This window comes from Citrobacter sp. CK206, from assembly GCF_030333125.1.
Taxonomy (GTDB): domain Bacteria; phylum Pseudomonadota; class Gammaproteobacteria; order Enterobacterales; family Enterobacteriaceae; genus Citrobacter_B; species Citrobacter_B koseri.
Map to the genome: position 1 here is coordinate 402,199 of NZ_JAOWGM010000021.1, position 115,343 is coordinate 517,541.

The 115,343-nt window shown below is 54.5% G+C and carries 104 protein-coding genes and 7 tRNA genes (1 of these 111 running past the window's edge); 34 read left to right on the forward strand and 77 right to left on the reverse strand.

Annotated features, from left to right (window positions below; all coding sequences use genetic code 11):
• The 3 genes from nfsB to OGX81_RS04955 all read right to left on the reverse strand — a co-directional run.
• Window positions 1-217: the 5' end (the start) of an oxygen-insensitive NAD(P)H nitroreductase gene (gene nfsB / locus OGX81_RS04945; protein WP_047458272.1), read on the reverse strand. 437 nt of this gene lie to the left of the window's left edge; the window shows 217 of its 654 coding nt (coding positions 1-217); the start codon lies at window positions 215-217; its stop codon lies off the left edge, out of view.
• A gap of 120 nt (window positions 218-337) precedes the next feature.
• Window positions 338-706 (reverse strand): MmcQ/YjbR family DNA-binding protein, encoded by a 369-nt coding sequence (locus OGX81_RS04950; RefSeq protein WP_104868958.1) that lies wholly within the window; start codon window positions 704-706, stop codon window positions 338-340.
• Window positions 706-1,287, reverse strand: a complete 582-nt coding sequence (locus OGX81_RS04955) for a TetR/AcrR family transcriptional regulator (RefSeq protein ID WP_012133421.1) — start codon at window positions 1,285-1,287, stop codon at window positions 706-708. Before OGX81_RS04955 ends, OGX81_RS04950 begins: the two co-directional genes overlap by 1 nt.
• 190 nt (window positions 1,288-1,477) lie before the next feature.
• Here OGX81_RS04955 and OGX81_RS04960 point away from each other — a divergent pair, with 190 nt between their 5' ends.
• Together OGX81_RS04960 and OGX81_RS04965 are read left to right on the forward strand one after the other, a co-directional pair.
• On the forward strand, window positions 1,478-2,578 hold the full coding sequence (locus tag OGX81_RS04960; protein WP_012133420.1) for an MBL fold metallo-hydrolase: 1,101 nt from the start codon (window positions 1,478-1,480) through the stop codon (window positions 2,576-2,578).
• Window positions 2,579-2,607: 29 nt separating this feature from the next.
• A complete protein-coding gene (locus OGX81_RS04965; protein WP_024130566.1) occupies window positions 2,608-2,949 on the forward strand; it encodes a RamA family antibiotic efflux transcriptional regulator in 342 nt (113 codons plus the stop codon).
• 36 nt (window positions 2,950-2,985) lie between these two features.
• Here the strand turns inward: OGX81_RS04965 and OGX81_RS04970 are convergent, their stop codons facing one another.
• A complete protein-coding gene (locus tag OGX81_RS04970) occupies window positions 2,986-5,130 on the reverse strand; it encodes a TonB-dependent siderophore receptor (RefSeq protein ID WP_104869155.1) in 2,145 nt (714 codons plus the stop codon).
• Window positions 5,131-5,287: 157 nt separating this feature from the next.
• On the opposite strand from OGX81_RS04970, the gene OGX81_RS04975 reads away from it, so the two are divergent.
• Window positions 5,288-6,913 (forward strand): alpha/beta hydrolase-fold protein, encoded by a 1,626-nt coding sequence (locus tag OGX81_RS04975; RefSeq protein WP_104868947.1) that lies wholly within the window; start codon window positions 5,288-5,290, stop codon window positions 6,911-6,913.
• Here the strand turns inward: OGX81_RS04975 and OGX81_RS04980 are convergent.
• From OGX81_RS04980 to betI, 5 genes are all read right to left on the reverse strand, one after another.
• Window positions 6,842-7,090, reverse strand: coding sequence for a DUF1158 domain-containing protein (locus OGX81_RS04980; RefSeq protein ID WP_104868946.1), 249 nt, complete (start codon window positions 7,088-7,090; stop codon window positions 6,842-6,844). The two genes, OGX81_RS04975 and OGX81_RS04980, sit on opposite strands and share 72 nt — an antisense overlap.
• A 65-nt stretch (window positions 7,091-7,155) precedes the next feature.
• Complete coding sequence (locus tag OGX81_RS04985; protein WP_104868945.1) at window positions 7,156-8,274, reverse strand: YbdK family carboxylate-amine ligase; 1,119 nt, start codon at window positions 8,272-8,274, stop codon at window positions 7,156-7,158.
• Between the two features lie 105 nt (window positions 8,275-8,379).
• Window positions 8,380-10,056: a choline dehydrogenase gene (gene betA / locus OGX81_RS04990; protein WP_104868944.1), complete on the reverse strand. Its 1,677-nt coding sequence runs from the start codon at window positions 10,054-10,056 to the stop codon at window positions 8,380-8,382.
• A 13-nt stretch (window positions 10,057-10,069) separates the two neighbouring features.
• Window positions 10,070-11,542 carry a betaine-aldehyde dehydrogenase gene (gene betB / locus OGX81_RS04995; protein ID WP_058668742.1) on the reverse strand — a complete coding sequence of 491 codons (1,473 nt, stop codon included), beginning with the start codon at window positions 11,540-11,542 and terminating at the stop codon, window positions 10,070-10,072.
• Between the two features lie 13 nt (window positions 11,543-11,555).
• Window positions 11,556-12,149: a transcriptional regulator BetI gene (gene betI / locus OGX81_RS05000; protein ID WP_024130562.1), complete on the reverse strand. Its 594-nt coding sequence runs from the start codon at window positions 12,147-12,149 to the stop codon at window positions 11,556-11,558.
• 282 nt (window positions 12,150-12,431) lie between these two features.
• On the opposite strand from betI, the gene OGX81_RS05005 reads away from it, so the two are divergent.
• Window positions 12,432-14,465, forward strand: coding sequence for a choline transporter (locus OGX81_RS05005; RefSeq protein ID WP_047458253.1), 2,034 nt, complete (start codon window positions 12,432-12,434; stop codon window positions 14,463-14,465).
• Window positions 14,466-14,634: 169 nt separating this feature from the next.
• Here the strand turns inward: OGX81_RS05005 and entD are convergent, their stop codons facing one another.
• Complete coding sequence (gene entD, locus OGX81_RS05010; RefSeq protein ID WP_104868943.1) at window positions 14,635-15,288, reverse strand: enterobactin synthase subunit EntD; 654 nt, start codon at window positions 15,286-15,288, stop codon at window positions 14,635-14,637.
• Window positions 15,289-15,336: 48 nt separating this feature from the next.
• Window positions 15,337-17,580, reverse strand: a complete 2,244-nt coding sequence (locus OGX81_RS05015; protein ID WP_012133407.1) for a TonB-dependent siderophore receptor — start codon at window positions 17,578-17,580, stop codon at window positions 15,337-15,339.
• 305 nt (window positions 17,581-17,885) lie between these two features.
• Between OGX81_RS05015 and fes the strand changes: the two genes are divergently transcribed.
• From fes to wzz(fepE), 4 genes are all read left to right on the forward strand, one after another.
• Entirely contained in the window at window positions 17,886-19,100 is a 1,215-nt protein-coding gene (gene fes / locus OGX81_RS05020) for an enterochelin esterase (protein WP_104868942.1), read from the forward strand.
• 29 nt (window positions 19,101-19,129) lie between these two features.
• Window positions 19,130-19,348, forward strand: coding sequence for an MbtH family protein (locus OGX81_RS05025; protein WP_058668745.1), 219 nt, complete (start codon window positions 19,130-19,132; stop codon window positions 19,346-19,348).
• On the forward strand, window positions 19,345-23,229 hold the full coding sequence (gene entF, locus OGX81_RS05030; RefSeq protein ID WP_104868941.1) for an enterobactin non-ribosomal peptide synthetase EntF: 3,885 nt from the start codon (window positions 19,345-19,347) through the stop codon (window positions 23,227-23,229). The genes OGX81_RS05025 and entF overlap by 4 nt, the downstream gene beginning before the upstream one ends.
• A 252-nt stretch (window positions 23,230-23,481) precedes the next feature.
• Window positions 23,482-24,618, forward strand: a complete 1,137-nt coding sequence (gene wzz(fepE), locus OGX81_RS05035; protein WP_047458238.1) for an LPS O-antigen length regulator Wzz(fepE) — start codon at window positions 23,482-23,484, stop codon at window positions 24,616-24,618.
• 72 nt (window positions 24,619-24,690) lie between these two features.
• On the opposite strand, the gene fepC is transcribed toward wzz(fepE), so the two are convergent.
• Genes fepC through fepD form a run of 3 tightly spaced genes read right to left on the reverse strand, consistent with a single transcriptional unit; the run spans window position 24,691 to window position 27,481 of the window.
• A complete protein-coding gene (fepC, locus tag OGX81_RS05040; protein WP_047458235.1) occupies window positions 24,691-25,488 on the reverse strand; it encodes an iron-enterobactin ABC transporter ATP-binding protein in 798 nt (265 codons plus the stop codon).
• Window positions 25,485-26,477: an iron-enterobactin ABC transporter permease gene (gene fepG, locus OGX81_RS05045; RefSeq protein ID WP_012133400.1), complete on the reverse strand. Its 993-nt coding sequence runs from the start codon at window positions 26,475-26,477 to the stop codon at window positions 25,485-25,487. The genes fepC and fepG overlap by 4 nt, the downstream gene beginning before the upstream one ends.
• Window positions 26,474-27,481, reverse strand: a complete 1,008-nt coding sequence (gene fepD, locus OGX81_RS05050) for a Fe(3+)-siderophore ABC transporter permease (protein ID WP_012133399.1) — start codon at window positions 27,479-27,481, stop codon at window positions 26,474-26,476. Before fepD ends, fepG begins: the two co-directional genes overlap by 4 nt.
• Before the next feature lie 111 nt (window positions 27,482-27,592).
• Between fepD and entS the strand changes: the two genes are divergently transcribed.
• Window positions 27,593-28,843, forward strand: a complete 1,251-nt coding sequence (gene entS, locus OGX81_RS05055; protein ID WP_104868940.1) for an enterobactin transporter EntS — start codon at window positions 27,593-27,595, stop codon at window positions 28,841-28,843.
• Window positions 28,844-28,886: 43 nt separating this feature from the next.
• On the opposite strand, the gene fepB is transcribed toward entS, so the two are convergent.
• Complete coding sequence (fepB, locus tag OGX81_RS05060; RefSeq protein ID WP_104868939.1) at window positions 28,887-29,843, reverse strand: Fe2+-enterobactin ABC transporter substrate-binding protein; 957 nt, start codon at window positions 29,841-29,843, stop codon at window positions 28,887-28,889.
• 187 nt (window positions 29,844-30,030) lie between these two features.
• Between fepB and entC the strand changes: the two genes are divergently transcribed.
• The 7 genes from entC to OGX81_RS05095 all read left to right on the forward strand — a co-directional run bounded on the left by entC (window position 30,031) and on the right by OGX81_RS05095 (window position 37,407).
• Window positions 30,031-31,206 (forward strand): isochorismate synthase EntC, encoded by a 1,176-nt coding sequence (gene entC, locus OGX81_RS05065; RefSeq protein ID WP_060815865.1) that lies wholly within the window; start codon window positions 30,031-30,033, stop codon window positions 31,204-31,206.
• A 9-nt stretch (window positions 31,207-31,215) separates the two neighbouring features.
• On the forward strand, window positions 31,216-32,826 hold the full coding sequence (entE, locus tag OGX81_RS05070; protein WP_104868938.1) for a (2,3-dihydroxybenzoyl)adenylate synthase EntE: 1,611 nt from the start codon (window positions 31,216-31,218) through the stop codon (window positions 32,824-32,826).
• 13 nt (window positions 32,827-32,839) lie between these two features.
• Complete coding sequence (locus OGX81_RS05075; protein ID WP_104868937.1) at window positions 32,840-33,697, forward strand: isochorismatase; 858 nt, start codon at window positions 32,840-32,842, stop codon at window positions 33,695-33,697.
• Complete coding sequence (entA, locus tag OGX81_RS05080) at window positions 33,697-34,452, forward strand: 2,3-dihydro-2,3-dihydroxybenzoate dehydrogenase EntA (RefSeq protein WP_104868936.1); 756 nt, start codon at window positions 33,697-33,699, stop codon at window positions 34,450-34,452. Before OGX81_RS05075 ends, entA begins: the two co-directional genes overlap by 1 nt.
• 2 nt (window positions 34,453-34,454) lie before the next feature.
• Entirely contained in the window at window positions 34,455-34,868 is a 414-nt protein-coding gene (entH, locus tag OGX81_RS05085) for a proofreading thioesterase EntH (RefSeq protein WP_012133392.1), read from the forward strand.
• A gap of 175 nt (window positions 34,869-35,043) precedes the next feature.
• Window positions 35,044-37,149, forward strand: coding sequence for a pyruvate/proton symporter CstA (gene cstA, locus OGX81_RS05090; RefSeq protein ID WP_104868935.1), 2,106 nt, complete (start codon window positions 35,044-35,046; stop codon window positions 37,147-37,149).
• A gap of 60 nt (window positions 37,150-37,209) precedes the next feature.
• The gene (locus tag OGX81_RS05095; RefSeq protein WP_012133390.1) at window positions 37,210-37,407 is read left to right on the forward strand and encodes a YbdD/YjiX family protein; all 198 of its coding nucleotides are present in this window, start codon (window positions 37,210-37,212) and stop codon (window positions 37,405-37,407) included.
• A gap of 183 nt (window positions 37,408-37,590) precedes the next feature.
• On the opposite strand, the gene OGX81_RS05100 is transcribed toward OGX81_RS05095, so the two are convergent.
• Window positions 37,591-38,679, reverse strand: a complete 1,089-nt coding sequence (locus OGX81_RS05100) for an oxidoreductase (RefSeq protein WP_047458216.1) — start codon at window positions 38,677-38,679, stop codon at window positions 37,591-37,593.
• A gap of 130 nt (window positions 38,680-38,809) precedes the next feature.
• Here OGX81_RS05100 and OGX81_RS05105 point away from each other — a divergent pair, with 130 nt between their 5' ends.
• The gene (locus tag OGX81_RS05105) at window positions 38,810-39,970 is read left to right on the forward strand and encodes a pyridoxal phosphate-dependent aminotransferase (RefSeq protein ID WP_024130556.1); all 1,161 of its coding nucleotides are present in this window, start codon (window positions 38,810-38,812) and stop codon (window positions 39,968-39,970) included.
• Here the strand turns inward: OGX81_RS05105 and OGX81_RS05110 are convergent, their stop codons facing one another.
• The 4 genes from OGX81_RS05110 to dsbG form a co-directional block, all read right to left on the reverse strand.
• Window positions 39,971-40,588: an IbrB-like domain-containing protein gene (locus OGX81_RS05110; protein ID WP_012133386.1), complete on the reverse strand. Its 618-nt coding sequence runs from the start codon at window positions 40,586-40,588 to the stop codon at window positions 39,971-39,973. It abuts the gene before it with no gap.
• Window positions 40,561-41,796, reverse strand: coding sequence for a phosphoadenosine phosphosulfate reductase (locus tag OGX81_RS05115; protein WP_104868934.1), 1,236 nt, complete (start codon window positions 41,794-41,796; stop codon window positions 40,561-40,563). The genes OGX81_RS05110 and OGX81_RS05115 overlap by 28 nt, the downstream gene beginning before the upstream one ends.
• 184 nt (window positions 41,797-41,980) lie before the next feature.
• On the reverse strand, window positions 41,981-42,883 hold the full coding sequence (citR, locus tag OGX81_RS05120; protein ID WP_024130554.1) for a DNA-binding transcriptional repressor CitR: 903 nt from the start codon (window positions 42,881-42,883) through the stop codon (window positions 41,981-41,983).
• A 214-nt stretch (window positions 42,884-43,097) separates the two neighbouring features.
• A complete protein-coding gene (gene dsbG / locus OGX81_RS05125) occupies window positions 43,098-43,844 on the reverse strand; it encodes a thiol:disulfide interchange protein DsbG (RefSeq protein WP_104868933.1) in 747 nt (248 codons plus the stop codon).
• Window positions 43,845-44,218: 374 nt separating this feature from the next.
• Between dsbG and ahpC the strand changes: the two genes are divergently transcribed.
• Together ahpC and ahpF are read left to right on the forward strand one after the other, a co-directional pair.
• A complete protein-coding gene (gene ahpC / locus OGX81_RS05130; RefSeq protein WP_012133381.1) occupies window positions 44,219-44,782 on the forward strand; it encodes an alkyl hydroperoxide reductase subunit C in 564 nt (187 codons plus the stop codon).
• A gap of 239 nt (window positions 44,783-45,021) precedes the next feature.
• Window positions 45,022-46,587: an alkyl hydroperoxide reductase subunit F gene (gene ahpF, locus OGX81_RS05135; protein WP_012133379.1), complete on the forward strand. Its 1,566-nt coding sequence runs from the start codon at window positions 45,022-45,024 to the stop codon at window positions 46,585-46,587.
• Between the two features lie 76 nt (window positions 46,588-46,663).
• Here the strand turns inward: ahpF and uspG are convergent, their stop codons facing one another.
• The 11 genes from uspG to citC form a co-directional block, all read right to left on the reverse strand.
• Window positions 46,664-47,092 carry a universal stress protein UspG gene (uspG, locus tag OGX81_RS05140; RefSeq protein WP_024130553.1) on the reverse strand — a complete coding sequence of 143 codons (429 nt, stop codon included), beginning with the start codon at window positions 47,090-47,092 and terminating at the stop codon, window positions 46,664-46,666.
• Window positions 47,093-47,220: 128 nt separating this feature from the next.
• On the reverse strand, window positions 47,221-47,310 hold the full coding sequence (gene yldA / locus OGX81_RS05145) for a small membrane protein YldA (protein WP_272917174.1): 90 nt from the start codon (window positions 47,308-47,310) through the stop codon (window positions 47,221-47,223).
• Window positions 47,311-47,447: 137 nt separating this feature from the next.
• The gene (gene rnk / locus OGX81_RS05150; protein WP_012133377.1) at window positions 47,448-47,858 is read right to left on the reverse strand and encodes a nucleoside diphosphate kinase regulator; all 411 of its coding nucleotides are present in this window, start codon (window positions 47,856-47,858) and stop codon (window positions 47,448-47,450) included.
• A gap of 218 nt (window positions 47,859-48,076) precedes the next feature.
• On the reverse strand, window positions 48,077-48,883 hold the full coding sequence (rna, locus tag OGX81_RS05155; protein ID WP_012133376.1) for a ribonuclease I: 807 nt from the start codon (window positions 48,881-48,883) through the stop codon (window positions 48,077-48,079).
• Window positions 48,884-49,011: 128 nt separating this feature from the next.
• Window positions 49,012-50,475: a citrate/succinate antiporter CitT gene (gene citT, locus OGX81_RS05160; protein ID WP_012133375.1), complete on the reverse strand. Its 1,464-nt coding sequence runs from the start codon at window positions 50,473-50,475 to the stop codon at window positions 49,012-49,014.
• Window positions 50,476-50,499: 24 nt separating this feature from the next.
• Window positions 50,500-51,408, reverse strand: a complete 909-nt coding sequence (citG, locus tag OGX81_RS05165; protein WP_049007971.1) for a triphosphoribosyl-dephospho-CoA synthase CitG — start codon at window positions 51,406-51,408, stop codon at window positions 50,500-50,502.
• The gene (citX, locus tag OGX81_RS05170; RefSeq protein ID WP_012133373.1) at window positions 51,380-51,931 is read right to left on the reverse strand and encodes a citrate lyase holo-[acyl-carrier protein] synthase; all 552 of its coding nucleotides are present in this window, start codon (window positions 51,929-51,931) and stop codon (window positions 51,380-51,382) included. The genes citG and citX overlap by 29 nt, the downstream gene beginning before the upstream one ends.
• Window positions 51,932-51,934: 3 nt before the next feature.
• Complete coding sequence (gene citF, locus OGX81_RS05175; RefSeq protein WP_012133372.1) at window positions 51,935-53,467, reverse strand: citrate lyase subunit alpha; 1,533 nt, start codon at window positions 53,465-53,467, stop codon at window positions 51,935-51,937.
• A 9-nt stretch (window positions 53,468-53,476) separates the two neighbouring features.
• Window positions 53,477-54,385 (reverse strand): aldolase/citrate lyase family protein, encoded by a 909-nt coding sequence (locus tag OGX81_RS05180; protein WP_104868931.1) that lies wholly within the window; start codon window positions 54,383-54,385, stop codon window positions 53,477-53,479.
• The gene (citD, locus tag OGX81_RS05185; protein ID WP_012133370.1) at window positions 54,382-54,678 is read right to left on the reverse strand and encodes a citrate lyase acyl carrier protein; all 297 of its coding nucleotides are present in this window, start codon (window positions 54,676-54,678) and stop codon (window positions 54,382-54,384) included. The genes OGX81_RS05180 and citD overlap by 4 nt, the downstream gene beginning before the upstream one ends.
• The gene (gene citC / locus OGX81_RS05190; RefSeq protein ID WP_012133369.1) at window positions 54,675-55,751 is read right to left on the reverse strand and encodes a [citrate (pro-3S)-lyase] ligase; all 1,077 of its coding nucleotides are present in this window, start codon (window positions 55,749-55,751) and stop codon (window positions 54,675-54,677) included. The genes citD and citC overlap by 4 nt, the downstream gene beginning before the upstream one ends.
• Before the next feature lie 386 nt (window positions 55,752-56,137).
• Between citC and dpiB the strand changes: the two genes are divergently transcribed.
• Window positions 56,138-57,799 (forward strand): sensor histidine kinase DpiB, encoded by a 1,662-nt coding sequence (gene dpiB, locus OGX81_RS05195; protein WP_012133368.1) that lies wholly within the window; start codon window positions 56,138-56,140, stop codon window positions 57,797-57,799.
• Window positions 57,768-58,445 carry a two-component response regulator DpiA gene (dpiA, locus tag OGX81_RS05200; RefSeq protein ID WP_012133367.1) on the forward strand — a complete coding sequence of 226 codons (678 nt, stop codon included), beginning with the start codon at window positions 57,768-57,770 and terminating at the stop codon, window positions 58,443-58,445. The genes dpiB and dpiA overlap by 32 nt, the downstream gene beginning before the upstream one ends.
• Window positions 58,446-58,720: 275 nt before the next feature.
• On the opposite strand, the gene dcuC is transcribed toward dpiA, so the two are convergent.
• Window positions 58,721-60,106, reverse strand: coding sequence for an anaerobic C4-dicarboxylate transporter DcuC (dcuC, locus tag OGX81_RS05205; RefSeq protein ID WP_012133365.1), 1,386 nt, complete (start codon window positions 60,104-60,106; stop codon window positions 58,721-58,723).
• 459 nt (window positions 60,107-60,565) lie between these two features.
• Between dcuC and pagP the strand changes: the two genes are divergently transcribed.
• Both pagP and cspE read left to right on the forward strand, forming a co-directional pair.
• Window positions 60,566-61,129, forward strand: coding sequence for a lipid IV(A) palmitoyltransferase PagP (gene pagP, locus OGX81_RS05210; protein ID WP_012133363.1), 564 nt, complete (start codon window positions 60,566-60,568; stop codon window positions 61,127-61,129).
• Window positions 61,130-61,316: 187 nt separating this feature from the next.
• Window positions 61,317-61,526 carry a transcription antiterminator/RNA stability regulator CspE gene (cspE, locus tag OGX81_RS05215; RefSeq protein WP_000034825.1) on the forward strand — a complete coding sequence of 70 codons (210 nt, stop codon included), beginning with the start codon at window positions 61,317-61,319 and terminating at the stop codon, window positions 61,524-61,526.
• 54 nt (window positions 61,527-61,580) lie between these two features.
• On the opposite strand, the gene crcB is transcribed toward cspE, so the two are convergent.
• A complete protein-coding gene (crcB, locus tag OGX81_RS05220) occupies window positions 61,581-61,964 on the reverse strand; it encodes a fluoride efflux transporter CrcB (protein WP_024130549.1) in 384 nt (127 codons plus the stop codon).
• A gap of 91 nt (window positions 61,965-62,055) precedes the next feature.
• Here crcB and OGX81_RS05225 point away from each other — a divergent pair, with 91 nt between their 5' ends.
• Complete coding sequence (locus tag OGX81_RS05225; protein WP_071259767.1) at window positions 62,056-62,844, forward strand: deaminated glutathione amidase; 789 nt, start codon at window positions 62,056-62,058, stop codon at window positions 62,842-62,844.
• A gap of 129 nt (window positions 62,845-62,973) precedes the next feature.
• A complete protein-coding gene (gene tatE / locus OGX81_RS05230; RefSeq protein WP_012133359.1) occupies window positions 62,974-63,177 on the forward strand; it encodes a twin-arginine translocase subunit TatE in 204 nt (67 codons plus the stop codon).
• Between the two features lie 100 nt (window positions 63,178-63,277).
• On the opposite strand, the gene lipA is transcribed toward tatE, so the two are convergent.
• The 11 genes from lipA to OGX81_RS05285 form a co-directional block, all read right to left on the reverse strand.
• Window positions 63,278-64,243: a lipoyl synthase gene (gene lipA, locus OGX81_RS05235; protein ID WP_012133358.1), complete on the reverse strand. Its 966-nt coding sequence runs from the start codon at window positions 64,241-64,243 to the stop codon at window positions 63,278-63,280.
• 187 nt (window positions 64,244-64,430) lie between these two features.
• Window positions 64,431-65,405: a YbeF family transcriptional regulator gene (locus OGX81_RS05240; RefSeq protein ID WP_047458193.1), complete on the reverse strand. Its 975-nt coding sequence runs from the start codon at window positions 65,403-65,405 to the stop codon at window positions 64,431-64,433.
• A gap of 300 nt (window positions 65,406-65,705) precedes the next feature.
• Window positions 65,706-66,347: a lipoyl(octanoyl) transferase LipB gene (gene lipB, locus OGX81_RS05245; RefSeq protein ID WP_047458192.1), complete on the reverse strand. Its 642-nt coding sequence runs from the start codon at window positions 66,345-66,347 to the stop codon at window positions 65,706-65,708.
• Window positions 66,348-66,444: 97 nt separating this feature from the next.
• Window positions 66,445-66,708, reverse strand: a complete 264-nt coding sequence (gene ybeD, locus OGX81_RS05250) for a DUF493 family protein YbeD (RefSeq protein ID WP_000850547.1) — start codon at window positions 66,706-66,708, stop codon at window positions 66,445-66,447.
• A gap of 106 nt (window positions 66,709-66,814) precedes the next feature.
• Entirely contained in the window at window positions 66,815-68,026 is a 1,212-nt protein-coding gene (gene dacA / locus OGX81_RS05255; RefSeq protein WP_012133355.1) for a D-alanyl-D-alanine carboxypeptidase DacA, read from the reverse strand.
• Window positions 68,027-68,165: 139 nt separating this feature from the next.
• Entirely contained in the window at window positions 68,166-69,296 is a 1,131-nt protein-coding gene (gene rlpA / locus OGX81_RS05260; RefSeq protein ID WP_104868930.1) for an endolytic peptidoglycan transglycosylase RlpA, read from the reverse strand.
• A gap of 10 nt (window positions 69,297-69,306) precedes the next feature.
• Window positions 69,307-70,419 carry a peptidoglycan glycosyltransferase MrdB gene (gene mrdB, locus OGX81_RS05265; RefSeq protein WP_012133352.1) on the reverse strand — a complete coding sequence of 371 codons (1,113 nt, stop codon included), beginning with the start codon at window positions 70,417-70,419 and terminating at the stop codon, window positions 69,307-69,309.
• Window positions 70,420-70,421: 2 nt separating this feature from the next.
• Complete coding sequence (mrdA, locus tag OGX81_RS05270; RefSeq protein WP_012133351.1) at window positions 70,422-72,323, reverse strand: peptidoglycan DD-transpeptidase MrdA; 1,902 nt, start codon at window positions 72,321-72,323, stop codon at window positions 70,422-70,424.
• Between the two features lie 30 nt (window positions 72,324-72,353).
• The gene (gene rlmH / locus OGX81_RS05275; RefSeq protein ID WP_003022725.1) at window positions 72,354-72,821 is read right to left on the reverse strand and encodes a 23S rRNA (pseudouridine(1915)-N(3))-methyltransferase RlmH; all 468 of its coding nucleotides are present in this window, start codon (window positions 72,819-72,821) and stop codon (window positions 72,354-72,356) included.
• Between the two features lie 3 nt (window positions 72,822-72,824).
• The gene (rsfS, locus tag OGX81_RS05280) at window positions 72,825-73,142 is read right to left on the reverse strand and encodes a ribosome silencing factor (protein WP_012133350.1); all 318 of its coding nucleotides are present in this window, start codon (window positions 73,140-73,142) and stop codon (window positions 72,825-72,827) included.
• A 258-nt stretch (window positions 73,143-73,400) separates the two neighbouring features.
• Complete coding sequence (locus OGX81_RS05285; protein WP_049011893.1) at window positions 73,401-74,012, reverse strand: adenosylcobalamin/alpha-ribazole phosphatase; 612 nt, start codon at window positions 74,010-74,012, stop codon at window positions 73,401-73,403.
• A gap of 94 nt (window positions 74,013-74,106) precedes the next feature.
• Between OGX81_RS05285 and cobD the strand changes: the two genes are divergently transcribed.
• Complete coding sequence (gene cobD, locus OGX81_RS05290) at window positions 74,107-75,201, forward strand: threonine-phosphate decarboxylase CobD (RefSeq protein WP_104868929.1); 1,095 nt, start codon at window positions 74,107-74,109, stop codon at window positions 75,199-75,201.
• Here the strand turns inward: cobD and nadD are convergent.
• The 4 genes from nadD to leuS are packed head-to-tail and all read right to left on the reverse strand — an operon-like array spanning window position 75,176 to window position 80,040.
• Entirely contained in the window at window positions 75,176-75,817 is a 642-nt protein-coding gene (gene nadD, locus OGX81_RS05295; RefSeq protein WP_024130547.1) for a nicotinate-nucleotide adenylyltransferase, read from the reverse strand. The two genes, cobD and nadD, sit on opposite strands and share 26 nt — an antisense overlap.
• A 1-nt stretch (window position 75,818) precedes the next feature.
• On the reverse strand, window positions 75,819-76,850 hold the full coding sequence (holA, locus tag OGX81_RS05300; protein ID WP_012133346.1) for a DNA polymerase III subunit delta: 1,032 nt from the start codon (window positions 76,848-76,850) through the stop codon (window positions 75,819-75,821).
• The gene (gene lptE / locus OGX81_RS05305) at window positions 76,850-77,443 is read right to left on the reverse strand and encodes an LPS assembly lipoprotein LptE (RefSeq protein WP_024130546.1); all 594 of its coding nucleotides are present in this window, start codon (window positions 77,441-77,443) and stop codon (window positions 76,850-76,852) included. The genes holA and lptE overlap by 1 nt, the downstream gene beginning before the upstream one ends.
• A 14-nt stretch (window positions 77,444-77,457) precedes the next feature.
• Entirely contained in the window at window positions 77,458-80,040 is a 2,583-nt protein-coding gene (leuS, locus tag OGX81_RS05310; RefSeq protein WP_110123523.1) for a leucine--tRNA ligase, read from the reverse strand.
• 235 nt (window positions 80,041-80,275) lie between these two features.
• Here leuS and OGX81_RS05315 point away from each other — a divergent pair, with 235 nt between their 5' ends.
• Window positions 80,276-80,758, forward strand: a complete 483-nt coding sequence (locus tag OGX81_RS05315) for a zinc ribbon-containing protein (protein ID WP_012133343.1) — start codon at window positions 80,276-80,278, stop codon at window positions 80,756-80,758.
• Window positions 80,759-80,851: 93 nt separating this feature from the next.
• On the opposite strand, the gene rihA is transcribed toward OGX81_RS05315, so the two are convergent.
• The 10 genes from rihA to miaB form a co-directional block, all read right to left on the reverse strand.
• Complete coding sequence (rihA, locus tag OGX81_RS05320) at window positions 80,852-81,790, reverse strand: pyrimidine-specific ribonucleoside hydrolase RihA (protein WP_049012057.1); 939 nt, start codon at window positions 81,788-81,790, stop codon at window positions 80,852-80,854.
• A 116-nt stretch (window positions 81,791-81,906) separates the two neighbouring features.
• On the reverse strand, window positions 81,907-82,632 hold the full coding sequence (gltL, locus tag OGX81_RS05325; RefSeq protein WP_012133341.1) for a glutamate/aspartate ABC transporter ATP-binding protein GltL: 726 nt from the start codon (window positions 82,630-82,632) through the stop codon (window positions 81,907-81,909).
• The gene (gltK, locus tag OGX81_RS05330) at window positions 82,632-83,306 is read right to left on the reverse strand and encodes a glutamate/aspartate ABC transporter permease GltK (protein ID WP_012133340.1); all 675 of its coding nucleotides are present in this window, start codon (window positions 83,304-83,306) and stop codon (window positions 82,632-82,634) included. Before gltK ends, gltL begins: the two co-directional genes overlap by 1 nt.
• Complete coding sequence (gene gltJ, locus OGX81_RS05335) at window positions 83,306-84,046, reverse strand: glutamate/aspartate ABC transporter permease GltJ (protein ID WP_012133339.1); 741 nt, start codon at window positions 84,044-84,046, stop codon at window positions 83,306-83,308. Before gltJ ends, gltK begins: the two co-directional genes overlap by 1 nt.
• A gap of 162 nt (window positions 84,047-84,208) precedes the next feature.
• A complete protein-coding gene (locus tag OGX81_RS05340; protein WP_047458175.1) occupies window positions 84,209-85,117 on the reverse strand; it encodes an amino acid ABC transporter substrate-binding protein in 909 nt (302 codons plus the stop codon).
• A gap of 360 nt (window positions 85,118-85,477) precedes the next feature.
• Window positions 85,478-87,016 carry an apolipoprotein N-acyltransferase gene (gene lnt, locus OGX81_RS05345; RefSeq protein ID WP_104868927.1) on the reverse strand — a complete coding sequence of 513 codons (1,539 nt, stop codon included), beginning with the start codon at window positions 87,014-87,016 and terminating at the stop codon, window positions 85,478-85,480.
• A gap of 24 nt (window positions 87,017-87,040) precedes the next feature.
• Window positions 87,041-87,919, reverse strand: a complete 879-nt coding sequence (gene corC, locus OGX81_RS05350) for a CNNM family magnesium/cobalt transport protein CorC (RefSeq protein ID WP_024130542.1) — start codon at window positions 87,917-87,919, stop codon at window positions 87,041-87,043.
• Window positions 87,920-88,003: 84 nt separating this feature from the next.
• A complete protein-coding gene (gene ybeY, locus OGX81_RS05355; protein ID WP_104868926.1) occupies window positions 88,004-88,471 on the reverse strand; it encodes an rRNA maturation RNase YbeY in 468 nt (155 codons plus the stop codon).
• Window positions 88,468-89,514: a PhoH family protein gene (locus OGX81_RS05360; RefSeq protein WP_012133334.1), complete on the reverse strand. Its 1,047-nt coding sequence runs from the start codon at window positions 89,512-89,514 to the stop codon at window positions 88,468-88,470. Before OGX81_RS05360 ends, ybeY begins: the two co-directional genes overlap by 4 nt.
• A 243-nt stretch (window positions 89,515-89,757) precedes the next feature.
• Window positions 89,758-91,182, reverse strand: coding sequence for a tRNA (N6-isopentenyl adenosine(37)-C2)-methylthiotransferase MiaB (gene miaB, locus OGX81_RS05365; RefSeq protein WP_024130541.1), 1,425 nt, complete (start codon window positions 91,180-91,182; stop codon window positions 89,758-89,760).
• A gap of 145 nt (window positions 91,183-91,327) precedes the next feature.
• On the opposite strand from miaB, the gene ubiF reads away from it, so the two are divergent.
• Window positions 91,328-92,503: a 3-demethoxyubiquinol 3-hydroxylase gene (ubiF, locus tag OGX81_RS05370; RefSeq protein WP_104868925.1), complete on the forward strand. Its 1,176-nt coding sequence runs from the start codon at window positions 91,328-91,330 to the stop codon at window positions 92,501-92,503.
• Window positions 92,504-92,604: 101 nt separating this feature from the next.
• On the opposite strand, the gene OGX81_RS05375 is transcribed toward ubiF, so the two are convergent.
• The 12 genes from OGX81_RS05375 to nagB form a co-directional block, all read right to left on the reverse strand.
• Window positions 92,605-92,679, reverse strand: a tRNA-Gln gene (locus tag OGX81_RS05375).
• A gap of 43 nt (window positions 92,680-92,722) precedes the next feature.
• Window positions 92,723-92,797, reverse strand: a tRNA-Gln gene (locus OGX81_RS05380).
• A 6-nt stretch (window positions 92,798-92,803) separates the two neighbouring features.
• Window positions 92,804-92,880: transfer RNA gene (locus tag OGX81_RS05385), tRNA-Met, on the reverse strand.
• A 16-nt stretch (window positions 92,881-92,896) separates the two neighbouring features.
• Window positions 92,897-92,971 (reverse strand) — tRNA-Gln (locus tag OGX81_RS05390).
• Window positions 92,972-93,007: 36 nt separating this feature from the next.
• Window positions 93,008-93,082, reverse strand: a tRNA-Gln gene (locus OGX81_RS05395).
• Between the two features lie 23 nt (window positions 93,083-93,105).
• Window positions 93,106-93,190, reverse strand: a tRNA-Leu gene (locus tag OGX81_RS05400).
• A gap of 8 nt (window positions 93,191-93,198) precedes the next feature.
• Window positions 93,199-93,275 (reverse strand) — tRNA-Met (locus tag OGX81_RS05405).
• 222 nt (window positions 93,276-93,497) lie between these two features.
• Window positions 93,498-95,162, reverse strand: coding sequence for an asparagine synthase B (asnB, locus tag OGX81_RS05410; protein ID WP_047458165.1), 1,665 nt, complete (start codon window positions 95,160-95,162; stop codon window positions 93,498-93,500).
• Between the two features lie 279 nt (window positions 95,163-95,441).
• The gene (nagD, locus tag OGX81_RS05415; RefSeq protein WP_012133329.1) at window positions 95,442-96,194 is read right to left on the reverse strand and encodes a ribonucleotide monophosphatase NagD; all 753 of its coding nucleotides are present in this window, start codon (window positions 96,192-96,194) and stop codon (window positions 95,442-95,444) included.
• Window positions 96,195-96,240: 46 nt separating this feature from the next.
• Window positions 96,241-97,461 (reverse strand): DNA-binding transcriptional regulator NagC, encoded by a 1,221-nt coding sequence (gene nagC, locus OGX81_RS05420; RefSeq protein ID WP_058668765.1) that lies wholly within the window; start codon window positions 97,459-97,461, stop codon window positions 96,241-96,243.
• An 8-nt stretch (window positions 97,462-97,469) separates the two neighbouring features.
• On the reverse strand, window positions 97,470-98,618 hold the full coding sequence (gene nagA, locus OGX81_RS05425) for an N-acetylglucosamine-6-phosphate deacetylase (RefSeq protein WP_104868924.1): 1,149 nt from the start codon (window positions 98,616-98,618) through the stop codon (window positions 97,470-97,472).
• A gap of 58 nt (window positions 98,619-98,676) precedes the next feature.
• The gene (nagB, locus tag OGX81_RS05430; protein ID WP_012133326.1) at window positions 98,677-99,477 is read right to left on the reverse strand and encodes a glucosamine-6-phosphate deaminase; all 801 of its coding nucleotides are present in this window, start codon (window positions 99,475-99,477) and stop codon (window positions 98,677-98,679) included.
• A 343-nt stretch (window positions 99,478-99,820) separates the two neighbouring features.
• On the opposite strand from nagB, the gene nagE reads away from it, so the two are divergent.
• The 4 genes from nagE to chiQ all read left to right on the forward strand — a co-directional run bounded on the left by nagE (window position 99,821) and on the right by chiQ (window position 106,084).
• On the forward strand, window positions 99,821-101,770 hold the full coding sequence (gene nagE, locus OGX81_RS05435; protein WP_012133325.1) for a PTS N-acetyl glucosamine transporter subunit IIABC: 1,950 nt from the start codon (window positions 99,821-99,823) through the stop codon (window positions 101,768-101,770).
• Between the two features lie 414 nt (window positions 101,771-102,184).
• Window positions 102,185-103,852 carry a glutamine--tRNA ligase gene (gene glnS / locus OGX81_RS05440; protein ID WP_286487531.1) on the forward strand — a complete coding sequence of 556 codons (1,668 nt, stop codon included), beginning with the start codon at window positions 102,185-102,187 and terminating at the stop codon, window positions 103,850-103,852.
• Between the two features lie 443 nt (window positions 103,853-104,295).
• Complete coding sequence (gene chiP, locus OGX81_RS05445) at window positions 104,296-105,702, forward strand: chitoporin ChiP (RefSeq protein WP_012133319.1); 1,407 nt, start codon at window positions 104,296-104,298, stop codon at window positions 105,700-105,702.
• A 49-nt stretch (window positions 105,703-105,751) separates the two neighbouring features.
• The gene (gene chiQ, locus OGX81_RS05450) at window positions 105,752-106,084 is read left to right on the forward strand and encodes a ChiQ/YbfN family lipoprotein (protein WP_047458156.1); all 333 of its coding nucleotides are present in this window, start codon (window positions 105,752-105,754) and stop codon (window positions 106,082-106,084) included.
• Window positions 106,085-106,207: 123 nt separating this feature from the next.
• On the opposite strand, the gene fur is transcribed toward chiQ, so the two are convergent.
• The 4 genes from fur to ybfF form a co-directional block, all read right to left on the reverse strand.
• The gene (gene fur / locus OGX81_RS05455; protein ID WP_007373881.1) at window positions 106,208-106,654 is read right to left on the reverse strand and encodes a ferric iron uptake transcriptional regulator; all 447 of its coding nucleotides are present in this window, start codon (window positions 106,652-106,654) and stop codon (window positions 106,208-106,210) included.
• Between the two features lie 289 nt (window positions 106,655-106,943).
• Complete coding sequence (gene fldA, locus OGX81_RS05460; protein WP_047458152.1) at window positions 106,944-107,474, reverse strand: flavodoxin FldA; 531 nt, start codon at window positions 107,472-107,474, stop codon at window positions 106,944-106,946.
• A gap of 150 nt (window positions 107,475-107,624) precedes the next feature.
• Window positions 107,625-107,918: a LexA regulated protein gene (gene ybfE, locus OGX81_RS05465; protein WP_012133315.1), complete on the reverse strand. Its 294-nt coding sequence runs from the start codon at window positions 107,916-107,918 to the stop codon at window positions 107,625-107,627.
• A 128-nt stretch (window positions 107,919-108,046) separates the two neighbouring features.
• On the reverse strand, window positions 108,047-108,820 hold the full coding sequence (ybfF, locus tag OGX81_RS05470; RefSeq protein ID WP_049009846.1) for an esterase: 774 nt from the start codon (window positions 108,818-108,820) through the stop codon (window positions 108,047-108,049).
• Window positions 108,821-109,017: 197 nt separating this feature from the next.
• On the opposite strand from ybfF, the gene seqA reads away from it, so the two are divergent.
• Entirely contained in the window at window positions 109,018-109,563 is a 546-nt protein-coding gene (gene seqA / locus OGX81_RS05475) for a replication initiation negative regulator SeqA (protein WP_047458147.1), read from the forward strand.
• Window positions 109,564-109,587: 24 nt separating this feature from the next.
• A complete protein-coding gene (gene pgm, locus OGX81_RS05480) occupies window positions 109,588-111,228 on the forward strand; it encodes a phosphoglucomutase (alpha-D-glucose-1,6-bisphosphate-dependent) (RefSeq protein ID WP_012133312.1) in 1,641 nt (546 codons plus the stop codon).
• An 89-nt stretch (window positions 111,229-111,317) separates the two neighbouring features.
• On the opposite strand, the gene potE is transcribed toward pgm, so the two are convergent.
• The 3 genes from potE to speFL all read right to left on the reverse strand — a co-directional run bounded on the left by potE (window position 111,318) and on the right by speFL (window position 115,193).
• Window positions 111,318-112,637: a putrescine-ornithine antiporter gene (potE, locus tag OGX81_RS05485; RefSeq protein ID WP_012133311.1), complete on the reverse strand. Its 1,320-nt coding sequence runs from the start codon at window positions 112,635-112,637 to the stop codon at window positions 111,318-111,320.
• Complete coding sequence (speF, locus tag OGX81_RS05490) at window positions 112,634-114,832, reverse strand: ornithine decarboxylase SpeF (RefSeq protein WP_049009856.1); 2,199 nt, start codon at window positions 114,830-114,832, stop codon at window positions 112,634-112,636. Before speF ends, potE begins: the two co-directional genes overlap by 4 nt.
• A 256-nt stretch (window positions 114,833-115,088) precedes the next feature.
• Window positions 115,089-115,193 carry a leader peptide SpeFL gene (gene speFL / locus OGX81_RS05495; protein WP_114149115.1) on the reverse strand — a complete coding sequence of 35 codons (105 nt, stop codon included), beginning with the start codon at window positions 115,191-115,193 and terminating at the stop codon, window positions 115,089-115,091.
• Window positions 115,194-115,343 lie beyond the last annotated feature (150 nt).

The following is a 115,343-nucleotide window of genomic DNA, read 5'->3' on the forward strand; positions in this document are numbered from 1 at the left end:
GCTCGTTAAACACGAAATTACCGGCGGCGGATTTCGCAACGCGCGCTTTCCCTTCTTCGGTACTGGCGACGATGAAATGCCACGGCTGAGAGTTGGTGCTGGAAGGGCTATATTGCAGCAATGTTTTGAGTTTTTCCGCTTCGTCTGCGGTCAGTTGTTTGCTGGGATCGAACGCCTTAGTGGAGTAGCGTTTTAAGGCGACAGAAACGATATCCATAAATACTCCTGATGTTTTTTAATACCCTGCGGGTGCGTTTTCGTGCCAGCAGGGTACAGGGTTAGCGCATAAAAGATAAGAGAGAAAAGTGCGAAAACACTTATCGATATCAACGATAAATCAGGTGGGGCGCAGACGTTTTTGATCTTTTTTAGCCAGACCATCCACCACCAGATTCCAGGAGTCGCCGATCAGGTCGGCAAGCAGCGACGGCGTGATATCGTCTCCTGCGTAAACGGAAATCCAGTGTTTTTTGTTCATGTGGTAACCGGGTTCAATACTGCGGTAAATCTGCTGATTTAACAGGGATTTCTGTGGATCGGACTTCAGGTTCACAAACCGACGGCCGCGTTGTTCAGAAACGATCATGAATATCTTGCCGCCGACTTTAAAGACATCGAACTCCGGGCCGAACGGCCAGCAGTGTTCGGTGAAAGGCAGTTCGAGCGCGATGCGTTTCGCACAATGATGCAGCGTCTGGCCGTCCATTATTTTTCCTCGCGGGTGAGGGCGCGCCACATCGCTTCAAAACCCAGCGAGATGTACTCATTTGCGTGGGCCGGATCGCGGGCGGCAAATTCCATCGTGGTTTCCGCCAGGGTGAGGAACAGGGCATCGCCAAAGGCGCGGTATTCGTCAGACATGAAAATGGGCAGAACCGAACGATGGCAGAGATCGCGCAGTTCCGGGAACATATCGTCCGCCAGTTGCTCGGTTTCTTTCGTGATTTTCTCACTAACCGCAAGCTGGCGGATGGTGCGGTGTCCGTTAGTGTTGTTCAGACCCCAGTTGATGTAGCTGTTCCAGATAAAGTGCGTCATGGTCCTGGTGTCGGTGATTGAACGGTCCAGATTCGCCATCATCGACTGGCAGAGATCCTGCTTCAAATGCAGATAAAGCTCGTTGATTAAGTCATCTTTTGTCGCGAAATAGCGAAACAATGTTCCCTCAGCAACACCTGCGTTGCGAGCAATGACGGCGGTGGAGGCGGCAATGCCGGATTGTGCGATCGCTTTTGTTGCGGCTTCCAGTAACGCCAGTTTTTTGTCTTCACTCTTCGGACGAGCCACTACACTTTACCCTTAATGATGTAAAAAACACGATTGAAACACGCTCTTTGCAGCGCCGCAACGGTGAATGTCAAAGATTGAAAATCATCTTGACGAGATTCCTTCGCTTTCTATAATGAGTGCTTACTCACTCATAATCAAGTGACAGTCGCGCAAACCAGTGGAAAGGGGCGCGTTTTCGGATCAGGATATGAAGCGTCTCACAATTTGTGTGGTTGTTATTATGCTTATTGCTTCTACAGCGAGTCTGCCGTTTGTCCTTAACGCCGGGTTTGGTCAGGTGCCGCAGGGCGCTCAACTGAGCCTGGTGGAACAGTCTCCACACTATCGTGATGGACAGTTTCATAATCAATTACCCACCCCCGGTTACACCGGGGATAAGGGGATGCTCGCCGCATGGTGGGAGTTTCTGGTCGCTAAACGTGAAAACGCGCGGCCTGCCCAACCGTTGCCGCTGGTAAACACCGATCTCGCCAGCGTACCGCGCGATCGGGACACGCTCATCTGGCTGGGCCATTCCTCCTGGTATCTGCAACTGGCGGGAAAACGCATTCTGATCGACCCGGTATTCAGCAGCTATGCCGCGCCGTTTTCGTTTCTGAATAAAGCCTTTGCCGGAGACTACCCCTGGACGGCGCAAAATATGCCGGAGATCGACCTGCTGATCATCTCGCACGATCACTATGACCATCTGGACTACGCCACCATCAAAGCGCTGATGCCGAAGATTAAGCGAGTCATTACGCCGCTGGGTGTGGGATCGCATTTGCGCTACTGGGGCATGAATGGCGGGATTATCGACGAGCGCGACTGGAACCAGTCCGTCAGGATCGATGACGCGCTGCTGATCCACGTCCTGCCCGCGCGCCATTTTTCTGGCCGGGGGCTCAAACGTAACCAGACGCTGTGGGCGAGTTTTATGTTTGAGACGCCTGAACAGAAGGTTTATTACAGCGGGGACTCCGGTTACGGGCCGCATTTTAAGGCGATTGGAGAACAGTTCGGCTCAGTCGATCTGGCCATCATGGAAAACGGTCAGTACGACCGGGACTGGCGATACATTCACATGATGCCGGAAGAGACCGCGCAGGCGGCGCAGGATCTGCGCGCAAAAGCGATTTTACCCGGTCATGCCGGGCGTTTTGTCCTGGCGAAACACAGTTGGGACGATCCGTATAAACGTCTGGCGCTGGCGAGTCGTCATAAACGCTACCGTCTGCTGACGCCGACGCTGGGAGAACCGGTGATGTTGGCCGATCCGACCCAGCAGTTTACGGCCTGGTGGGAATAAGCGACCATTTTTCGGAGGGGGAGAGCACGATGACCATTTCCGCTCAGGTAATCGACACTATTGTCGAGTGGATTGATGATAATTTAAATCAACCGTTGCGCATTGATGATATTGCCCGCCACGCCGGGTACTCCAAATGGCATCTGCAACGCCTGTTTATGCAGTACAAAGGGGAGAGTCTGGGGCGCTATATCCGGGAGCGTAAGCTGCGACTGGCGGCGCGTGATTTACGCGATACCGACCAAAGGGTGTATGACATCTGCCTGAAGTACGGTTTTGATTCGCAGCAGACCTTTACGCGGATCTTCACCCGAACCTTTAATCAGCCGCCGGGCGCCTACCGTAAAGAGAATCACAGCCGTACGCACTGAGTTTCCCCGGCAGCGCCTGGCTGCCGGGAATCTTTCTTACCAGGAATAGCTCACTGTTGCCGTAACCGTACGACCTACGCCATAGAAGCAGGCGGTGTCGCTGGCGCAAGAGGCCACGTATTTCGTATCGGCGATATTATTGACATTAAACTGTACGGCTGCGCCTTTCAGGCTGCTGTTCAGTTCTCCCAGTTCGTAGCTCACCATCGCGTCATACAGATCCACCGCCGGCACTTTAAAGGTGTTTTTCGCATCGCCGTAGCTGGTGCCGATGTAGCGCACGCCCACGCCGGTCGTCAGGCTTTTCAGCGGGCCGCCGGGGAAGGTATAACTGGCGAAGGCGGAAGCCATGTGAGCAGGAATACGGGCAGGGGTTTTCCCTTCCGTACCCGCTACCGTGGTGTTGACGGTTTCCGCATCCGTGTAGGTATACGAGCCAATCAGGTTGACGCTATCCCACAGTGAAGAGTGAATTTCCGCTTCCACGCCTTTGGAACGCACTTCCCCTGCGTTTTCGAACCAGCCCAGCGTGCTGTTGTAAGTGGACACATTGCTCTGTTTGAGATCGTATAACGCCAGCGACATCAGCGTGTTATCCACCGGCTGATACTTCACGCCCACTTCGGTTTGTTTACCGGTGGTGGGTTTAAACGGCGCGCTGCCCGGCGCGCGGTTGGTTTGCAGATTAGGCTCATACGAGGTGCTGTAGCTGATGTATGGCGAGAGGCCGAAATCAAAGGCATACAGCAAGCCGGTACGCCAGGTGAACTTGTTGTCGTTCTGCTGCGTTTTCTCACTGTCGATGTAATCGGTGGTGCGAACTTCCGTCCAGTCATAGCGCCCGGAGAGCAGCAGCTCCCAGTTGTTCCAGCTCATCTGATCCTGCAAATAGAGGCCCATCTGATCGAGGTTTTGCTGTTCGTGGCTGGCGGTGCTGAAGGTGCTTTCATCGACGTTTACGCCATAAACCGGGTGCGTCCAGTCCATATCGTACTGCGAGCCGGAACCGCGCATTAACAGTTGCTTGTCGTTGCTGGACTTGTAATCCAGCCCGCCGAGCAGCGTATGGTTCATCTGCGCGGTCGCAAACTGTGCTTCCAGTTGGTTATCAATGCCAAACTCATTGGTCGTGCGCTCCTCATGCTGGGCGCGACGGCTGAGCAGCGTGCTTTCCGGTTTGCTGTTGAAGTAAACCAGATAGCGGTATTTTTGCTTGATGCTGGCATAGCGGGCATTCTGGCGGAAGGTCATCATGTCATTGAACTGATGTTCAAACTCATAACCCACCATCGTCTGCTCACGCCACGACTGATCGTAATCAGGATCGCTGACGTTAAAATCGAGCGGAATATATTTTCCGTTAGCGCTGGTGACGGTGCCATAAGCAGGCAGGAAGTTACGGTAGCCCGCATCGGGATCTTTCTGGTAGCTGGTCAGCAGCGTGAAACGGGTCTGATCGTTTGGATACCAGGTGATAGCCGGAGCAATCGCGACGCGCGAATCTTTATAGTCTTCAACTTGGTTATGTTGAGTGCGGGCGATCCCGTTCAGGCGATACAGTACCCGGCCGTCATCGCTCAGCGGGCCGCCGAAATCAAATGCGCCTTCCGCCAGATCGCGATTACCGGTGCTGAACTGAACCTTATGAATCGGTTCGCTGGTGGGGCGTTTGCTGGTCATGCTGATAAGCCCGCCGGGGTTCACCTGGCCAAACAGAACCGAAGCCGGGCCGCGTACCAGCTCTACCCGCTCCAGCAGCCACGGATCAACGGTGCCGGTTTGCGATGACGCCGTTGCGCCAAAGCTCAGACCATCAAGGAATTTAGGAACGTAGCTGAAGCCGCGTACAAACACTTCATCGTTACGGTTGGATGAGCCGCGATACTCCGTAAATGCCCCGGCGGTGTAGCGCAGCGCCTGGGAGACGGAGGTGGCGTCCAGCGCGTCCATCTGGTCGCGGGTAACGACGGAGACGGACTGCGGCGTTTTCACCAGCTCTGCGGAGGTTTTGGTTGCCGACAGGGTTTTGGTCGCCACCATTCCCTTCACCGGCGCAGTGGGTTCCTGGCTGACGCCTTGCGTCACCAGAATGGTCTCCTCCTGCGTTTTGGCAAACGTCGTCGTACTGACGGTCGCCAGGCTGAGAACCCAGAGCTGCATTATCTTGTTATTTTTAAATATCATTTAGCATCCTTTTCTATGCCATACCTGAAATTGTCCGGTCGTCCTGTCAGACAAATGCCGGACTGCCATCCTCATTAAACGCGACAGATGTTATTGCAAATCATTACCATTTGCATTAGCGTTGTTAACAAATTTCATCAGGAAAGCACCGTTAATGAAGATGGCATGGAGTGGTTTGGTGATTGGGCTGGGGACGATGTCGGCTCAGGCGATGCCGTGTTCGACGCCCTCCGTTCAGGGAGAGCAGGAGGGGAAATTTGATGCCAGCGGCGAGATCTGCTTTGTGCTTCCCGCGCTGAGTGAAAATTATGTTTCGGCCACCCTGTCGGGGATTACCGATGCTCGTTTGCTGGACGGCCAGAACCGTCGCATCCGTACTTTACTGGAAGGCGGCCCGGCCGATGGCGAGCATCAGCTGTTGTTTTCTTTGCCGGTACAACAGGCCACCTCGCTGGTGTTGCACGGTAATGAGGGCGCTCGCTGGCGGTTTACATGGCAGATGAAAGAGACCACGCCGCTGCCGAAAATACAGCGCGTCGCTCCCGTCAGCCCAACCTTGCAGCAACTGGAAAAAGCGCTGGCGGCAGGCGCCGGAACCGCTCATTTCTGGCAGGATCTACAGCGCAACGGCACGCCGCTGGTGGAGCCGGTTGACGACAGCCATAAGCGGGTTACGTTTCTGTGGCGCGGTGCGAAGCAGAACGTTTTTATTCTCGGTTCTCCGGCAGGCGATCACGATCCCCTGTTCCGCCTGGGCGATTCCGACGTCTGGTTCCGCAGCTATGTGGTGCCTGCGGATACGGTAATGCAGTACAAACTGGCGCCGGATGTTCCGTTGGTGAACGGTTCGCCGCGCGATCAGCGGCGGGCGATTCTGGTCAGCGCGCAGAGAGATCCGCTTAACCCGCTGACGCTTGGCGAGAAGTATGCCGATCGCTGGAATCAGTTTTCCCTTCTCGATCTGAGTCCCGCGCGCTTTTGCTCTGCGCAAGCTACCGCGCAGCCTGTTCGTTACGGTTCGCTTACGCGCAAAACATTGTTCAGCGAACGTCTGGGCAACAGTCGTGAAATTGCGATTTATCGCCCACACAGCGCGCAACCGGCACGCTGGACGCTGATGCTGTTTGACGGCAAAACGTATCTTGATGATTATCATATCGATCGCGTGCTGGATGGGCTGATCGCGCGCCATCAACTGCCGCCGATAAACGTGGTGTTTATTGATACGCTCGATCACGCCAGACGGGCGAAAGAGCTGCCGCCGAACCCTGATTTTGCCGACTTTATGGCGCATGAATTATTGCCCTGGCTGCGTCAGCAGGGGATAACAACGCAACGACAAAAAACGGTGCTGGCGGGCTCCAGCTATGGCGGGCTGGCGTCATCCTGGGTCGCGTTGCGCTATCCGCGTCTGTTCGGCAACGTGCTGAGTTTATCCGGTTCGTACTGGTGGGCGCCAAAAGACGAGGAGGCCAGCTGGCTGACGCGTCAGTACCAGAATTCGCCGCGTTATCCTGTCCGCTTCTGGTTGCAGGCTGGCCGCTTTGAAACCAAAGGCCCGGACGGCGGTATTTATCGCAACACGCTGGAATTTGCGCAGGTACTACGTGAAAAAGGCTATCCGGTGAGTTTCCATCCGTGGTCAAGCGGGCACGATTATGCCGCGTGGTGTGAAGCGCTGGTTCACGGTATGCGGGATTTCACCGGCTTAGTCAGCCAGCGAAAACCAGCGACGCCAGATAAAGCGGATCACGAAATATTCGAGAGCGCCAAGCGTTAAAAACCACAGGCAAAACAGCAGGGTGTAAAGCTGGTTGAGATCCATTAAATGGAAGGTCGCAACCAGCTTTTGCGCCAGCACTATGCCCGGCGAGGGCACAGGCAGCAGCAGGCAGGAGAGAAAAGCCATCAGCAGGATGCCGGCAGCGGTCATCAACGATTCAAGCGGGTGTTTCATGGCATTGTTAAACTTGAGTTAAAAAGCCATTGTCCGGGATATCGCCGGGTAACGCAAATCGTCGTCTACTGACCCGCCCAGATCTCGCAATGTTTTTTCACCAGCCCAATCAGCGAACCGCCATCCGTCACAAACTCCCGCATCTGCCGCGCTTCATTCAGCCCGTTTTTCACCTGTAGGCGCAGAGCGTTAATGGCGCTGGCGGCGCCGACGTTATCTGCGGAGGAGGCGACATTCTCCAGCAGGCGCAGTGTGTCATCAGACAGCAGGTGATGGTCGCCGGTGTGGACATCGGTCAATGTTCCCTCCAGACCATACCAACAGGCCTGAAAGCGGTTGAATTTGTACAGCAGATAATCCCGCTCCTGATGCCTGAACGGGCGCTCGGTCAGCAGCCAGTGGGCCGTCGCCTGAATCAGCCCCGCGATATTGACTGCATGAGCAAGGGTCAGAGGCGTATCCATTACCCGAACTTCTACCGTGCCGAAGTGAGGGCTGGGACGGATATCCCAGTGCAGATCTTTGATGCTGTCGATCATGCTGGTGTACGCGAGGCGGCGGAACAGCCCTTCACATTCCTGCCAGTTGCTGGCCCACGGCATCGGACCGTTATCAGGAAAGCTTGAGAAGATATTCAGCCGGGCGCTGGAAAAACGGGTATCTGACCCTTGCATATACGGCGATGCCGCCGCCAGCGCAATAAAGTGAGGAACAAAGCGCGACAGACCATGCAGGAGGTAGATAGCGTCATCACCGTTCGCGCATCCAATATGGACGTGCTGACCAAATACCGTCGCCTGCTGAATCAGATAACCGAAGTTTTCCAGCGTACGCTGGTAGCGCGCATTGTCGCACACCTCCTGGCGCTGCCACTTTTGAAAAGGGTGTGTACCCCCGCCGCAGATTTCAAGATGATGGTCTGCGGCAGCCTGCAAAATCACCTGCTGCATGGCGGAGAACTGCGCCGCCGCCTGGTCAATGTTGCGGCAGACTCCCGTCGCCATCTCAAGCATGCTTTCGGTGATATCGTGCTTCACTTCTCCGGCGGTGAGTTGGGATTTGACGGCGTCAATCAGGGTGGAAGAGTCCTGGCTTAAATCGTAACCTGGCGGATTGACCACCTGCATTTCCAGCTCAATTCCCAGCGTAAACGGTTCGGAAACGTGAAAATCGGGTAGCGGCATAACGTTCTCTTTTGTCAGGGCGTTGCGTTGAGTATAGATGTCAGGGAGGAGGAGGGGGGCGTGGTCTTTTCCCGCTCAGCAGCAGAGCGGGAAAAAGAGGCGGGATTAACGCAGCGGCGGCTGACGCACGGGCGCATCACCTGCGACGTAATAGCTCGCGGTGCTCTTTGCCAGCGGTTCGCGGCCACGAATCGCATCGGCCATCTTCTCGCCGATCATAATGGTGGTGGCGTTCAGGTTGCCGGTGATAATTTGCGGCATAATGGAGGCGTCCACCACGCGCAGATTTTCCACGCCGTGAACCCGGCCTTCGCCGTCGACTACCGCCATTTCGTCGTAACCCATCTTGCAGGTGCCGCAAGGATGAAACGCGGTCTCCGCGTGGTCGCGCACAAACGCATCCAGCTGTTTGTCGGTCTGGCACGTAATGCCAGGGCTGATTTCGCGTCCACGGTATTTGTCCAGCGCAGGCTGGTTGATGATTTCACGCGTGATGCGTATGGCATCGCGGAACTCCTGCCAGTCCTGCCCGGTAGACATATAGTTAAACAGGATAGCCGGATGCTCGCGCGGATCGCGCGATTTAATGTGCACATGCCCACGGCTGGGTGAGCGCATCGAACCGACATGACACTGAAAACCGTGTTCTTTCACCGCATTCGAGCCGTTGTAATTAATCGCCACTGGCAGGAAGTGATACTGAATATTCGGCCAGCTAAACGCTTCGCTGCTGCGGATAAATCCACCTGCCTCAAAATGGTTGCTGGCGCCCACGCCGGTGCCGCCAAATAACCACTCAGCGCCAATTTTCGGCTGGTTCCACCATTGCAACGCCGGGTAGAGAGAGACGGGTTCTTTGCACTCATACTGTAGATACATCTCCAGATGGTCCTGCAAGTTTTCACCCACGCCCGGCAGGTGGTGCACCAACGGAATATCAAACGCTTTCAGTAGCGATGCGTCACCCACGCCGGAGCGTTGCAGGATTTGCGGCGACGCAATGGCGCCCGCGCACAGCAACACCTCTTTACGCGCCATCGCCCGGGTCGGGATGGTGCTGTCGCCTTCCAGCCACTCAACGCCTGACGCTTTTTTACCTTCGAATAGAATATGGTCGGTCAGCGCATGGGTGATGATGGTCAGATTCGGCCGACCTTTGGCCTGATCGAGATACCCGCGTGCCGTACTGGCGCGTCGTCCTTGCGGCGTCACGGTTCTGTCCATCGGCCCAAACCCCTCCTGCTGATAGCCGTTGAGGTCGTCGGTACGTGGATATCCCGCCTGGACGCCTGCTTCTATCATCGCATGGAACAGTGGGTTGTTATTGTGCTTTGGCGTGGCGACGCTTACCGGGCCGTCGCCGCCGTGGTAGTCGTTGGGGCCGATATCACGGGTTTCCGCCTTGCGGTAATAGGGCAGGCAGTTGAGGTAACTCCAGTGTTCGAGGCCTGGCTCCTGCGCCCAGTTGTCGAGATCCATCGCGTTGCCGCGAATGTAACACATGCCGTTAATCAGCGATGAGCCGCCCAGCCCTTTACCACGGCCGCACTCCATGCGGCGGTAGTTCATATGCGGCTCCGGTTCGGTCTCATACGCCCAGTTATAACGTTTACCCTGTAGCGGAAACGCCAACGCAGCAGGCATCTGGGTGCGGAAATCCGCACGGTAGTCCGGGCCGCCCGCTTCCAGCAGCAACACGGTGGTGTCGCTGTCTTCGGTCAGCCGTGTTGCCAGTACGTTGCCCGCCGAACCGGCGCCAATAATGATGTAGTCAAAATGCAAACAAACCTCCTGGTTAAAATATGGATTGAAACTGACCCATCTCAACCTGGATGGACTTCACCTGGGTGTAGCTTTGCAGCGTCATGATGCCGTTCTCGCGACCAATACCGGAATGCTTGTAGCCGCCGACCGGCATTTCAGCAGGAGATTCCCCCCAGGTATTGATCCAGCAGATCCCCGCTTCAAGCTGGTGGATTGCGCGATGAGCGCGGTTGAGATCGGCTGTCACTACCCCGGCGGCCAGTCCGTAATCGGTGTTATTGGCGCGGCGGATCGCCTCTTCTTCGTTTTCGTAGGTCAGAATGGACATTACCGGGCCGAAAATTTCTTCGCGTACGATGGTCATCTCATCCCGGCAGTCGGTGAATACGGTGGGGGCGACCCAGGCGCCGTTATCAAACGCCTCGCCTTTTAATACGTCGCCGCCGCAAAGCAGCGTTGCGCCTTCCGCTTTTCCGCTGGCGATATAGCGCAGAACGTTGTCGCGATGGGGGAAGCTCACCAGTGGGCCAAAATTGGTTGCCGGGTCAGACAGATCGCCTGCGCGAATGCGGCTTACGCGCGCCAGAATTTTTTGCTCGAAGGCGCTTTTCATGTGCGCCGGAATGAATACGCGCGTGCCGTTGGTGCAGACCTGGCCGGAGCTGAAGAAGTTCGCCATCATGGCGATATCCGCCGCGAGGTCGGGGTCCGCGTCGTCAAAGATAATCAGCGGTGATTTGCCGCCCAGCTCCATCGTCACCTCTTTCAGCGATGAAGCCGCTGAATTGGCCATCACTTTCTTGCCGCTGGCGACGCCGCCGGTGAAGGAGATTTTGGCGATATCAGGATGTTCCGTCAGGAACTGCCCTGTTTCCGCACCGGTGCCTGGCAGCACGTTGAATACGCCGTCCGGGAGACCGGCTTCGCTGTAGATTTCTGCCAGTTTTAACGCGGTTAGCGGCGTGACTTCACTGGGTTTGAAGATCATGGCATTGCCTGCCGCCAGCGCCGGAGCGGATTTCCACAGGGCGATTTGAATGGGGTAGTTCCATGCGCCGATCCCGGCCACCACGCCCAGCGGCTCGCGACGGGTGTAGACGAATGACGTCTCGCGTAGCGGGATCTGGCTGCCTTCCAGGGCTGGGATCAGCCCGGCGTAATACTCAAGCACGTCTGCGCCGGTGACGATGTCCACGCTGGCGGTTTCGCTCAGTGGTTTACCGGTATCGAGCGTTTCCAGTTGCGCCAGCTCGTCATTGCGTTCACGCAGAATATCAACTGCCCGACGCAGGATTCGCGAGCGCGCCATTGCGCTCATCGCGGCCCACATTTTTTGCCCGCGCTGCGCGCTTTTCACGGCGCGATCGACATCGTCGCGGCCTGCGGCCTGTACGGTAGCCAGTACCTCGCCGTTAGCGGGGTTGATCGTCTCAAAGGTGCGACCGCTGGTGGCGGCAGTATATGCGCCGTCAATATAAAGCTGTTGTTCTGCCATTCGGGGCATGAGTTCTCCTCGGTTAGTCAGTGGCGTTCGGCAAATGCTGACTGATGAAATGGGTGGTCAGCGCCTGAGCGAGACTGAGATTAAACGGTTTTCCGCTCAGCGCGGCGCGTAGCCACAGTCCATCGATAAGCGCCGCCAGGCCATAACCGGCCTGTTGAGCCTGCTGGCGCGGAAGTTCGCGCCTGAATTCATACACAATGTTCGACAGCAGCCGCTTGCTGGCGACCTGTTGCAGGCGGTAGAGCATCGGCTGATGCATGCTGCTTGCCCAGAATGCGAGCCAGGCTTTCATCGCGGCCTGGCTTATCTGACTGTCGTCAAAGTTGCCCGCTACGATGGCGCGCAAACGCAATTCTGCGCTGGCCTCTGGAAGGGCATGCAACCGACGCAGGACGGCATAGCGAAGCTGGCTGGTGATGTCGCGCATCGTCGCTTCCAGCAATCCATTTTTATCCTTGAAATAGTGACTGATGATGCCGGTCGACACGCCTGCTCGTCGGGCTATTTGCGCAATGGTCGCGTCATGCATCCCGACTTCATTAATGGCCTCCAGGGTGGCGTCAATCAGTTGCCTGCGACGAAGGGTTTGCATCCCCACTTTGGGCATTTTTATCGCTCCAGTCATCAGTTATGGTTATGTATTAAACCGTTTTTTGATTGGACGTTCAATATAAAATGTGTCTTAATTGTTATCAATTTAGCGGTTAACAGGTAAGGGGAATGTAATGGGATATTAGATAAAATTAATAAAAACAATAGATTGAAAATATCATCATTTCTGTTAATAAGGCTATTTTTGCAAATCTGTTAAAAATTCCATCGCCTTACAGAATCTCAAAAAGTTAGCTGCTCGACAGAGTAGTCACCGTTACTTAATCAGAGGTAATCGATGACGAACCTTGCTCAGAACAGAGAAAAGGACAAAATCAATCCCGTTGTGTTTTATACGTCTGCCGGACTGATTTTGTTGTTTTCCCTGACGACCATTTTTTTTAGTGATTTCTCCGCAGTCTGGATCGGCCGCACGCTGAACTGGGTCTCCAGAACGTTTGGCTGGTACTATCTGCTGGCCGCCACGCTCTATATCGTTTTTGTCATATTCATTGCCTGCTCGCGTTTCGGTTCCGTCAAGCTCGGGCCTGAGCAGTCAAAGCCGGAATTTAGTCTGCTAAGCTGGGCGGCAATGCTTTTCGCCGCCGGGATTGGCATCGACCTGATGTTCTTCTCGGTGGCTGAGCCCGTCACCCAATATATGCAGCCGCCGGAAGGCGCAGGGCAGACTATTGAAGCCGCCCGCCAGTCGATGGTCTGGACGCTGTTTCACTACGGCCTGACCGGTTGGTCGATGTATGCGTTAATGGGGATGGCGCTTGGCTACTTTAGCTATCGCTATAACCTGCCGCTGACCATTCGCTCAGCGCTCTATCCGATCTTCGGTAAGCGCATCAACGGGCCGATTGGGCATAGCGTGGATATTGCCGCAGTTATCGGCACCATCTTTGGTATCGCCACGACGCTGGGGATTGGTGTGGTGCAGCTCAATTACGGTCTGAGCGTGCTGTTTGATATCCCGGATTCAATGGCGGCCAAAGCGGCGCTGATTGTGCTGTCGGTGGTGATCGCCACGATCTCGGTGACTTCTGGCGTGGACAAAGGCATTCGGGTTCTGTCGGAGCTGAATGTGCTGCTGGCGCTGGGGTTGATCCTCTTTGTGCTGTTTATGGGGGACACCTCATTCCTGCTCAATGCGCTGGTGCTGAATGTGGGCGACTACGTTAACCGCTTTATGGGGATGACGTTGAACAGCTTTGCGTTCGACAGGCCGGTTGAGTGGATGAACAACTGGACGCTCTTTTTCTGGGCGTGGTGGGTTGCGTGGTCGCCGTTTGTCGGGCTGTTCCTGGCGCGTATTTCGCGTGGCCGCACCATTCGCCAGTTTGTCTTCGGTACGTTGATTATCCCGTTCACTTTCACCCTGCTGTGGCTGTCGGTGTTTGGCAATAGCGCGCTGTATGAAATCATTCATGGCGATGCCGGTTTTGCCGAGGAAGCGATGGCGCACCCTGAGCGCGGCTTTTATAGCCTGCTGGCGCAGTATCCGGCCTTCACCTTCAGCGCGTCTGTCGCCACAATCACCGGTCTGTTGTTCTACGTGACATCGGCGGACTCCGGTGCGCTGGTGCTGGGCAATTTCACCTCAAAACTGAAAGACATCAACAGCGATGCGCCAGCCTGGCTGCGTGTTTTCTGGTCGGTAGCGATTGGCCTGCTGACGCTGGGGATGCTGATGACCAATGGGATTTCAGCGCTGCAAAACACGACGGTGATCATGGGGCTGCCGTTTAGTTTTGTGATCTTCTTCATTATGGCGGGATTGTATAAGTCATTGAAAGTTGAAGATTATCGTCGGGAAAGCGCCAGTCGTCATACCGCACCGCGTCCGATGGGCGTGCAGGACCGGCTGAGCTGGAAAAAACGACTGTCGCGCCTGATGAACTACCCGGGAACGCGCTATACCCGCGAAATGATGGAGAAGGTATGTTTCCCGGCAATGGAAGAGGTCGCCCATGAGCTGCAACTGCGCGGCGCATCGGTGGAGCTGAAAAGTATGCCGCCGCAGGAAGGGGAAAACCTTGGTCATCTGGATCTGCGGGTTCACATGGGCGATGAGCGCAACTTTATCTATCAGATCTGGCCGCAGCAGTACGCAATCCCCGGCTTTACCTACCGGGCGCGCAGCGGCAAGTCGAGCTATTACCGGCTGGAAACGTTCCTGCTGGAAGGAAGCCAGGGAAATGACCTGATGGATTACAGCAAAGAGCAGGTGATTACGGACATTCTCGATCAGTATGAACGTCATCTGAACTTTATTCATCTGGATCGTGAAGCGCCTGGCAACGGGGTGTTGTTCCCGGGAATGTAAGCGGATCTCACGTTTTCTGAAAATAGTTCCGTCAACCTTGAGGCTAACAACCCGAACACGACAATTCGGCTTGTTAGTCTCTTCTTCGCATGGAGGCGATATATGCTGACGAAATACGCTTTTATGGCAATGCTTGTGCTCCGCAGTCAGCAATGGCTGCGGGCAAATTCTACAGGGCGGACGCGCAGAGCGTAATGACCTGACCGTCGTACTCACGCCACGAAATATCCACTGTGCAATCAGCAAGCTGCGACGAAAACGCCGACGTCATTTGCATGGTTAGATGTGTTTTCGTCACTGAAACGATCCTGGCGCTGGCAAAACCCGGTAACGTTGCCGCGCGATCGGAGAACGCTTTATAGACGCTCTCTTTGGCGGAAAACGCCAGGGTTAACGCGAGCGGAAAAGGGAAAGGACTGCGCTGTAAAACGCGTTGTTCATCGTTATCGACGATACTGCTGGTGAGTTCTGCCGCCGTTTGAGGCGTGAAGATTGCTTCGATATCAACCCCTACCGGAGTGAGGGAGACGACTGCCAGCGCCGTGGCGGCGCTGTGGCTGATACTGCCGAACAGGCCTTCCGGCCACAAGGGTTGCCGTTTATCGCCGATAGCGGGTACGGTTTTGTGCCCATATTCAGTCAGAGCATGAAACGCGGCGAGACGTCCCGCTAAATGTTCAGCCTGACGTTTTCGCCCGGCGGGAAGCAGCTGCGCGTGATGCGGCAACCAGAGCAGATCGTGTTCGTGGAAGCTATCGATATCGAACCCGATAAGATGAAGTTTGTGGCGGGAAAAAGAGAGGGGGGTGTAAGTGGTTCGCATGGTTTCTCATAAAAACCCTCTCCCCGTTCAGGGAGAGGGCGGTCGTTATCAGAAGCGTGTGTTAACGCCCATGTACCATGTACGACCCGGTTCGTTGTAGGTGTAAGCACCTGCACCGTACATATAAGCGCCGGTCGCGTCGTTACCCGTGGTCTGGGCATTCCCCGCACGCCATTGACGCTTGTCGAAGACGTTATCCACGCCGCCGGTCAGGCTGACGTTTTTGGTTACGTCCCAGGTCGCGCTCAGGCCGACAATGCTGTACGGGCTGACTTCATCTTTCTCAGAGCCGGTAGCAGGCTGGCCCTTATAGTTGTATTTCTTCGGCTGCTGCTTGCCGTACCAGGTGAAGGTTGACTGCACTGACACATCCTGATGTACCTGCCAGCTCAGGGTTGAGTTCAGCGTGTACTCCGGGATGATCGACAGACGATCGCCGGTTGTTTTGTTCTTGCTCTGTAGCATGTAGGTAATGTTGTTGGTCCAGTTTATCGCATCGCTGACCGGAATATTCAACGATCCTTCCAGACCTTCTACCACGGCCTTCGGCACGTTTTCCCACTGGTAGATATCGGTTTGCACTTTACCTGAAGAGGTATGGCCGACTGGCGCATAGCCCGCTTCAATCTTATCGCGGTAGTCGTTACGGAACCAGGTCACACCGGCCTGCCAGCCGTCGTGTTTCCACTCAAGACCAATCTCTTTGTTGACGCTGGTTTCCGCTTTCAGGTCATCGTTACCCATCATGTAGCAACCGACGCCATCGGAGCTTGCATAGCAACCCTGGCCTTTGCTGTACAGCAGGTAGTTCGGGTTGGTCTGATAGAGGCTCGGTGCTTTATAGGCACGGGCGATACCCATCTTCAGGGTGAAATCATCGCCCAGCGCCTGCGACAGGTTCAGGGACGGGCTCCAGTTGTTGCCGACGATAGTGTGGTGATCGAAGCGCAGCGCCGGGGTCAGCATGGTGCTGTCAGTTATCTCCATGTTGTTCTCGGCAAACAGGGAGAAGATTTCTGCGGATGAGTACGGACTGCGGTCGTCGCTCATGCCTGGAATGGCTCCGCCCTGTTGAGCCTGAGTATTCGAGGCGGAATCCTTCATACGCTGCTGGTTCCACTCAGTACCCAGCGTCAGGTTTTGATTAACGATGAAATCAAGCGGCAGGTTAATTTCACTGTGCAACATCACGTCGGCCAGGTCGGTGTCGGTGAATTCGTCGCTGTTGAACAACCCTTCGAGACCGCCCGCCAGCCCTTCGCCCAGACGCGAGTTGCGGGTGTGTTCGTACTGTGCCCAGTTGCTGGTGGTGATACCGTTATCCCAGCCGCCGTTCCAGGTCACTGCGAAGTTCTGGCGATAAATACGGTTAGTCTCTTTACCGTAGTTTTTCTTCACCAGGGCATTGTCGTTATTGGTGTTTTGGGTATCGCCCGCGTAAAGGTTGTTCTGGCGGCTGTAGCCTGCTTCAAACTCCAGCGCCTGCATCGGTGCGAAATCCCAACGTACGACACCATTAATATCTTTGTTTTCAACCCCTTCACGACCTGCTGGCAGGGTGTTGGCGTAGGCGCCGGTACGCTCAGACTGGTGGCCCTGGTTGATGTCCCAGGCGTCGGCCTGAGTTTTATCCAGGTTGCCGTACATGCGGAAGCTGAATTCGCCGCCCAGCGGGCCGCTCAGGCTAAAGTTGGTGCGCTTGGTGGAACCTTCGTCTTTGTGTTCCGGCGCATTCAGATAGGTGTTCCACGAACCATGCCACTGATCGTCGAATTTCTTGGTGATGATGTTTACCACGCCGCCCGCTGCGCCGTTGCCGTAACGTGCTGCCGCAGGGCCACGAATCACATCAATGCGTTCGATCATCTCTGGCGGCACCCAACCGGTATCGCCACGGGTGTCACGCTCGCCGCGCCAGCCCAGACGGATGGAGTTGCGGCTGGTCACCGGTTTGCCGTCGATCAGAATCAGGGTGTTCTCCGGGCCCATGCCGCGAATGTCGATCTGGCGGTTGTTGCCGCGCTGGCCGCTGGTTGAGTTACCGGTCAGGTTCACGCCCGGCATGGTGCGGATGATTTCGGCAACGTCGCGAGCGGGAGGATTTTTACGGATTTCGTCGGCGGTAATGGTCGATACGCCCGGTGCCTGGAGGTTCTGCTGGGCGGCGGTGACCACGATGGTGTCTTCATGAAGCGCTGCGCTATCAGTGGTCTCCTCCGCCATAACAGGCAGAGCGACCCCATAAATTCCCAGATTGACCAGTAAGGCCAGGGAATGAATCTTATTGTTCATTGTATTTCCTGCTTATCTTTATTTAGCCACATGCGCCAAACTCTCGTGGTGAGGTGTTTAGCCTGATGTCGCCCGCATCTGCGAAAGCCATACATTCCAGAAAAAGCACGCAGTGCAGGTTTCAGGTTGTGTTTCTCATTTGAACGTGGCGTCAATGCACGAATGAGGGACCCAGCCTGGGTGGTGAAATAATGTTCGCGCTTCCCACGGCGCGACAATACGCTATTGCAAATGAAAATAGTTATCAATAATATTATCAATATATTTCATCATTAAATAAAAAATTACACAATAAACATGAGGTTATGACGGTGACGGCGTTAACGACAGGAAGTGAGACCTGGTGGCAGTCAAAACACGGTCCCGAATGGGAGCGTGAAACAGACGAAAAATATCGGGTGACTTTCTGGTGGCGCGATCCGCAGGGAACGGAAAGCCGCTCTTCAATTCGCCGCGTATGGGTCTACATTACGGGCGTCACCGACCATCACCAGAATGCGGTTCCGCAATCCATGCAGCGTATTGCGGGCACGGATGTCTGGCGATGGAGCACGACATTAAGCGCCGACTGGCGTGGCAGTTACTGTTTCATCCCTTCTGAACGCGATGATATTTTTGCTTCTCTGGCAGTAGATGAAACGCCTGACAGAACCACGCTGCGTGAAGGCTGGCGTCAGTTATTGCCGCAGGCGATTGCCGATCCTCTTAACCCGGTGAGCTGGAAGGGGGGGCGGGGCCATGCGGTTTCCGCGCTGGAAATGCCAGACGCGCCAGTGCAACCCGGCTGGGATAAGCCTGAAAATCCGTCAGCTCCCCCGGTATGTTTGCAATGGCGCAGCGAGCGGCTGGGCAATACGCGTCGCGTGTGGGTGTTCACGACCGGCGACGCCCGGCCTGAACGTCCGCTAGCGATTCTGCTCGACGGGCAGTTTTGGGCGGAAAGCATGCCCGTCTGGCCCGCGCTCACCTCACTGACCCGGCGGCGTCAGCTCCCTCCTGCGGTCTACCTGCTGATTGATGCCATTGATACCCCCCACCGTAGCCGTGAACTGCCCTGCAATGCCGATTTCTGGCTGGCGGTACAACAAGAACTCCTGCCGCTGGTGAAAACCGTTGCGCCATTCAGCGATTGTGCAAAAAGGACGGTCGTCGCCGGGCAGAGTTTTGGCGGGCTCTCCTCGCTGTATGCCGGTCTGAACTGGCCTGAGCGCTTTGGCTGCGTACTGAGCCAGTCGGGATCGTTCTGGTGGCCGCAGCGCGGCGCAGATCGGGAAGGCGAGATTATTGAACAACTGAAGGCGGGCACATTGACCGCCAGAGGATTGCGCATCGTGCTGGAGGCCGGTATCAGAGAGCCGCTTATTTTCCGGGCGAATCAGGCGCTTTACAGCCAACTACACACTACGCAGCAGTCGGTTTTCTGGCGTCAGGTTGACGGCGGACATGATGCGCTTTGCTGGCGTGGCGGATTAATGCAGGGGTTGATGACCCTCTGGCAACCGTTAACCGACACGCTGTAGCTGGCGATTTTCCACGACAGGAGTTGAGTATGGAATTCAGTAATCCCTTCGATAACCCGCAGGGACAATTTTACATTCTGCAAAACCCGCAGCGTCAATTTAGCCTCTGGCCACAGCAGTGTTCTCTCCCTGCGGGCTGGCAGGTGGTGTGCGAACCGCAATCGCAGGCGCTTTGCCAGCAGTGGCTGGATGCGCACTGGACCACGCTAACTCCCGCCCATTACGCCGCTGCGCAGGAGGCTCAATGACCACGCGTTTACCGTTAGTGGCCGCCCAGCCAGGGATCTGGATGGCGGAAAAACTCTCTACGCTGCCTTCCGCCTGGAGCGTGGCGCACTATGTGGAATTACACGGCACGCTGAATGCCCCTCTGCTGGCGCAGGCGGTTGTAACCGGTATGGCGCAAGCGGATACCCTCCGTATGCGATTTACTGAAGATAACGGCGAGGTCTGGCAGTGGGTGGACCCGGCATTAACGTTTGCACAACCCGAGCTTATCGATCTGCGTGACGAGCCCGATCCGCATGCGGCGGCGCTGGCGCGGATGCAGGCCGATCTGCGACAAAATTTACGCGTTGATGGCGGCAAACCGCTGGCGTTCCACCAGTTGATTCAGGTCGATGATACCCGTTGGTACTGGTATCAGCGTTATCACCATCTACTGGTGGATGGCTTCAGTTTCCCGGCGATAACCCGTCAGATCGCGGCGATTTACCGCGCCTGGCAGTGTAACGCCCCGACGCCCGACTCGCCGTTTACGCCATTTGCTGACGTGGTGGAGGAGTATCAGCGTTACCGTGATAGTGAGGCTTATCAACGCGATGGCGCCTTCTGGGCGGAGCAGCGTCGCCAGTTGCCGCCTCCCGCTTCGCTGTCGGCTGCGCCGCTTCCCGGGCGGGCGGCCAGCGCCGATATTTTGCGTATGAAACTGGATGTGCCCGACGGTGTTTTCCGTCAGCTGGCGGCACGTATGTCTGATATTCAGCGTGCGGATTTAGCGCTGGCGCTGGTGGCGCTATGGCTGGGCCGCCTGTGCGGTCGGATGGACTATGCCGCCGGATTTATATTCATGCGGCGTATGGGATCGGCGGCGTTAACGGCGACCGGCCCGGTACTGAACGTCCTGCCGTTAGGGGTAAGCATTAATGCGGCGGAAACGCTGCCGGAACTGGCGACGCGTCTTGCCGGGCAGATGAAAAAAATGCGTCGCCATCAGCGTTATGACGCCGAACAGATCGTTCGCGACAGCGGCCGCGCGGCGGGTGAAGAGCCGCTGTTTGGCCCGGTACTGAACGTGAAGGTCTTTGATTATCAACTGGATATTCCCGGTGTACAGGCGCAAACTCATACGCTGGCGACCGGCCCGGTTAACGATCTTGAACTGGCGCTGTTCCCGGATGAAGAGGGCGGCTTGAGCATTGAAATCTTAGCCAACAAACAGCGCTATGATGAGGCGACGTTATCCTGCCATGCGTCACGGCTGACGGCGCTGATACGCCAGTTTGCGGACAATCCGGCGCTGCGCTGCGGCGATGCCGAAATGCTCCTGCCTGCCGAATATGCGCAACTGGCGCAGATTAATGATACGGCGGTAAGCATACCGCTCACGACGCTCAGCGCGCTGGTTGACGAACAGACACGCAAAACGCCGGACGCGCCCGCGCTGGCTGATGCGCGCTATCAGCTCAGTTATCAGGAGATGCGCGAGCAGGTGATCGCTCTGGCGCACCTGCTGCGTGAACGTGGCGTTAAACCGGGCGACGGCGTCGCGGTAGCGTTGCCGCGCTCGGTTTTCCTGACGCTGGCGCTGCACGGCATTGTGGAGGCCGGAGCCGCCTGGCTGCCGTTAGATACGGGGTATCCAGACGATCGTCTGCGAATGATGCTCGAAGACGCGCAGCCGAAATTACTGATCACAACCGCAGAACAACTGCCGCGATTTAACGATATCCCCGGCGTAGAAAGCCTGTGCTACAACGCGCTGCTGCCGACGAGCGGGGCTGAATCGCTGGCGTTGTCGTTGCCGCACCATACGGCATACATCATCTTTACATCCGGTTCGACCGGCAGGCCGAAAGGGGTAATGGTCGGGCAAACCGCGATCGTGAATCGCCTGCTGTGGATGCAGGATCACTATCCGTTAACGGCAGAGGATGTGGTCGCACAAAAAACGCCGTGCAGTTTCGATGTTTCGGTGTGGGAGTTCTTCTGGCCGTTTATTGCCGGGGCGAAGCTGGTGATGGCGGAGCCGGACGCGCACCGCGATCCGATTGCCATGCAGCATTTCTTTGCGAAGTATGGTGTGACCACCACCCACTTTGTCCCGTCAATGCTGGCGGCGTTCGTCGCCTCGCTCACCCCTGAATCTGCTCATGAAAGCTGCGCTACGCTACAGCGCGTATTTTGTAGTGGCGAGGCGCTGCCCACCGGGCTGTGCCGCGAGTGGGAACAGTTGACCGGCGCGCCGCTGCACAATCTGTACGGGCCGACGGAAGCGGCGGTGGATGTCAGCTGGTATCCCGCCTGCGGCAAAGAACTGGCGGATGTCACCGGAAACAGTGTGCCGATTGGCTATCCGGTCTGGAATACCGGGCTGCGCATTCTTGATGCGATGATGCGTCCGGTGCCGCCGGGCACCGCGGGTGATTTATACCTGACCGGCATCCAGCTGGCGCAGGGGTACCTGGGGCGCCCGGATCTGACGGCGAGTCGCTTTATTGCCGATCCGTTTATGCCGGGCGAACGCATGTATCGCACCGGAGACGTGGCGCGCTGGCTGGAAAATGGCGCGGTAGAGTACCTTGGCCGCAGCGACGATCAGCTAAAAATTCGTGGTCAGCGCATTGAACTGGGCGAGATTGATCGGGTTATGCAAACGCTGCCGGACGTCGAGCACGCCGTGGCTCACGCCTGCGTGTTTAACCAGGCGGCCGCGACAGGAGGCGATGCCCGCCAACTGGTAGGCTATCTGGTGTCACAATCCGGCTTACCGCTGGATATTCCGGCGCTTCAGGAACGGTTACGCGAGACATTACCGCCGCATATGGTGCCTGTGGTTCTGCTACAGCTTGCGGAACTGCCGCTCAGCGCAAACGGGAAACTGGATCGTAAAGCGCTGCCGATGCCGCAACTGACGCAACGTACGCCGGGGCGCGCGCCATTGCCAGGGACGGAAAAAACGGTGGCTGACGCCTTTGCCGGCCTGCTGGGTTGCGAGGTCAATGATGTGGAGGCCGACTTCTTTGCGCTGGGCGGGCATTCGTTACTGGCGATGAAACTCGCCGCGCAGTTGAGTCGCGCGTCCGGGCGTCAGGTGACGCCGGGGCAGGTGATGGTGGCGTCAACCGTTGGTCAGCTTAGCGCGTTGCTGGATTCCGCCGATGACGAGCAGTCTCAGCGTCTGGGCTTTGAAACGCTCCTGCCGCTGCGTGAAAGCAGTGGACCAACGTTATTCTGCTTCCATCCGGCGTCCGGTTTTGCCTGGCAGTTTAGCGTGCTGGCTCGTTATCTCAGCCCACACTGGTCAATTACGGGGATTCAGTCTCCAGGGCCTGATGGACCGATGCAAACGGCTGCGAATCTGGATGAGGTGTGCGAGCGTCATCTGGAAACGCTGCTGGCGCAGCAGCCGCACGGGCCTTACTACCTGCTGGGGTATTCGCTGGGCGGAACGCTGGCCCAGGGCATCGCGGCGCGCTTGCGTGCGCGTGGCGAAACGGTTGCCTTCCTCGGGCTGCTGGATACCTGGCCGCCGGAAACGCAAAACTGGCAGGAAAAAGAGGCCAATGGTCTGGACCCTGAAGTGTTAGCGGAGATCGCGCGTGAACGCGAAGCGTTCCTTGCTGCGCAACAGGGAAATGCCTCCGGGGAGTTATTCAGCACCATCGAAGGAAACTACGCCGATGCCGTGCGGCTTCTGACAACCGCGCATAGCGTACCGTTCGATGGATGCGCGACGCTGTTTGTCGCGGAGCGCACCCTGCCGGAAGGAATCAGTCCTGAACGCAGCTGGGCGCCGTGGATGGCAGAACTGGATATCTATCGCCAGGATTGCGCCCACGTCGATATTATTTCACCTGCCGCGTTTGAGAATATCGGGCCGATTATTCGCGCATTGCTCGACCAGTAAGCGAAGCGTTCTGACGCCTTTAAAAATTTAATTCTACTGATGCCCATAATAGCTACCAATTATTATGGGCTTTTTATTTGTCTTCAGCATTGATTTAACATAAGTGAAACATAATCAGACGGTTAGTGAAATTCCGAAAGTTGCATGCTACCTGTGGGAACAGGCAAAGAACGTTTCGGATAATTCTGAGATGCTGTTAGAATATTAGAAAGGATGTTTTTATTCATTGGACTCAATGTCAGGTTACACAACATGTCATCACTCAATGTTAAGCAGGAAAAAGATTCGGAATTTACTGGCTATCCGTTAGCGCCGTCAAACAGTAATGAAATTGATTTGTTAAGCCTTGTTGATGTTTTATGGCGGGCGAAAAATCGCATTATTGCGACTGTTTTTGCGTTTGCGCTGGCAGGTATTCTGCTGTCCTTTATTCTGCCGCAGAAATGGACCAGTCGGGCGATTGTCACCCCGGCAGAGGCCGTACAGTGGCAGGAACTGGAAAAAACGCTGACCACATTGCGTGTGCTGAACCTCGACATTAATTTGCAGCGAGACGCCGTCTTTACGCTTTTCATTAAGAAGTTCAGCTCAACATCGCTGCTGGATGAATATCTTCGCGCCTCCCCGTATGTGATGGATCAATTGAAAGGGGCGGATATTGATGAAATGGAACTGCATCGGGCGATTGTTGCGCTCAGTGAAAAGATGAACGCGGTGGATACCAACGCCGGTAAGAAAAACGAGACGTCGTTATTTACCTCGTGGACATTGAGTTTTACTGCGCCAACGAAAGAAGAGGCGCAGAAGGTGCTGGCCGGCTATATCCAGTATGTGTCGGACATCGTCGTGAAAGAGACGCTGGAGAATATTCGTAACCAGCTGGACACCAGAACGCATTTTGAGAAAGAAAAACTGGCGATGGACCGGGTGAGATTGCGCAACCAGCTTGATGCGAACATTCAGCGACTTAATTATTCCCTGGAGATTGCCAACGCCGCCGGGATTAAGAAGCCGGTCTACAGTAATGGTCAGGCGGTAAAAGACGACCCGGATTTCTCTATTTCTCTGGGCGCCGACGGTATTGCGCAAAAATTGCAAATTGAAAAGTCCGTCACGGACGTTGCGGAAATTAACGCTGAAATACGCAATCGCCAGTATTACGTAGAGCAACTGACCGCGATGAATATCAATGATGTGAAATTTATGCCGTTTAAATATCAGCTATCGCCTTCGCTGCCAGTGAAAAAAGACGGCCCGGGCAAAGCGTTGATCGTGATTCTGGCTGCGTTGTTGGGCGGTATGATCGCGTGCGGCGGTGTTCTGCTGCGTCATGCCATGCTGTCCCGTAAACTGGATGATGCGATTCAACTGGAAGAACGGTTAGTCTAAGCGCCATCCGGCAAATCGCCCGGTGGCGCTGTCGCTGACCGGGCCTGTATTGTTAACCCTCCGCCATTGAGATTACTTCGGGCGACCCAGCGGCACAACCAGCGGCGTTCCGGCGATCGGATCGTCGATGATCGTGCAACGTAATCCATAAATTTTCTCAATAAGATCCGCTGTCACAATCTCCTTTGGCGCTCCCTCTGCGACGATCTTGCCTTCACGTAACGCGATTAAATGCGTGGCGTACCGGCAGGCCTGGTTAAGGTCGTGCAGAACCGCAGCGAGGGTGTAACCTTTCTCGCGATTCAGCTCGCTCAACAGCTCCAGCAGATCGATCTGGTGGCTGATGTCCAGCCAGGTCGTCGGTTCATCCAGCAACATGATGGACGTTTCCTGCGCCAGCACCATGGCTATCCATGCTCGCTGCCGCTGCCCGCCGGAAAGCGTGTCCACGCTTTGCGTCGCCAGGTGGGTAATCCCCGTAGCGCGCATCGCACCGGCGACGGCGTCTTCGTCTTCTTTGCGCCAGCGGGTAAACAAAGGCTGATGCGGATAGCGGCCCCGGGCAACCAGCTCCTGTACGGTGATATCGCCCGGCGTGGTGGCGTTTTGCGCCAGCAGGCCAATTCGTCGCGCCACCTCTTTACTGGCGTAGTGCTGAATATGCTCGCCGTCGAGCCAGACGTGGCCATGTACGGGCGACATCAGACGGCTTAGCGTACGCAATAACGTTGATTTGCCGCAGCCATTCGGCCCAATAATGGCAGTGAAGTGACCATCCGGGATAGAAACGTTCAGATTCTCCGCGACGGTATACTTGCCATAACCCAGCGTTAACTGGTCGCCACGCAAACGGGCTACTGATTCGGTCATTTTTTGCGGGACTCCTGAATTAACAAGACGATAAGGTAAATACCGCCGAGGCTTACGGTGACGACGCCTACCGGAAGCTGGTAAGGCATAAACAGTTGTTGGGCGCACAGGTCGGCGGCCAGCAGCAATAGCGCGCCGCACAATGCGGACTGGGTTAACCCCCAGCGTGCCGTGCCGCTAAGGCGCCGCGCGATGTGCGGCGCAACCAGCGCAATGAAAGAGATCGGGCCTGCGAGCGCCGTCGCGGCGGCGGTCAGCACCACGGCGACCAGCATCATCATTAACCGGGAACGTTCAACGCTGACGCCAAGCGCGCAGGCGCTGTCATCGCCCATTTCCAGCAAGCGCAGACGACGTACCAGCAATGCGGCACACGCCAGCATCAGAACGATCAGCGGTGCCGAGGGCCACGTTTTGGCCCAGGTCAGTCCGTTGAGCGACCCGGCGTTCCACAATCCGGCGGAGAGGGCCGTTTCTAACGACGCCTGCAACAGCAGCCAGGTGTTGAACGCCACCAGCATGGCGCGCACGCCGATGCCGATAATAATCAGCCGGAAGGTCTCAATGCCGTTGCGCCAGGCAAGCAGCCAGACGATCAGCGAGGTGAGAATTCCGCCAGCCATCGCCGCCATCGCGATCGCCGTCAGGTTCTGGCCAAACAGCACCATTGCCACCAGCACGCCGCTCCAGGCCCCGGTGTTAAAACCCATTACGTCCGGGCTACCCAGCGGGTTGCGCATCAACGACTGAAAAATTGCCCCGCTGACGCCCAACGCGGCGCCAATCAGTAGCGCCATCAGCACGCGAGGCAGACGCCATTCGGTCACCACAAGGGTAATGCTGCGCGGGGCGTCTCCCAGCAACGCATTGATGATTTGCGAGACTTCCAGCGTAACGGCGCCGCTGCGCAGGCTCCACAAGCCGACAGCGATACAGCCGAGCACCAGTAGCAGACAACTTATGATCAGGCGGCGGGAAAGGTGCATCATACGGCACCTCCGCGCTGCTTGCGCCGCACGAGGAAAATAAGCACTGGCGCGCCGAGAAAGGCGCTGACAACCGAAACGCGCAATTCACCGGGAACGATGAGTCGCCCGATAATATCGGCAAACAGCAGCAGGGTCGGGGTCGCCAGCAACGTGACCGGCAGCGACCAGCGGTGATCCGCCCCCACCAGCCAGCGGGCCATGTGCGGCATCATCAGACCGATAAACGCGATAGGGCCAACAACCGCCGTCGCGCTGCCGCATAACACGGTAATCACCAGCAGGCCGATGAGCTGGGTACGCGCCACTTTGCTGCCCAGCGCGGTGGCAGTATCGCTACCGAGACTCAGGCTGTTCAGCGCGCGGCTGAGAAACAGCGCGGTAGCACCGGCAATCAGCACCGGCACGACAATAACCTTGAGCGTTTGCAGACTGCGAATGTCCAGCGAGCCGGCCTGCCAGAAACGGAGCTGATCGTACACATCCGGGTTCAGCAACGCGATACCGTTGGAAAGCCCCTCCAGCACTGCGCCGAGCGCGACACCCGCCAGCGTGAGGCGAACCGGGCTTAACTGCCCGGCGCCTTGGCTGCCGGTAAAGGCGACAATCAGCGAGGCGACCAGCGCCCCGGCAAACGCCATCAGCAACTGTTCCTGTGGAGAGGAAAAACCAAACAGCGCCGCGCCGAGTACGATCGCGAAACTGGCGCCGGAATTGACGCCGAGAATGCCCGGGTCGGCAAGCGGGTTGCGGGTGAGCGTTTGCATTAACGCCCCGGCGAGCCCCAGTGCGCCGCCAGCCAACAGGCCAGCCAGCGTGCGCGGCAATCGCGCGTCCAGCACGATGGTGCAGTCAGCGCTTTGGCAGGTGCCGGTAATTGCTTCAAGTACGACGGACGCAGGCAGTGATTTTGCGCCGATAGCCAGACTTAATGCCGTGGCGAGAATAAGTAATAACAACAAGCCGGGCACGGCGATGGCGCGTGCCACGGAAACAGAGCATGACATATCAACTTCCCTGATAATGATAGTAATTATCGTTATCGATCTTATTCGGTTATGTTAGCATGTGCAGCCATTGAATGGATATTTAAAAAAAGTTCGCATTAAGGCGTTGTAATGAATCGACAATCCTGGCTGCTGAATCTCAGCCTGTTGAAGACGCACCCTGCATTTCGCGCTGTCTTCCTCGCCCGTTTTATCTCTATTGTCTCGCTGGGTCTGCTGGGCGTAGCGGTGCCGGTACAGATCCAGATGATGACCCACTCGACGTGGCAGGTTGGTCTGTCGGTGACGCTGACCGGCAGCGCGATGTTTGTTGGCCTGATGGTCGGCGGCGTGCTGGCGGATCGTTATGAACGTAAAAAGGTGATCCTGCTGGCGCGCGGCACCTGCGGTATTGGCTTTATTGGCCTGTGTCTGAACGCGCTGTTGCCGGAACCTTCGCTGCTGGCAATCTATCTGCTCGGTCTGTGGGATGGCTTTTTTGCCTCGCTGGGGGTCACGGCGCTACTGGCGGCGACGCCTGCGCTGGTAGGGCGAGAAAACCTTATGCAGGCCGGGGCGATTACGATGCTGACGGTGCGTCTGGGATCGGTGATTTCACCGATGCTGGGCGGCGTATTGCTGGCTACCGGCGGCGTGGCCTGGAACTACGGTCTGGCGGCGGCAGGAACATTTATCACACTGCTGCCGTTGCTGAGCCTTCCGGCGCTCCCGCCGCCGCCGCAACCGCGTGAACATCCGTTGAAATCGCTGTTGGCGGCGTTCCGTTTCTTGCTCTCCAGCCCGCTCATTGGCGGCATTGCGTTGCTTGGCGGACTTTTGACGATGGCAAGCGCGGTGCGCGTGCTTTATCCGGCGCTGGCGATTAACTGGCACATGTCCGCCGCGCAAATCGGTTTACTTTATGCCGCTATCCCATTGGGGGCGGCTGTTGGCGCGTTAACCAGCGGGCAACTGGCGCACAGCGTTCGCCCTGGACTGTTGATGCTGGTTTCCACCGTAGGGTCGTTCCTGGCGATTGGGTTGTTTGGGCTGATGCCTGTCTGGCTGCTCGGGGTGATCTGTCTGGCGCTGTTTGGCTGGCTCAGCGCGATTAGCTCGTTACTGCAATACACCCTGTTGCAGACGCAAACGCCGGAAGCCATGCTCGGGCGAATCAACGGCCTGTGGACGGCGCAAAACGTGACCGGCGACGCCATCGGCGCAGCGCTGTTGGGCGGGCTGGGCGCCATGATGACGCCGGTTGCGTCAGCGAGCGTGAGCGGGTTTGGGCTGGTGATCGTTGGGTTGTTGTTAATGCTGCTGCTGGGCGAGTTGCGTCGTTTTCGCCAGCCGCCGCCGGTGCCAGATGGCGCACCGCTTTAAAATGCAGGCCGGACAGGGCATTGGCCGCTATCCGGCAAATAAATTAAAACAGCGCGGCGAGACGGTTAAGCAGTAACGTTGCGCTGTAGTAGTCCAGACGGAACGTTTCGGTGCCCAGCGCATAAACGCGCTTGTTTTGCACGGCAGGCAGGTGAGCAAGCAGTGGGTTGGCGTAAATAGCGTCGGCATCTTTGCTGTCACCGGCAAACAGGAACAGCGCTTCGCCGTTCAGACCTGCCGCCAAGTTTTCCCCGCCAAGCTGGATGATGTCATGACGTTTGCCCTGGCTTTTACTGGTTTGCAGTCCGGCAGGGAGGGGCGCCAGCGTAAAGCCTAACTGCTCCATCAGCTTGCCCTGGGCTGAATCCTGCGTCCACAGGTTGGCGCTGTGTGCGGCAGCGGTGTAGACCAGCGCGCTGACCGGTTGCGGCGGTAATGTGAGCTGTTGTTTAACGGTCGCCAGTTGTTTATCAAATTCCGCGATGCGCGCAGCGGCCTGTTTTTCCTGGCCGGTGATCTCGCCCAGTTGCGTCAGCAGAGACTGCCAGCTTTTATCGTCGTAATTGATGATAAGCGTGGGGGCAATAGTAGAAAGCTGATCGTACAGCGCCAGCGCAGAGTCGCCGCCGGTTGCGCTAATCAGAATAAGGTCCGGCATTTGTGCGGCAACGGCTTCAGCGTTTGGTTCGCCGATGTACAGGCGCGCCAGCTTGCGCGCTTTCGCAACGTCGCTCCATTGACGCAGAAATCCCCGATCGTCGGCAAAGCGGTTGTTAGGGGTGGTCGCTCCGCTGGCGACAACGGGAGCATCAATCGCCAGCAGCGAGCCCGTCAGGGTCACGCTGGTAGAGACGATACGTTCAGGTTTATGGTCCAGCGTATGCGTGCCGCGACTGTCGGTGATCTGGCGCGGCCAGTCAGCGGCATGACCTAAAGAAATTCCTGAAATGAAAAGCCCAACCAGTATCAGGGATGTTCTGCAAAGCAGGGGAAGTCTCACGAATCAGCGTCCTGTTATTAATGGAGTTAATGCTTCTCATTTTCATTGTTAGCGGGAAGGGATGCAAGTCTAAGTCGCACATTGTGCTACCCCAAGAGTTGACATGCTGTCTGTTTACTTTTAGGTTAGCGCCCGAAAATATAAATGATAATCATTATTAAAGCCTTTATCATTTTTGGAGGATGATATGGATACGTCACTGGCCGAGGAAGTTCAGCAGAAAATGGCAACGCTCACCCCCGATCGCTTTTTCTTTATGTCGCCGTATCGCAGCTTTACGACGTCAGGATGCTTCGCCCGTTTCGCTGAACCAGCGGTTGACGGGGATTCGTTAGACAGCCCCTTCCAACAAAAATTACAGCAAGCCTTTGCCGACGCCAGAGCGCAGGGTATCGCAAATCCTGTTATGGTCGGCGCTATCCCCTTTGATACCCGCCAGCCATCCTCGCTGTTCATTCCTGAGTCCTGGCAGACCTTCTCCCGACCGGCAAAGCAACAATCCTCGCGTTACTTTACCGGGCATCAGGCACTGAATGTTGTTGATCGTAAAAGTATCCCTGAACAGGAAACGTTTGAAGCGATGGTGGCGCGCGCGGCAGCGCTGACGGCGACGCCTGAAGTCGACAAAGTGGTTCTGTCACGCCTGATTGATATTACGACCGATGCCACCATTGACAGCGGCGCGCTGCTGGAGCGGCTGGTGGCGCAGAATCCGGTGAGTTACAACTTCCATGTGCCTCTGGAGGATGGCGGCGTGCTGCTTGGCGCCAGCCCGGAATTGCTGCTGCGTAAAGAGGGCGAGCGCTTTAGTTCGCTGCCGTTGGCCGGGTCGGCGCGTCGCCAGCCTGATGATGTGCTGGATCGTGAGGCGGGCAACCGACTGCTGGCTTCTGAAAAAGACAGACACGAACATGAGCTGGTCACTCAGGCCATGAAGACGGTGCTGCGCGACCGCAGCAGTGAATTACAGCTGCCCGCATCTCCACAATTGATCACCACCCCGACGTTATGGCATCTCGGTACGCCGTTCGAAGGTAAGGCGAATGCGGAAGAAAATGCCCTGACGCTGGCGTGTCTGCTGCATCCGACGCCTGCGTTGAGCGGTTTCCCGCATCAGGTGGCGAAAAAATTAATTGCTGAACTGGAGCCGTTCGATCGTGAACTGTTCGGCGGCATCGTCGGCTGGTGTGACGCTGAAGGAAACGGCGAGTGGGTCGTGACGATCCGTTGTGCGAAGCTGCGACAAAACCAGGTTCGCCTGTTCGCGGGCGCCGGGATTGTGCCTGCTTCGTCTCCGGTCGCGGAGTGGCGCGAGACCGGCGTTAAGCTTTCTACCATGTTGAACGTTTTTGGACTGCATTAAGGAGCGATGATGACCATTCCTTTCACCCGTTGGCCGGAGGAGTTTGCCCGCCGCTATCGTGAAAAAGGGTACTGGCAGGATCTGCCGCTGACCGATATTTTAACCCGCCACGCAGACAGCGATAAAACGGCGGTGATTGATGGCGAGCGACACCTGAGCTATCGCGAACTGAACCAGGCGGCGGATAATCTGGCCTGTAGCCTGCGACGTCAGGGGATCAAACCCGGCGAAACCGCGCTGGTGCAACTGGGCAACGTGGCGGAGCTGTATATCACTTTCTTCGCCCTGCTGAAGCTTGGCGTCGCACCGGTTCTGGCGCTGTTCAGCCATCAACGGACGGAACTTAACGCTTACGCGAAGCAAATTGAACCGGCGCTGGTGATTGCTGACCGCCAGCACGCGCTGTTCACCGGGGACGACTTCCTCAATACGTTTATTGCCGAACACAATTCCGTGCGTGTGGTGCTGTTGCTCAACGATGCGGGTGAACACAACCTGCAAACGGCGATTGACCAGCCTGCGGTTGATTTTACCGCCACGCCATCACCTGCCGATGAGGTGGCTTATTTCCAGCTTTCCGGCGGTACAACCGGAACGCCGAAGCTGATCCCGCGCACCCATAATGATTATTACTACAGCGTGCGTCGCAGCAATGAAATTTGCCACTTTACCGAAGCCACGCGCTTCTTATGCGCGATTCCGGCTGCGCATAACTACGCCATGAGTTCGCCGGGATCGCTGGGCGTCTTTCTGGCCCAGGGAACGGTGGTGCTGGCGGCTGATCCGAGCGCTACGCTCTGTTTCCCGTTAATTGAAAAGCATCAGATTAATTCAACGGCGCTGGTGCCGCCTGCGGTGAGCCTGTGGTTGCAGGCGATTCAGGAGTGGGGCAGCAACGCGCAACTGGCCTCGTTGAAACTGTTGCAGGTAGGCGGCGCGCGGCTTTCAGCGACGCTTGCCGCGCGTATTCCGGCGGAAATCGGCTGTCAGTTGCAGCAGGTATTCGGCATGGCGGAAGGACTGGTGAATTACACCCGTCTGGACGACAGCCCGGAGCGCATCATCAATACTCAGGGTTGCCCGATGTGCCCGGACGATGAGGTCTGGGTGGCTGACGCTGACGGCAATCCGCTGCCGCAGGGGGAAACGGGACGCCTGATGACGCGCGGGCCGTACACGTTTCGCGGCTATTTTAAAAGCCCGGAGCATAACGCCAGCGCATTTGATGCCAACGGCTTTTACTGCTCCGGCGATCTGATCTCCATTGATCCAGATGGCTATATCACCGTGCAGGGACGTGAAAAAGATCAGATCAATCGCGGCGGGGAGAAGATCGCCGCGGAAGAGATTGAAAACCTGTTACTGCGCCACCCGGCCGTAATCCATGCCGCGCTGGTCAGCATGGAAGATGAGCTGATGGGGGAAAAAAGCTGCGCCTGGCTGGTGGTGAAAGAGCCGCTGCGCGCGGTACAGGTACGCCGCTTCCTGCGTGAGCAGGGGGTCGCCGAATTCAAATTGCCGGATCGCGTGGAGTGCGTCGAGGCGTTGCCTCTGACCCCGGTCGGTAAAGTCGATAAAAAACAATTACGTCAGTGGCTGGCGTCACGTTCACTGACCTGAAGGAGAAAGAGAGATGGCAATTCCGAAATTGCAGGCGTACGCGCTGCCTGGCGCGCTCGATATTCCGCCCAATAAAGTGAACTGGGCCTTTGAACCTGAACGCGCTGCGTTGTTGATCCACGATATGCAGGATTATTTTGTCAGCTTCTGGGGCGACAACTGCCCGATGATGGAACAGGTGATCGCGAATATCGCCGCCCTGCGTCAGTACTGCAAAGAGCACAACATTCCGGTCTATTACACCGCTCAGCCGAAAGATCAGAGCGATGAAGATCGCGCCCTGTTGAACGATATGTGGGGGCCGGGCCTGACGCGTTCTCCCGAGCAGCAAAAGATTGTCGATGCGCTGGCGCCGGACGAGGCGGACACCGTGCTGGTGAAATGGCGCTACAGCGCGTTTCACCGTTCGCCGCTGGAGCAGATGTTAAAAGAAACCGGGCGTAATCAGCTGATTATCACGGGGGTGTATGCGCACATTGGCTGTATGACCACGGCGACCGACGCTTTCATGCGCGATATCAAGCCGTTTATGGTGGCGGATGCGCTGGCCGATTTCAGCCGTGAAGAACATGTGATGTCGCTTAACTATGTTGCCAGTCGCTCTGGTCGCGTGGTGATGACGCAGGAACTGCTGCCGACGCCGGTTCCGGCGAGCAAAGCGGAGCTGCGGGCGCTGATCCTGCCGCTGCTGGATGAATCCGACGAGCCGCTGGATGATGAAAACCTGATTGATTACGGGCTGGACTCTGTACGTATGATGGCGCTGGCGGCTCGCTGGCGTAAAGTGCATGGCGATATCGACTTCGTGATGCTGGCGAAAAACCCGACGATTGATGCCTGGTGGACGCTGCTTTCCCGTGAGGTGAAGTGATGGCCGGATTGGATTTTAACGGCAAAACCGTCTGGGTGACCGGCGCGGGAAAAGGGATTGGTTATACCACGGCGCTGGCGTTTGTTGCGGCTGGCGCGCAGGTGACGGGATTCGATCGCGAGTTCGCGCAGGATGCGTATCCCTTTGCGACCGAAGTGCTGGATGTCGCAGACGCCGCGCAGGTCGCGCAGGTTTGCCAGCGCGTGCTGGCGCAAACCGAACGGCTGGATGTGCTGGTGAATGCCGCCGGGATTTTACGGATGGGGGCGACCGATGCGCTAAGCGCCGAGGACTGGCAGCAGACGTTCGCCGTCAACGTCGGCGGCGCGTTTAACCTCTTCCAGCAGACGATGGCGCAATTTCGTCAGCAGCAGGGCGGGGCGATTGTTACCGTCGCGTCTGATGCGGCGCACACGCCGCGCATTGGCATGAGCGCCTATGGCGCGTCCAAAGCGGCGCTGAAAAGCCTGGCGCTGACCGTTGGGCTGGAGCTGGCGGGCAGCGGCGTTCGCTGTAACGTCGTCTCTCCGGGATCTACCGATACCGATATGCAGCGCACGCTGTGGGTGAGCGATGATGCGGAACAACAGCGTATTCGTGGCTTTGGCGAGCAGTTTAAGCTTGGCATTCCGCTGGGTAAAATCGCGCGTCCGCAGGAAATCGCGAATACCATTTTATTCCTCGCATCCGATCTGGCCAGCCACATTACGCTACAGGACATTGTGGTTGACGGCGGCTCAACCCTGGGAGCGTAACGATGATCTGGAAACGCCATTTAACGCTTGATGAGCTGAACGCCACCAGTCTGAACACGATGGTGGCGCATCTGGCGATCGTCTATACCCGTCTGGGCGATGACGTGCTGGAGGCGGAAATGCCCGTCGATGCGCGAACGCATCAGCCTTTCGGCTTGTTACACGGCGGCGCTTCGGCGGCGCTGGCGGAGACCCTGGGGTCAATGGCCGGGTATCTGATGACCCGTGACGGCCAGTGTGTGGTGGGAACCGAGCTGAATGCCACGCATCATCGCGCCGTGTCGCAGGGGAAGGTGCGCGGCGTTTGCCAGCCGCTGCATCTGGGTCGGCAAAGCCAGAGCTGGGAAATTGTGATTTTTGACGAACAGGGACGACGTTGCTGTACCTGCCGCCTGGGGACGGCGGTGATGGGCTAGGCCCAACAAAATGCAATGATGTTGCAGCGTTGACCTGCCAATGAAGTGATCCAGTTAACAATGCAATGTAAATAATCAGTTTTATAGCGTTGTCAGGTTGTTAAAACCAGCAGAGGTGTTATAGAAACAAAATGTAACATCTCTCTGGAACACAACACGCAAACGGACAACAACTATGAACAAATCAGGGAAATACCTCGTCTGGACATTGCTCTCCGTTATGGGAGCATTTGCCCTGGGATATATTGCGTTAAACCGTGGGGAACAGATCAACGCGCTATGGATCGTCGTGGCGTCAGTTTGTGTCTACCTCATTGCCTACCGTTTTTATGGTCTGTATATCGCCAAAAATGTGCTGGCGGTTGACCCGACGCGCATGACGCCTGCGGTGCGTCATAACGATGGTCTGGACTACGTACCTACCGATAAGAAAGTGCTGTTCGGTCACCATTTTGCGGCGATTGCCGGGGCAGGGCCGTTGGTTGGGCCGGTGCTGGCGGCGCAGATGGGGTATCTGCCCGGTATGATCTGGCTGCTTGCCGGGGTTGTGCTGGCAGGCGCGGTGCAGGACTTTATGGTGCTGTTTGTTTCTACCCGTCGTGACGGTCGTTCGCTGGGTGAACTGGTTAAAGAAGAGATGGGCTCAACGGCTGGTGTGATCGCGCTGGTGGCCTGTTTCATGATCATGGTGATTATCCTTGCGGTACTGGCGATGATCGTCGTGAAAGCCCTGACCCACAGTCCGTGGGGGACGTACACCGTTGCGTTCACCATTCCGTTGGCCATTTTTATGGGCGTCTACCTGCGTTACCTGCGTCCGGGACGTATTGGCGAGGTGTCTGTTATTGGTCTGGTGTTCCTTGTCTTTGCCATCATCTCCGGTGGCTGGGTGGCGGAAAGCCCAACCTGGGCGCCGTATTTTGACTTTACCGGCGTACAGTTGACCTGGATGCTGGTGGGCTACGGTTTTGTGGCGGCGGTTCTGCCGGTATGGCTGCTGCTGGCGCCGCGTGATTACCTCTCAACCTTCCTGAAAATTGGTACGATTGTCGGTCTGGCCGTCGGCATTCTGATTATGCGTCCGACGCTGACGATGCCTGCGCTGACCAAATTTGTGGATGGCACCGGCCCGGTGTGGACCGGTAACCTGTTCCCGTTCTTGTTCATCACCATTGCCTGTGGCGCGGTGTCTGGCTTCCATGCGCTGATCTCTTCCGGCACCACGCCGAAGATGCTGGCGAACGAAGGGCAGGCCTGCTTTATCGGCTACGGCGGGATGTTGATGGAATCCTTTGTGGCGATTATGGCGCTGGTTTCCGCATGTATCATCGATCCGGGCGTTTACTTCGCCATGAACAGCCCAATGGCCGTACTGGCGCCAGCCGGAACCGCTGATGTGGTTGCTTCTGCTGCGCAGGTGGTCAGTAGCTGGGGCTTTGCGATTACGCCTGATACGCTGCATCAGATTGCCAACGAAGTGGGCGAACAATCCATTATTTCTCGTGCCGGTGGCGCGCCAACGCTGGCGGTGGGGATGGCCTACATCCTGCACGGGGCGCTGGGCGGTATGATGGATGTGGCGTTCTGGTATCACTTCGCGATTCTGTTTGAAGCCCTGTTCATTCTGACGGCGGTTGATGCCGGTACGCGTGCGGCGCGCTTTATGTTGCAGGATCTGCTGGGCGTGGTCTCTCCGGGTCTGAAACGTACGGATTCACTGCCTGCGAACCTGTTAGCGACGGCGCTGTGCGTGCTGGCGTGGGGATACTTCCTGCACCAGGGCGTGGTGGACCCGTTAGGAGGGATCAACACCCTGTGGCCGCTGTTTGGTATCGCGAACCAGATGCTGGCGGGTATGGCGCTGATGCTCTGCGCGGTTGTACTGTTCAAGATGAAACGTCAGCGTTACGCATGGGTGGCGCTGGTGCCTACCGCCTGGCTGCTGATTTGTACGCTGACCGCAGGCTGGCAGAAAGCGTTTAGCCCGGATACCAAAATTGGTTTCCTGGCGATCGCCAATAAATTCCAGGCGATGATCGACAGTGGCGATATTCCTGCGCAGTACACGCAGTCTCAGCTGGCGCAGCTGGTGTTCAACAACCGTCTGGATGCCGGTCTGACCATCTTCTTCATGGTTGTGGTGGTGGTTCTGGCCCTGTTCTCAATCAAAACTGCGCTGGCAGCGCTGAAAGAGGACAAACCGACGGCGAAAGAAACGCCATATGAAGCCATGCCGGAAAACGTTGAAGAGATTGTGGCGCAGGCGAAAGGCGCGCACTAATTTTTAAATAAGCGGCCCTCTTCTTAACGGGAGAGGGCATTTGCGTCACAGGTGGTAACGATGTTTGATACGCTTTCTAAGGCCGGGAAATATCTGGGTCAGGCGGCAAAACTGATGATTGGCGTGCCGGACTATGACAACTACGTTGAGCATATGCGCGTGACGCACCCGGATCAGACGCCAATGACTTACGAAGAATTTTTTCGTGAGCGGCAGGATGCGCGTTATGGCGGGAAAGGCGGCGCACGTTGCTGCTGATGTTTTGTGTTGCCCGGTGGCGCTACGCTTACCGGGCCTACGCTGATGTTTTGTTTTGCCCGATGGCGCTACGCTTACCGGGCCTACGCTGAGTTTTGTGTTGCCCGATGGCGCTATGCTTACCGGGCCTGCGGGGTATTTTGTAGGCCGGATAAGGCGCAGCCGCCATCCGGCAAGCCGCCGCTAAACCGTAAACGACTCTACCTTTTCAAACGCGGCGCGTAATGTGGCTGGCGTTAACGTCACCGGCAGAAAGTGGATGGATTCAACCGGGCGCAGGGTGTGGGCAATCACGTTATCAATCTCCGCCTGGTTCTGGATGTCGACATCCAGCGCCGCCAGCGTGGTGGGCAGACTAAAGCGCTGATAAGCAGCGATAAGCTGCGCCAGTACCTCATCCTGACCCAGCAATGCGCTTTGCACCAGAATGCCATAGGCCACTTTGGTGCCGTGCAGAAACTTCTCGGTTTGCGGCAATACGGTGAGCCCATTATGGACGGCGTGTGCCGCCGCCACACGGGTATAACGCTCGCCAAGACCGCCGACCATGCCGCCCCCGGCAATAATCGCATCCACCACATCGCGAAATGCCTGGGTGAGTTCTCCACGCTCTTTGTCCGCCAGCGCCTGTTCGCTGCTTTCCAGTAGCACATCACGGATCGCCAGCGCGCCGTTAATGCCCAGACGCACGGTAAGCGGTAAGGTTTCTGGCTGTGGCGCTAATACAACGGCTTCGTACCATTTTGCCAGCGTGTCGCCGATGCCGGCCAGCAGATAGGCCTCTGGCGCGCGGAGAATGATTTCCGGCTCTACCAGTACCAGATAATTGGCGTCGTCAAAAATTTCAAAGTGCAGTGCCTGACCAGCATCGTTGTACCAGACCGACAGCGGTGTCCAGGCCGCGCAGGTGGCCGCGATAGTCGGGATCGCCACGAAGGGGAGTTGTAGCCGACGGGCAAGGGCTTTGGCGGTATCAAGCAGCGTGCCGCCGCCGATACCGATCACTACGCGGCGGTCGTCGCCTGCTTTCGCGGCCAGTTGTTTCACATCGCTTTCGCTGCAATGGCCGGTAAACGGCAGGTGCCTGGCTCCCGGAAGATCAAACGCATCCGGCAGGTAAGGGCGGGCGGCGGCAATCGCACGTTCGCCATACACCCATACTGCGGCGGAGAGTTGCCCGGCGCTGAAAAAATCCTTCAGTCGGGAGAGGCTGCCGGTATGGGAAAAGTAGTTAGCCGGGCCGGTAACGACGCGGATGTCAGTGTTGCTCATGGTGTGTTGTCCTTGTGGCTGCGCTGTCCGGGAGTTGTTTTTATTTAGACGTCTAAGCGTCTTGATTGCCAAATGCTAACATCGTGTTATAGTGGTTTCAACATCGACATCACCCTCGGGTATGATAACTATGAGTAATAACCCACTGATTCCGCAAAGCAAACTGCCTAATTTAGGCACCACAATCTTTACACAAATGAGCGCCCTGGCGCAGGAGCATCAGGCGATTAACCTGTCTCAGGGATTTCCTGATTTCGATGGCCCGCGCTATCTACAGGAACGTCTGGCCTGGCATGTTGCACAAGGGGCGAATCAATATGCGCCAATGACCGGCGTGCCTGCATTACGCGAAGCCATTGCGGAAAAAACGGCGGCGTTATACGGCTATAAGGCTGATGCCGGGAGCGAGGTGACGGTAACGGCGGGGGCAACGGAAGCGTTGTATGCCGCTATCACCGCGTTGGTTCGTGCGGGAGATGAGGTGATCTGCTTCGATCCCAGCTATGACAGCTACGCGCCAGCCGTTGAACTGTCCGGCGGCGTGCTGAAACGTCTGGCGCTTCAGCCGCCGCAGTTTCGCGTTGACTGGCAGGCATTTGCTGCGTTACTGAGCGAACGTACCCGGCTGGTGATCCTCAATACGCCGCATAACCCGAGCGCGACCGTCTGGCGCAAAGCCGACTTTGAAGCGCTGTGGCAGGCGATTGGCGATCGCGAAATCTATGTATTAAGCGATGAAGTGTATGAGCATATCTGCTTTGCGCCAGAAGGCCATGCCAGCGTACTGGCGCATCCGCAGCTACGTGAGCGTGCTGTCGCGGTCTCGTCATTCGGTAAAACCTTTCATATGACCGGCTGGAAGGTGGGGTACTGCGTAGCGCCAGCGGCGATCAGCGCGGAATTGCGTAAAGTGCATCAGTATCTGACGTTCTGCGTCAACACACCGGCGCAACTGGCGCTGGCCGATATGCTGCGTGCTGAACCGGAACATTACCGCGATTTACCCGCATTTTACCGGAAGAAGCGTGACGTTCTGGTTAATGCCCTGCGTGACAGTCGTCTGGAAATCCTGCCCTGCGAAGGCACCTATTTTCTGCTGGTGGATTACAGTGCGGTATCAGACCTCAATGACGTGGATTTCTGCCAGTGGCTGACCCGGGAAATCGGCGTTGCGGCGATTCCGCTGTCGGTATTTTGCGCCGATCCTTTCCCACATAAACTCATCCGATTATGTTTTGCCAAGCAGGAATCCACGCTGCTGGCGGCCGCAGAACGCCTGTGTAAATTGTAATTACTTTACGGTCCAGGCTTTGGAGAATCGACGGTCGGCAAAGAGTTCCTGTAGGCCGTTGATTTGTTTCAGACGCAGGACTTCATCTTTATCCATGCCCAGCTCTTTTCCGATTCGCGTCTCGTCCCAGCCCAACAGGGAGAGTTCTCGCACAATTTCCGACATCGCGTGAATCTGATGACGACCACGGGCGCGGTTGTGACGAATGGTTGCCGCAATTCGTTCATGGCGATTGCGTTCCAGACAGGTGACGGGAAGATAGCCTTTTAACTTTGAGCGTAATGTGGATTTCCCTTTACCGAGTTCGTGACGGTGAAAGCCATCCACGATTTCATATTTTTCTGCCGCCGTTTCTGCAACGACAATAGGCTGCGTGAAGCCATCTACCTCAATAGACTTTAGCAGGAGCCTTTTCTCCGGGGGCGCCACATTGTTTGGGTTGTAATCATTAGGCTCGATTTGTTCGTTTTTTACCCATTGCACGCAGTCTACCGGCTGATCGCGAAAGGGGCTGACGCGGTGGATCGCCATCCTGAATTCGTTGATTGCCGCAATTCTCTCTTCTTCGTTCAGCGTGGAGAGAAAGTCGGTTATTTGTTGGGTGAGTCGCTGTTGCATAAAATCCCCCATTCTTTGCGCTTTGCTTTCATGCGTTCATTGTAGCGCTGGTAGTGTTTAGGCTTTGTCGGGCTGAATGAGAGCGCCCGACACCAGTAATCATTGTTCAATAGCACCTTGCAGATACGTCGCCATGAGGGGATATCTTTGGAGCCGATATCGCCTTCCTGCGTTTGTGGAATGTTCTCCATTCCTTTCTTTTTATACCATTGCAGGTAGACCGCGATTTTGTTGCGGTAATGCTCGGCGCTCTGTTCCGGCATGCTGTCCAACAGCAGCATGGCGTAGCTTTGCCAGCTATGGTGCTCGGGTTTCAGTATTTTTCGATGGCCGTAAAAATGGTTATCCTGGCCTGCATATATCCCTCCGCTGCGCACGCCGCTTACCCTGGCGCACATTGCTGCCCAGCGTTCGGGTTCAATGACATGATAGAGCCACAATCCCTGACGTTGCTCCGGGCCGAAAGGTTCGCAGATGCGCATATACCGGAGCGGCACGTTGGCCTGGTACATTAGGTTATAAAGCGGGTTGCAAGGCTGCTTCGTTTTTGCGAACCATGTCCAGATGTCTGCCGTTTTCCAGTCATACATCGGGTAAATATACCAGGTGTGCCCGCCCTGAGCGGCGGTCGTCCAGGGTTTGTCGTCCGCAAAACGCTGTTTGCTCAGGGAGGCGATAGCGACAAACCGATTGTAAGATTCGTCAGCGCGGATGCCGATCAGCATCGCCGCAGGACGCTTTTCTGAAAACCACTCGGCAAAGTCGCGAACAAATTGTTCGAAGGTCATGCCTGGCTGATAAAAAGGAAAGTAAGCCGGATCGGTAATGGCGTCGGCAGGCGGTTGACGCACCCATTCAGCATTCGGGTCCCAGCATTGCCATTCGGGTTGGTATTGCGACAGCGAATTTTGTGTGGTGAGCGGCAGGGCAACCCAGTAAAAATGTTCAATGACATCGGAATATTGTTCGTGTAATGACTGAACATAGTCAATTGTGCAGGAGAATTGCACTTCCCAGTCAATAAATAATACGCAGATCTTCTTCTTTAACTTACGCGCGATTCCGGCGGTAAGGTGCAGCATCAACCCTGAGTCTTTCCCCCCGGAAAATGACACGCAAATACGCGGTAAGGTGGTGAGTGTCCATGTAATGCGCTCTTCCGCAGCTTCCAAAACATTTTGGTCAAGTGGGATTTTATAAACAGACATAATGAGTTCATACCTGAACGGAAAATGGCTATGTGTAGAATACAGAAAAATAATTATATATATTATATGATATAATCAACAGAATGTGCAAGGTTTAAAAAAGCATCCAAAACTTAAATTAATTTTATATTAATTATTTTAATTTTGAATGCTTGTGTCGGCGATGGCCCCGGATGTTTTCGTTTCAGCTATTTTCCGTCATTTTGTTAATGATACTCGTAAAACCTTTATTATTCAGTGACGTTCGATTATATACCAGGTATAACTGAACTGAAGGTAAATCCTGATCAATATTAACCCGTTGCAGTTTAAGGGTGGAGTGAAAGAAGTCATATATGACTTCAGGAACGATGCCAATTATGTTGGTTTCAGCAATAGTATTAATGATTGCAACCATTGAGTCACTGCGAAACCCAATTTTCCGGCTGGCAAGAAGGGAGTTGACCAGCGACTGGTATTCTTTAACGCCTGGCTCCTCTCCCTGGTATGAGGTAAACGGTTCTTCGAGTACTTGCGCTAATGTACTGGCGTCACTGATTCTGGGGTGATCGGCACGACACACCAGTACGCTTTTGATTGTTTTAAAAGGCGTACAGACAACCGAATGGTTGTTCAGCGGCGTGGTGGTGATCACCATGTCCGCCTTGCGGTATGCCAGCAGGTCTTCTGCTGATTCCGCAGACATCAGGATATCATGATGCTCAATTTCAACGGAAGAATCTTCCATAATAAAATTAATCAGCTTTATTACGTTCATTGCAGTAAGTAGCTGAGGGCTGTAAATGATAAATTTTTTCTTAAGGCTGGAACTATGCATAATATTAATTGTTTGTTCCAGGCTATTGAGGTTTTCCTCAAGATGATGATGCAGATTTATACCGGTGACGGTTGGCGTGATGCCTTTTCCTGAACGAATAAATAAAGGATCGTTGAATTGAGTTCGTAATCGTTGCAGAGATTGACTCACGGCAGACGGGGTGATGTACAGCGTTTCCGCCGCTTTACTAATGCTTAAATTCTGGTAGATACACTCAAAAATAATCAGTAAGTTAAGATCGAATTTTTTGAGATCGTAGAGATTAGCCATGTTTTTTTTCTTCCTGTTTTGTGACTATTGTCATAACTATATTTGTTATAGTTATGCAACACATCCAATGCTTTACAATAGTGATGTTTGCTAAGCTTAAATTCTCTTTCAATAATACTAAAATAGCATAGCTCAGAATATCTTTGCGAGCGATTTATAATGGAAAAGGAGATTGACAGAAAAACAATGACAATCTCCCCCCTTTAATTTAGGTTTAATGTTCACCCATCATAATGTCCAGCTGCGCTTTTTCCGGTAACCCGACGACCTGCTGTAACATATTTTCTTTATTCATATAGTAAATGGCTGGCGTTGCATTCGCCCCCAGATCGTCCATGAGTTTCTGATGAATATTCAGCATTTTCATCTTATCTTCTGGCAGCGGTGAAGGGATCGCCAGATTGAGTTTACCGCCTGACGCTTCATAGTCATGCCAGGTTTTTGCCGGATCGCGGGTGGATAAGATAGCGGCAGCCGTTGCCGGGCTTTCGGGTTTGATCACGCCCACCAGTAGCGTCCGCAGTTGTACTTTGCCGGATTCGACCCAGGGGCGCGCCTGCTGCCAGAACTGTTTGCAGTAAGGGCAGAAAGGGTCCGCAAAGACATAAAGAATCACCGGCGCCTCTTTTTTGCCGTCCAGAATCCACGACGCTTTTTCCATCCGCTGCCACATTTCTCTGCCGACCGGGGCGTAGATCTCTTTTTCTATCAGTGCATTACTGAGGTTTGCGCCTTTTTCGTCGTACATGTAGCCGGAAATCGCGTGTTTCCCGTCAGGCGTGAGGTAGATGGTCACGCCCATATCCTGGTATTTGCCCAGATAGCCTTTCATTCCGCCGGGGGCGTCAAAAGACTTCAGGATCGTAATTCCCTGTTTTTCTATCGCTTTAACCGGGGCAGGCAGTTCTTCAGCAAAGGCGATGAGCGGGAGCAACGTCAGCAGCAATGTTCGTTTTATCATTATATTTCCTTAAAAATCAGTGCAAAAGGAACATTGACGGCAAAACCTATCACAGTCATAGGTAAGGTCTGCCGTCGGAAGATTGCCCTTTCTTTGGTAGGGTGATGTAATCCTTTCGCTGTTACAGCCTTTGTTAAGGTAATGTAGAGCGCAACACATAGCCAGTTTCACTGGCGCTGAAGTTACCTACGGGTAGTTCAGGTAATGGGGCCGCCTGTAAAGGGGGCCTTTTTACTTTTTGTCGCTAAACGTTCACAACGTTGTCTTGTGTGAGTTGTTAGGTATCGCTGATTGATTTGATAATGCAAACGCATTAGCCCAATCACGGAAAGTTGGTTACTTTACATCTCAACGAAAACACGGAGGAAGTATAGATGTCCTTGATTAATACCAAAATTAAACCTTTCAAAAACCAGGCGTTCAAAAACGGTGAATTCATCGAAGTAACCGAGAAAGATACCGAAGGCCGCTGGAGCGTCTTCTTCTTCTACCCGGCTGACTTCACTTTCGTATGCCCGACCGAACTGGGCGACGTTGCAGATCATTACGATGAATTGCAGAAACTGGGCGTAGACGTTTACTCTGTTTCTACCGACACCCACTTTACTCACAAAGCATGGCACAGCAGCTCTGAAACCATCGCAAAAATCAAATATGCGATGATCGGTGACCCGACTGGCGCCCTGACCCGTAACTTCGACAACATGCGTGAAGACGAAGGTCTGGCTGACCGTGCGACTTTCGTTGTTGACCCGCAGGGTATCATCCAGGCTATCGAAGTTACCGCTGAAGGTATCGGCCGTGACGCATCTGACCTGCTGCGTAAAATCAAAGCGGCTCAGTATGTTGCTGCTCACCCAGGCGAAGTTTGCCCGGCTAAATGGAAAGAAGGCGAAGCGACTCTGGCTCCATCCCTGGACCTGGTCGGCAAAATCTAAAATTCGCTGCGCCTTTCGCGCTACAGGTGCGTTGGCTGCGCTTTCTCACCCCGGTCACTTACTGATGTAAGCTCCCGGGGATTCATAAGCTTGCCGCCTTCCTGTAACGCGAAATACTGGCGAATTAATCCTTAAGCGGGTGCGTCGCACCCGTTTTTTCCAGCACCATCATGCAAGTCGCATTCAGGCTGCCGGTATAAGGCAACTTGCATGATGATGTTTTTAGAGAGGGAAGAATAATGCTCGACACTAACATGAAAACTCAGCTCAAAGCGTATCTTGAGAAACTGACCAGGCCTGTTGAGCTGATTGCCACGCTGGACGACAGCGCTAAATCGGCAGAAATCAAGGAATTGCTGGCTGAAATCGCTGAACTGTCAGAGAAAGTCACATTTAAAGAAGATAACAGCCTGCCGGTGCGCAAGCCTTCTTTCTTGATAGCAAACCCGGGTTCTGACCAGGGGCCGCGCTTTGCGGGGTCTCCGCTGGGGCATGAATTTACCTCGCTGGTGCTGGCGCTGTTGTGGACTGGCGGCCATCCGTCGAAAGAGGCGCAGTCTCTGCTGGAGCAGATCCGCGATATCGACGGCGATTTCGAGTTTGAAACTTATTACTCGCTCTCCTGCCACAACTGCCCTGACGTCGTACAGGCGCTGAACCTGATGGCGGTGCTGAACCCGCGTATCAAACATACCGCGATTGACGGCGGCACATTCCAGAATGAAATCACCGATCGTAATGTGATGGGCGTTCCGGCTGTGTACCTGAACGGTAACGAATTCGGTCAGGGACGTATGACGCTGACGGAAATCGTCGCCAAAGTGGATACCGGCGCAGAAAAACGGGCGGCGGAAGAGCTGAATAAGCGTGACGCTTACGACGTACTGATTGTCGGTTCCGGCCCGGCGGGGGCGGCAGCGGCAGTTTACTCCGCACGTAAAGGCATTCGTACCGGTCTGATGGGCGAGCGTTTTGGCGGTCAGGTGCTGGATACCGTTGATATCGAGAACTATATTTCCGTGCCAAAAACGGAAGGGCAGAAGCTGGCTGGCGCGCTGAAAGCGCACGTTGATGATTACGATGTTGACGTGATCGACAGCCAGAGCGCGAGCAAACTGCTTCCGGCGGCAACGGAAGGGGGCCTGCATCAGATTGAGACCGCTTCCGGCGCGGTGCTGAAAGCCCGCAGCATTATCATTGCCACCGGTGCCAAATGGCGCAACATGAACGTGCCGGGCGAAGATCAGTACCGCACGAAAGGCGTAACCTATTGCCCGCACTGCGACGGCCCGCTGTTTAAAGGCAAACGCGTTGCGGTAATCGGCGGAGGGAACTCCGGCGTGGAAGCGGCGATTGACCTCGCGGGGATCGTTGAGCACGTTACGCTGCTGGAATTTGCGCCAGAAATGAAAGCCGACCAGGTTCTGCAAGATAAAGTGCGTAGCCTGAAAAACGTCGACATTATTCTGAACGCGCAGACAACGGAAGTGAAAGGCGACGGCAGTAAAGTGACGGGGCTGGAATATCGCGATCGCGTAAGCGGCGACATCCACAACGTTGCGCTGTCTGGGATCTTCGTACAGATTGGCTTGCTGCCAAACACCAACTGGCTGGAAGGCGCGATTGAGCGTAACCGTATGGGCGAAATCATCATTGATGGCCGGTGCGAAACCAGCGTGAAGGGCGTATTCGCCGCAGGCGACTGCACCACGGTTCCTTACAAACAGATCATCATCGCGACGGGCGAAGGCGCGAAAGCCTCTCTGAGCGCATTTGATTATCTGATCCGCAGTAAGACGGCATAAAAAGAAAGTAAGACTACACCTGCAATGCAAGAGGCTGCCAATGGCAGCCTCTTTTTTTACGCAACAGCCTTGCGATTTACCGCACAACCAGCACCGGCAACGTAGCATGGCGGACAACGCTGGAGGCGTTAGAACCCAGCAAATGCGTGGTGATAGACGGATTGCGGGAGCCAATGACCACGACGTCCGCATTCAGCTCTTCGCCCAGTTCGTTCACCACATCCCGCACGTTACCAAAGCGGACGTGCTGCTTAATCCGGGAAGGGTCGATACTGAAATGACTCACCATCGTTTGCAGGCGAGTCTCCGCTTCGTGCTGCAAATGCTCCTCAAAACGACGAACGTCGGCGGCAAAGCGGTGCAGACTCAGGCTGGCGGAGCCCGGAAGAACATGCAACAGATGAATGACGCCATCCTGTTGCGCCAGAAACTCTGCGTGGCGCACGGCCTTGTCGCTAAGTTCCATTTCGAAAACATCAACCGGCATAATGATTGTCTTATACATACCCGTTTCTCCCTGTTAACTAATACTGAATTCATTCAAACATATAATAATATTTCTTTCTGGTATCTGCCCGGCACTTTTCATATCACAACGTTTCTTTACGACTGATTGATGCTTATGACCAGAAGCTACCAGCGTCGCTCAAGGTAAAGCACGGCCACGACGATAATCGCCATCATAATAAGAAATGCCAGCGTGATGAAAAGAGCCTCATTCATGACCGTACTCGCGGCAATGAAACGGATTAATTCTGGATGACGGGGAATGGGGGTGAACCAGGAGGAATGGGTGATTTTCGGAAAGAGGATGCAGGGAGCATCCTCTGTGTAAACGGGTGAACGCTTATCCAGATGGTTTAGCGCAGGTAGTCGCCCGCTGCTTCAGGCTGATATTCAAGTTCCAGCACTTCAAGGTGAGTGGACGCCCCGCCAGGCAGGTCCCAGTGAATGGTATCGCCGACGCGCAGGCCCAGCAATGCCGCGCCCACCGGCGCCATTACGGAAAGCTGCGTATTGCTGTCGGTCATATTCGCCGGATACACCAGCGTGCGCACGCGAATCTCGCCATCGCTGAGATTGCGGAATTTCACCCGACTGTTCATGGTGACGACGTCGTGCGGCATGGCTTCCGGCGAGCACATCTGGGCGCGATCCAGCTCCGCATTTAATGCGTCAGCAATGGGTAAACCAGCAAACGCAGGCTGCTCCAACAGGCGGTCGATGCGTTCGGCGTCGAGGTCGTTGATGATAATAGTTGGTCTGGACATTTGTTACTCCATGTCGTCGATGCTGCGAGTGCCGCAGGTAAATAATCCCAAAAGAAAACCCTCACCGTCAGGCGGCGAGGGTTTAGCTTTCATGATAATACTGAGACTTCCCCCTTCTTTGAAGTGATTTAGCTCACATTCGGGGAAATCCTCAATACGGTTGTCTTTGCGTAAATTTTAGTCGCAAGCCGTGATGGTTCTCAAGTTTGTATACCGCCTCAGTAACCCGCTTTGTCAATCACAAACCGCTTCCCGCAATTGCCCGGATGGGGTTGCGATATAAACGAGGAAGCGGAAAGCGGATCGTTAATCCTGGCGGCGTTGAGCGAGAACTGTATTTCTGTCAGATAAGCCGGGTTCCCGTGGCAACTCAGTTTCACCGCCTTCACGTTTTCTTTCCCCCAGCTTTGGGCGACGGCGGCGTCAAACGCGGCGCGGCTGACCCTTTTCCCGTAATTTGCGGCCAGAAAATCGCCCAGCGCGCTGTGTTTTATCTCATGGTTCAGCCGTACCATTGTGCCGAAATAAACGTCTGGATCAAATCCAAAGCAGGCACCGTGCTTGGCGTATTCATAACGTTCCAGGCAGGATTTTCCACCGGCTCCGGGCATGACCGCGCTGAGTTTTGCCGCGCTCTCCAGTGAAAGGCCGGTTTCAGGCGCGGCGCATTTACGGCTGGCGCGCGCTTCCGGCAGATTGGGGATCGGACGAGTCGCGCAGCCAAACCGCATCCAGCGGCGCTCGTCCACGCCACGCGCGGCAACCGATCCCGGCAGACCTGGCCACAGACCGTGGACAGTCAGAAAATCAGCTTTGTTGGGAATCTCTTTCTGCTGACGGCACTCTTCGGGTTCCCGATGATCGCGCTCATGCTGACTTTGACAAAAACCGGTTTGCCAGGAGAGCGCCAGCACATAGCGGTCAAAATCAGCGTACTGTTTTGCCTGAAGTGGCTCAGCGTTAACGTTGAAGAGGGGAAGCAGGAATACCGCCAGGAGAGAACCATAACGCCATGTTGATTTCATGATGGATGCTGAAACTCATACAAATATTGAATATCACCTATTTAACCATAAAAAAAGCCAGTCAGGTTTATCTGACTGGCATGAGAGGGATAACGCGTTAGCCGTCATCCGGCATTATGTGCCGATGTTTAGTTCCACAGCGCCAGAATCGGCCAACCAACCACCAGCAGCATGGTGATGTAGATGACCCCAAAGATCGCGCCAAGACGCCAGTAATCTTTGGATTTTACATAGCCGCAGCCGTAGATGATGACCCCCGGCCCTGTTGCATACGGCGTCAGGCAACCCATGATACCGATGGACAGCACCAGCAGAATACAAAGTTGCTCCATCGGAACGCCTGGAATACCTTTACCTATCGCCAGAATGACCGGCAGCATGGTTGCAGTATGTGCGGACAGGCTGGCGAACAGGTAGTGAGCAAAGTAGAACACCAGTACCAGCACAATCACCGTTGCGTTAGGTGAGAAGCCTTCCAGATGAGCGCTCATTGTGGTAGCAAACCAGTCGATAAAGCCCGAACGGGTTAAACCGTTGGCCATGACAACCAGCGTCGCGAGGTTAACAAGGGTGTTCCACGCACTGTTATAACGCGTGATGTCTTTCCACGGCACAACGTGCAGCGCCAGCATCAGGGATACCGCCAGCAGGCCGACAGCGGTGGCATCAATCACTTCACCGCCAAATACCCACAGTCCGAGGCTGAGCAACACCAGACCGATCAGCGTCATCTCTTTGCGGGTCAGCGTACCCATCGTTTTTAACTCTTCACCAGCCCATGCCGCAACTTCGGCGCTGTGGGTCACTTCGGGTTTGTAGAGTACGTAAGAGAGCCACGGTGCGACGATCAGCAGAATGATCCCTACCGGTAAGAAGCCCAGGAACCACTGCAACCAGCTGATCTGAATACCGGCAATTTTGCTGACGAATTCCAGACCCAGAACGTTAGGCGCCGCGCCGGTCACGAACATGGAAGAACTGAGGCTGGTACTGATGACCATCATCCACATCAAATAACCGCCAATGCGGCGCGCGGAAGGATCGTTTGGAAACGACTTAAACAGCGGCGGCAGGTTCTTGATTACCGGGAATACCGTACCGCCGGTACGCGCGGTGTTGGACGGCGTAAACGGCGCCAGCAGAATATCGATGATGACAATGGCATAACCCAGCGTCAGGGTACGTTTACCCATGAATTTCACCAGGAAGAGCGCAATACGGCGGCCCAGACCGGTGACTTCATAGCCCAGCGCGAAAATGAATGCGCCGAACACCAGCCAGACGGTGGTGCTGGAGAAGCCCGCCAGACCCCATTTCAGCGCCTGCTTGCCCGCGTTAAAGGCCGGGTCGGCCAGCTCTGAGGCATCAAATAACAGATAGTTGCTGCCGATAACGCAAATGGTCACCGCGATAAAACTGATCGCGGTGGCCGGAATCGGCTCCAGTATCATCCCGACGATCATCGCCACGAAAACGGCGAAGTAGTGCCATGCCTGAGGGGGCATGCCGTCCGGGACGGGGATCAAAAACATGATGCCCATAACGACTAATGGGGCCAATAACTTCCATATATTATCTTTAGATAAAGACATAAGTGATTCTCCGAAAAGGATCTTTCAATAATTATGTAAATGATTAACTTGCGAAATTTGTGCTAAAAACCAGGTGACGATCAGTAAGTCGGCGCTGCCGCCAGGGCTGAGGTTGCGTGCAATGCACTGCTGATCGAACCGGTGGAGATGTTCAAGATCGGCAGGAGAACGAATGCCTCCTTGCCGTAATAATGTTGTCGCCTGCTGTTGTATCCAGCGCAGGCCTTCCGCGCCGCCGCGTGATGCGACGTTGGTGTCGCCGTTCATTGAGATCAGCAGCAGCAGGGTGTCGAGCAGCGCCAGCTCGGGGTCGCGCCCCTGCGCCAGCAATGCGCGGTAGTGTGGTAAAGCATGGCGGATCACTAACGGGTAACCCGCTTCGGCTTCGCCGCGCGCGCCAGTTAACCCCAGCTGTTGGTACAAGCGTTGACCTGCGGTGAGTTGTTGATTGTTCTGTCGCAGTTCACGCTCGGTCAGACCCCGGCAAAATGTTGCGGCGGTCGAGCAGATGTTTGCAGGTGTGATCGGGGAATGCTGCTGGTGCAGGCGTCCGATGGCGGCGCACAGCAGTCCCAGGGAAAATATGCTGCCTTTATGCGTGTTAACGCCGGCAGTGGCGCGAAACATGTCGGCTTCGCAGGCCATACCTAATGGACGTAGCCCTTTCAGTACATCGTCTGACGGCAGCTGCGCGCAACTCGCGCCATATTCGATAAAACGCGGCAGCCAGCCCTGAATGGCCAGCGCGCTGCGATGGAAATCTTCCAGCGCCATGTCTTTGTGCGCGCCGCAGTTAATGCGATCGACCAGACCCGGCTTGGGAGATAAATTGACCTCAGTCAGCATGGCGCGCCACGCCAGCAGGGCGTACGCGTCAAGCAGCGTCTGAGGAATGGCGGCGGAATCAGTTGATGTGGCTGGAATCGGCATCATGCAGCAGCGCCTCCATGCGAATAAGTAAGTCGGAAAGCGCGTGGGTTTTCCCCCGGGCGCATTCAGCGGCGCTTTGCTCGCACAACAGGCAGCGGCGGGCAGGAAGCGAAAAATGACGGCGGGACAGAATGTCGCCTTCCGGCGTCAGCACATCGATATCCCATAAACGTCCCAGCGGATGCTGATGCTCAAGCTCGATCGTGGCGAGCTTGAGATCGCGGGCCGGCGCCTCAATGGCGAGGAACCCTTCCGGCCCACTGGCTGAGGCCAGTGCAGCCTGCTCCCTGACAGACCAGCCTGCTTTTTTCGCCACGGCGAGCAGGGCGGTTACGCCGTGATTGAAGATTCGGCGAGTAAGCTCGCTGTCTTTAATCGGGCCAGGCGCCACCACGGTAAAGGAGACCAGTGGAGTGAGATGGCGCGTCAGCCAGGCGTGTTGCCGCGCTTGTCTCTCATCACGGCTGACGAGCAGCTCGGGAATGGAAACCGCATGGCGAGTGGCCTGTTCAGGGAGCAGGTGCATGGCTTATTCCTTCACCTGATGAACAACGTCAATGACCGAACCGTCGCGGTAACGCACTACGGCGATGACGCGATCGGTATATTCAATGGCGCGAGGTTGACCGGTGAGCAACTGCGCACGTTCACGCAGCCATTCAATGGAGACCACTTTCATTCCCGCTTCTTTCAGGCGTTCCGCCAGTTCCGGGCGCGCCGGGTTGACGGCGATGCCGTGGTCGGTCACCAGAATGTCGACGCTGGAGCCAGGCGTTACGCAGGTGAGCACGTTATCGACCAGCGTCGGGATGCGGCCGCGAACCAGCGGTGCGACGATGATTGACAGCGCGGCGGCAACGGCGGTATCGCAGTGACCGCCTGACGCGCCGCGCAGTACGCCATCGGAACCGGTCAGCACGTTCACGTTGAACTGGGTATCCACCTCCAGGGCGCTCAGCACCACGACATCCAGACGATCGACCGATGCGCCTTTTGAGCCCCAGTTGGCATACTGATTGGCGCTGATTTCGATGTGATTCGGGTTGCGGGCCAGCGATTCTGCGGCGTTACGGTCGAAGCTCTGTACGTCCAGCAATTTGCGGATCAGCCCTTTTTCATGCAGGTCGACAATCGTGGCGGTAATGCCGCCCAACGCGAAATCCGCGTGAATATCGCGGCTGCGCATTTTGTCTTCCAGAAAACGGGTTACCGCCAGAGAAGCGCCGCCGGTTCCGGTTTGCAGAGAGAAGCCTTCCTGGAAATAGCCTGAGTTGGCAATCACGTCTGCCGCGCTGCGGGCAATTAACAGTTCACGCGGGTTGGTGGTCATACGGGTCGCATCTGCGCCAATTTTGTCGGCGTCGCCTACCCGTTCGATCTGCACAATGAGATCCACCTGGTCCTGGGCGATACTGGCTGGATTATGCGGATACGGCAGCAGCGCTTCCGTCAGCAGAACAACCTGGCGAGCGTTTTCGGCATCCACTTTCGCATAGCCCAGCGAACCGCAGCAGGCTTTACCGGTGTAGCCGTTGGCATTGCCAAACGGATCGCAGGACGGCACGCCGAGGAAGGCCACATCGATATTGAGCTCACCGCTTTGCACCAGATGGACGCGACCGCCGTGGGAGTGGATTTGTACGGGCTCATCCAGCAATCCGCGGGAGATCTCTTCCGCCAGAGGGCCACGCAGACCAGACGTGTAAATTCGGCTCACGACGCCCTGGCGAATATGCCCGACCAGTGGCGCGTGGCAATCGCTCAGCGAACTGGAGGCCAGCGTCAGGTTTTTAAAGCCCATGCTGGCGATGGTGTCCATCACCAGGTTGATCGTCAGGTCGCCGCCACGGAAAGCGTGGTGGAAAGAGATGGTCATTCCATCCTGTAAACCAGAACGGCGGATGGCTTCTTCAAGCGTGGCGCACAGTTTTTTATCGCGCGGTTTTTGCGCCTGTAAATTCAGTTTCGAAGTGCTCTGAAAAGCGGAAAATTCGCTTTCGGCATGGCGACTCCAGGCCGCTACCCGTTCTTGTCGTTGAAGTTGTTCGATTTTCTGCGTCATTTTTTTGCCTTATTCTTCGCGAATGCCGGAAAGTTCTGCACGGGAGAGCACCAGACGGGCGCGTTCAATCACCGGGCTGTCTACCATTTTGCCGTTCAGGGAGACGACGCCGCGGCCTTCATGGGCGGCGGCTTCCGCGGCTTCCACGACCAGACGCGCATGGGCGACTTCTTTAAGCGTCGGGGCATACAGGTTGTGCAGCAGTTCAATCTGGCGTGGGTTGATGAGGGACTTGCCGTCAAAACCCAGCTGTTTGATGTGTGACGCTTCGTGCAGGAAACCCGCTTCGTTATTGGCATCGGAATAGACGGTATCGAACGCCTGAATGCCTGCGGAGCGTGCCGCCTGTAAAATGGAGCAGCGGGCAAACAGCAGCTCGGTGCCTTCCGGGGAACGTTCGGTACGCAGATTGCGCACATAGTCTTCCGCCCCCAGCGCGATCCCGATGAGACGTTCGGAGGCGTGGGCGATTTCAACGGCGCGGGTAATGCCCAGCGGCGACTCGATTGCGGCCAGCAGTCCGGTGCTGCCGGGTTCACGGCCGCAGGTTTGCTCAATGCGCAGGATCTCTTTCTCGATGTCGGTAACATCCTGAGCGGTGTCGGTTTTCGGCAAACGGACAACGTCAGCGCCGCCGCGAACCACCGCTTCAAGGTCGTTAATGCCCCATTCGGAATCCAGCGCATTAACGCGGACAATGGTTTCCACATCACGGTACAGCGGGTGTTGCAGGGCGTGATACACCAGACGGCGAGCGGTATCTTTTTCACGCAGCGCGACGGAGTCTTCCAGGTCGAACATCAGCGCATCGGCCGGGTAGATAAACGAGTTGCTGACCATCGCGGCATTTGCGCCGGGGACGAACAGCATGCTGCGGCGGGTGCGGGATTTACGTTGTTGCAGAGAAGCGGAAATCATTGGCGATCCTCCCACGGCAGAGCGGGGATGCCGCTGGCGCGAGCCAGTAATGCTTCCAGCCGAGCACGCAAAATGCAGTCCAGCGCGCCTTTGTCATCAACATTTAATTGCACGCCGCGGACGTTATAACGGGCAAGCACATCCAGAATGGTGGCGCGAATGGCGTCGCCAAACTGTTTTTCAACGCTGCTGTTGATTTGCAGGTCAATATCCTGCGTGTCGAGTGGAGCAATGCGAATCATCACATCACCGGACTCAAGTGTGCCAGCGACGGCAGCCTGGTCTATTTTCATTTTTCACCTGTTTCTAATGCGGGGGTCTTTTGGCGGACTACCGCGCTGGACGGGTTACGTTCAACCATGCCTTGCAGATAGTGCAGAGTGGGGTTGGGAACCAGCGGTGCGATAGCCGTGAGATCTTTTTTAACCAGCAGCTTGCGCACCCAGGAGGCGGAAATCGGCATCTCCTGGAAACACAGCCGCTCAATTTCCACCAGCTCGATGGGTGGGGCGGGAAGCGTTGGCGTCTCCAGCCAGTAGCGCATATCGTGGTTGTACTGGGAGGTGACGGTGCAAAACGGTTCCGTGCCGACAAAACGGTGTGTTACACCCAATGCTGGCGCCAGGTACTGGCGGAAAATCTTCAGGTCGATTTCGGTGTAACAGTGGTTAATGACGCTTTGTTCTTTGATGAAGTAGCACGGAAAGGTCGCACGCGAGATGATGTACTCGGAACCGCGATGCACAGTCAGGCGTGGAATATCCGTTGTTCCTTTGATCACCAGATCAAACCTGTCCTCGTACGGAAAACGCGACGTATCCTCTTTTACCAGGAACAGATGCAGCCAGTCGCACTGTGCGGCGGCCTGCTGGATCAGATAGCGATGCCCGTTTGTGAAGGGGTTGGCGTTCATGACGATACAGCCGATTTTTTTCCCGTCATGACGCAGTTTCGTTAAGGATTCAGCGTAGCGTTTCAGGCGCGTATTGCTGTTTTCCATGAGCACCATCACGCCAGGCACATCAGCCAGCGTTGAGAAGCCACACTGTTTAAAGAGCGCTTCGTATTCTGTTTTGGTGTAGATGAAGAGGTGCGTACAGTGCCTTTCGTAGGCGAGGTTGATTAACTCTGTAGCCAGCGTCAGCGCCAGCCCTTCGCCGCGCACGGATTGGCAGATAGCAACGCATTTAATGATATTTCCGGCAATACCGCCGCAGGCAATAAGACGATCATCGCGCGTAACGGTAATAAAAACTTCGACGGTGGTATCTACGCTTAAATCATTCTCTTTCAGAAATTGCGTGATAACCGCCATCTTTTTATTTTCTGAGCGTTTCACTTGCGTGAATACATTATTACCGAACATAGTATTGAGCGTCCTGATGATATATTTTGTTGCCAGTTTTTTGCGTATGTTGTGTGTCGTTGCAACCTGATAACGTTTTGTTTTCAATTAGAGCGGTCGTTGTTTTTATTACGACGTATTTCTTTTTCTCTCTGTTGCCTACATCGTAAGGGGTATTTTGGTGGTAAATTTTGATTTATTTCACAAACACTTAGATGGTTTTTATGTGTTTAATGGTTTTAAGTTTTTTAATTAATTTAATAGCAAATTGCGCGGTGGGTTTTATTTGTTTAATTGATTTAAGGTGGGGAATCTGTAACGATCGCTATTAAATGCACAGCAGAAAGTTAAAACATTTTTATTACATATACGGGAAATGAGACGCTTACGCCAGCGAAGGAATAACAATGCCCGACCCAAAAAATAAAAAACGGTTTCTTTTTTTTCGTCAACTCGCGTTCCCGCTGCGGATTTTTCTGCTCATTCTGGTCGTTTCTGTTTTCATCATCGCCGCGTTAGCCCGCTATTTTTCCGCCAGCTTTGAAGACTATCTGGCATCGCATGTCAGGGATATGGCGATGAACCAGGCAAAAATTATCGCCTCTAACGACAGTATCATCACGGCCGTGAAACACCGGGATTACAGGCGGCTGGCGACCATCGCGGATAAACTACAAAGCGACACCGATTTTGATTATGTGGTCATCGGCGACAAAAACTCGATTCGCCTCTACCATCCTAACCCGGAAAAAATTGGTTACCCGATGCAGTTCACGAAACCCGGCGCGCTGGAGAACGGTGAGAGCTATTTCATCACCGGCAAGGGGTCTATTGGTATGGCGATGCGCGCTAAAACGCCGATATTTGACGACAATGGCAACGTGATCGGCGTGGTTTCCATCGGTTATCTGGTCAGTAAAATTGACAGCTGGCGACTGGATTTTTTACTGCCGATGGCGGGCGTATTCGTCCTGCTGCTGGTGGTGCTTATGCTGCTTTCCTGGTTTTTCGCCGCCCACATTCGCCGCCAGATGCTGGGGATGGAGCCAAAGCAGATTGCGCGCGTTGTGCGCCAGCAGGAGGCATTATTCAGTTCAGTGTATGAAGGATTAATTGCAGTCGACCCGGAAGGGCACATTACCGCCATTAACCGCAACGCGCGAAAAATGCTGGGGCTGCGTTCGCCGGGGCGGCAATGGCTGGGTAAGTCGATAGAGACGGTTGTTAATCCTGCGGACTTCTTCACACAGCAGATTGCGGAAAAACGCCAGGATGTGATGGCGAATTTCAATGGGCTGAGCGTTATTGCCAATCGTGAGGCCATTCGCTCCGGGGATGAATTACTGGGGGCGATCATCAGCTTTCGCAGCAAGGATGAAATTTCCACCCTGAACGCCCAACTGACGCAAATAAAACAGTATGTGGAGAGCCTGAGAACGCTGCGTCATGAACACCTGAACTGGATGTCGACGCTCAACGGTCTGCTCCAGATGAAAGAGTATGATCGGGTCAGGGAAATGGTGCAGGGCGAGTCGCAGGCGCAACAGCAACTGATCGATAGTCTACGCAGCGCGTTTGCCGATCGCCAGGTCGCCGGTCTGCTGTTCGGCAAAGTCCAGCGGGCGCGGGAGCTGGGGCTAAAAATGACGATCGTGCCTGGCAGTCAACTGCACCGACTCCCGGAAGGGCTTGATAGCACCGAATTTGCCGCGATTGTCGGCAATCTTCTCGATAACGCGTTTGAAGCCAGTTTGCGTACCCGGGAAGGGAATAACGTCGTTGAACTCTATTTGAGCGACGAAGGGGACGATGTGGTGATTGAAGTTGCCGATCAGGGATGCGGCGTTCCTGAATCTCTGCGCGAAAAAATATTTGAACAGGGTGTCAGCACCCGAACCGATGAACCAGGCGAACATGGCATCGGGCTGTATCTGATTGCAAGTTATGTGGGGCGCTGTGGCGGGGTGATTACGCTGGAAGATAATGATCCCTGTGGCACCTTGTTTTCTCTATTTCTTCCGAAAGTGAAAAAAAACGATGACGGAACCATTAACCCTATTGATCGTTGAGGATGAAACGCTGCTGGCGGAAATGCATGCGGAATATATCCGCCATATTCCCGGTTTCAGCCAGATATGGCTGGCGGGCAATCTGGCGCAGGCCCGTATGATGATCGAACGTTTTAAACCCGGGCTTATTCTGTTGGATAACTATCTGCCGGATGGGAAGGGCATCACGTTGCTGCATGAACTGATGCAGGCGCGCTATCCCGGCGGAATCGTGTTTACCACGGCCGCCAGTGATATGGAAACCGTCTCCGAAGCGGTGCGCTGGGGGGCGTTTGATTATCTGGTGAAGCCGATTGCCTATGAGCGTCTGGGGCAGACGCTTACGCGGTATCAGCAACGCCGGCGTATGCTGGCGGGTAACGATAGCGCCAGCCAACGGCAGATTGACGAGATGTTTAATGCCTATGCGCGAGGGGAGCCAAAAGGTGATTTGCCGACCGGGATTGATGCTCTGACGCTGAATGCCGTGCTGAAGCTGTTTAGCGACCCAGCGACGCGCCATACGGCTGAGACGGTGGCGCAGGCGCTGACGATCAGCCGTACCACATCCCGGCGGTATCTGGAGTATTGCGCCAGTCAGCATTTGATTATTGCCGAGATTATTCACGGAAAAGTGGGCAGACCGCAGCGTATTTACCACGGTTGAATTCGAGATTGACCAATCGCCCGGTGGCGCTGCGCTTACCGGGCCTACGGGTAAGTTTTGTAGGCCGGATAAGGCGTTACGCCGCCATCCGGCGAATCGCCCGGTGGCGCTGCGCTTACCGGGCCTACGGGTAAGTTTTGTAGGCCGGGTAAGGCGTTACACCGCCATCCGGCGAATCGCCCGGTGGCGTTATGCTTACCGGGCCTACGGTAAGATTTGTAGGCCGGATAAGGCGTTACGCCGCCATCCGGCGAATCATCTACAAATTAATTTGCTTAACCACCCGCCACAGCGGAAGAAGTGCCTGGCACCATCACTTCAGTTGCAATAATGACAACCAGCAGCCCGACCATAACCGGAACGGAAGTACGCTTCACCACTTCAAACGGCGAAATCTTCGCCATCCCTGCCACCGCAACGACGACGCCAGAGACCGGGGAGATCGTGCGCCCCAGATTTGAAGCCTGCAACATCGGAATGGACAGGTAAGCCGGGTTAATACCGGAAGAGTGCGCCAGTTTAGGAATCATTTCGACAAAGGCATAGAAAGGCGCGTTACCGGAACCGGTGGTCATTGCCGCGAGCATGGTCAGGATCACCAGTACCAGCATGAGGATAATACTGGCGGAGCCAAACGAGGTGGCGATAGAGATCAGACTCTGGATGAAGCCGATAGTGCTCAGCCCCTGAGCGAATACCCCGGCGGCGACCAGCAGCATCACCACGCCCGCAAACGCGTCAGCCATCCCGCGGTACGCGACTTCCAGACCGGAAAAGACTTTCTGTGTATTGAATCCGCGAATGAACTCCAGCACGGCAGCGAGCAGCATACAGATGACGAGAATAGTAATAATGTGCAGCTGCGGACCCCATTTACCATCAAAAACCAGAACGCCGATAATCGGTGTGAATGGCAGAATGGCGTAAAACGCCGGGGCGGTGGTGGTAATTTCGTTTACATCCAGCATTTCATGGGAGATGTTCTCTTTTTTATCCAGATAACGCTGCCAGAAAAAGTGGGCAATCGCCATACCGATAATGGCGGCAATGGAGATCGGCAGGGTCGTTTTAAAGGCAAAATCAATCAACGGCATCTCAGCCGCTTTTGCCGCCAGAACCACGTCGCCTGAGGTCGGAGAGAGGATGATCGCTGCGGGGGAAGCGCAGATGGCGGCGGCAGCGCCACGGCTGATCCCGACGTTAACCATCACCGGAAAGAGCGTTGCCATCAACAATACGCCAAGCCCTGTTGCCGAAGAGACCGCCAGCGACATCAGGCAGGCGACAAAATAGGCGGCGATCATCAGCAGGTAAGGTGAGTTAATGTATTGCAGCGGTTTGGAGGCCAGTTTTACAACCATGTCGTTTGCGCCGATATGCGTCATGTAGGCGGCGAAACCGCACAGCATCATGATCATCATACCGAGGTCGCCACCACGGCTCATCAACAGAATCTTAATGTATTCAACGATGTCCGTCGCGGTATAGCCGGTACTGGTTTCACTGGCGGGCAGGACTTTATGCCCCATTAACGCGCTGATAATCAGCAGCACCAGGCCGCCCACAAAGAGCACACCGGTTGCTGAATAACCTTTAATGATGTAGCGCGCTACACCCACAATAACCATAACCCCAATAAGGAGTTCAATAAACGTTAACATTGTTTCCCCTGTCGCCTGGACGCCCAGAAAGTAAGAATAAAAAAGGAACAGAAAGTGGTGTGAAAATGTGCCGAATAAACCGCTTCCCCTTGCTGATTAAAATCAAGAAAAGGACGGATTAAACGTCCTGTGTTGTTATTTTTTCATGCAGGCAACGAATATGAAATCTCTCAGGTGAAAAATTTACGTAGAAACGTATTTGTTTTGTATTTGTTATTTTTATGGAAATGTAATGTTAATGATGGGGTGGTGTACAGAATTATAACAGGCCAGATTCCCTTTCCTGATGATAAAAAGTTTCAGTAAACGGCGATGATCCGTATGAAATAAACGGGAAATAAGCGGGTTCGTTATTGCAAAGGGGAGTTTTCTGATTTTTCGTTACCTGTTTTTTGTTAAGATTCCATTCAGGTTCGTTTTGCTACGATCGGTATTGAACTCCAGGATGGTAATTAAGTTGTGATTGTCGCTAAAAAATATTTTCTTGTTCTTTCATTTCTCTTTGTGCAATTCGCCCTTCTGCCCCAGGCCTTTTCAGCAGATAAAGGCTGGTTTGATACGCTGAAAGATAATGTGTCGGAAACCTGGCAACAACCCGAGCATTATGATTTGTACGTGCCGGCCATTACCTGGCATGCGCGGTTTGCCTACGATAAAGAAAAAACGGATCGCTACAATGAGCGCCCGTGGGGGGCCGGGTTTGGTCAGTCACGCTGGGATGATAAAGGCAACTGGCATGGGCTTTACATCATGGCGTTTAAAGACTCCTTCAATAAGTGGGAGCCTATCGGCGGTTACGGTTGGGAAAAAACCTGGCGACCTCTGGCAGATGAAAACTTCCACATGGGGCTGGGATTTACCGCTGGCGCAACGGCGCGTGATAACTGGAAGTACATTCCGGTGCCGGTTCTGTTGCCGTTAGCCTCGATAGGCTACGGTCCGGCAACGTTCCAGATGACCTACATCCCCGGTACGTATAACAACGGTAACGTCTACTTTGCCTGGATGCGTTTCCAGTTTTGATGAGTGATATGCCTTGTTAGTGGTATATAAAATAGCGTTATAAAACAATAGGTAGTACAAAAAATCTAAAAAATAACGCGATATTTATCACTTTTTGGCAAAGTTGGACTGGACAAAATGCACCACAATTGATGTACTGGTACCCGACACAGCATTTGTGTCTATTTTTCATGTAAAGGTAATTTTGATGTCTAAGATTAAAGGTAACGTTAAGTGGTTTAATGAATCCAAAGGATTCGGTTTCATTACTCCGGAAGATGGCAGCAAAGACGTGTTCGTACACTTCTCTGCAATCCAGACTAATGGTTTTAAAACTCTGGCTGAAGGTCAGCGCGTAGAGTTCGAAATCACTAACGGTGCCAAAGGCCCTTCTGCTGCTAACGTAATCGCTCTGTAAGCATACGACAGCAAGAATTCCAAAACCCGCCAACTGGCGGGTTTTTTTATGCCCTTAATGCGCGGTGGATGCCGAAAACAGCCAAAACGCAAGCGCGGTCATGGCAAATGACCCGAGCAGGTTGACCAGTATATTCACCATCGCCCAGCCAAAACGCCCATCCTGGAGCAAAAAAACAACTTCCGCTGAGAAGGTGGAAAACGTGGTCAGGCCGCCGCAAAAACCGGTGGTAATCAACACCTTCCACATCGGATCAATATTCGTCATGCGACTAAATAAGGCGAAGCCCATACCGATGATGAAGGCGCCGATCAAATTCGCCGTCAGGGTGCCGAACGGAATGGACTGATGAAGCGGATTAAACCGCATACTCAACATCCATCTCGCTACGCTTCCTGTACCACCGCCAATAAAAACTGCTAAAAGGAGTTGTAACACTGAATATTCCTGCTATTTGATTGTATATGGGATGAGTGTAACGCCGAATAAGCATCTTTGGCGAGTTTAACGAATCTGGTCGGAGGGGAGTATGCTCGTTGCAGCAGGACAATTTGCCGTGGCGTCGGTCTGGGAAAAGAACGCCGAAACATGCGTTTCGTTAATGTCTCAGGCGGCAGAAAATGGCGTTTCCTTACTGGTGTTGCCTGAGGCGCTGCTGGCTCGCGACGATCGCGATCCCGATCTGTCGGTTAAGTCCGCGCAGCTACTGGAGGGCGGATTTTTGCGCTGCTTGCTGCGTGAGAGCGCGCGCAATACGATGACGACAATCCTGACGATTCATGTTCCTTCAACGCCGGGGCGGGCATTCAACATGCAGGTTGCGTTGTGCGGGGGAAAGATTGTTGCGCATTACGCCAAGCTGCATTTGTACGATGCCTTTTCGATTCAGGAGTCCCGCAGCGTTGATGCAGGCGACACCATTGCCCCGCTGCTGGATGTTGAGGGGATCAAAGTTGGGTTAATGACCTGCTATGACCTGCGCTTCCCGGAGTTGGCACTGGCGCTGGCTTTGCAGGGGGCTGACATTCTGGTGCTGCCTGCCGCCTGGGTAAGAGGGGCGCTGAAAGAGCATCACTGGGCGACCTTGCTGGCGGCAAGAGCGCTGGATTCAACCTGCTATATCGTTGCCGCAGGGGAGTGCGGCAACAAAAATATCGGTCAGAGCCGAATCGTCGATCCGTTTGGCGTCACAGTAGCCGCTGCGGCAGAGACTCCGGCGCTGATTATGGCCGAGGTCTCCGCCGAGCGCGTCAGGCAAGTTCGGGCGCAACTTCCCGTTTTACGTAACCGTCGTTTTGCGCCACCGCAATTATTATGATGTTTTTTTAAACTAAGCTTGATTCACCTTGTTACAGATTGCTATTGTGTGCGCGCGTCGAATGACCGTTAATATTCTCAGGTTAATATGGCGCGTTAAGCCGCCTGATTTTAAGTCAAGAAGGTATCTATGGGTGAGATTAGTATTACCAAACTGCTGGTGGTTGCCGCACTGGTCGTTCTGCTGTTTGGTACCAGGAAGTTACGTACGCTGGGCGGAGACCTGGGCACGGCAATTAAAGGTTTCAAAAAGGCGATGAATGATGAAGACGCTGGCGCGAAAAAAGAAGCGGGCGGCGATATTCAGGCTGAGAAACTCTCTCATAAAGAGTGATCATGACGCGAGCAGGATGCTCCTTCATCTGACTCTGAAGAGAAAAAACCCGCGTTTAAGCGGGTTTTTTATGCGTTAAATGTAAGCGAGTATTACTCGATTACTTCACTTCCAGTCCTTTCGCCTGCATGTCTGCATGGTAAGAAGAACGAACAAACGGCCCGCAGGCGGCATGGGTAAAGCCCATCGCCATGGCTTCGGCTTTCATCTCATCGAACTCTTCCGGGCTAACATAACGCTGTACCGGCAGGTGATGGCGGCTTGGCTGTAAATACTGGCCCAGCGTCAGCATGGTGACGCCATGACGGCGCAAGTCGCGCATAACCTCAATGATTTCAGCGTTGGTTTCTCCCAGACCGACCATCAGACCCGATTTGGTTGGGATTTCCGGGTGGGCCTCTTTGAAACGCTCCAGCAGCTTCAGCGACCAGTTGTAATCGGCGCCTGGGCGTACCTGACGATAGACTCGCGGCACGTTTTCAAGGTTATGGTTGAAGACATCTGGCGGAGTGGCGTTAAGGATCTCCAGTGCGCGATCCATACGGCCACGGAAGTCAGGCACCAGCGTTTCAATTTTAATTGCCGGGCTTTTTTCACGAATCGCGGTAATGCAGTCAGCAAAGTGCTGAGCGCCGCCATCGCGCAGATCATCGCGGTCAACGGAGGTGATAACCACATAGCGTAACGCCATATCCGCAATCGTCTGAGCCAGTTTTAACGGTTCGTTGGTATCCGGGGCGACAGGGCGACCGTGGGCAACGTCACAGAACGGGCAACGGCGGGTACAAATCGCGCCGAGGATCATAAAGGTGGCGGTTCCGTGATTGAAACATTCCGCCAGGTTAGGGCAAGAGGCTTCCTCGCAGACAGAATGCAGGCCATTTTTGCGCATTGCCGCTTTGATGCCCTGGATACGAGTGGAGTCCGCTGGAAGCTTTATTTTCATCCATTCCGGTTTACGCAGCAGGGCTTCGCGCTCTGTTGCCACATTTTTAACCGGGATAAGGGCCATCTTATCGGCATCGCGGTATTTGACACCGCGTTCCATCACAATGGGTTTACTCATAGCGTGCGTGTTCCAGTTGCGAATAACGAAGGAAAGCGTTTCAATTCAAGGGAATGTTGTATTTATCAACTATTTTTGAATTAACTACAGGCAGTATATCATTGAAACGGGCCATAAAGCAGCCTGAGTGGTCGGCAAAATGTAAAATAGTTGTTGTTTTGTGCCATTTGCCCAACATCTCCTGTGACTAAGCAGCAACATCTCCGGTTCGAAACGCATCGCGTATCACATCAATAACATTCTCCAGCACCGGGTCACGTAAGCTTAATTTGTTGTAATGCAGCGAAAAGTCGATTCTCTCATCGCTCAGTGGCGCATAGGGAATGCGCTTGAGCGGCCAGCAACGGCTAAATAAGGTGTAGAACCGGGTGGGCATCATCCCCAGCAGGTCGCTGCTGGCGATGAGTGAGGCAATGGTGAAGATGTTGTAGCTGCTAAAGTTGATTTGTCGTTCAGGGAAGAGGTCCTGGATACGCTGACGCACCAGGCTGAAATTCTGCCCTTCGAGCATCAGCAGAGTATGGTCGACCGCTTTCAGCTTCTCTTCGGTTAGCGGGGCGGAAAGTGAAGGGTGATCCTGGCGACAAACCAGCTCAACAGTATCGGCAAACAGCACATGGTGATGAATGGCCCGACTACTGTAGATATGGGTATCGATGACCAAATCGGTCTGAAACTGGCTGAGCTGGCATTCGGCGTCGCTTACCGGAATGTTGCGTAACAGAAGCTGCGGATACCGGGATTTGATCGCCTGATAGATGGTTGGCATGACTAACGCCCCGATAGAGGGAGGCGTGCCTATCGTGATGGTGCGCTGTTTGTCATAACTGCCGGTCAGATCCAGCGCGCCCAGAATAGATTCCAGCCCCTGGCTAATATACTCATGCAGATGGGTGGCATAGGCCGTCGGGGTCACGCCCTGGCCTTTACGGATAAATAGCGGGTCGGGAAATATAGCGCGTAATTTTTGAATAGACTGGCTAATAGCGGATGGCGTTAAATTAAGAATTTTCGCAGCATTGACGATGCCTTTATGAACGTATACCGCTTCAAAAATAGTCAAGAGATTAAGGTCAATATTTCTCAGCGTTCTGAAAATTTGAGGTTTGTCTTCTGGCCGTTGCTCGATTAGACGTCGTCCCGGCAGATTATTATCATTCACGCTCTCGCTCCGAATTTATTCACGTTATAAATAATAGTAGGGTTTATATTTATTGCATTTTTGATTTGGCTTAAATATCGCCTGAATGTCAATATCAGTAACAATTTCAACAGGGTAACAAACAGTACATTCGGATTTTAGCCACAGTGAATCCCCTCATTCTGATGGCTGATGAGGTTGCGTCATTGACGGTTTTAGCTTAGGCATAACGAAAATATAGAAACCGGGCGGAGAAGTAAAGCATTCAAGCAATATATAGTTAATGACCCATGAATTGCGTGGGTCATTATATTTTATTGATTAAGCAGGAATATATTCATGAGGTGGATTGTTTAGCAGGGCTAAAATATTGGCCAACAGGCGAGGGGCAATATTATCCGTCGTTGCGTTATTATCCCATTGCGATATTTTCGCCATTTCCATCCCGGCATAACCGCAAGGATTGATGCGTAAGAACGGAGAGAGATCCATATTGACGTTTAATGCCAGACCATGAAAAGAGCAGCCGCGACGGATTCGTAAACCCAGTGAGCAGATCTTTTTTTCTCCCACATAAACTCCGGGCGCATCGGCTCGCGGATGCGCATCAATGCCCAGTTCGGCAAGCGTATTGACGACGGTTTGTTCCAGCAGCGTCACCAGTTCCCGCACGCCCAGCTTACGGCGTTTAAGATTCAGCAGAACATACATTACCTGCTGGCCGGGGCCGTGATAGGTGACTTGCCCGCCACGATCGCTCTGGATCACCGGAATATCGCCGGGCATTAATACATGCTCCGCTTTACCGGCCTGACCCTGGGTGAAAACAGGAAAGTGCTCAACTAACCAGATCTCATCGGGCGTGTTTTCATCGCGGGTATCGGTGAATTCGTGCATGGCCTGGGAAACGGGTTCGTAGGGCTGAAGACCGAGCTGGCGGACAAGAATTTTATCCTGATACAAAACGGCATCTCCGTAGAGAATGAACAAAAGAGGGAGAAAAGTATATCACAGCGGGGGAGGATGTTACCCGGGCAACGCCGGGTAACGAACGGATGTATTACAGCACCATACGAACGATATCGATATTACCCAGTTCTTCGTACAGTGTTTCAACCTGCTCGATATGGGTTGCGTTGATGGTGATAGAGACCGAGTGGTAGTTACCTTTGCTGCTCGGTTTTACCGTCGGGGAGTAATCACCTGGCGCATGGCGCTGTACCACTTCAACCACCTGATCAACCAGCTCAGGCAACGCCTGCCCCATTACTTTGTAAGTAAATGGCGTAGGGAATTCAAGCAGTTCGTTAAGTTTGGTTTTCATGTCAGCTCCGGCATTACATCAAAAAATAATAACTCCCACAGCGTGTGGGAGTTATCAGGATACTCAGTATATGGGGATGGAAATCACACTTTCAAGTGCTTAATTTTTAACCAAACCAGTGATGGAACATTAATTTAATGTAATCAATGATTTTGCCGAAGAAGTTACCTTCAGGAATTTCCTGTAGTACCACCAGCGGGCGCTGCTCAATGGTTTTGCCATCCAATTGGAAGTTGATTGTGCCGACGACCTGGTTTTTCTGCAACGGGGCATGCAGTTCAGCCGTGTTCAGCACGTAGCTGGCTTTCAGATCTTTCATGCGGCCGCGAGGAATGGTCAGATAGACGTCTTTATCCACACCCAGCGAGGCGCGATCGGTATCGCCAAACCAGGCCGGTTCAGAGGCAAACTCTTTCCCGACTTTCAGCGGGTTCACGGTTTCAAAGAAGCGGAAGCCCCAGGTCAGCAGTTTTTTGCTTTCTGTTTCACGACCTTTGTAGGTACGTCCACCCATCACCGCAGAGATCAGGCGCATCTGGCCTTCAGTTGCCGACGCCACGAGGTTGTAGCCTGCTTTATCCGTGTGGCCGGTTTTGATCCCGTCAACGTTCAGGCTGTTGTCCCACAGCAGACCATTGCGGTTTAACTGGCGAATCCCGTTGAAGGTGAACTCTTTTTCTTTGTAGATGGAGTATTCGTTTGGCACATCGCGGATTAACGCCTGGCCGATCAGCGCCATGTCGCGCGCAGAGCTGTATTGTCCATCAGCATCCAGGCCATGAACGGTCTGGAAGTGGGTGTTTTTCAGACCCAGGGCATTCACATAGCTGTTCATCAGCCCGACGAAGGCATCCTGACTGCCGGCGGCAAAGTCGGCCATCGCCACGCAGGCGTCGTTGCCGGATTGCAGGTTAATACCACGGATTAACTGGGAAACAGGAACTTGCATACCCGGTTTCAGGAACATCAGGGACGAGCCTTTAAATACCGGGTTGCCGGTAGCCCAGGCGTCGTTGCCGATCGTCACCAGATCGGTTTCTTTAAATTTCCCTGCTTTCATCGCCTGGCCGATGACATAGCTGGTCATCATTTTGGTCAGGCTGGCGGGATCGCGGCGCGTATCCGCATTCTGTTCCGCCAGCACTTTGCCGGAGTTGTAGTCGATCAGGATATACGACTCCGCATCGATCTGCGGAACGCCTGGGATCATGGTTTTGATATTCAGGTCATCGGCATGCGCGCTTGTGATAAAGGCGGCGCAAAGAGCCGTGGTGAGCGCCATGCGCTGCATGAAACGAGCGGAAAAAGTGGTCTTCATGGTCTGAACTACGACGTCCGTGATGGAATTAAAAAAAGTGCCCTACTATAGCAAAAGCATAACCGGCAGGCATCTGACTTTCCGCGTGACTTTGTTAATGTCATTTACAGAAATTGACAATTCAGATGCCCTTTGCAGGCTACTGCGCGCTGGCGATAAAGGACTGTAACTGGGCTTCAGATTGCAGACGCTGCTGCAACGCGCTGGCTTCAGTTTTGCTGGCGAATGGCCCAAGCTGAATGCGCCAGACCGCGCCGTTTTGCATCACACGCCCCGGTACGCCAAACTGCTGGCTTAAACGCTGCTGGTACTGCTGCGCGCGCGTTTGATCGCTGACCGCGCCAACCTGAACCACGAAACCGCTGCTTGCGGCGGCCGGAGCTGGAGCTGGAGCCGGCGTCGGGGCAGCGACTGCGCCCTGAGTCGAACCAGGAGCCGTTACCGGCGCGGCGGGTGTCGCTGCGGCGGGCTGTGGCGCGGGCGTTGCTTCGCTGCCTTCGAGCACCCCGGAGGCGAGCGTGGTCGGCGCGCCAAGGAAGCCGCTGCTGTTGACCGGTGCGCCGCTTGGATCATCGCTTTTCAGCGTCGAATTGCTTATCGCCCGGACATCGCCTTGCGGCTGTACTGATTCCGGCGCGGAAGAGACGCTGCCCATGCCGCCGCTTAAATCAGGGCGCGCGGGCAGGGCGTAGGTCTGTTTCGCCACTGTCGTGCAGGCCATGCCTGGCCCTGACAGTGAACCATCCTGCGCAACGATAATGGGATCAACGCGGACTTTGGTGTTATTCGATGTATTCAGACGATCGGCCGCCGCGCGGGAGAGTGAAATCACCCGATCGTTACCGTAAGGGCCGCGATCGTTAATGCGTACCACGATCATCCGGCCATTCGCCAGATTCGTGATTCGCGCATAGCTCGGGATCGGCAGCGTTGGATGCGCAGCGGTGAGCTGCATCGGGTCAAACGCTTCGCCTGATGCGGTCAAATTGCTGCCGGGTTCCGCATCATAAATGGCGGCAAGCCCGGCCTGGCTAAAGCGAGACGGGTCCTGGACAATTTTGTAGCTTCTACCGTCTCGTTGATAATCCTGATTTGCTGTCGGGCTCAGAGGTTCATAACGTGGCTCCGCCCCGCCGATCTCAACAATCGGCCCGTTACACACCGCAGGCTGCGGCGCGACGGCAACCTGCTGCTGACCATCATCACTCGAACACGCCGCGAGTAACATTATTCCTGCCGCGACGCAGACTCCTGGCAACTGCTTACGCATTGCGCACCCCTTACACGCTTTTCGACAACATTTTTCTGTGGGTGTGGATCGACATAACAATCCCGAACCCGGCCATCAGCACTATCAGTGCGGAGCCTCCGTAACTGACCAGCGGGAGTGGAACCCCTACAACGGGCAGAATACCGCTCACCATACCAATATTTACGAAGACATAAACGAATAATATCAACATTAAACCACCGGCCATCACGCGGCCAAAGGTGGTTTGCGCGCGGGCAGCGATCCACAGTCCGCGCATAATCAGCAGAATGTAGAGCGCCAGCAGGATTAATATTCCCACCAGACCTAACTCTTCCGCCAGTACGGCGAAGATAAAGTCGGTGTGGCGTTCGGGTAAAAACTCAAGCTGCGACTGAGTGCCGTGCAGCCAGCCTTTACCGCGCAGGCCGCCGGAGCCAATCGCAATTTTAGACTGGATGATATGATAACCCGCGCCTAAAGGGTCGGTCTCCGGGTCGAGAAGCATCATGACGCGCTGGCGCTGATAATCATGCATCAGGAAGAACCACATGATCGGGATAAACGCGGCAATCAGCACCACCGCAATGCCGATTAAACGCCAGCTCAAACCAGACAAAAACAGCACGAACAGGCCGGAAAGGGCGACCAGAATCGAGGTGCCCAGGTCAGGCTGCGCGGCGACCAGCAGAGTCGGCATAAAAATCAATACCAGCGCGATAGCCGTGTTTTTCAGCGACGGCGGGCAGACATCACGGTTGATAAAGCGCGCCACCATCAGGGGGACGGCGATCTTGGCGATTTCAGAAGGCTGAAAACGGACGATCCCCAGATCCAGCCAGCGTTGCGCTCCTTTGGATATCGCCCCGAAGGCGTCTACCGCCACCAGCAGGATGATGCAGAAAATATAGAGATAGGGCGCCCATCCTTCGTAGACACGAGGCGGGATTTGCGCCATCACCACCATAATGACCAGACCCATCGCGATCTGACCGATTTTTCGCTCCATCATGCCAATATCCTGGCCGCTGGCGCTCCAGATGACTAATGAACTGTAAACCAGCAGCGCCAGCAGAATCAGTAACATCGTGGGATCGATATGGATTTTATCCCAGAATGTTTTTTTGTTCGGATTATCCGTCACGATTATTGGTCCTCCGCCGCTGCAACCGCCGGGTTTTCCGCAGGCAAATTGGTGTTGTTGTCGCCCAACATGATGTGGTCAAGAATCTGACGCATGATTGTACCGACAGCCGGGCCCGCGCCGCCGTTTTCCAGGATTATGGCGACAGCAACCTGGGGATTGTTATACGGCGCGAATGCCGTCATCAGTTTATGGTCGCGTAGTCGTTCAGCAATTTTGTGCGCGTTGTAGGTTTCGTTGGCTTTCAGGCCAAAGACCTGCGCCGTACCAGACTTCGCGGCGATTTTATACGGCGCGCTGGCGAAATATTTATGCGCAGTGCCGTTCGCGCGGTTTGCGACGCCGTACATGCCGTCTTTGGCGATTTCCCAGTAACCGGAGTGAATATCGCCGACAGGCGGTTCGTGCGGCTGTACCCACGGCACCTGTTTGCCATTCTCCGCCGTGCTCATCAGCAGATGCGGCACTTTTACCACCCCGTCGTTAATCAGGATCATCAGCGCCTTGCTCATCTGGATCGGGGTTGCCGTCCAGTAACCCTGGCCGATGCCCACCGGGATGGTATCGCCCTGATACCACGGCTTTTTAAAGCGTTTTTGCTTCCATTCGCGGGTTGGCATATTGCCGGAACGCTCTTCAGCCAGATCGATGCCGGTATATTCCCCGTATCCAAATTTGCTCATCCACTCGGAGAGTCGGTCTATCCCCATGTCATAGGCCACCTGGTAGAAGAAGGTATCCGCTGACTCTTCAAGGGATTTGGTGATATTCAGATGACCGTGCCCCCATTTTTTCCAGTCGCGGTAACGCTTCTCAGAACCCGGCAACTGCCACCATCCGGGGTCGAACAGGCTGGTATTGCGGGTGATCACCCCAGCGCTTAAAGCGGACACCGCGACATACGGTTTAACCGTTGAGGCCGGCGGGTAAACACCTTGCGTCGCCCGGTTAACCAGCGGCGTATTCGGGTCGTTGAGCAACCCTGAGTAATCTTTGCTGGAGATGCCATCCACAAACAGGTTCGGGTCGTAGCTCGGCATGGAAACCAGCGCCAGTACGCCGCCTGTCCGTGGGTCGGTTACGATCACGGCGGCGCGGCTGCCCGCCAGCAGCGTTTCAATATATTGCTGGAGTTTCAGGTCAATTGTGAGATGGATGTCATGCCCGGCCTGCGGCGGCACCTCTTTAAGCTGACGGATGACGCGGCCACGGTTGTTGACTTCAACCTCTTCATAACCCGTCTGACCGTGCAGCACCTCTTCGTAATAGCGCTCAATCCCCAGCTTGCCGATATCGTGCGTGGCGGCGTAGTTGGCCAGCTTACCGTCTTTATCAAGGCGTTCGACGTCTTTATCGTTAATCTTCGAAACGTAGCCGATGACGTGGGTCAGCGCGGAGTTGTAAGGATAGTAGCGGCGCTTGTAGCCTTTCACTTCCACGCCAGGAAAACGGTACTGATTGACGGCAAAACGCGCGACCTGCACTTCGGTCAGGTTCGTTTTGACGGGAATAGAGGTAAAACGGTGTGAACGTGCGCGCTCTTTCTTGAACGCGGCAATGTCATCGTCGTTCAAATCGACCACGCTGCGTAACGCATCCAGCGTTTGCTGAACGTTATCGACCTTCTCCGGCATCATTTCTATCTGATAAATAGTGCGGTTGAGGGCGAGGGGGATGCCGTTACGGTCATAGATGATCCCACGGCTGGGGGCGATGGGGACCAGTTTGATGCGGTTTTCGTTTGAGCGGGTCTGGTAATCGGTAAAACGCACGATTTGCAGATTATAAAGGTTGGCGATGAGCACGCCGGTCAGCAGCAAAATACCCAAAAAAGCGACCAGCGCCCGGCGCACGAACAGCGCGGACTCAGCCGTATAGTCGCGAAAAGAATTCTGTAGTTTCATCCGCTGCTTAATCTACTCAAGGCTTAATAATCACTCACGGTGATAAGGGTGGTTGGTGGTAATGCTCCACGCCCGGTACAGACTCTCTGCCACCAGCACCCGAACCAGCGGGTGGGGGAGGGTTAACGCAGAAAGTGACCAGCTTTGTTCCGCCGCCGCTTTACAGGCCGGAGACAACCCCTCAGGGCCGCCAATCAGGAGACTGACGTCGCGACCATCCAGCTTCCAGCGCTCCAGCTCAGTCGCCAGCTGTGGCGTGTCCCAGGGTTTCCCTGGGATATCAAGGGTGACGATACGGTTTTTGCCTGCGGCCGCCAGCATCTGCTCACCCTCTTTATCGAGAATACGTTTAATATCCGCGTTCTTGCCGCGTTTGCCCGCTGGAATTTCGATCAGCTCAAACGGCATGTCTTTCGGAAAACGCCGGAGATACTCCGTAAAACCGGTTTGTACCCAGTCGGGCATTTTCGTACCGACAGCGACAAGTTGAAGCTTCACGCATTAACTCCAGAGTTTTTCCAGTTCATACAGGCGACGGCTCTCTTCCTGCATGACATGGACAATCACATCACCCAGGTCAACGACAATCCAGTCGGCTACGCTTTCACCTTCAACGCCAAGCGGCAACATGCCCGCCGCGCGAGATTCCTGTACAACGTGGTCAGCAATAGACATAACGTGACGGCTGGATGTACCGGTGCAGATAATCATGCAGTCGGTGATACTGGATTTACCCTGAACATCTAAGGTGATGATGTCCTGACCTTTCAGGTCATCAATTTTGTCGATTACAAAATCCTGGAGTGCTTTACCCTGCAAGTTTTCCCCCTGGGTATTACGGATGAATATAAATAAGCCTGTCAGTATACCTGAACCCGAGGCGATGTCGGGACTAATGTCATCAACGGGCGTTTAAAAGTGGGTTATCATCCCATCCCGCACAACAGATTGCATCGCCATTTTTGTAAAACAATTTCTGCAAAGCTCTGAAGGGCGGGAGAAGTCTGGCGCGGAGGATAGCAGCCTGTCAGGGGGTGTCAATGGTCGAAACGCCCCCGAGGAGAAAAAACAGAAATATCACTCGCCGTGATGCCAGACGGCCCGACTGTTTAACACCTTCAGCGTGGCGAAATCTTCACAAAAATCAATGGCGCTCCAGCATCCTTGCTCAACCCTGAAATGCCATAATGAGGCGGCGGGCATGGACAATAATCGCGCGATCATGAGACTCAGAACCCCCTGGTGGCTCACGACCAGCAGGTTTTTATTATCTTTATAATCAGCAAGTTGTGCAATAAAGCGCTCTACGCGTTGTGAGAACGCTTGGAAGCCTTCCCCATTGGTCGGGACGGCGTTCTGCCAGTCGGTGCACCAGGCCGCGTAACTTGCCGCGTCTTCGCGGCTCAGATCGCGGTGATGACGCATCTCCCAGTCGCCAAAAAACATCTCGTTAAGCTCCGGGAACAGGCGCTGCGGTACGTCGCGGTCGTGAAGCACCAGCCGCGCCGTGTGGCGGGCGCGTTCCAGTTCGCTACAGAATACGTTGTCGAAGGGGACATTGCGCAGCAGGTTATTCAACGTTTGCGCCTGGGCTATCCCTTTTTCTGTCAGCGGAGTGGGGGCGTGGCCGCTGTATAATCCGGCTACATTGGCTTCGGTTTCCCCATGACGAACTAACCAGAGTCGCATGTTTTTCCTCGTGATACGTATTCGCGCAAAATATGATATTCACCCTGATTGCGCAGCGCTTTTTCACTAAAATAGACTTTTTATCGGAGGCAAGATGCCTTTACTGAAGAGTGCGCATGGCGGTAACACCCGGGAAGCCGCCGCATTGTTGGGCATCTCGCCTGAACAGTTGCTGGATTTTAGCGCAAATATTAATCCTCTGGGTATGCCAGGGCGCTTAAAACGCGCGCTTATCGACAATCTTACCTGCGCGGAGCGGTATCCTGATGTGGATTATCAGCATCTGCACCAGGCGCTGGCGCAGCACCATCAGATCCCCGCGTCATGGCTCCTGGCCGGAAATGGCGAGACGGAATCCATCTTCACGCTGGTTCACGGGCTGAAGCCGCGTCATGCCATGATCGTCACGCCGGGCTTTGCCGAGTATCGCCGTGCGCTACAGTGGGGCGCGTGTGAGATACATGAATTTGCGCTTCGCGAAGCCGATGGCTGGCAACTCACGGATGCTATTCTGAATGCGCTGACCCCGGATCTGGATTGCCTGTTTCTCTGTACGCCAAATAATCCAACCGGACTCCTGCCTGCTCGCGAACTGTTACTGGCTATTGCGGAGCGCTGTAAGACGCAGGGGATCGCGCTGATCCTGGATGAGGCGTTTATCGATTTTATTCCGGGTGAAGAGGGCTTTATTCCGCTGTTGCAGGGCAACCCGCATATCTGGGTGCTGCGTTCGCTCACCAAATTTTACGCCATTCCGGGGCTGCGGCTGGGCTATCTGGTGAACAGCGACGAGCAGGCGGTCGCGCGAATGAGAGCGCAGCAGATGCCCTGGTCAATCAACGCGTTTGCGGCGCTGGCCGGAGAGGTTATCTTGCAGGATGCCGCCTATCACCAGGCGACCTGGCAGTGGCTGGCGGAGGAGGGACAGCGCTTCCGTCAGCGGTTACATGCGTTTCCTGAGCTAACGGTTTATCCCGGTCGGGCGAATTATCTTTTATTACGCAGTGAGCGGGAAGGCCTGGATTTGCAACGCGCCTTGCTGGAGAAGCACATTCTGATCCGCAGCTGTGCTAACTATCCGGGGCTTGACGCGCGTTATTACCGGGTGGCGATTCGCAGTCAGGAAGAGAACAGCCGCCTGCTGACGGCGCTGGCGGAAGTCTTTACCGATACAACCCTTGCTGGTTGATGTAGTTCAGGACGGATTCCGGCATGAGATCGTCGCACGGTTCGCCTTTCTCCAGCCGCTCGCGGATAAGGGTGGCGGAGATATTGAACCAGGGCGTTTCAGCCAGATAAATTTTACCCGCCGGGAGCGCGTGCAGATCGTCCGGCGTATGGGTTAAATGGCGCTCCAGCCACTGCTGATGCTGCTCTTTCACCATCTCAAGCGGGTAGCCGGGGCGTCGGCAAACGATCAGGTGAGTATTGTCAAGAATGGTTTCATAGTCATGCCAGGTCGGGAACGTCAGTAAGGAGTCCTGGCCGATGATAAACGCCAGCGGCGCGTCCGGGCCTTGTTCTTCCCGCCACTCTTTCAGCGTTTGCGCGGTGTAAGAGGCGGTATCGCGTTTGAGTTCGCGCTCATCCAGGATAAACAGCGGTTTGTCGGCGATAGCCAGCTCAAGCATATATTTACGCTGTGCGCTGGACGCTTCAGGCTGTGGACGATGAGGCGGTACGTTATTGGGCATGATAATCACCCGCGACAGGCCAATCAGATTGGCCAGCGTTTCCACGGGCTTGAGATGACCATAATGCACGGGATCAAAGGTGCCGCCGAACAGAGCCTGTAACGATTTCATATCAACCATCAATAAAAACATCTGCCAGCGCTTTGTGGCAGAGAAGAAGAGAAAGCCCCTCCAGCTCAGCCCACACTGACTGTCCATAATCTTGTTTTAGCGTAATTTCCGTCCGCGTCAACAGTTGCACTGCCTGGCGAAGCTGGGTCTGCTGGAGCCGATTCAACGCATCGCCAATCATGCCGCGACGGTTTTGCCATACCCGATGTTTATCAAACAGCGTGCGCAGAGGCGTATGGGCGGATTGCCGTTTAAGGTTAACCAGCATCAGTAATTCGCGTTGCAGGGTGCGCAGCAGGATCACGGGCTCACTGCCCTCAAGGCGCAGTTGCTGCAAAATGTGCAGGGCGCGTTTGCTTTTGCCCATCAATAACGCATCCACCCAATGGTATGGCGTAAAGTGCGCCGCGTCGTTGACGGCCTGCTCTACGCGTGGAAGCGTGAGCTTACCGTCAGGCCAGAGGAGTGAAAGCCGCTCCAGCGCCTGCGCCAGCGCCAGCAGGTTGCCTTCGTAGCAATAACACAGCAGCTGATTCGCGGCGTCATCCAGTTGCAAATTATTCTGCTTTGCTCTGGCGGCAACCCAGCGCGGTAGCTGCGCCTGCTCCGGCGTCTGACAGCTTACCTGCACGCCAGTGCCCGCCAGCGAGGTATACCAGGCGGCGTTTTCCTGGGCTTTGGTGAGCTTGTTTCCGCGCACGATCAGCAGCAGGTCGTCATGCAGCAAACCGCTGAGCGTTGCGAGCTGTTCATTGATCGCCGCATTCGGGCCATTTTCCGGTAGCAACAACAGCAGCGTTTGACGGCTGGCAAACAGGCTCATTGCCTGACACTGTGAGAACAGGGTTCCCCAGTCGGTGCTGGTGTCGATCGTAAAGGCGTGGTGTTCTTCGAACCCTTGCGCAGCGGCCGTCAGACGAATAGCGTCCTGGCTTTCCTGCAACAAGAGAGGGTCGTTGCCCAGGAGCAAGTACGCCGCGCGCAGCCCTTCATTGAGCTGTGCGCGGAGTTGTTCAGGGTACAACCGGATCATCAGTTACCCAGCGTGGTGGACACGCGTGCCGGGGAAGATGCTGGCGTCGCCGTGGTGTTTTCAGCAGCGTCCGCGTTTTCCTGGGATGACTGAGCATCAGCGACATGGATACTCGGCAGCTTGCGAATCAACTGTTCGGCTGCTTTGTCATACATCTCTTTGATGATCATATCCTGTTCATTATCCTTCGCCAGCGCGGTTTGCGGGTTATCAAAGAATGAACGGTACACTTTCGTGCTGATCGGATAAATATCATGACCCGGGATCAGAACGCTTGCACTGACGCTCATGACCATCTGGTATTCCGCCGTACGGCCATCCTGGAACACGGAGGCGGTATCTTTAGAGATACTGGTCCGGCCAAGGCGCAGTGACGGAACATCCTGGCGCGTTGTATCTTTTTCAAGCAATTCAATATTGTTAAGACGCAGTTGGTTACGTACCGCCCGGCTTAATGGTCCATTCGGATCGCTTGTATCAAGAATCATAGTTTTCATCGTGCTGGGCACCTGCGTAGTGCTACGCAGATGCCAGCCGCACCCGGCGGTGACCAGCACCGCCAGGGATAACAACAATGTTGTCAGATGTCGCACGCTTCCTCCCGCGCTTAGCCAACGACCAAATTGAGGAGTTTACCCGGAACGTAAATCACTTTACGCACGGTAACGCCATCAAGATATTTTGCGACCAAATGTTCCTGGCCAGCACGTTCACGAACCTGTTCTTCAGTGGCGTTCACCGGTACGGTGATTTTGCCACGGACTTTACCGTTCACCTGAACCACAACCAACGTAGAGTCTTCTACCATTGCTTTGTCGTCAGCGACCGGCCACGGCGCGTTATCGATATCGCCTTCGCCTTTCAGCGCTTCCCACAGCGTGAAGCAGGCATGTGGGGTGAACGGGTTGAGCATACGCACGACAGCCAGCAGCGCTTCCTGCATCAGGGCGCGATCCTGCTCGTCTTCCTGCGGCGCTTTCGCCAGTTTGTTCATCAGCTCCATAATCGCGGCAATCGCGGTGTTGAAGGTCTGACGGCGGCCGATATCATCGGTCACTTTCGCGATGGTTTTGTGGACGTCGCGACGCAGCGCTTTCTGATCTTCGCTCAGCGCATCAACGTTCAGTGCCGCAACCTCGCCTTTCGCGGTGTGCTCATAGACCAGTTTCCAGACGCGCTTCAGGAAGCGGTTTGCCCCTTCCACGCCAGATTCCTGCCATTCCAGCGTCATATCGGCTGGAGAAGCAAACATCATGAACAGACGCACGGTGTCCGCGCCGTAACGCTCAACCATTACCTGCGGGTCGATGCCGTTGTTTTTGGACTTGGACATCTTGCTCATGCCGGTGTACACCAGCTCATGGCCCGCCGCGTCTTTCGCCTTAACGATGCGGCCTTTCTCGTCGCGCTCAACGATGGCATCAACCGGGGAAACCCAGTTACGCTCGCCGTTTTCGCCTACATAGTAGAATGCGTCTGCCAGCACCATACCCTGGCACAGCAGCTGTTTCGCCGGTTCGTCAGAGTTCACCATGCCCGCGTCGCGCATCAGCTTGTGGAAGAAGCGGAAGTAGAGCAGGTGCATGATCGCGTGTTCAATACCGCCGATGTAGATATCGACCGGCAGCCAGTAGTTTGCTGCTTCCGGGTCCAGCATCCCTTCGTTGTACTGCGGGCAGGTGTAGCGCGCGTAGTACCAGGAGGACTCCATAAAGGTGTCAAAGGTGTCGGTTTCACGCAGCGCAGGCTGACCGTTAACGGTGGTTTTCGCCCACTCAGGATCGGCTTTGATCGGGCTGGTGATGCCGTCCATGACGACGTCTTCCGGCAGGATGACCGGCAGTTGATCTTCCGGGGTCGGCAGAACGGTGCCGTCTTCCAGAGTCACCATCGGAATCGGCGCGCCCCAGTAACGCTGACGGGAAACGCCCCAGTCGCGCAGACGGTAGTTGACTTTACGCTCGCCGACGCCTTTTGCCGCCAGTTTATCGGCAATCGCGTTGAAGGCGTCTTCAAAGCCCAGACCGTTAAATTCGCCGGAGTTAAACAGTACGCCTTTCTCGGTCAGTGCCTGCTCGGACAGATCCGGTTCAGAGCCGTCCGCCGCCAGGATAACCGGCTTGATGGTCAGGCCATATTTGGTGGCAAATTCATAGTCACGCTGATCGTGGCCCGGAACGGCCATGACCGCACCGGTACCGTATTCCATCAGCACGAAGTTGGCGGCCCATACCGGGATCGCTTCGCCGGTCAGCGGGTGAATGGCTTTAAAACCGGTGTCGACGCCTTTTTTCTCCATCGTCGCCATATCGGCTTCCGCCACTTTGGTGTTGCGGCATTCGTCGATAAAGGCAGCCAGTTCCGGGTTGTTGGCAGCCGCTTTCTGCGCCAGCGGGTGACCTGCGGCAACCGCCAGGTAAGTGGCGCCCATGAATGTGTCTGGACGCGTGGTGTACACCGTCAGCGTATTGTCGTAGCCGTTCACGTCAAAGGTGATCTCGACGCCTTCAGAACGGCCGATCCAGTTGCGCTGCATGGTTTTAACGGTGTCTGGCCAGTGATCCAGTTTATCCAGATCGTTCAGCAGTTCGTCAGCGTAGGCGGTGATCTTAATGAACCACTGCGGGATCTCTTTACGCTCAACTTTGGTGTCGCAGCGCCAGCAGCAGCCGTCGATAACCTGCTCGTTCGCCAGTACGGTCTGGTCGTTCGGGCACCAGTTCACCGCAGAGGTCTTTTTGTACACCAGGCCTTTTTTATACAGCTCGGTGAAGAATTTCTGCTCCCAGCGGTAGTATTCCGGGGTGCAGGTCGCCAGCTCGCGGCTCCAGTCATAGCCGAAGCCCAGCATTTTGAGCTGGTTTTTCATGTAGGCGATGTTGTCATAGGTCCACGGCGCCGGCGCCGTGTTGTTTTTCACCGCCGCGCCTTCAGCAGGCAGACCGAATGCATCCCAGCCGATGGGCTGTAGAACGTTTTTACCCAGCATGCGCTGGTAGCGGGCAATCACATCACCGATGGTGTAGTTACGCACATGGCCCATGTGTAGTCGACCAGAAGGATAGGGAAGCATCGACAGGCAGTAATACTTCTCTTTGCTCTCGTCTTCGGTTACTTCAAAGGTGCGCTTCTCGTCCCAGTGTTGCTGGACTTTTGATTCTATCTCTTCCGGGCGGTATTGCTCTTGCATGGCAGCCAGTGGTCCTGTTTTCATTACGGCTACAAACGTAGCGTTAGATGTGGTGTTTCAGATCCGCATAGCATAGCCCAAACGCCCGCGCCAAAACAGCCTTTCGCGCATTCTGCATTGAATTCCCGCCATGCTAATCCTTGCATGAATTTACACAGTCTGTGGGCGGTCTTGCAAAGCGCGGCGTAAATAACGTCTATTATTATAGACAGTTAACGACCCAGGAGGCGAAGCGATGAACAAGGTTGCTCAATATTACCGTGAACTGGTGACGTCATTAAGCGAACGCCTGCGTAATGGCGAGCGCGATATTGACGCGCTGGTGGAACAGGCGCGTCAGAGCGTAATGAAAGCAGGGGAGTTAACGCGAATCGAGGTGGACGAACTGACGCGCGCCGTCAGACGCGACCTGGAAGAGTTCGCCATGAGCTACGAGGAGAGCCAGGAAGAGGAGAGCGACAGCGTCTTTATGCGGGTGATTAAAGAGAGCCTCTGGCAGGAACTGGCGGACATCACCGACAAAACGCAACTGGAGTGGCGCGAAGTGTTCCAGGATCTCAATCACCACGGGGTCTACCACAGCGGCGAGGTGGTTGGCTTGGGCAACCTTGTGTGCGAGAAGTGTCATTACCATTTAGCGGTGTATACGCCGGATGTACTGCCGCTGTGCCCGAAATGTGGCCACGACCAGTTCCAGCGCAGACCGTTTGAGCCGTAATCGGCAGTGCCGGATGGCGACGCAAAGCGTCTTGTCCGGCCTACAAATTGTACGCTGATGTAGGCCGGATAAGCGTTAGCGCCATCCGGCTGGTTATGATGCGTAGAACGCCAGCCTCTCCGCCAGTAAATCCACAAAGCCCTGCCGGTCGATATCGACCATCACCGTCGCATTCGGTTTATTCCCCGTCAGGAAGTAATAATCCACGACCGTCATTCCCTGGGTGTATTTCCCCTGAGTCTCCACGCCGACCCAACGTTCAACGGTGGTGAAAAGCTCGGGTTTTAGCAGCCAGGCGATGGTGCAAGGGTCATGCAACGGCGCGCCGGTAAAGCCCCACTTTTCGTCTTTGTGATATTCGAGGAAGAAATCCAGCAGCTCCGCCACGATCGTGGAAACAGGATTGCCTGTCGCCCGGAAACGCTCGGTATCTTCAGCGTGAATCTGCGCCTTGTGCGTTACGTCCAGCCCGGCCATCACCACGGGAATCCCTGACTGGAAAACAATCTCTGCCGCTTCGGGGTCGACGTAAATATTGAATTCTGCCGCTGGCGTCCAGTTACCTAATCCCATCGCGCCGCCCATGATCACTATACGGGCGATTTTACGGTGCAATTCTGGATGGCTGTTCAGCAACAAGGCGACATTGGTTTGCGGCCCGGTGGCGACGATGGTTACCGGTTCCGGGCTTTCGCGCAGGGTTTTCGCCATCAGCTCAACGGCGGTGCAGGTCTGCGGCGCAAATGACGGCTCCGGCAGCGCCGGGCCGTCCAGTCCGCTTTCGCCGTGTACGTTATCGGCGATGATCAGATCGCGCATCAGCGGTTTTATCGCGCCGCCCGCGACAGGAATATCGGTACGCCCCAGTAGCGTCAGCATACGCAATACGTTACGCAGCGTTTTGTCAGGCGTCTGGTTACCGGCGGAAGAGGTGATCGCTTTCACATCCAGTTCAGGCGATGCGAGGGCGAGAACAATTGCGATGGCGTCGTCATGACCTGGATCGCAATCAAAGAGGACTGGAAGTGCCATTGTTGCTCCTTGTAAGTGGTACTTTGTGACAAGGGTAACGCCGGGATGAGTGCGATTCGAGATATGAAGAGATAAAGCGTGATATGGCGCGCACTCTGTCGTGCGCGCCGGGAGGATTAATGCAGGATTTTCGCCAGGAAGTCTTTGGCGCGATCCGATTTCGGGTTGGCGAAGAACTCCTCTTTCGGTGAGTCTTCGACAATTTTCCCTTCGTCCATAAAGATCACCCGATTGGCCACCTTACGGGCAAAGCCCATTTCGTGGGTGACGACCATCATGGTCATCCCTTCGTTTGCCAGCTCGACCATAACGTCCAGCACTTCGTTGATCATTTCAGGATCGAGTGCGGATGTTGGTTCATCAAACAGCATAGCGATAGGGTCCATGCACAGCGCGCGCGCGATTGCCACACGCTGTTGCTGCCCGCCGGAAAGCTGCGCCGGGAACTTATTGGCATGGGCCGAAAGTCCTACGCGCTCAAGTAACTTCTGCGCTTTTTCACGGGCGGGCGCTTTGCCGCGTTTGAGCACTTTCACCTGCGCCAGCGTCAGGTTTTCAATGATCGACAGATGCGGGAACAGTTCAAAATGCTGGAACACCATTCCGACCCGCGAGCGGAGCTTCGCCAGATCCGTTTTTTTGTCATTCACTTTGGTGCCGTCAACGGTGATTTCACCCTGTTGCACCGGTTCCAGTCCGTTCACCGTTTTGATCAGGGTCGATTTACCGGAACCCGACGGGCCGCAGACTACCACCACTTCACCTTTTTTCACTTCCGTGGAGCAGTCGGTCAGCACCTGAAAGTGACCATACCATTTAGAAACATTTTTCAGGGTAATCATTAAACTGTCCTTTTCTTCAAATAGCTGACCAACAACGACGCGCTCAGGCTGATAACAAAGTAGACGGCACCGGCAAACAGGATCATTTCGACCTGCGTACCATCACGCTCGCCAATGGTGGTGGCGGTGCGGAAGAAATCCGCGAGGCTTAACACGTAAACCAGGGAGGTATCCTGGAACAGTACGATACCCTGGGTAAGCAGCAGCGGCACCATCGCACGGAACGCCTGCGGCAGGATGATGAGCTTCATCGACTGCCAGTGGGTCATCCCCAGCGCCAGCGCAGCGCTGGACTGCCCGCGTGAAATGCTCTGAATACCCGCACGGATAATCTCCGAGTAATACGCCGCTTCAAACATGGAAAACGCGACCATCGCTGAAATCAGGCGAATATCCGTTTTGGGCGAAATACCCAGTACGTCCTGCAACAGCCCCGGCACAATCAGGTAGAACCATAGCAGCACCATCACCAGCGGGATGGAGCGGAAAACGTTGACGTAAGCTTTCGCAAACCAGGCGACAGGGGCGAAACTTGAGAGACGCATTACCGCCAGAATAGTGCCCCAGAGAATCCCGATCACCACGGCGGTGACGGTAATTTTCAGGGTGATCACCAGCCCGGCCAGCAAGTACGGCATGGAAGGAACGATCGAACTCCAGTCAAACTCGTACATTATTTGCCTCCCATATTGCCAGGCAGGCGGACTTTACGTTCCACCAGATTCATCACCAGCATAATGACGGCATTAATCAGCACGTAGGCCAGCGTAATCGCGGTGAACGACTCCCAGGCGTGGGCGGAGTAATCCAGCAGCTTGCCCGCCTGCGCCGCCATATCCACCAGACCAATGGTCGATGCGATGGCGGAGTTTTTCACCAGGTTCATCATTTCCGAGGTCATCGGCGGGACAATCACCCGATAGGCGTTCGGTAGCAGAACATAGCGATAAGCCTGAGGCAGCGTCAGCCCCATCGCCAGCGCAGCGTTTTTCTGCCCGCGAGGCAGCGACTGAATTGCGGCGCGTACCTGCTCGCAGACGCGCGCAGCGGTAAACAGCCCCAGACAGATCATTGATGAGAGGAAAAATTGAATGTTCGGGTCCAGTTCCGCCTTGAACCACATGCCGATATTTTCCGGCAACAGCTCAGGCACGACCAGATACCAGGTAAAGAACTGAACAATCAGCGGGACGTTACGAAACAGTTCCACGTAAAGCGTCCCCATTCCTGAGAGGAAGCGGTTAGGTACAGTACGTAAAATGCCGAATAACGAGCCGACGAGGAAAGCAATAATCCAGGCGGTGATGGATAACGCGACGGTGACCTGGAAGCCGCTCCAGAGCCAGCCGAGATACGTGGTGTTGCCGAACGGGGCTTGTTGTAAAAAAATCCCCCAGTTCCAGTCTATTGACATAAATCTACTCCAGAAAAAAAAGGGTAGCAGCGCTACCCTCGAAGATTGTTATCCAGCGTTTTGCGGTTTTCAGGCCTGATGGGGAACGACCATCAGGCTTATAGTCTGTCCGTGCTGAATGACAATCGAGAGGGCAAGGAGATCCCGCCCCATTTATTTTAGTTAGTTAAGTGCTTTGTCATTCGGTTCTTTGAACAGCGCCTTCATCTCGTCGGACAGTTCGAAATTCATGTTCAGGTTTTTCGGCGGGATTGGGTTTTTAAACCACTTATCAAACCATTTTTCCGCTTCGCCTGAGGTCTGCACCTGGGCAATCGTGTCATCTACCAGCGTTTTAAACTCAGGATCGTTTTTACGCAGCATACAGCCGTAGGCTTCCTGAGATTGCGGCTTACCGACGATCTCCCAGTTGTCTGGTTTTTTGGCTTTCGCACGTTCACCCGCCAGCAGGGCATCATCCATCATAAAGGCGACGGCACGACCGCTTTCCAGCGTACGGAAGGAGTCGCCGTGGTCTTTCGCGCTGATAATGCGCATATTCATTTTTTGTTCTTCATTCAGCTTGTGCAGCAGAATTTCAGAGGTCGTACCGGAGGTAACCACGACCGCTTTCCCTTTCAGGTCCGGGAAGTCTTTAATATCGCCGTCTTTTTTCGCCAGCAGACGCGTACCGACGATGAAAATGGTGTCAGAGAACGCAGCCTGTTTCTGGCGTTCGACGTTGTTGGTGGTGGAGCCACACTCAAAGTCGAAGGTTCCGTTCTGCAACAGCGGAATACGGTTCTGGGAGGTAATTGGGATCAGCTTCACCTGCAGGTCAGGTTTGTTAAGCTTTTTCTTCACGGCTTCAACGATGGCGTTGGAGTAGTCCTGTGAATAACCGACCACTTTTTGCTGGTTGTCGTAGTAAGAGAACGGCACGGAGGACTCGCGGTGGCCGACGACGATAATGCCATTCTTCGCGATTTTATCCAGCGTACTGCCCGCCGCCGGCGCGGCGTCTTCCGCGTGTGCCAGACCGGCAGACATTCCCATGACCAGCATTGCTGTGGCTAGCTTACGTAATTGCATATCCAACTCCTTTATCGTCTGCGCCATCGACGCATTGATACCCATTGTGAGTGTTTGTGTTGTTATCGTCTGCAACTTGAGCGTGCAGTGTTATGCGTGTTTGTTAACATTTAGTTTGGCTGAATGTAAAGATTTTGCTGCTTTATTGTTTATTTTTGCGAAGTGCGCCGCACCGTTTAGAGGCAAAAATCTTTCATTGCACTGTTTGGGTGCTACCGATGATCGATATTGGTGCGACCAGGTTGCACATATAGCCAAAACAAGGTTTACCTTGTTTAACAAAGCAATAGGCGTGCCAGAATGGAGGGATATAGCCAGGCCGGATAAGACGCATTGCGTCTTATCCGGTAATAAGGGAGATTATTTACGACGCTGACGCAGGCTCATCACCACGGCGCCAAAGCCTATCAGCGCGGTGAGCAACCATAACGGCCAGTTGCCGGTACGGGCATAAGGCGTTAAACCACGGGTTGGCGTAACGTGGGTGGTCAACACGTCGCGGGTAAACTGCGGGATCATCGCCTGAATTTCACCCTGCGGGCCAATGACTGCCGTAATGCCGTTGTTGGTGCTGCGCAACAGCGGGCGCGCCAGCTCCAGAGAACGCATTCTCGCCATCTGGAAGTGCTGCCACGGGCCGATAGATTTTCCGAACCAGGCGTCGTTAGAGATGGTCAGCAGATAGTCAGTGTCCGGGCGGAAATTGTCCCGAACCTGTTCACCCAGAATGATTTCGTAGCAAATCGCCGCTGTCAGTTTAAAGCCATGCGCATGCAGCTGTGGCTGTATGTACGGCCCACGGCTGAATGAGGACATCGGCAGGTCAAAGAACGGCGCTAACGGGCGCAGAATCGACTCCAGCGGCACGAACTCGCCAAACGGCACCAGGTGGTTTTTGTTGTAGCGATTGCTGGAATCGTAGCTGTACGGGCTGTCTTTACCCAGCGTGATAATCGTGTTGTAGGTGTCGTAGCGGTTCTGCTTGTTCAGACGCGCATCGACGATGCCGGTAATCAACGTGCTGTTTTTGGATTTCAGCAGATCGTCCATCATGCCCAGAAAACGCTGCTGATTAATCTCCAGATCGGGAATGGCGGACTCTGGCCAGATAATCAGTTGCGATTTCCCCATTTCCGGCTGGGTGGCGTCGAGATAGATTTTCAGCGTATTGATAAGCTGACTCTCATCCCACTTCAGCGATTGGGGAATGTCGCCCTGAACCAGCGAGACCTGCGTGGTTTTTTCCGGCTCCAGCGTATACCACTGGATGTAACGCAGCGGGAAGGGCAGGGCAAATAACACCAGCGCGACGACCAGAGGACGCCAGTTGCGGGTGACTGCCGCCAGCACCAGCAGGCCGCTGACCATCATCAGCAGGAAGTTGATGGCCTCAACGCCCATCACCGGCGCCAGTCCTTTTAGCGGGCCGTCAATCTGGCTATAGCCGAACTGTAGCCATGGGAAGCCGGTTAGTACCCAGCCACGCAGAAACTCGGTGATTTGCCAGACTACGGGGGCGGCGATCGCCACGCGCAGCCAGGTGGTTTTCGGCCACAGACGCGACAGAATACCGGCAAACAGGCCCGTGTAGAGGGAAAGGTATGCGGCAAGCAGCACCACAAGGAAGACGTTTATCGGGCCGGGCATACCGCCGAACTGCGCGATACTAACGTAGACCCAGTTGATGCCGGAGCCAAAGAGTCCCAGCCCCCAGAAGTAGCCGATAGCAGCCGACTGGAGCGGGCGGCGGTGTAAGGTTAACGCCTGTAGGCCCATAAGCGAGATAAGCGCGGCGGGCCAGACGTCATACGGAGAAAAAGCCAGCGTTCCGCAGGCGCCGAATAATAACGCCAGCAGCAGGCGAATGCGCTGGCGTTCAATCAGTGAGGCAAATGCCATTTAGTCTTTAGTCCACTTTTGGTTTTATTCGTCCAGTTTAGGCTGGGGCGAGTCATCCGGTATTCTGACATGAACCTGAATAATACGACGGCTGTCGGCCATAGCGACTTTGAACTGGTAACCATCAATGTCAATGGTCTCACCGCGCGCAGGCAGATGACCGAACGCCTGCATCACCAGACCGCCAATGGTATCGACCTCTTCATCGCTGAAGCTGGTGCCGAAGGCTTCGTTGAAGTCTTCAATCGGTGCGAGAGCGCGAATGGTCCAGGTGTGGCGACTGAGCTGACGGAAGTCGATATCGTCTTCTTCATCATACTCGTCTTCAATTTCACCCACGATCAGTTCGAGAATGTCTTCAATGGTCACCAGACCCGACACCCCGCCAAACTCGTCGATAACGATCGCCATATGGTAACGCTGGGAACGGAACTCTTTGAGCATGCGGTCAACGCGCTTACTCTCCGGGACAACAACGGCCTGGCGTAACACTTTTTCCATGCTGAAGGCTTCGGCATCGCTGCGCATAAACGGCAGCAGATCCTTCGCCATCAGAATCCCTTCAATGTGATCTTTGTCTTCGCTGATGACCGGGAAACGCGAGTGTGCTGACTCAATGATGACATCAAGGCACTCATCCAGCGTCTGGTTGCGTTTCAGGGTAATCATCTGGGAGCGGGGGATCATGATGTCGCGAACGCGCTGGTCCGCAATGTCCATCACCCCTTCGAGCATATCGCGCGTATCTTCATCGATAAGGTCGTTCTGCCCGGAATCACGGATCAGCGCCAGCAGTTCGTCACGGTTTTTGGGTTCACCGTGGAAAAGTTGGCTCAGTAACAGGGAAAAAAATCCCTTTTTGCTGTTTAACGTGTCACTACTGTGTGAATTGTCGTCGCTCATGGCGTCGTATGGGTTCTCATGTTGGTTAATAGGTCGCTCGTCATGCATATACTTAACGGCTGACGGCATGTTTGTTCATCGTACTTAGTCTTTCTCGGAAATGTACGGGTCCTCATAGCCCAGAGCAAGCATAATCTCTGTTTCGAGGGCTTCCATCTCTTCCGCTTCATCATCTTCGATATGGTCGTAGCCCAGCAAATGCAGGCTGCCGTGCACGACCATATGCGCCCAGTGGGCCTCCATCGGCTTATCTTGCTCTTTCGCTTCTTGCTCCACCACCTGGCGGCAGATGATCAGATCGCCCAGCAGCGGCATCTCCATACCTGGCGGCGCTTCAAACGGGAAAGAGAGCACGTTGGTTGGCTTATCTTTCCCGCGGTAGGTCAGGTTAAGATCGTGGCTTTCGGCTTCATCCACCAGGCGAATCGTCACTTCTGATTCTTCCTGAAACTGTGGGATCACCGCATTCAGCCACGTCTGAAACTGGCTCTCTTCCGGCAGGTCGGAATGGTCTTCACATGCCAGTTGTAAATCGAGGATCACCTGACTCATTTTTGTTCCTGCTCCTGCGCTTCACGCTTGCGTTCTGCCGCCAGCGCTGCCTTGCGTTTTTGCTCCGCTTCTTCCCAGGCTTCATAGGCGTTAACGATACGGGCAACCACCGGATGGCGCACCACGTCTTCGCTGTGGAAAAAGTTAAAGCTGATCTCTTCGACTTCCGCCAGCACTTCTATCGCATGGCGCAGGCCAGACTTCGTGTTGCGCGGCAGGTCAATCTGCGTGACGTCGCCGGTAATAACCGCTTTCGAATTAAAGCCGATACGCGTCAGGAACATCTTCATCTGTTCGATGGTGGTGTTCTGGCTCTCATCGAGAATAATAAAGGCGTCGTTCAGCGTACGACCGCGCATATAGGCCAGCGGCGCGACTTCAATGACGTTGCGCTCAATCAGCTTTTCTACTTTCTCGAAGCCGAGCATCTCAAACAGCGCGTCATACAGCGGGCGAAGATACGGGTCTACCTTCTGGCTCAGGTCGCCTGGCAGAAAGCCCAGTTTTTCCCCGGCTTCCACTGCCGGACGGGTTAGCAGAATACGACGAATTTCCTGACGCTCAAGAGCGTCCACGGCGGCGGCAACGGCGAGGTAAGTTTTCCCCGTACCGGCAGGGCCAACGCCGAAAGTAATGTCGTGATCGAGAATGTTGGCGATGTACTGCGCCTGATTCGGCGTGCGCGGCTTAATCACGCCACGCTTGGTTTTAATATTTATCGCCTTGCCATAGTCAGGAACGCTCTCCGCGCTTTGTTCCAGCACGCGCGCTTCTTTAATCGCAAGGTGGATTTGTTCCGGCTCGATGTCCTGAATCTGACCGCGCATCGGGGCGGTATCGACGTACAGGCTGCGCAGGATATCTACCGCGGCGGTGACGCAAATCGGGCGACCGGTCAGCTTAAAGTGATTGTCACGACGGTTGATCTCGATGCCGAGACGGCGTTCCAGTTGTTTGATGTTGTCGTCAAACGGGCCGCAAAGGCTCAACAGACGGGCGTTGTCTGCGGGCTCAAGGGTAATTTCGCGAGTGTCTATGTTCAAACTGTTCCTCTTATGCCTGAGTTGCCGGAAAATGAAAATTCACCGGCAGATAAGGAAATTATTCACGCCACAGGATAAAGGCGCAAGCATTGCAATGAAGATGGGGGCGTAGGGGGGAATTACAAGGCCTGTCTGTTATTTGCCGGATGGCGGCACAAGTGCCTTATCCGGCCTACGAACCATATTGTGCCGTAGGCCCGATAAGTGCAGCGCCATCGGGCATTTTTTCGCTTTTCAGCAGGATTAAGGCTGGTAAAAACCGACGCCAATCTCGTTTTCTTTACGGGTACGGGCAATGACTGACTCCGGCGTTTCAGCCACGCGCAGCCCCATCTCATCTTCGGTGCGTACAACCTTGCCGCGCAGAGAGTTGGTGTAGACATCGGTGATTTCCACATCCACAAACTTACCGATCATCTCCGGGGTGCCTTCAAAGTTCACCACGCGGTTATTTTCGGTACGGCCTGACAGTTCCATAATGCTCTTACGCGAGGTGCCTTCCACCAGAATACGCTGGACGGTGCCGAGCATCCGACGGCTCCAGGCCATCGCCTGCTGGTTAATACGCTCCTGTAGAATATACAGACGCTGCTTTTTCTCTTCTTCCGGCACATCGTCAACCATATCGGCCGCCGGTGTTCCCGGACGCGCCGAGAAGATAAAGCTGTAGCTCATGTCGAAATTGACGTCGGCAATCAGCTTCATGGTCTGTTCGAAGTCCTGAGTCGTTTCGCCCGGGAAACCAACGATGAAGTCCGAGCTAATTTGAATATCCGGGCGCGCCGCGCGCAGTTTACGGATGATCGCTTTGTACTCCAGCGCCGTGTGGGTACGCCCCATCAGATTCAGTACGCGATCCGCGCCGCTCTGTACCGGCAGGTGCAGGAAGCTCACCAGTTCCGGCGTATCACGGTAAACTTCGATGATGTCGTCGGTGAACTCGATCGGGTGGCTGGTGGTGAAGCGGATGCGATCGATCCCGTCGATGGCGGCAACCAGACGTAGCAGGTCGGCAAAGGAGCCGGTGGTACCGTCGTAGTTTTCACCGCGCCAGGCGTTAACGTTCTGACCGAGCAGGTTGACTTCACGCACGCCCTGAGCGGCAAGCTGGGCGATCTCAAACAGGATGTCGTCAGACGGACGGCTGACCTCTTCACCACGGGTATACGGCACCACACAGTACGTGCAGTATTTATTACACCCTTCCATGATGGAGACAAACGCGGTCGGGCCTTCCGCACGCGGTTCCGGCAGGCGGTCGAACTTCTCGATTTCCGGGAAGCTGATGTCCACCACCGGGCTGCGGTCGCCACGAACGGAGTTGATCATTTCCGGTAAGCGGTGCAGCGTTTGCGGGCCAAAAATAATATCGACATAGTGCGCACGTTGACGGATGTGGTCGCCTTCCTGGGAGGCCACGCAACCGCCGACGCCGATAATCAGGTCCGGGTTCTTCTCTTTTAAGAGCTTCCAGCGGCCTAATTGATGGAAGACTTTTTCCTGAGCTTTCTCGCGGATTGAGCAGGTATTCAGCAGCAGCACATCCGCTTCTTCCGCGACCTCGGTCAGTTGATACCCGTGGGTAGCATCCAGCAGATCGGCCATCTTCGATGAATCGTACTCGTTCATCTGACAGCCCCAGGTTTTAATATGGAGTTTTTTGGTCATCGACTTGCTCTTGCGAAATAGTGGCTGAATTGCAGGGCGCATAGTGTAATGCTTTGGCGCGGTTGTGACCAGTATGACGCTTATCAGCCCTTAGAGGTAAAAAATCCTGTAAACTTGTCTTATCAACGTAACAGGATGAGTGACCATGACAAATCAACCAACGGAAATTGCCATTGTTGGCGGGGGGATGGTCGGTGGCGCGCTGGCGCTGGGACTGGCGCAGCATGGATTTACCGTCACGGTGATTGAACATGCTGAGCCTGCGCCGTTTGTGGCCGACAGCCAGCCTGATGTGCGTATTTCAGCGATCAGTGCGGCGTCGGTGTCGCTGCTTAAAGGCCTGGGCGTCTGGGATGCGGTGCAGGGGATGCGCAGCCATCCGTACCGTCGTCTGGAAACCTGGGAGTGGGAAAACGCCCATGTGGTGTTTGACGCCGCCGAGCTTAAGTTACCGCTGCTTGGCTATATGGTTGAGAATATCGTGCTGCAACAGGCGCTGTGGCAGGTGCTGGATGCGCACCCGAAAGTGACGCTGCGCGCGCCTGCTTCACTGATTGCGTTGCATCGCCACAATGATCGACATGAGCTGGAGCTGGCGGATGGCGAGCGTCTTACCGCAAAACTGGTGATCGGCGCTGACGGTGCGAACTCGCAGGTACGACAGCTGGCGGGGATTGGCATTCATGCCTGGCAGTATGCTCAGTCCTGTATGCTGATTACCGTACAGTGTGAGAGCGATCCCGGTGACAGCACCTGGCAGCAATTTACGCCAGACGGCCCACGGGCCTTTTTACCGTTGTTCGACAACTGGGCATCGCTGGTGTGGTATGACTCACCGGCGCGTATTCGCCAGTTGCAAAACCTGAGTATGCCGCAGTTGCAGGCGGAAATTATGCAACATTTTCCGTCGCGTCTGGGGGCGGTCACACCGGTTGCGGCAGGCGCTTTTCCGCTGACGCGCCGCCATGCGTTGCAATACGTACAGCCTGGTCTGGCGCTGGTGGGGGATGCGGCGCATACCATTCATCCATTAGCCGGTCAGGGGGTAAACCTGGGGTATCGTGATGTGGATGCGCTGCTGGATGTGTTGATCAGCGCCCGCAGTCATGGCGAAGTCTGGGCCAGTCACCAGGTGCTGAAACGCTATCAGACGCGCCGCATGGCGGATAACTTCATTATGCAAAGCGGGATGGATCTGTTCTATGCCGGTTTCAGCAATAATCTTCAGCCGCTGCGCATTATGCGTAATATTGGATTGATGGCGGCAGAGCGCGCAGGCGTGTTGAAACGTCAGGCCCTGAAGTATGCGTTAGGGTTGTAGGATATTCTGTGCCTGATAGCGTTGCGCTTATCAGGCCAACACCGCCCCCCGGCGCGCCGGGCAGAAAAGCAAAAAGCTCGCCGAAGCGAGCTTTTTTAATGTGGCTGGGGTACGAGGATTCGAACCTCGGAATGCCGGAATCAGAATCCGGTGCCTTACCGCTTGGCGATACCCCAATGGTTGGGTTTTTGCGTTCATTATCCGAACGTCTTTCAAATTTGGCTGGGGTACGAGGATTCGAACCTCGGAATGCCGGAATCAGAATCCGGTGCCTTACCGCTTGGCGATACCCCAAGAATTTGGTGGCTACGACGGGATTCGAACCTGTGACCCCATCATTATGAGTGATGTGCTCTAACCAACTGAGCTACGTAGCCAGATTGTTTTCTTCGATGGCTGGGGTACCTGGATTCGAACCAGGGAATGCCGGTATCAAAAACCGGTGCCTTACCGCTTGGCGATACCCCAATGACCGTCGCGGCAATCCGCAAACTCGAAGAAATATGGCTGGGGTACCTGGATTCGAACCAGGGAATGCCGGTATCAAAAACCGGTGCCTTACCGCTTGGCGATACCCCATCCGTGCAACGCGTACTGGTGAATGGTGCGGGAGGCGAGACTTGAACTCGCACACCTTGCGGCGCCAGAACCTAAATCTGGTGCGTCTACCAATTTCGCCACTCCCGCAAAAAAGATGGTGGCTACGACGGGATTCGAACCTGTGACCCCATCATTATGAGTGATGTGCTCTAACCAACTGAGCTACGTAGCCATCTTTTTTCGCGTTACCTTATCGGCGTTGCGGGGCGCATTATGCGTATTGAGCCTTGAAGCGTCAACCTCTTTTTCATTGAAAATGGCCGGAATGTGACTGTTTGGTTAGGTTGCGAACAGCGTGACGCAATATTCGGCAATTATTGGTTATTAATCGTTTTTTGCGGTGAAAAAACGGCGTAAAAAAAGAGCCCCGCAGGACTCTTTTTAACACGATAACTTATTTATAAGCGGACTGGTGTACGCCGACGGCGCGGCCTGATGGATCGTCCATCGTTTTGAACGCCTCATCCCATTCGATGGCCTTCGCAGAAGAACAGGCGACGGACGGGCCGCCTGGCACACATTCTGCCGCGCTGGGTACCGGGAACAACTCTTCGAAGATTTCACGGTACAGGTACGCTTCTTTAGAAGATGGCGTGTTGTACGGGAAACGGAAGCGGGCGGTTTCCAGTTGCTGGTCGGAAATTTGCTCTGCCGCGACCTCTTTCAGCGTGTCGATCCAGCTGTAGCCGACGCCGTCAGAGAACTGCTCTTTTTGACGCCATGCCACGCTTGCGGGCAGGTAGGATTCAAAACATTCACGCAGGATATGTTTCTCCATTTTGCCGTTGCCGCACATTTTGTCTTCCGGGTTGATGCGCATCGCCACATCAAGGAATTTCTTATCCAGGAACGGGACGCGGGCTTCGACGCCCCAGGCAGACATCGCTTTGTTGGCGCGAGCGCAGTCAAACATATGCAGCGCCTGTAGCTTACGCACGGTCTCTTCGTGCAGTTCTTTGGCGTTTGGCGCTTTATGGAAGTAGAGATAGCCGCCGAACACTTCATCGGAACCTTCGCCGGACAGCACCATTTTGATTCCCATCGCTTTGATTTTACGCGACATTAAATACATCGGCGTCGAGGCGCGAATGGTGGTGACATCGTAAGTTTCGATGTGGTAAATCACGTCGCGAATCGCATCCAGACCTTCCTGCACGGTGAAGTGAATTTCGTGATGCACGGTGCCGAGATGGTTTGCCACTTCCTGCGCGGCTTTCAGATCCGGGGAGCCTTCCAGACCGACAGCAAAGGAGTGCAACTGAGGCCACCAGGCTTCCGAACGTTCCTGATCTTCCACGCGGCGTGCGGCGAATTTCTTGGTGATGGCGGAAATGATAGAGGAATCCAGGCCGCCCGAGAGCAATACGCCGTATGGCACGTCTGACATCAGGTGGCTTTTGACGGACTCTTCCAGCGCCTGGCGCAACACGTTTTTGTCCGTTTCGTTGTCTTTTACTGCGTCGAACTCGAACCAGTCGCGCTGGTAATACTGACGAATCTCACCGTCTTTGCTCCACAGGTAGCTGCCTGCCGGGAACTCTTTAATCGTGCGGCAGACTGGCACCAGCGCCTTCATTTCAGAGGCGACATAAAAGTTGCCGTGTTCGTCATGACCCATATAAAGCGGGATGATCCCGATGTGGTCGCGACCAATCAGCCAGGCATCCTGTTCGCTGTCGTACAGCGCAAAGGCGAACATACCCTGTAGGTCGTCGAGAAATTCCACCCCTTTTTCCTGGTACAGCGCGAGGATCACTTCACAGTCAGACCCGGTCTGGAACTGATAGCGATCGCCATATTCCGCGCGTAATGCCTGGTGGTTATAAATTTCACCGTTAACGGCCAGCACATGTGTTTTCTTTTCGTTGTACAGCGGCTGCGCACCGGCGTTGACGTCGACAATAGACAGACGCTCGTGTGCCAGAATCGCGTTATCGCAGGCGTAAATACCGGACCAGTCAGGGCCGCGATGGCGCATCAAACGTGACAGCTCAAGGGCTTTTTTACGCAGCTCAACCGCGTCTGTTTTGATATCGAATACGCCAAAAATAGAACACATAACCTTCTCCATTAACCCGTTGCGTGGTGCTTTTTTGTGTTTGCTTGTTTATGAAAATGCCGCAAAGCCGCAGGGTTCGCAAGAGATTTGGCGTGATGAAAGCAAAAAATGCAATGGCAGTTGTTGAATGATGAAAAAAGATTACGTAATGAGCGTGTTTATTGATGAATCGATAATTTTATGGCGATTTTATTAAACGATGTTTTTTATCAGGCCTACGATTCGAACAGAACAATATTGTAGGCCTGATAAGCGCAGCGCCATCAGGCAGGGGGGCGTTTAGATAACGTCGATTTCGGCGACGGAAGGATAAATCCAGCTTGGTCTGAACGGCATGTCGTCGATATCGTTGAGCGTTGAGACGCCAGAGAGCACCAGAATGGTTTCCAGACCGGCCTGGAATCCCGCCAGAATATCGGTGCGCAGATTGTCGCCGACGATAACGGTCTCTTCAGAGTGCGCCTGCATTTTGTTTAACGCGGCGCGGATAATCCACGGGCTGGGTTTACCGACGTAAAAAGGCTTACGGCCAGAGATTTTTTCAATACCTGCGCAGAGCGCGCCGCAGGCCGGATAGAAACCACGACCGTGGGTATCGGGGTTGGTGGCGATGAAACGGGCGCCGTTGGCGACGAAGAAGGCCGCTTTATGCATCATGTCCCAGTTATAGGAGCGGGTCTCGCCGACAATCACAAAATCGGGATTGACGTCAGTAATGGTAAAACCTGCTTTATACAATTCGTGAATTAGTGCGCCTTCACCGACCACATAGGCTTTCTTGCCTTCCTGACGACGCAGGAAATCGGCGGTGGCCATCGCGGAAGTATAAAAAACGCTGTCCGGTACGTTAACCCCTGCGGTAGCAAAGCGGTTCGCCAGATCCTGGCCGGTCTGCGAAGGGTAATTGGTCAGCAGCACCAGCGGCAGACCTTTTTCCATTACATCCGTCAGAAATTCTGCCGCACCGGGTACGGCAACATTGTCGTGCATCAGCACGCCGTCAATATCACAAATTACATTCTTGATGGTCATGAACTACCCAAAGGATTTAGTCATAATGCGCCACTATAAAAGCTCATTAATTTTCCAGCAAATGTTGCAACAAAATGCCGTTGAGCATGGCGCGTTTCACCAGCGCAAATGCGCCGATGGCGGAGCGGTGATCCAGCGTGGAACGGACAACCGGCAAATTTTTGCGAAACGCTTTCAGCGCCTGTGTGTTGATGCAGCTTTCGATCGCCGGCAGCAGCACTTTATCCGCTTCGGTAATTTCACCGGCAATCACGATTTTTTGCGGATTAAACAGGTTGATAGCGATAGCGATGGTTTTGCCCAGATGACGACCAACGTGTTCAATCACCTCTGCCGCTAAGCTGTCACCTTTATTGGCTGCCTTGCAGATGGTTTTAATCGTGCAGTCGTCCAGCGTAACGCGACTTTGGTAGCCCTGCTTGAGTAAGTGCTGTACGCGTTGTTCAATGGCCGCGTTGGCGGCGATGGTTTCCAGACAGCCAAAATTGCCGCAGTGACAGCGCTCGCCCAGCGGCTCGACCTGAATATGGCCGATCTCCCCGACGTTGCCGTTGCGACCAATAAAAATGCGGCCATTTGAGATAATCCCGGCGCCAGTCCCTCGGTGTACGCGCACCAGAATGGAATCTTCGCAATCCTGGCTTGCACCGAAATAGTGCTCGGCCAGCGCCAGACTGCGGATATCGTGACCGACAAAACAGGTTACGTGAAAGCGTTTTTCCAGCGCTTCAACTAATCCCCAGTTTTCAACCTGAATATGCGGCATATAGCGGATCACGCCGCTTTCGGGATCGACAAGACCCGGCAGGATCACGGAAATCGCGATTAACTCGCGAAGTTTACGCTGGTTACTGTCGATGAACGTGGTGATGGCATTGAGCAGGGCATGTTCCAGCGTCTCCTGAGTGCGCTCTGGCAATGGATAGTGCTCTTCAGCCAGCACTTTACTGCTCAGGTCAAACAGGGTAATGGTTGCGTCATGACGACCCAAACGCACGCCAATGGCATGGAAATTACGGGTTTCGGTAACGATGGAGATGGCGCGGCGGCCCCCGGTGGAGGCCTGCTGATCAACTTCTTTGATCAGCCCGCGTTCAATGAGTTGACGCGTAATTTTGGTTACGCTGGCGGGAGCAAGCTGGCTTTGCTCGGCAATCTGAATACGCGAGATTGGCCCGTGCTGGTCAATCAGGCGGTAAACGGCCGCGCTGTTAAGCTGTTTTACGAGATCAACATTACCTATTTGAGCTTGTCCGCCTGGTGTCATACTTTCTCTTACTCAGTAACGACCTCGTTACCATTAACGATGGTCTTGATGATTTTAAAGTCGTGGGTGAAGGCGGTCAGGTTCGCAACTTTACCCGGCGCGAGGCTGCCGAGCTGCTTATCGACGCCAATCGCGCGCGCAGGGTAGAGCGTCGCCATACGCAGCACTTCATCCAGCGCAATACCGCAATGTTCAACCAGATTACGCACGCCTTCGATCATGGTTAATGATGATCCGCTCAGCGTACCGTTCTCATCCACACACAGTCCATTACGGTAGTATATTGTTTTACCAGCAAAAATGAACTGTTCAATGTTTGCACCCGCCGGGGCGGTTGCATCGGTCACCAGGCAAAGTTTGTCACCTTTCAGACGTTTAGCGTTACGAATGTTGACGTAATCAACATGCAGACCATCCGCGATGATGCCGCAATAAATATCGGCATCGTCAAGAATGGCGCCCGCCAGACCCGGTTCACGGCCCGTAATATACGGCATCGCGTTGAACAGGTGGGTGGCAAAGGTGATCCCTGCGCGGAAACCGGCTTTCGCCTCTTTTAACGTCGCATTGGAGTGACCGGCTGAAACCACAATGCCCGCCGCCGTCAGTTTGGCGATCACTTCCGCCGGCACCATTTCCGGCGCCAGCGTGACTTTGGTGATCACATCGGCATTATCGCACAGGAAGTCCACCAGCGCAGCGTCAGGTTGGCGGACAAAACTCGGATTATGGGTGCCTTTTTTGACCAGGTTCAGCCACGGACCTTCAAGATGAAGACCTAATGCCTGATTCGGGTATTTCGCCAGGTATTCACGCATGACGCGAATGCCCTGTTTCATCAGATCGTCGCTGGTGGTAATCAGCGTCGGCAGGTAGCTGGTGCAGCCTGATTTCTCATTGGCTTTCTGCATGATTTCCAGCGTTTCGACAGTCACCGCGTCAGCGGTATCGTTGAACTGGACGCCGCCGCAGCCGTTTAATTGCACATCAATAAAACCGGGGGAGAGAATGGCCCCATTCAACGCGCGTTGTTCTATCTCTGGCGGCAGTTCCGCCATTGGACAGATGCGATCAATCAGGCCATTGGCGACAACAATCGCATGGTCATCAAGAATTTCGTGACCGGTAAAAATCCGGCCCTGGGTTAAAGCATACATTCCGACCCCCGATTTCAAAAAATGCCGCCCTGCGTCTGCGTGCAGGGCGGAGATAACATTACAGACCTTTAATATTTTCGGCTTCTAACTCGTTGAAATATTTCAGTGTCTTAACCTTCAGTTCCATAGTGGAAGGTTCGTCGCACACCACGACCGCTTTCGGATGCAGTTGCAGACAGCTAATGGTCCACATGTGGTTGACGTTGCCTTCGACAGCCGCCTGTAGCGCCTGCGCTTTCTGATGGCCCAGCACCAGGATCATCACTTCTTCTGCGTCCAGCAGCGTACCCACGCCTACGGTCAGCGCATATTTCGGCACCTGGTTGACGTCGCCGTCAAAGAAGCGGGAGTTTGCCACGCGGGTGTCATGGGTCAGCGTTTTGATACGCGTACGGGAAGCCAGGGAAGAAGCCGGTTCGTTAAACGCGATATGGCCGTCGTTACCTACGCCGCCCATAAACAGGTGAATTTTACCGTAAGAACGGATTTTTTCTTCATAATTACGGCATTCCGCATCGATATCCGGCGCGTTACCGTTGAGCAGGTTAATATTTTCTGCCGGAATATCAACGTGATCGAAGAAATTGCGGTGCATGAAGCTGTGGTAGCTTTCCGGGTGTTCTTTCGGAAGGCCAACATATTCGTCCATGTTGAATGTCACCACATGCTTAAAGCTGACCTGGCCCGCTTTGTGCATTTCGACTAATGCTTTATACGCCGTCAGCGGCGTGCCGCCGGTCGGCAGGCCCAGGACGAACGGGCGATCGGCGGTAGGTTTGAAGGCGTTAATACGGTTAACGATATGGCGAGCAGCCCATTTGCCGACCTGTTCAGCGGACGTCAGGGGGATCAGTCTCATTCTTCACCTCAAAAGTAAAAGTAATAAATTGGCGGATTGAGCATCTGTACGTTAGTAAGCGTAACCTGGATTCGTATGGACAGGCGCTAATCCGTGTTGATTTTTTGAATGATAAAATAAGTTTTCGCAGTTAGCCAGTATAAGGGAGGGTGAATAACGATATTTGGTGATTCAAATCACAAAAAACACGCGTTTAATTTGCGATACGAATTAATTTTTCACACACTCTGAGCGTAGATGAATAATTCATACCGTTGTTGCCAAACATCACGCTTTAACGATTTGTCGCACAATAAAAAAATGGCTTCCAGAAGCCTAATCGGGGTCTCGTAGGGGGAATAAGATGAATATTTTAGGTTTTTTCCAGCGACTGGGTAGGGCGTTACAGCTCCCTATCGCAGTGCTGCCGGTGGCGGCACTGTTGCTGCGATTCGGTCAACCAGATTTACTGAATGTCGCCTTTATCGCGCAGGCGGGCGGGGCGATCTTCGATAACCTCGCACTGATCTTCGCCATCGGTGTGGCATCCAGCTGGTCTAAGGACAGCGCGGGTGCAGCAGCGTTGGCGGGTGCGGTCGGGTACTTCGTCCTGACCAAAGCGATGGTGACGATTAACCCGGAAATCAACATGGGCGTCCTGGCGGGTATCATTACCGGTCTGGTGGGCGGCGCCGTTTATAACCGTTGGTCCGGTATCAAACTTCCTGATTTCCTGAGCTTCTTTGGCGGCAAACGTTTTGTGCCGATCGCCACGGGCTTCTTCTGTCTGGTGCTGGCGGCGATTTTCGGTTACGTCTGGCCTCCGGTTCAGCACGCTATTCATGCGGGCGGTGAATGGATCGTCGGCGCGGGCGCGCTGGGCTCCGGTATCTTCGGTTTCATCAACCGTCTGTTGATCCCGACAGGTCTGCATCAGGTGCTGAACACTATCGCCTGGTTCCAGATTGGCGAGTTCACTAACACGGCAGGTACGGTATTCCACGGCGACATCAACCGCTTCTACGCGGGTGACGGCACGGCGGGGATGTTCATGTCCGGCTTCTTCCCGATCATGATGTTCGGTCTGCCGGGTGCGGCGCTGGCGATGTACTTCGCTGCGCCGAAAGCGCGTCGTCCAATGGTTGGCGGTATGTTGCTGTCCGTTGCGATCACCGCGTTCCTGACCGGTGTTACTGAGCCGCTGGAATTCCTGTTCATGTTCCTGGCGCCGTTGCTGTACCTCCTGCACGCAATATTGACCGGTATCAGCCTGTTCATCGCGACGCTGCTGGGTATTCATGCGGGCTTCTCCTTCTCCGCAGGCGCAATTGACTACGTGTTGATGTATAGCCTGCCTGCGGCCAGCAAAAACGTCTGGATGCTGCTGGTGATGGGCGCGGTCTTCTTCGTCATCTACTTCCTGCTGTTCAGCGCGGTAATTCGCGTGTTCAACCTGAAAACGCCAGGTCGTGAAGATAAAGACGACGATATCGTGACTGACGAAGCGAACAGCAACACTGAAGAAGGTATGACCCAACTGGCGACCAACTACATTGCTGCGGTTGGCGGTACGGATAACCTGAAAGCGATCGATGCCTGCATCACCCGTCTGCGTCTGACCGTTGCCGACGCGGCTCGCGTGAGCGATGCGATGTGTAAACGTCTTGGTGCGTCCGGCGTGGTGAAACTGAACAAACAGACCATCCAGGTTATCGTCGGCGCGAAAGCGGAATCTATCGGCGACGAAATGAAGAAAGTGGTGGCGCGTGGCCCGGTTGCGGCAGCATCTGCTGACAGCGCGCCAGTGACTGCGGCGCCGGCGGCAAAACCGCAGGCGGTTCCTAATGCGGTGACTATCGCGACGCTGGTTTCTCCAGTCACGGGTGACGTGGTTGCGCTGGAACAGGTTCCTGACGAAGCGTTCGCCAGCAAAGCGGTTGGCGACGGCGTGGCGGTGAAACCAACGGATAAAACCGTTGTTTCCCCGGCGGCAGGCACCATTGTGAAAATCTTCAACACTAATCATGCGTTCTGCCTGGAAACTGAAAAAGGCGCGGAAATCGTTGTCCACATGGGGATCGATACCGTTGCGCTGAACGGTCAGGGCTTCAAACGCCTGGTGGAAGAGGGTGCCGAAGTGGTTGCCGGTCAGCCGATCCTGGAAATGGATCTGGAGTTCCTGAACGCCAATGCGCGCTCGATGATTAGCCCGGTGGTTTGCAGCAACATTGACGATTTCAGCGGTCTGGTGATTAAAGCTGAAGGTCAGGTGGTTGCAGGTCAAACGCCACTGTATGAGATTAAAGGCAAATAATCGCTCCTGAGTAGAGTTTGTGCCTGAGCGACGGGGGGAAACCTCCGCCGCTTTTTTTGCAGCCTGTAGGCCGGATAAAGTATAGCTGCCATCCGGCAAATGCGCCTGATGGCGCTGCGCTTATCAGGCCTACGGTTCGATGCAGTTTGTAGGCCGGATAAGGTATAGCTGCTATCCGGCAAATGCGCCTGATGGCGCTGCGCTTATCAGGCCTACGGTTCGACGCAGTTTGTAGCAGTTTGTAGGCCGGATAAGGCGTAGCCGTCATCCGGCAAAGCGCCGTCGCTTTTTTTTACAGCAATCAGCCCCCATATTTTCTTCAAAGCCACTTTTTAAGTAACTAAAGGTTGTCAGTCTGTCCGGCTTATAAGATCATATGCCGTTATACGTTGTTTACGCTTTGAGGAATCCACGATGAGTGAGGCTGAAGCCCGCCCGACTAACTTTATTCGTCAGATCATCGATGAAGATCTGGCCAGTGGTAAGCACACCACAATCCACACCCGTTTTCCGCCGGAGCCGAATGGCTATCTGCACATCGGCCATGCGAAATCCATCTGTCTGAACTTTGGCATCGCGCAAGATTATCAGGGCCTGTGCAACCTGCGTTTCGATGATACCAACCCGGTAAAAGAAGATATCGAGTACGTTGATTCGATCAAAAACGACGTCGAGTGGTTAGGTTTTCACTGGGCTGGCAACGTTTGCTACTCCTCAGATTACTTCGATCAGCTGCATGCGTATGCGGTTGAACTGATCACCAAAGGTCTGGCGTACGTCGATGAGCTGACGCCGGATCAGATCCGCGAATATCGCGGTACGCTGAAAGAGCCGGGTAAAAACAGCCCGTTCCGCGATCGCAGCGTGGAAGAGAACCTGGCGCTGTTTGAAAAAATGCGTACCGGTGGTTTTGAAGAAGGTAAAGCGTGCCTGCGCGCCAAAATTGATATGGCGTCGCCGTTTATCGTGATGCGCGATCCGGTGCTGTACCGCATTAAATTTGCTGAACACCACCAGACCGGCAACAAGTGGTGCATCTACCCGATGTACGACTTTACTCACTGTATCAGCGATGCGCTGGAAGGCATTACGCACTCTCTGTGTACGCTGGAATTCCAGGACAACCGTCGTCTGTACGACTGGGTGCTGGACAACATCACCATCCCGGTTCACCCGCGTCAGTACGAATTCTCGCGCCTGAATCTGGAATACACCGTGATGTCCAAGCGTAAGCTGAACCTGCTGGTGACGGACAAACACGTTGAAGGCTGGGACGATCCGCGTATGCCGACCATTTCTGGCCTGCGTCGTCGTGGCTATACCGCGGCCTCCATCCGTGAATTCTGCAAACGCATCGGCGTTACCAAGCAGGACAACACCATTGAGATGGCGTCGCTGGAGTCCTGCATTCGTGAAGATCTGAACGAAAACGCACCGCGCGCGATGGCGGTTATCGATCCGGTGAAACTGGTTATCGAAAACTACCCGCAGGGCGAAAGCGAAATGGTCACCATGCCGAACCATCCGAACAAACCGGAAATGGGCAGCCGTGAAGTACCGTTTAGCGGTGAGATTTGGATCGATCGTGCTGACTTCCGCGAAGAAGCGAACAAGCAGTACAAGCGTCTGGTGATGGGGAAAGAAGTGCGTCTGCGTAACGCCTATGTGGTGAAAGCTGAGCGCGTGGAGAAGGATGCGGGAGGCAATATCACCACCATCTTCTGTACCTATGATGCGGACACCCTGAGCAAAGATCCGGCCGATGGCCGTAAAGTGAAGGGCGTCATTCACTGGGTAAGCGCGGCACACGCGCTGCCGGTTGAAATTCGTCTGTACGATCGTCTGTTCAGCGTGCCGAACCCGGGCGCCGCAGAGGACTTCCTGTCCGTGATCAACCCTGAATCGCTGGTAATTAAGCAGAGTTACGCGGAACCGTCGTTGCAGAACGCCGTAGCGGGTAAGGCGTATCAGTTTGAGCGTGAAGGCTACTTCTGCCTGGACAGCCGCTACACAACGGCGGATAAACGCGTGTTTAACCGTACCGTAGGTCTGCGCGATACGTGGGCTAAAGCGGGCGAGTAAAGCCACCGCATCACATCACCTTCCAACGCCGCATTTTGCGGCGTTTTTTTATCCTTTCCATTTTGTCATCCCGCTCTCTGTTTGCAGAGCGAATTAATGCCGTCGGGAAAATAATTTCGCAACAAAATAGTTTTGGCATAGTGAATTTATGGAATGAATATCATTTCATGTGAAACCGATTTCATGTGCATGGAAAACAAGACAATTTTAACTTTTGTTCATCTTTTTTAGCGCCTGATGAAAATGTAACAGAAAGCAATGAAATATGTGCGGTTGCTCATACTCTTACATTCTCGTTACAGAAAGAGATTGATAATTCGCGTCGCGAAAAATAGTCTATTCACTGTAGTCTGCGAGGTTTTTCTCAACGCTACTTTTACATTTTTATTTTTCGCTGTCCGCTTTTGTTCGGCAGCATTTTATACGTCAAAGAGGATTAACACATGCGTACGTTTAGTGGCAAACGTAGTACGCTGGCGCTGGCTATCGCCGGTATCACAGCAATGTCAGGTTTGGTCGTCGTTCCACAGGCTCAGGCCGAAGGCTTTATTGACGATTCCACGTTAACAGGCGGCATCTATTACTGGCAGCGTGAGCGTGACCGTAAAGATGTCACCGACGATGACAAATATAAAACCAACCTTTCACACGCGACCTGGAACGCCAACCTGGATTTCCAGTCTGGTTATGCGGCTGATATGTTCGGTCTGGATATCGCGGCATTTACCGCGATAGAAATGGCGGAAAACGGCGACAGCGGACACCCCAACGAAATCGCCTTCTCGAAAAAGAATAAAGGTTACGATGAAGATTATTCTGGCGATAAGAGCGGGATCAGCCTCTATAAAGCCGCGGCAAAATTTAAGTACGGGCCAACCTGGGCGCGTGCGGGGTATATCCAGCCGACCGGTCAGACGCTGTTAGCGCCGCACTGGAGCTTTATGCCGGGTACTTATCAGGGCGCGGAAGCCGGAGCGAATTTTGACTACGGTGATGCGGGCGCGCTGAGTTTCTCCTATATGTGGGCCAACCAATATAAAGCGCCGTGGCACACCGATGTTGATAAATTCTATCAGGCCGATAAAAAGACCAAAGTGGATTACCTCCACTCTATCGGCGCTAAATACGATTTCAAAAATGACCTCGTGCTGGAAGCGGCATTTGGTCAGTCAGAAGGGTATGTCGACCAGTATTTTGCCAAAGCCAGCTACAAATTTGATTTGGGCGGCAACCCGTTCACCACCAGCTATCAGTTCTATGGTGCGCGCGACAAAGTTGATGATCGCAGCGTAAACGATATTTATGACGGCACCGCCTGGTTGCAGGCGCTGACTTTCGGTTACAAAGTGGCCGAAGTCGTCGATTTGCGCCTGGAAGGGACCTGGGTTAAGGCGGACGGTCAACAAGGTTACTTCCTGCAACGTATGACGCCAACTTACGCATCCTCAAACGGTCGTCTGGATATCTGGTGGGATAACCGCTCAGACTTTAACGCCAACGGCGAAAAAGCCGTCTTCTTCGGTGCGATGTACGATCTGAAAAACTGGAACCTGCCGGGCTGGGCAGTGGGGGCGTCATACGTTTACGCCTGGGACGCGAAGCCATCAACCTGGCAGATTACCCCGGATGCGTACTATGACAAAAACCGTACCATTGAAGAGTCTTCTTACAGCCTTGATGCGGTCTACACCCTACAGGAAGGCCGTGCCAAAGGCACCATGTTTAAACTGCATTTCACGGAATATGACAACCACTCCAACATCCCAAGCTGGGGCGGCGGTTACGGCAACATCTTCCAGGATGAACGTGACGTGAAGTTCATGGTTATCGCTCCGTTCACTATTTTCTGATGCCCGTTGCGGCAGGCGATTTGTCTGCCGCAACGTTGAGGACACTGATATGAAAAAACTGTTACTCATCGCCATGATGGCATCGGGACTGGTGGCCTGCGCGCAGCCAACCGCGCCGAAAGAAGACAGTCAGTTAAAAGAGGCATATAGCGCCTGCATCAATACGGCGCAAGGTTCGCCAGAGAAAATTGAGGCCTGTCAGAGTGTACTGAACGTGCTGAAGAAAGATGACCAGCACAAGCAGTTTGCTACAGAAGAGAGCGTGCGCGTGCTGGATTATCAGCAGTGCATTCAGGCTACGCGTACGGGGAACGATCAGGCGGTGACCGCCGATTGCGATAAAATCTGGCAGGAAATTCGCAGTAAAAATAGCGCCAAATAAAAGCAGGGCGGGTTAATGGCGGGCGGAGAGAACTCTCCGCCCGTTTGCGTTTTTTAAGGCCGCTACCGGCTCGGAAGCATAAAAAAAGCCAACCGGTCGGTTGGCTTTTTAGCAGGTTTCACATTACTTCGCGTCGTGCGCGTGCTCGTCTTCCCGGCAATCGCCTTCAGCGCAGTGGCCGTAGAGATAGAGGCTGTGGTTCGTCAAACGAATGCCATGCTTAGCCGCAATCTCACGCTGGCGCGCTTCGATAGAATCATCACTGAATTCGATCACTTTGCCACAATCGAGGCAAATAAGGTGATCGTGATGATGCTGTTGGGTCAGCTCAAAAACGGATTTACCGCCTTCAAAATTGTGGCGGGTTACGATACCGGCGTCATCAAACTGGTTCAGCACGCGGTACACAGTCGCCAGCCCAATCTCTTCACCCATGTCGATCAGACGTTTATATAAATCTTCCGCACTGACGTGATGGTTATCCGGTTCCTGAAGAACTTCCAGAATTTTTAAACGAGGAAGCGTTACTTTCAGGCCAGCCTTCTTTAATGCGGTATTGTTGTCAGTCATGCGGAATCTGTCCTGTTGCTAAACGATTCACTTCAAACAAAGAAGTGACAGAAATTGCACTTGAGATCATGCGTTTCATTATAGAACTGCCACGCCTAAATGAAAACTGCAAGCCTCCGGCAAATATTGTTAATAAAAACGAGGTATCGCCAACAAACATACTGTGCAATACCAGAATAACACCCGGACATTGTACAGGGTCAGGCAAGAAAGTTACAAATTTGTAGCAATTATTTTAATTGGTTTTATCTATTGATGCGACGCAGATGCTTTTCTGCGCCGCACAAAATCAGGCGTTAATGATTTCGTCGAGGTGCAGTTCGCCGGAAATCTGTTTAACCCATTTTTCAACGCGCTCTGCGGTCAGTTCAGGCTGACGGTCTTCGTCGATAGCCAGACCAACAAAGTGATCGTCGTCAGCCAGACCTTTGGACGCTTCAAAATGGTAGCCCGCCGTTGGCCAGTGGCCGACGATGGTCGCGCCGCGCGGCTCAATGATGTCGCGGATGGTGCCTAACGCGTCGCAGAAATATTCTGCGTAATCTTCCTGGTCGCCGCAGCCGAACAGCGCCACCAGTTTACCGTTAAAATCAATCTCTTCGAGAGTCGGGAAGAAGTCATCCCAGTCACATTGCGCTTCACCGTAGTACCAGGTCGGGATGCCCAGCAGCAGGATGTCGTACCCTTCCAGGTCCTCTTTGCTGCTTTTCGCAATGTCATGCACATCGGCAACGTCTTTACCAAGCTGTTTTTGAATCATTTTTGCGATATTTTCGGTATTACCGGTGTCGCTGCCGAAAAAGATGCCAGTGATTGCCATGAGTAAAATAACCTCTTGAAACTTATTGAAATGGTGGTGGCGTATTGCCCGCAGATAAGGGCAATCATAGCAGAACAGTCAGGCATGCGGAAACAGCAATCACGCGGGACTGCACTCTGTGCTACATGATTTATGATATTGAGCAGTTTTTCAGACTACGCCCTGGCCGCGCAGCGCTGCCAGTTGAGTCATCAGCATCTCTTCGATGAGTTCGCTACGGCTCATATTGCGGGATTCGGCCAGCTCGTTCAGCGCATCGACAGCCTCAGCGTTGAGTTTCAGTTCGACACGCTTAAGGCCACGTACTTTGTCGCGTTTTAGCTGGTTACGCTTATTAATGCGCAGCTGTTCATCACGCGAAAGCGGATTGGTTTTGGGTCGTCCCGGGCGACGCTCGTGTGCGAACAGATCTAATGTCGTACGGTCCGTTTGTTCTTTGGCCATGATTTTGGTGACTTCGGGGAAACAATCAGCCAGGCGTCTGCCCGGATGGATAGCGCGCCATCATACATCAGCAAGGCAGACACGCCAACGCCCGCGGACGTAATCGCGCGCGGACGCTGAGTTTTTAATCAGTTGGCCTTATCTGCCAGATAGCGACGAATGGCGCGCAGCACCGCATCGGGTTTTTCCGCGTGAACCCAGTGGCCCGCTCCGGCGATGACGTGCGCTCGCGCCTGAGGGAACTGCGCCAGCAGATCGTGACGATATGCTTCGGTCACATAAGGCGAGTTGCCGCCGGGGATAAACAACGCCGGGCGATCCCAGGCTGGAATGGTCTCCCAGCCCACAATATGTGGATACTGTTCCCACAACACCGGTACGTTAAAGCGCCATTCGCCGTCGATAAACGATTTCAGCAGAAACTGGATGACGCCTTCTTCTTGCAGATGTTGACGCATAACGGTGGCGGCCTGTTGACGGGTTTCGGCGCCCGCGTCGGTGACGGCATTGATGGCGGCGAAGATTTCATCGTGGCGGCGAACGTGGTAATCGACCGGCGCGATGTCGATCGCGACCAACTGGTCAATACGCTCCGGCGCCAGCGCGGTGAGCGCCATTACCGCTTTACCGCCCATGGAGTGGCCGATAAAGGTGGCTTTCTCAATGCCTTCGGCATCGATGGTATCCAGTAAATCTTGCGCCATTGCCGGGTAGTCCATCACCGGATCGCGAGGGGAGAGACCGTGGTTGCGCATATCAACCTGAATGATATCGTGATCGGTCACCAGGTCGCGCGCCAGCACGCCGAGGTTGTCCAGGCTGCCAAACAAACCGTGAACGAGGACGATGGGAGAATTATTGTGCAGGTTTTGTGCAGTTTGCGCTCGGATATTCAATTTCATGGCAAAGTTCTTTTTTTCGCTCTGTCGGGTTAGGGTATTATGTTGACTATTCTGCCACAGGGCTGCAACAACTACGGTTTACTCCGAGTTTTTCCGTCAGCCAGGTTTGACGCTATCCGCTGTTGGAATTTGCCTTTACACTACGTGCAGGTAATCCCAACGACTTGTATTCAGATAAGACACCGCACTGGATTAAGATGAAAACGATTGAAGTTGATGATGAACTCTATAGCTATATTGCCAGCCACACCAAGCATATTGGCGAGAGCGCATCCGACATTTTACGGCGCATGTTGAAGTTTTCCGCCGTATCACAGCCTGTCACTCCGGCGGCGAAAGAGGTTCGCGTCGCGCAACCTGCTATCGTGGAAGCGAAGCCCGTCAACCCCGTAAAAGATAAAGTCCGCGCCATGCGTGAACTGCTGCTTTCCGACGAGTACGCGGAGCAGAAGAAAGCGGTAAACCGCTTCATGCTGGTGCTGTCTACACTCTACTCACTGGATAATCGTGCGTTTGCCGAAGCAACGGAGTCGTTGCATGGCCGTACGCGTGTCTATTTTGCGGCTGATGAACAAACGCTGCTGAAAAATGGTAATCAAACCAAACCGAAACATGTGCCCGGCACGCCGTATTGGGTGATTACCAACACCAACACCGGCCGTAAATGCAGCATGGTTGAACACATCATGCAGTCAATGCAATTCCCGGCGGAATTGATTGAGAAGGTTTGCGGAACAATTTAATCCTTGCATTAAAAGGACCAGGCAATGGCAATCCACAACCGTGCAGGTCAACCTGCGCAACAGAGTGATTTGATTAACGTCGCCCAACTGACGGCACAGTACTATGTACTGAAACCCGAAGCAGGGAATGCAGAGCACGCCGTGAAGTTCGGTACGTCCGGGCATCGCGGTAGCGCAGGTCGTCATAGTTTTAACGAGCCGCACATCCTGGCGATCGCCCAGGCGATTGCGGAAGAGCGTGCAAAAAACGGTATCACTGGTCCTTGTTATGTGGGCAAAGATACCCACGCGCTGTCTGAACCGGCATTTATCTCTGTACTGGAAGTGCTGGCGGCGAACGGTGTTGATGTCATCGTGCAGGAAAACAATGGCTTCACGCCAACGCCTGCCGTTTCTAACGCTATCCTGGTTCACAATAAAAAAGGCGGCCCGCTGGCTGATGGCATCGTGATCACGCCATCTCACAACCCACCGGAAGACGGCGGTATTAAGTACAACCCGCCAAACGGCGGCCCGGCGGATACCAACGTCACCAAAGTGGTGGAAGACAGGGCCAACGCGCTGCTGGCTGACGGTCTGAAGGGCGTGAAGCGTATCTCTCTGGATGCGGCGATGGCCTCAGGCCACGTTAAAGAGCAGGATCTGGTGCAGCCGTTCGTTGAAGGGCTGGCGGATATCGTCGATATGGCGGCGATTCAGAAAGCGGGCCTGACGCTGGGCGTCGATCCGCTGGGCGGTTCCGGTATCGAATACTGGAAGCGTATTGCTAAGCACTACAACCTGAACCTGACTATCGTTAACGATCATGTTGACCAGACGTTCCGCTTTATGCATCTCGACAAAGACGGCGCAATCCGTATGGACTGTTCCTCCGAGTGCGCGATGGCGGGTCTGCTGGCGCTGCGTGATAAGTTCGATCTGGCGTTCGCCAACGACCCGGACTATGACCGCCACGGCATCGTGACTCCGGCAGGACTGATGAACCCGAACCACTATCTGGCGGTAGCGATCAACTATCTGTTCCAGCACCGCCCGCAGTGGGGCAAAGAGGTGGCGGTCGGTAAAACGCTGGTTTCCTCTGCGATGATCGACCGCGTAGTGAACGATTTGGGGCGTAAACTGGTGGAAGTGCCGGTCGGCTTTAAATGGTTCGTCGACGGTCTGTTCGACGGCAGCTTCGGCTTCGGCGGCGAAGAGAGCGCCGGGGCGTCTTTCCTGCGTTTCGACGGCACGCCGTGGTCTACCGATAAAGACGGCATCATCATGTGCCTGCTGGCGGCGGAAATCACGGCCGTCACCGGGAAGAACCCGCAGGAGCACTACAACGAGCTGGCGGCCCGCTTTGGCGCGCCGAGCTATAACCGTTTGCAGGCAAGCGCAACGTCTGCGCAGAAAGCCGCGTTGTCTAAGCTCTCTCCAGAAATGGTGAGCGCCAGCACGCTGGCGGGCGATCCGATCACCGCGCGTCTGACGGCGGCGCCGGGTAACGGCGCGTCGATTGGCGGCCTGAAAGTGATGACCGACAACGGCTGGTTTGCCGCGCGGCCTTCTGGTACGGAAGACGCTTATAAGATTTATTGCGAAAGTTTCCTTGGCGAGGAACACCGCAAGCAGATCGAAAAAGAAGCGGTTGAGATTGTCAGCGAAGTGCTGAAAAACGCGTAAGTGCGGTTTGTGTGCCGGGCGGTACTGCGTTTGCCCGGCTACAACAACGATCGTAGGCCCGGTAAGCGTTAGCGCCACCGGGCTTTTTTTTAACCGTGTTTGTTTTTCAGCTCAAAGCGCGGCGATACCAGTCCATACAGCGTCCAGCCGAGGAAGGTCACGATGGAGCCGTACAGCATCGCTTCTTCACCGGAGGAATACAGCGCATAGAAGCTGTACAGCGCGCCGATGAATGCCACGAAGTTCGCCGTTTTGGCTTTTGACGACGGAACATTTGCCACTTTCTGAATGATCACCAGCGCGGCCATCGACAGAATGTACGGGATAATGTTTGTCACCACCGCCAGGTTAACCAGCACGTTGAACTGGCTGTTCAGCGATGGGCTGATGGTCATCAGCGATAATCCGCTCTGGATAATCACGATGGTCAGCATCCCCTGAACCGGCGCATCCACTTTCGTTACGCGAGAGAAGATTTTCGGGAAATAACCTTCATCCGCCGAGGATTTGAAGACCTGGGCGATAGTGAACTGCCAGCCCAGCAGCGAACCGCAGCAGGACATCACCATTAACGCCATGATCACTTTACCGACTTCCGGGGTAAACATCTGTGCGAACGCCAGACCGAACGGCGCGGTGGAGTTGGCCAGATCCATGTTCGGTACGATCCCGGCAATCACGTTGGTGGAGATGATGTAAATCACCGCCGCGCCCAGCGTACCGCCTAATACCGCAATCGGTACGTTACGCTCCGGGTTTTCCACCACTTCGGCGTTGGCGCAGGCAGATTCCAGACCGAGGAAGGCCCACAGCGTCATCGCAATAGAAGAACCGACGGCGGTGAAGAACGGTACGTGATGCGGGTTCCAGGAGTTGGCGTACAGCGTCGGGCTAAACCAGAACCAGCCGATGATGCACAGACCGACAACCGGAATAATCACGCCCCAGACGGTGATACTGCTGATTTGCCCGGTAATGCGCGCGCCGCCGAAGTTGGCAACGGTGCACAGCCACAGCACGCCGATGGTCGCCAGACCGATCTGCACCGGTGACAGCGTGGCGCCGAACAGCTCGGTGCCGTAGCCGACGGCGGAGATGGCGATAGCGACGTTGGCAATCAACAGCGAAACGCCATAGGTGTAGTTCGCCATAAAGTTGCCGGACTTACCAAAGGCATACTCCGCGTAGCCGCCCATACCGCCGGATTTACGGCTGAACATCCCGCATTTGGCGAAAGCCCATGCCAGCGCCATTGAACCAACGGCAGTCACCAGCCACGAGATGATCGAGATGGTGCCGACCTCTGCAAGTTTGGTGGGCAGCATGATAATCCCGGAGCCCATCATATTGACCATTGTCAGGATGGTGAGCTGAACGACGCCCATTTTATTGGATTTGGCTTTACTCATAATTTTTCCCCTTTCAGCAGGGTGTTCTGTGCTTCGCGCGGTTTAATGACGTAGCACCACACCTGTTTACGGCCGTCGTGTTCTTCGATGTAAACGCCCTGTAGTTCAGGCGCAAAGCCCGGCAGCAGGTTGATCCCTTCTTCCAGCGCGCTGAAATAACGCAGCACCGCACCGCCCCAGATTTCCCCCGGAACAACGCACAAAACCCCTGGCGGATACGGAAGCGCGCCTTCTGCCGCGATCCGTCCTTCCGCGTCCGGCAGGCGAACCAGTTCGACTTCACCGCGCAGATAGGCGTAGTTGGCATCCTGCGGGTTCATGCTGACGCGTGGGAAATGGGATTTACGGAACATCTCTTTTTGCAGCTGTTTCACGTTATGGCGTGCGTACAGATCGTGCATCTCCTGGCACAGTTGACGCAGGGTGTAGCCGGCATAACGCGCTTCATGCTGCTTATAAATTGACGGCAGAACGTCAGCCAGCGGCGCATCGGCTTCCAGCAGTTTCTCAAAGCGCACCAGCAGGGCGACGAGTTGCTGCAATTTCGCCATGTCTTCCGCTGGCGTCAGCAGGAACAGGATCGAGTTGAGATCGCATTTTTCCGGCACCACGCCGTTTTCACGCAGGAAGTTGGCAAGGATGGTCGCCGGAACGCCAAAGGTGTCGTATTCGCCGTTGCGCGCATTGATGCCCGGCGTCGTGAGCAGCAGTTTGCACGGATCAACAAAGTACTGGTGTTCGGCGTAGCCTTCGAAGGCATGCCAGTGTTCGCCCGGCACAAAGTGGAAGAAGCGCAGGTCGTTTGCGATCTCCGCCGTGGGGTAAGACTGCCACGGTTTGCCGTCGATCAATTCCGGCACGAACGGACGGATGTGATGGCAGTTATCAAGGATCAGCTTACGAGCATTGATGCCATTCGCCACGCAGTCCATCCACATGTTACGGCCACCGACGCCTTCGTGCATTTTGGCGTTGATGTCCAGGGCGGCGAACAGCGGGTAAAACGGGCTGGTGGAGGCGTGCATCATGAACGCGTTATTCATACGTTTATGCGGCACATAGCGAGACTGACCTTTGATATGGCTGTCTTTCTTGTGGATCTGCGAGGTCTGGGAGAAACCGGCCTGCTGTTTGTGAACAGACTGCGTGACCAGGATACCCGGATCGTTCTCGTTCAGATCCAGCAGCAACGGCGAGCAATCGGCCATCATCGGAATAAACTGCTCGTAGCCGACCCATGCGGAGTCAAACAGGATGTAGTCGCACAGATGACCAATCTTATCCACCACCTGACGGGCGTTATAGATGGTGCCGTCGTAGGTGCCTAACTGGATCACCGCCAGGCGGAACGGGCGGGCGTCTTGCGCGCGTTGCGGCGCCACTTCGCTGACCAGTTCACGCAGATAGCCTTCTTCAAAGCAGTGGGCGTCGATCCCGCCGATGAAGCCGTACGGGTTGCGCGCGGTTTCCAGATAAACCGGCGTCGCGCCCGCCTGCAACAGCGCGCCGTGGTGGTTCGATTTGTGGTTATTACGATCGAACAGCACCAGATCGCCTGGGGTCAGCAGCGCGTTAAGTACCACTTTGTTTGACGATGAGGTGCCGTTCAGCACAAAGTAGGTTTTATCGGCGTTGAACACTTTCGCGGCGTGTTGTTGCGCGATGCACGGCGCGCCTTCATGGATAAGCAGATCGCCCATCGCCACGTCGGCGTTACACAAATCAGAGCGGAAAAGCGTTTCGCCAAAGTACTCAACGAACTGGTTCCCTGCGGGGTGACGGCGGAAGAATTCACCACCCTGATGCCCCGGACAGTCAAATGCGCTGTTGCCCTGGTTTACGTAGTCCACCAGCGCCCGGAAGAACGGCGGGCGCAGTTGCGTTTCATAGTGGCTGGCAGCGGTCTCCAGTTGGCGGCCATAGAAGGCGTTACGGGCTTCATTATGTTCGAATACGCCCGAGATCCGCGGCAGATATTCTGCCGGAACGCGCTCTTCATTTTGTGTCGCGATAAACACGGGAATACCGTAGCCCGTCGCATCAATCTCATCGAGTTTACCTCGTTCAATATCATTGATGGATAACACGATAGCGGCAACATCAATGAAATTACTTTCATCAACATTAACGATACTGCGCTGTGTAGAAAAACAATCAGGGCAGGAACGACTGACGGCAATTTTTAATTCAGACATTTTCATCTCTTTATTTTCAGGTAATAGCAGGTCCTCAATTTCTCGAATGAGAAACTGATAGCTCCGGAAAAAAAGCAATACGACGCCACTGATAAATAAATCAGTAAATTGCTTTTTAGAAGATGCAATAAACCCTAACCTTTCCGGTCACAGGTAAAACAGGGTTATGCAGTGTGAGCACCACGAGATACAGGCGTTAGCCTGCGATACAAGGGGTCAGGAAGACCTGTATGCTGGAGTGCCCTTAGTCGAAAGACTAACGGGCATTAAAGAAATGAAAGTCGAAGCTGTTACGGTGAGCAAACATCATAATATGAGTTGTCCGCCTTATATGGGGCATTGTACGGCTATTATTTTCCATTTTGGTTACCTTTACTGGATAAGTGGAAGGTGAGGGTATTTTATCCAGTAAATGAGCCTGATCTGTGAAGAAGATCAATAAAAAACGATCATTTCTAAAATATTTAGTCGTTGTTTATGCATATCACACGATAAGATATCGTATTGTTGT

Excerpts from the sequence above, each read along its gene's own strand:
- yldA (WP_272917174.1), bottom strand. The coding sequence starts at position 47,310 with ATGAATGAGGCTCTTTTCATCACGCTGGCATTTCTTATTATGATGGCG.
- gltJ (WP_012133339.1), bottom strand. The coding sequence starts at position 84,046 with ATGTCAATAGACTGGAACTGGGGGATTTTTTTACAACAAGCCCCGTTC.
- potE (WP_012133311.1), bottom strand. The coding sequence starts at position 112,637 with ATGAGTAAAGCCAAATCCAATAAAATGGGCGTCGTTCAGCTCACCATC.
- asnB (WP_047458165.1), bottom strand. The coding sequence starts at position 95,162 with ATGTGTTCTATTTTTGGCGTATTCGATATCAAAACAGACGCGGTTGAG.
- citF (WP_012133372.1), bottom strand. The coding sequence starts at position 53,467 with ATGACGCAGAAAATCGAACAACTTCAACGACAAGAACGGGTAGCGGCC.
- citG (WP_049007971.1), bottom strand. The coding sequence starts at position 51,408 with ATGATGCCGATTCCAGCCACATCAACTGATTCCGCCGCCATTCCTCAG.
- leuS (WP_110123523.1), bottom strand. The coding sequence starts at position 80,040 with ATGCAAGAGCAATACCGCCCGGAAGAGATAGAATCAAAAGTCCAGCAA.
- OGX81_RS05110 (WP_012133386.1), bottom strand. The coding sequence starts at position 40,588 with ATGCAACAGCGACTCACCCAACAAATAACCGACTTTCTCTCCACGCTG.
- chiP (WP_012133319.1), top strand. The coding sequence starts at position 104,296 with ATGCGTACGTTTAGTGGCAAACGTAGTACGCTGGCGCTGGCTATCGCC.
- entF (WP_104868941.1), top strand. The coding sequence starts at position 19,345 with ATGACCACGCGTTTACCGTTAGTGGCCGCCCAGCCAGGGATCTGGATG.
- entA (WP_104868936.1), top strand. The coding sequence starts at position 33,697 with ATGGCCGGATTGGATTTTAACGGCAAAACCGTCTGGGTGACCGGCGCG.
- rihA (WP_049012057.1), bottom strand. The coding sequence starts at position 81,790 with ATGGCACTTCCAGTCCTCTTTGATTGCGATCCAGGTCATGACGACGCC.
- uspG (WP_024130553.1), bottom strand. The coding sequence starts at position 47,092 with ATGTATAAGACAATCATTATGCCGGTTGATGTTTTCGAAATGGAACTT.
- gltL (WP_012133341.1), bottom strand. The coding sequence starts at position 82,632 with ATGATTACCCTGAAAAATGTTTCTAAATGGTATGGTCACTTTCAGGTG.
- entH (WP_012133392.1), top strand. The coding sequence starts at position 34,455 with ATGATCTGGAAACGCCATTTAACGCTTGATGAGCTGAACGCCACCAGT.
- ybeD (WP_000850547.1), bottom strand. The coding sequence starts at position 66,708 with ATGAAAACCAAACTTAACGAACTGCTTGAATTCCCTACGCCATTTACT.
- OGX81_RS04960 (WP_012133420.1), top strand. The coding sequence starts at position 1,478 with ATGAAGCGTCTCACAATTTGTGTGGTTGTTATTATGCTTATTGCTTCT.
- nagC (WP_058668765.1), bottom strand. The coding sequence starts at position 97,461 with ATGACACCAGGCGGACAAGCTCAAATAGGTAATGTTGATCTCGTAAAA.
- OGX81_RS05340 (WP_047458175.1), bottom strand. The coding sequence starts at position 85,117 with ATGCAATTACGTAAGCTAGCCACAGCAATGCTGGTCATGGGAATGTCT.
- speFL (WP_114149115.1), bottom strand. The coding sequence starts at position 115,193 with ATGGAAAATAATAGCCGTACAATGCCCCATATAAGGCGGACAACTCAT.
- dcuC (WP_012133365.1), bottom strand. The coding sequence starts at position 60,106 with ATGTTAACGTTTATTGAACTCCTTATTGGGGTTATGGTTATTGTGGGT.
- fes (WP_104868942.1), top strand. The coding sequence starts at position 17,886 with ATGACGGTGACGGCGTTAACGACAGGAAGTGAGACCTGGTGGCAGTCA.
- lipA (WP_012133358.1), bottom strand. The coding sequence starts at position 64,243 with ATGAGTAAACCCATTGTGATGGAACGCGGTGTCAAATACCGCGATGCC.
- ybeY (WP_104868926.1), bottom strand. The coding sequence starts at position 88,471 with ATGAGTCAGGTGATCCTCGATTTACAACTGGCATGTGAAGACCATTCC.
- fldA (WP_047458152.1), bottom strand. The coding sequence starts at position 107,474 with ATGGCAATCACTGGCATCTTTTTCGGCAGCGACACCGGTAATACCGAA.
- nagB (WP_012133326.1), bottom strand. The coding sequence starts at position 99,477 with ATGAGACTGATCCCCCTGACGTCCGCTGAACAGGTCGGCAAATGGGCT.
- tatE (WP_012133359.1), top strand. The coding sequence starts at position 62,974 with ATGGGTGAGATTAGTATTACCAAACTGCTGGTGGTTGCCGCACTGGTC.
- cstA (WP_104868935.1), top strand. The coding sequence starts at position 35,044 with ATGAACAAATCAGGGAAATACCTCGTCTGGACATTGCTCTCCGTTATG.
- citD (WP_012133370.1), bottom strand. The coding sequence starts at position 54,678 with ATGAAAATAGACCAGGCTGCCGTCGCTGGCACACTTGAGTCCGGTGAT.
- OGX81_RS05115 (WP_104868934.1), bottom strand. The coding sequence starts at position 41,796 with ATGTCTGTTTATAAAATCCCACTTGACCAAAATGTTTTGGAAGCTGCG.
- lnt (WP_104868927.1), bottom strand. The coding sequence starts at position 87,016 with ATGGCATTTGCCTCACTGATTGAACGCCAGCGCATTCGCCTGCTGCTG.
- fur (WP_007373881.1), bottom strand. The coding sequence starts at position 106,654 with ATGACTGACAACAATACCGCATTAAAGAAGGCTGGCCTGAAAGTAACG.
- OGX81_RS04950 (WP_104868958.1), bottom strand. The coding sequence starts at position 706 with ATGGACGGCCAGACGCTGCATCATTGTGCGAAACGCATCGCGCTCGAA.
- chiQ (WP_047458156.1), top strand. The coding sequence starts at position 105,752 with ATGAAAAAACTGTTACTCATCGCCATGATGGCATCGGGACTGGTGGCC.
- fepC (WP_047458235.1), bottom strand. The coding sequence starts at position 25,488 with ATGACCGAATCAGTAGCCCGTTTGCGTGGCGACCAGTTAACGCTGGGT.
- ahpF (WP_012133379.1), top strand. The coding sequence starts at position 45,022 with ATGCTCGACACTAACATGAAAACTCAGCTCAAAGCGTATCTTGAGAAA.
- betI (WP_024130562.1), bottom strand. The coding sequence starts at position 12,149 with ATGCCCAAAGTGGGGATGCAAACCCTTCGTCGCAGGCAACTGATTGAC.
- fepG (WP_012133400.1), bottom strand. The coding sequence starts at position 26,477 with ATGATGCACCTTTCCCGCCGCCTGATCATAAGTTGTCTGCTACTGGTG.
- mrdA (WP_012133351.1), bottom strand. The coding sequence starts at position 72,323 with ATGAAACTACAGAATTCTTTTCGCGACTATACGGCTGAGTCCGCGCTG.
- nagE (WP_012133325.1), top strand. The coding sequence starts at position 99,821 with ATGAATATTTTAGGTTTTTTCCAGCGACTGGGTAGGGCGTTACAGCTC.
- entD (WP_104868943.1), bottom strand. The coding sequence starts at position 15,288 with ATGCGAACCACTTACACCCCCCTCTCTTTTTCCCGCCACAAACTTCAT.
- OGX81_RS05315 (WP_012133343.1), top strand. The coding sequence starts at position 80,276 with ATGAACAAGGTTGCTCAATATTACCGTGAACTGGTGACGTCATTAAGC.
- citT (WP_012133375.1), bottom strand. The coding sequence starts at position 50,475 with ATGTCTTTATCTAAAGATAATATATGGAAGTTATTGGCCCCATTAGTC.
- OGX81_RS05225 (WP_071259767.1), top strand. The coding sequence starts at position 62,056 with ATGCTCGTTGCAGCAGGACAATTTGCCGTGGCGTCGGTCTGGGAAAAG.
- OGX81_RS05075 (WP_104868937.1), top strand. The coding sequence starts at position 32,840 with ATGGCAATTCCGAAATTGCAGGCGTACGCGCTGCCTGGCGCGCTCGAT.
- glnS (WP_286487531.1), top strand. The coding sequence starts at position 102,185 with ATGAGTGAGGCTGAAGCCCGCCCGACTAACTTTATTCGTCAGATCATC.
- cobD (WP_104868929.1), top strand. The coding sequence starts at position 74,107 with ATGCCTTTACTGAAGAGTGCGCATGGCGGTAACACCCGGGAAGCCGCC.
- OGX81_RS04985 (WP_104868945.1), bottom strand. The coding sequence starts at position 8,274 with ATGCCGCTACCCGATTTTCACGTTTCCGAACCGTTTACGCTGGGAATT.
- gltK (WP_012133340.1), bottom strand. The coding sequence starts at position 83,306 with ATGTACGAGTTTGACTGGAGTTCGATCGTTCCTTCCATGCCGTACTTG.
- ubiF (WP_104868925.1), top strand. The coding sequence starts at position 91,328 with ATGACAAATCAACCAACGGAAATTGCCATTGTTGGCGGGGGGATGGTC.
- nadD (WP_024130547.1), bottom strand. The coding sequence starts at position 75,817 with ATGAAATCGTTACAGGCTCTGTTCGGCGGCACCTTTGATCCCGTGCAT.
- rlpA (WP_104868930.1), bottom strand. The coding sequence starts at position 69,296 with ATGCGTAAGCAGTTGCCAGGAGTCTGCGTCGCGGCAGGAATAATGTTA.
- OGX81_RS05095 (WP_012133390.1), top strand. The coding sequence starts at position 37,210 with ATGTTTGATACGCTTTCTAAGGCCGGGAAATATCTGGGTCAGGCGGCA.
- OGX81_RS05105 (WP_024130556.1), top strand. The coding sequence starts at position 38,810 with ATGAGTAATAACCCACTGATTCCGCAAAGCAAACTGCCTAATTTAGGC.
- dpiB (WP_012133368.1), top strand. The coding sequence starts at position 56,138 with ATGCCCGACCCAAAAAATAAAAAACGGTTTCTTTTTTTTCGTCAACTC.
- OGX81_RS05005 (WP_047458253.1), top strand. The coding sequence starts at position 12,432 with ATGACGAACCTTGCTCAGAACAGAGAAAAGGACAAAATCAATCCCGTT.
- OGX81_RS05100 (WP_047458216.1), bottom strand. The coding sequence starts at position 38,679 with ATGAGCAACACTGACATCCGCGTCGTTACCGGCCCGGCTAACTACTTT.
- pgm (WP_012133312.1), top strand. The coding sequence starts at position 109,588 with ATGGCAATCCACAACCGTGCAGGTCAACCTGCGCAACAGAGTGATTTG.
- citX (WP_012133373.1), bottom strand. The coding sequence starts at position 51,931 with ATGCACCTGCTCCCTGAACAGGCCACTCGCCATGCGGTTTCCATTCCC.
- seqA (WP_047458147.1), top strand. The coding sequence starts at position 109,018 with ATGAAAACGATTGAAGTTGATGATGAACTCTATAGCTATATTGCCAGC.
- OGX81_RS05285 (WP_049011893.1), bottom strand. The coding sequence starts at position 74,012 with ATGCGACTCTGGTTAGTTCGTCATGGGGAAACCGAAGCCAATGTAGCC.
- OGX81_RS04975 (WP_104868947.1), top strand. The coding sequence starts at position 5,288 with ATGAAGATGGCATGGAGTGGTTTGGTGATTGGGCTGGGGACGATGTCG.
- entC (WP_060815865.1), top strand. The coding sequence starts at position 30,031 with ATGGATACGTCACTGGCCGAGGAAGTTCAGCAGAAAATGGCAACGCTC.
- nagD (WP_012133329.1), bottom strand. The coding sequence starts at position 96,194 with ATGACCATCAAGAATGTAATTTGTGATATTGACGGCGTGCTGATGCAC.
- corC (WP_024130542.1), bottom strand. The coding sequence starts at position 87,919 with ATGAGCGACGACAATTCACACAGTAGTGACACGTTAAACAGCAAAAAG.
- cspE (WP_000034825.1), top strand. The coding sequence starts at position 61,317 with ATGTCTAAGATTAAAGGTAACGTTAAGTGGTTTAATGAATCCAAAGGA.
- OGX81_RS04980 (WP_104868946.1), bottom strand. The coding sequence starts at position 7,090 with ATGAAACACCCGCTTGAATCGTTGATGACCGCTGCCGGCATCCTGCTG.
- citR (WP_024130554.1), bottom strand. The coding sequence starts at position 42,883 with ATGGCTAATCTCTACGATCTCAAAAAATTCGATCTTAACTTACTGATT.
- dpiA (WP_012133367.1), top strand. The coding sequence starts at position 57,768 with ATGACGGAACCATTAACCCTATTGATCGTTGAGGATGAAACGCTGCTG.
- OGX81_RS05015 (WP_012133407.1), bottom strand. The coding sequence starts at position 17,580 with ATGAACAATAAGATTCATTCCCTGGCCTTACTGGTCAATCTGGGAATT.
- OGX81_RS05025 (WP_058668745.1), top strand. The coding sequence starts at position 19,130 with ATGGAATTCAGTAATCCCTTCGATAACCCGCAGGGACAATTTTACATT.
- rnk (WP_012133377.1), bottom strand. The coding sequence starts at position 47,858 with ATGTCCAGACCAACTATTATCATCAACGACCTCGACGCCGAACGCATC.
- entS (WP_104868940.1), top strand. The coding sequence starts at position 27,593 with ATGAATCGACAATCCTGGCTGCTGAATCTCAGCCTGTTGAAGACGCAC.
- entE (WP_104868938.1), top strand. The coding sequence starts at position 31,216 with ATGACCATTCCTTTCACCCGTTGGCCGGAGGAGTTTGCCCGCCGCTAT.
- dacA (WP_012133355.1), bottom strand. The coding sequence starts at position 68,026 with ATGAAGACCACTTTTTCCGCTCGTTTCATGCAGCGCATGGCGCTCACC.
- citC (WP_012133369.1), bottom strand. The coding sequence starts at position 55,751 with ATGTTCGGTAATAATGTATTCACGCAAGTGAAACGCTCAGAAAATAAA.
- ahpC (WP_012133381.1), top strand. The coding sequence starts at position 44,219 with ATGTCCTTGATTAATACCAAAATTAAACCTTTCAAAAACCAGGCGTTC.
- ybfF (WP_049009846.1), bottom strand. The coding sequence starts at position 108,820 with ATGAAATTGAATATCCGAGCGCAAACTGCACAAAACCTGCACAATAAT.
- dsbG (WP_104868933.1), bottom strand. The coding sequence starts at position 43,844 with ATGATAAAACGAACATTGCTGCTGACGTTGCTCCCGCTCATCGCCTTT.
- miaB (WP_024130541.1), bottom strand. The coding sequence starts at position 91,182 with ATGACCAAAAAACTCCATATTAAAACCTGGGGCTGTCAGATGAACGAG.
- ybfE (WP_012133315.1), bottom strand. The coding sequence starts at position 107,918 with ATGGCCAAAGAACAAACGGACCGTACGACATTAGATCTGTTCGCACAC.
- speF (WP_049009856.1), bottom strand. The coding sequence starts at position 114,832 with ATGTCTGAATTAAAAATTGCCGTCAGTCGTTCCTGCCCTGATTGTTTT.
- fepD (WP_012133399.1), bottom strand. The coding sequence starts at position 27,481 with ATGTCATGCTCTGTTTCCGTGGCACGCGCCATCGCCGTGCCCGGCTTG.
- OGX81_RS05180 (WP_104868931.1), bottom strand. The coding sequence starts at position 54,385 with ATGATTTCCGCTTCTCTGCAACAACGTAAATCCCGCACCCGCCGCAGC.
- nagA (WP_104868924.1), bottom strand. The coding sequence starts at position 98,618 with ATGTATGCTTTAACCCAGGGCCGGATTTTTACCGGTCACGAAATTCTT.
- holA (WP_012133346.1), bottom strand. The coding sequence starts at position 76,850 with ATGATCCGGTTGTACCCTGAACAACTCCGCGCACAGCTCAATGAAGGG.
- betB (WP_058668742.1), bottom strand. The coding sequence starts at position 11,542 with ATGCCCCGAATGGCAGAACAACAGCTTTATATTGACGGCGCATATACT.
- rna (WP_012133376.1), bottom strand. The coding sequence starts at position 48,883 with ATGAAATCAACATGGCGTTATGGTTCTCTCCTGGCGGTATTCCTGCTT.
- OGX81_RS04965 (WP_024130566.1), top strand. The coding sequence starts at position 2,608 with ATGACCATTTCCGCTCAGGTAATCGACACTATTGTCGAGTGGATTGAT.